Annotated in this window: 107 protein-coding genes and 2 riboswitches (2 of these 109 only partly in view); of the genes, 64 read left to right on the forward strand and 43 right to left on the reverse strand. The window is 72.8% G+C overall.

Translation table 11 applies throughout. The features are described from left to right. Window positions 1–485: the beginning of a 1-hydroxycarotenoid 3,4-desaturase CrtD gene (gene crtD, locus DFH01_RS07330; RefSeq protein WP_109869978.1), read on the reverse strand. The gene continues 1,027 nt to the left of window position 1, outside the view; 485 of the gene's 1,512 nt are visible here — the first part of the coding sequence; the start codon lies at window positions 483–485; the stop codon falls past the left edge of the window. A 14-nt stretch (window positions 486–499) separates the two neighbouring features. Continuing rightward, window positions 500–1,246 carry a hypothetical protein gene (locus DFH01_RS07335; RefSeq protein WP_109869669.1) on the reverse strand — a complete coding sequence of 249 codons (747 nt, stop codon included), beginning with the start codon at window positions 1,244–1,246 and terminating at the stop codon, window positions 500–502. A gap of 111 nt (window positions 1,247–1,357) precedes the next feature. On the opposite strand from DFH01_RS07335, the gene DFH01_RS07340 reads away from it, so the two are divergent. Further along, entirely contained in the window at window positions 1,358–2,779 is a 1,422-nt protein-coding gene (locus DFH01_RS07340) for a cytochrome P450 (protein WP_109869670.1), read from the forward strand. Continuing rightward, window positions 2,776–3,975, forward strand: a complete 1,200-nt coding sequence (locus tag DFH01_RS07345; protein ID WP_146217006.1) for an ATP-grasp domain-containing protein — start codon at window positions 2,776–2,778, stop codon at window positions 3,973–3,975. The genes DFH01_RS07340 and DFH01_RS07345 overlap by 4 nt, the downstream gene beginning before the upstream one ends. On the opposite strand, the gene DFH01_RS07350 is transcribed toward DFH01_RS07345, so the two are convergent. Together DFH01_RS07350 and crtD (DFH01_RS07355) are read right to left on the reverse strand one after the other, a co-directional pair. Further along, the gene (locus DFH01_RS07350; protein WP_233255996.1) at window positions 3,917–4,888 is read right to left on the reverse strand and encodes a carotenoid 1,2-hydratase family protein; all 972 of its coding nucleotides are present in this window, start codon (window positions 4,886–4,888) and stop codon (window positions 3,917–3,919) included. The two genes, DFH01_RS07345 and DFH01_RS07350, sit on opposite strands and share 59 nt — an antisense overlap. Next, window positions 4,885–6,369, reverse strand: a complete 1,485-nt coding sequence (gene crtD, locus DFH01_RS07355) for a 1-hydroxycarotenoid 3,4-desaturase CrtD (protein WP_109869980.1) — start codon at window positions 6,367–6,369, stop codon at window positions 4,885–4,887. The genes DFH01_RS07350 and crtD (DFH01_RS07355) overlap by 4 nt, the downstream gene beginning before the upstream one ends. A gap of 245 nt (window positions 6,370–6,614) precedes the next feature. On the opposite strand from crtD (DFH01_RS07355), the gene ppsR reads away from it, so the two are divergent. From ppsR to DFH01_RS07370, 3 genes are read left to right on the forward strand one after another with little or no spacing between them, the layout of a single operon-like run. Next, window positions 6,615–7,964: a transcriptional regulator PpsR gene (gene ppsR, locus DFH01_RS07360; protein WP_109869672.1), complete on the forward strand. Its 1,350-nt coding sequence runs from the start codon at window positions 6,615–6,617 to the stop codon at window positions 7,962–7,964. Beyond that, the gene (locus tag DFH01_RS07365; RefSeq protein WP_109869673.1) at window positions 7,961–10,156 is read left to right on the forward strand and encodes a PAS domain-containing sensor histidine kinase; all 2,196 of its coding nucleotides are present in this window, start codon (window positions 7,961–7,963) and stop codon (window positions 10,154–10,156) included. The genes ppsR and DFH01_RS07365 overlap by 4 nt, the downstream gene beginning before the upstream one ends. 2 nt (window positions 10,157–10,158) lie before the next feature. Further along, a complete protein-coding gene (locus DFH01_RS07370; protein ID WP_109869674.1) occupies window positions 10,159–10,749 on the forward strand; it encodes a biliverdin-producing heme oxygenase in 591 nt (196 codons plus the stop codon). Window positions 10,750–10,762: 13 nt separating this feature from the next. Here DFH01_RS07370 and DFH01_RS07375 read toward each other — a convergent pair whose 3' ends face one another. Then, window positions 10,763–11,959 (reverse strand): 3-hydroxybenzoate 6-monooxygenase, encoded by a 1,197-nt coding sequence (locus DFH01_RS07375; RefSeq protein ID WP_109869981.1) that lies wholly within the window; start codon window positions 11,957–11,959, stop codon window positions 10,763–10,765. Window positions 11,960–12,021: 62 nt separating this feature from the next. On the opposite strand from DFH01_RS07375, the gene DFH01_RS07380 reads away from it, so the two are divergent. Continuing rightward, complete coding sequence (locus tag DFH01_RS07380; RefSeq protein ID WP_109869675.1) at window positions 12,022–12,771, forward strand: DUF7168 domain-containing protein; 750 nt, start codon at window positions 12,022–12,024, stop codon at window positions 12,769–12,771. A 136-nt stretch (window positions 12,772–12,907) separates the two neighbouring features. After that, window positions 12,908–13,330, forward strand: a complete 423-nt coding sequence (locus DFH01_RS07385) for a SprT family zinc-dependent metalloprotease (protein WP_109869676.1) — start codon at window positions 12,908–12,910, stop codon at window positions 13,328–13,330. Window positions 13,331–13,340: 10 nt separating this feature from the next. Here DFH01_RS07385 and phaR read toward each other — a convergent pair whose 3' ends face one another. Continuing rightward, complete coding sequence (gene phaR, locus DFH01_RS07390) at window positions 13,341–13,949, reverse strand: polyhydroxyalkanoate synthesis repressor PhaR (RefSeq protein WP_109869677.1); 609 nt, start codon at window positions 13,947–13,949, stop codon at window positions 13,341–13,343. 420 nt (window positions 13,950–14,369) lie between these two features. Between phaR and DFH01_RS07395 the strand changes: the two genes are divergently transcribed. Together DFH01_RS07395 and DFH01_RS07400 are read left to right on the forward strand one after the other, a co-directional pair. Further along, window positions 14,370–15,608, forward strand: coding sequence for an alpha/beta fold hydrolase (locus DFH01_RS07395; RefSeq protein ID WP_109869678.1), 1,239 nt, complete (start codon window positions 14,370–14,372; stop codon window positions 15,606–15,608). A gap of 62 nt (window positions 15,609–15,670) precedes the next feature. Next, window positions 15,671–16,846 (forward strand): acetyl-CoA C-acetyltransferase, encoded by a 1,176-nt coding sequence (locus tag DFH01_RS07400; RefSeq protein ID WP_109869679.1) that lies wholly within the window; start codon window positions 15,671–15,673, stop codon window positions 16,844–16,846. 3 nt (window positions 16,847–16,849) lie between these two features. On the opposite strand, the gene DFH01_RS07405 is transcribed toward DFH01_RS07400, so the two are convergent. After that, window positions 16,850–17,530, reverse strand: a complete 681-nt coding sequence (locus DFH01_RS07405) for a TetR/AcrR family transcriptional regulator (protein ID WP_158287646.1) — start codon at window positions 17,528–17,530, stop codon at window positions 16,850–16,852. An 88-nt stretch (window positions 17,531–17,618) separates the two neighbouring features. On the opposite strand from DFH01_RS07405, the gene DFH01_RS07410 reads away from it, so the two are divergent. The 3 genes from DFH01_RS07410 to DFH01_RS07420 all read left to right on the forward strand — a co-directional run bounded on the left by DFH01_RS07410 (window position 17,619) and on the right by DFH01_RS07420 (window position 20,023). Beyond that, entirely contained in the window at window positions 17,619–18,047 is a 429-nt protein-coding gene (locus DFH01_RS07410) for an ABA4-like family protein (RefSeq protein WP_109869681.1), read from the forward strand. Beyond that, the gene (locus DFH01_RS07415) at window positions 18,044–18,850 is read left to right on the forward strand and encodes a hypothetical protein (protein ID WP_109869682.1); all 807 of its coding nucleotides are present in this window, start codon (window positions 18,044–18,046) and stop codon (window positions 18,848–18,850) included. Before DFH01_RS07410 ends, DFH01_RS07415 begins: the two co-directional genes overlap by 4 nt. Window positions 18,851–18,946: 96 nt before the next feature. Further along, window positions 18,947–20,023 (forward strand): SMP-30/gluconolactonase/LRE family protein, encoded by a 1,077-nt coding sequence (locus DFH01_RS07420; protein ID WP_109869683.1) that lies wholly within the window; start codon window positions 18,947–18,949, stop codon window positions 20,021–20,023. Window positions 20,024–20,034: 11 nt separating this feature from the next. On the opposite strand, the gene DFH01_RS07425 is transcribed toward DFH01_RS07420, so the two are convergent. Further along, window positions 20,035–20,652 (reverse strand): hypothetical protein, encoded by a 618-nt coding sequence (locus DFH01_RS07425; RefSeq protein WP_109869684.1) that lies wholly within the window; start codon window positions 20,650–20,652, stop codon window positions 20,035–20,037. Window positions 20,653–20,701: 49 nt separating this feature from the next. Then, complete coding sequence (locus DFH01_RS07430; protein ID WP_109869685.1) at window positions 20,702–21,421, reverse strand: class I SAM-dependent methyltransferase; 720 nt, start codon at window positions 21,419–21,421, stop codon at window positions 20,702–20,704. Window positions 21,422–21,482: 61 nt separating this feature from the next. On the opposite strand from DFH01_RS07430, the gene gloB reads away from it, so the two are divergent. The 3 genes from gloB to DFH01_RS07445 are packed head-to-tail and all read left to right on the forward strand — an operon-like array spanning window position 21,483 to window position 23,435. Continuing rightward, window positions 21,483–22,220, forward strand: coding sequence for a hydroxyacylglutathione hydrolase (gloB, locus tag DFH01_RS07435; RefSeq protein ID WP_109869686.1), 738 nt, complete (start codon window positions 21,483–21,485; stop codon window positions 22,218–22,220). A 7-nt stretch (window positions 22,221–22,227) separates the two neighbouring features. Further along, the gene (locus tag DFH01_RS07440; RefSeq protein WP_233255997.1) at window positions 22,228–22,833 is read left to right on the forward strand and encodes a glutathione S-transferase; all 606 of its coding nucleotides are present in this window, start codon (window positions 22,228–22,230) and stop codon (window positions 22,831–22,833) included. Next, window positions 22,830–23,435, forward strand: a complete 606-nt coding sequence (locus DFH01_RS07445; protein ID WP_109869687.1) for a class I SAM-dependent methyltransferase — start codon at window positions 22,830–22,832, stop codon at window positions 23,433–23,435. Before DFH01_RS07440 ends, DFH01_RS07445 begins: the two co-directional genes overlap by 4 nt. On the opposite strand, the gene yddG is transcribed toward DFH01_RS07445, so the two are convergent. From yddG to xseA, 4 genes are read right to left on the reverse strand one after another with little or no spacing between them, the layout of a single operon-like run. After that, window positions 23,436–24,281, reverse strand: a complete 846-nt coding sequence (gene yddG / locus DFH01_RS07450; protein WP_109869688.1) for an aromatic amino acid exporter YddG — start codon at window positions 24,279–24,281, stop codon at window positions 23,436–23,438. It lies immediately after the preceding gene. A gap of 45 nt (window positions 24,282–24,326) precedes the next feature. Beyond that, a complete protein-coding gene (locus tag DFH01_RS07455; RefSeq protein WP_109869689.1) occupies window positions 24,327–25,082 on the reverse strand; it encodes an SDR family NAD(P)-dependent oxidoreductase in 756 nt (251 codons plus the stop codon). A gap of 44 nt (window positions 25,083–25,126) precedes the next feature. Next, entirely contained in the window at window positions 25,127–25,912 is a 786-nt protein-coding gene (locus DFH01_RS07460; protein ID WP_233255998.1) for a M23 family metallopeptidase, read from the reverse strand. An 11-nt stretch (window positions 25,913–25,923) separates the two neighbouring features. Beyond that, window positions 25,924–27,402, reverse strand: a complete 1,479-nt coding sequence (gene xseA, locus DFH01_RS07465) for an exodeoxyribonuclease VII large subunit (RefSeq protein WP_109869691.1) — start codon at window positions 27,400–27,402, stop codon at window positions 25,924–25,926. A gap of 66 nt (window positions 27,403–27,468) precedes the next feature. On the opposite strand from xseA, the gene purD reads away from it, so the two are divergent. The 3 genes from purD (at window position 27,469) to DFH01_RS07480 (ending at window position 31,087) form a co-directional block, all read left to right on the forward strand. Further along, window positions 27,469–28,737 (forward strand): phosphoribosylamine--glycine ligase, encoded by a 1,269-nt coding sequence (gene purD, locus DFH01_RS07470; RefSeq protein WP_109869692.1) that lies wholly within the window; start codon window positions 27,469–27,471, stop codon window positions 28,735–28,737. A gap of 14 nt (window positions 28,738–28,751) precedes the next feature. Next, the gene (locus DFH01_RS07475; protein ID WP_199231146.1) at window positions 28,752–30,122 is read left to right on the forward strand and encodes a glycosyltransferase family 4 protein; all 1,371 of its coding nucleotides are present in this window, start codon (window positions 28,752–28,754) and stop codon (window positions 30,120–30,122) included. A gap of 65 nt (window positions 30,123–30,187) precedes the next feature. Beyond that, the gene (locus DFH01_RS07480) at window positions 30,188–31,087 is read left to right on the forward strand and encodes a thermonuclease family protein (protein ID WP_109869693.1); all 900 of its coding nucleotides are present in this window, start codon (window positions 30,188–30,190) and stop codon (window positions 31,085–31,087) included. Here the strand turns inward: DFH01_RS07480 and rsmD are convergent, their stop codons facing one another. Genes rsmD through DFH01_RS07495 form a run of 3 tightly spaced genes read right to left on the reverse strand, consistent with a single transcriptional unit; the run spans window position 31,088 to window position 33,223 of the window. Then, complete coding sequence (rsmD, locus tag DFH01_RS07485) at window positions 31,088–31,645, reverse strand: 16S rRNA (guanine(966)-N(2))-methyltransferase RsmD (RefSeq protein ID WP_109869694.1); 558 nt, start codon at window positions 31,643–31,645, stop codon at window positions 31,088–31,090. It abuts the gene before it with no gap. Then, window positions 31,611–32,510, reverse strand: coding sequence for a pseudouridine synthase (locus DFH01_RS07490; protein WP_109869695.1), 900 nt, complete (start codon window positions 32,508–32,510; stop codon window positions 31,611–31,613). The genes rsmD and DFH01_RS07490 overlap by 35 nt, the downstream gene beginning before the upstream one ends. Beyond that, entirely contained in the window at window positions 32,507–33,223 is a 717-nt protein-coding gene (locus DFH01_RS07495) for a gamma-glutamyl-gamma-aminobutyrate hydrolase family protein (protein ID WP_109869696.1), read from the reverse strand. The genes DFH01_RS07490 and DFH01_RS07495 overlap by 4 nt, the downstream gene beginning before the upstream one ends. Window positions 33,224–33,277: 54 nt before the next feature. Between DFH01_RS07495 and DFH01_RS07500 the strand changes: the two genes are divergently transcribed. Then, window positions 33,278–33,715 carry a nucleoside deaminase gene (locus tag DFH01_RS07500; RefSeq protein ID WP_109869984.1) on the forward strand — a complete coding sequence of 146 codons (438 nt, stop codon included), beginning with the start codon at window positions 33,278–33,280 and terminating at the stop codon, window positions 33,713–33,715. Here the strand turns inward: DFH01_RS07500 and DFH01_RS07505 are convergent. Continuing rightward, on the reverse strand, window positions 33,712–34,626 hold the full coding sequence (locus DFH01_RS07505) for a hypothetical protein (protein WP_109869697.1): 915 nt from the start codon (window positions 34,624–34,626) through the stop codon (window positions 33,712–33,714). The two genes, DFH01_RS07500 and DFH01_RS07505, sit on opposite strands and share 4 nt — an antisense overlap. Window positions 34,627–34,644: 18 nt before the next feature. Continuing rightward, entirely contained in the window at window positions 34,645–35,622 is a 978-nt protein-coding gene (locus DFH01_RS07510) for a tripartite tricarboxylate transporter substrate binding protein (RefSeq protein ID WP_109869698.1), read from the reverse strand. A gap of 133 nt (window positions 35,623–35,755) precedes the next feature. Here DFH01_RS07510 and DFH01_RS07515 point away from each other — a divergent pair, with 133 nt between their 5' ends. The 4 genes from DFH01_RS07515 (at window position 35,756) to DFH01_RS07530 (ending at window position 45,016) form a co-directional block, all read left to right on the forward strand. Beyond that, window positions 35,756–37,429, forward strand: coding sequence for a GGDEF domain-containing protein (locus DFH01_RS07515; protein WP_109869699.1), 1,674 nt, complete (start codon window positions 35,756–35,758; stop codon window positions 37,427–37,429). Between the two features lie 135 nt (window positions 37,430–37,564). Then, the gene (locus DFH01_RS07520; protein WP_109869700.1) at window positions 37,565–39,007 is read left to right on the forward strand and encodes a mannose-1-phosphate guanylyltransferase/mannose-6-phosphate isomerase; all 1,443 of its coding nucleotides are present in this window, start codon (window positions 37,565–37,567) and stop codon (window positions 39,005–39,007) included. 140 nt (window positions 39,008–39,147) lie between these two features. After that, on the forward strand, window positions 39,148–42,795 hold the full coding sequence (locus tag DFH01_RS07525; protein ID WP_109869701.1) for a right-handed parallel beta-helix repeat-containing protein: 3,648 nt from the start codon (window positions 39,148–39,150) through the stop codon (window positions 42,793–42,795). A 55-nt stretch (window positions 42,796–42,850) separates the two neighbouring features. Then, on the forward strand, window positions 42,851–45,016 hold the full coding sequence (locus DFH01_RS07530) for a glycosyltransferase (RefSeq protein ID WP_146217007.1): 2,166 nt from the start codon (window positions 42,851–42,853) through the stop codon (window positions 45,014–45,016). 16 nt (window positions 45,017–45,032) lie between these two features. Here DFH01_RS07530 and DFH01_RS28970 read toward each other — a convergent pair whose 3' ends face one another. The 5 genes from DFH01_RS28970 to DFH01_RS07555 are packed head-to-tail and all read right to left on the reverse strand — an operon-like array spanning window position 45,033 to window position 49,857. Then, on the reverse strand, window positions 45,033–46,787 hold the full coding sequence (locus DFH01_RS28970; protein WP_269846218.1) for a polysaccharide biosynthesis/export family protein: 1,755 nt from the start codon (window positions 46,785–46,787) through the stop codon (window positions 45,033–45,035). A 1-nt stretch (window position 46,788) separates the two neighbouring features. Beyond that, complete coding sequence (locus DFH01_RS07540; protein ID WP_146217008.1) at window positions 46,789–48,006, reverse strand: KpsE/RkpR family capsule polysaccharide export protein; 1,218 nt, start codon at window positions 48,004–48,006, stop codon at window positions 46,789–46,791. Next, window positions 47,975–48,625, reverse strand: coding sequence for an ABC transporter ATP-binding protein (locus DFH01_RS07545; protein WP_109869705.1), 651 nt, complete (start codon window positions 48,623–48,625; stop codon window positions 47,975–47,977). The genes DFH01_RS07540 and DFH01_RS07545 overlap by 32 nt, the downstream gene beginning before the upstream one ends. Window positions 48,626–48,634: 9 nt before the next feature. Further along, entirely contained in the window at window positions 48,635–49,465 is an 831-nt protein-coding gene (locus tag DFH01_RS07550) for an ABC transporter permease (protein ID WP_158287647.1), read from the reverse strand. Continuing rightward, entirely contained in the window at window positions 49,465–49,857 is a 393-nt protein-coding gene (locus DFH01_RS07555) for an RT0821/Lpp0805 family surface protein (protein WP_109869707.1), read from the reverse strand. The genes DFH01_RS07550 and DFH01_RS07555 overlap by 1 nt, the downstream gene beginning before the upstream one ends. A 137-nt stretch (window positions 49,858–49,994) precedes the next feature. Between DFH01_RS07555 and DFH01_RS07560 the strand changes: the two genes are divergently transcribed. Further along, on the forward strand, window positions 49,995–51,812 hold the full coding sequence (locus DFH01_RS07560) for a capsular polysaccharide export protein, LipB/KpsS family (protein ID WP_146217009.1): 1,818 nt from the start codon (window positions 49,995–49,997) through the stop codon (window positions 51,810–51,812). Beyond that, window positions 51,809–52,594, forward strand: coding sequence for an SDR family NAD(P)-dependent oxidoreductase (locus DFH01_RS07565; protein WP_109869709.1), 786 nt, complete (start codon window positions 51,809–51,811; stop codon window positions 52,592–52,594). Before DFH01_RS07560 ends, DFH01_RS07565 begins: the two co-directional genes overlap by 4 nt. Window positions 52,595–52,599: 5 nt before the next feature. On the opposite strand, the gene DFH01_RS07570 is transcribed toward DFH01_RS07565, so the two are convergent. Continuing rightward, a complete protein-coding gene (locus DFH01_RS07570) occupies window positions 52,600–53,151 on the reverse strand; it encodes a glycine zipper 2TM domain-containing protein (protein ID WP_109869710.1) in 552 nt (183 codons plus the stop codon). A gap of 372 nt (window positions 53,152–53,523) precedes the next feature. Here DFH01_RS07570 and DFH01_RS07575 point away from each other — a divergent pair, with 372 nt between their 5' ends. The 11 genes from DFH01_RS07575 (at window position 53,524) to DFH01_RS07625 (ending at window position 66,837) form a co-directional block, all read left to right on the forward strand. After that, a complete protein-coding gene (locus DFH01_RS07575) occupies window positions 53,524–54,831 on the forward strand; it encodes a lytic transglycosylase domain-containing protein (protein WP_109869711.1) in 1,308 nt (435 codons plus the stop codon). Window positions 54,832–54,838: 7 nt separating this feature from the next. Further along, a complete protein-coding gene (locus DFH01_RS07580) occupies window positions 54,839–55,447 on the forward strand; it encodes a NeuD/PglB/VioB family sugar acetyltransferase (RefSeq protein WP_109869712.1) in 609 nt (202 codons plus the stop codon). Between the two features lie 75 nt (window positions 55,448–55,522). Beyond that, window positions 55,523–56,770 (forward strand): hypothetical protein, encoded by a 1,248-nt coding sequence (locus DFH01_RS07585; RefSeq protein WP_109869713.1) that lies wholly within the window; start codon window positions 55,523–55,525, stop codon window positions 56,768–56,770. Window positions 56,771–56,803: 33 nt separating this feature from the next. Continuing rightward, entirely contained in the window at window positions 56,804–58,936 is a 2,133-nt protein-coding gene (locus DFH01_RS07590) for an acetate--CoA ligase family protein (RefSeq protein WP_233256000.1), read from the forward strand. 4 nt (window positions 58,937–58,940) lie between these two features. Further along, window positions 58,941–59,801 carry a MaoC/PaaZ C-terminal domain-containing protein gene (locus DFH01_RS07595; protein WP_109869714.1) on the forward strand — a complete coding sequence of 287 codons (861 nt, stop codon included), beginning with the start codon at window positions 58,941–58,943 and terminating at the stop codon, window positions 59,799–59,801. A gap of 114 nt (window positions 59,802–59,915) precedes the next feature. Next, window positions 59,916–62,873 carry a calcium-binding protein gene (locus tag DFH01_RS07600; protein ID WP_109869715.1) on the forward strand — a complete coding sequence of 986 codons (2,958 nt, stop codon included), beginning with the start codon at window positions 59,916–59,918 and terminating at the stop codon, window positions 62,871–62,873. Between the two features lie 69 nt (window positions 62,874–62,942). Then, window positions 62,943–63,623 (forward strand): 3-oxoacid CoA-transferase subunit A, encoded by a 681-nt coding sequence (locus DFH01_RS07605; RefSeq protein WP_109869716.1) that lies wholly within the window; start codon window positions 62,943–62,945, stop codon window positions 63,621–63,623. Window positions 63,624–63,637: 14 nt separating this feature from the next. Further along, window positions 63,638–64,276: a 3-oxoacid CoA-transferase subunit B gene (locus DFH01_RS07610; RefSeq protein ID WP_199231147.1), complete on the forward strand. Its 639-nt coding sequence runs from the start codon at window positions 63,638–63,640 to the stop codon at window positions 64,274–64,276. Between the two features lie 64 nt (window positions 64,277–64,340). Continuing rightward, a complete protein-coding gene (locus DFH01_RS07615) occupies window positions 64,341–65,105 on the forward strand; it encodes an enoyl-CoA hydratase/isomerase family protein (RefSeq protein WP_109869718.1) in 765 nt (254 codons plus the stop codon). Continuing rightward, window positions 65,102–66,502, forward strand: coding sequence for an amidase family protein (locus DFH01_RS07620; RefSeq protein WP_109869719.1), 1,401 nt, complete (start codon window positions 65,102–65,104; stop codon window positions 66,500–66,502). Before DFH01_RS07615 ends, DFH01_RS07620 begins: the two co-directional genes overlap by 4 nt. Further along, on the forward strand, window positions 66,502–66,837 hold the full coding sequence (locus DFH01_RS07625; RefSeq protein WP_109869720.1) for a hypothetical protein: 336 nt from the start codon (window positions 66,502–66,504) through the stop codon (window positions 66,835–66,837). The genes DFH01_RS07620 and DFH01_RS07625 overlap by 1 nt, the downstream gene beginning before the upstream one ends. Here DFH01_RS07625 and DFH01_RS07630 read toward each other — a convergent pair. Continuing rightward, the gene (locus DFH01_RS07630; protein WP_199231148.1) at window positions 66,834–67,847 is read right to left on the reverse strand and encodes a nitrile hydratase subunit alpha; all 1,014 of its coding nucleotides are present in this window, start codon (window positions 67,845–67,847) and stop codon (window positions 66,834–66,836) included. The two genes, DFH01_RS07625 and DFH01_RS07630, sit on opposite strands and share 4 nt — an antisense overlap. A 117-nt stretch (window positions 67,848–67,964) precedes the next feature. Between DFH01_RS07630 and DFH01_RS07635 the strand changes: the two genes are divergently transcribed. Beyond that, on the forward strand, window positions 67,965–68,951 hold the full coding sequence (locus DFH01_RS07635) for a Bug family tripartite tricarboxylate transporter substrate binding protein (protein WP_158287648.1): 987 nt from the start codon (window positions 67,965–67,967) through the stop codon (window positions 68,949–68,951). Between the two features lie 37 nt (window positions 68,952–68,988). Here DFH01_RS07635 and DFH01_RS07640 read toward each other — a convergent pair whose 3' ends face one another. The 3 genes from DFH01_RS07640 to DFH01_RS07650 are packed head-to-tail and all read right to left on the reverse strand — an operon-like array spanning window position 68,989 to window position 71,808. After that, window positions 68,989–69,906 carry a prephenate/arogenate dehydrogenase family protein gene (locus tag DFH01_RS07640; protein WP_109869723.1) on the reverse strand — a complete coding sequence of 306 codons (918 nt, stop codon included), beginning with the start codon at window positions 69,904–69,906 and terminating at the stop codon, window positions 68,989–68,991. Then, window positions 69,896–70,984 carry a histidinol-phosphate transaminase gene (gene hisC, locus DFH01_RS07645; RefSeq protein WP_109869724.1) on the reverse strand — a complete coding sequence of 363 codons (1,089 nt, stop codon included), beginning with the start codon at window positions 70,982–70,984 and terminating at the stop codon, window positions 69,896–69,898. The genes DFH01_RS07640 and hisC overlap by 11 nt, the downstream gene beginning before the upstream one ends. A gap of 38 nt (window positions 70,985–71,022) precedes the next feature. Continuing rightward, window positions 71,023–71,808, reverse strand: coding sequence for a chorismate mutase (locus DFH01_RS07650; protein ID WP_109869725.1), 786 nt, complete (start codon window positions 71,806–71,808; stop codon window positions 71,023–71,025). Window positions 71,809–71,925: 117 nt separating this feature from the next. Here DFH01_RS07650 and metX point away from each other — a divergent pair, with 117 nt between their 5' ends. Next, on the forward strand, window positions 71,926–73,065 hold the full coding sequence (metX, locus tag DFH01_RS07655; RefSeq protein ID WP_109869726.1) for a homoserine O-acetyltransferase MetX: 1,140 nt from the start codon (window positions 71,926–71,928) through the stop codon (window positions 73,063–73,065). 25 nt (window positions 73,066–73,090) lie between these two features. On the opposite strand, the gene DFH01_RS07660 is transcribed toward metX, so the two are convergent. The 3 genes from DFH01_RS07660 to DFH01_RS07670 all read right to left on the reverse strand — a co-directional run bounded on the left by DFH01_RS07660 (window position 73,091) and on the right by DFH01_RS07670 (window position 75,566). Next, on the reverse strand, window positions 73,091–73,708 hold the full coding sequence (locus DFH01_RS07660; protein WP_109869727.1) for a hypothetical protein: 618 nt from the start codon (window positions 73,706–73,708) through the stop codon (window positions 73,091–73,093). Between the two features lie 95 nt (window positions 73,709–73,803). Next, window positions 73,804–75,111 (reverse strand): RNA polymerase sigma factor, encoded by a 1,308-nt coding sequence (locus tag DFH01_RS07665; RefSeq protein WP_109869728.1) that lies wholly within the window; start codon window positions 75,109–75,111, stop codon window positions 73,804–73,806. A gap of 35 nt (window positions 75,112–75,146) precedes the next feature. Then, window positions 75,147–75,566, reverse strand: a complete 420-nt coding sequence (locus tag DFH01_RS07670) for a YciI family protein (RefSeq protein WP_109869729.1) — start codon at window positions 75,564–75,566, stop codon at window positions 75,147–75,149. A 271-nt stretch (window positions 75,567–75,837) separates the two neighbouring features. Here DFH01_RS07670 and metW point away from each other — a divergent pair, with 271 nt between their 5' ends. Next, the gene (metW, locus tag DFH01_RS07675) at window positions 75,838–76,437 is read left to right on the forward strand and encodes a methionine biosynthesis protein MetW (protein WP_109869986.1); all 600 of its coding nucleotides are present in this window, start codon (window positions 75,838–75,840) and stop codon (window positions 76,435–76,437) included. A gap of 22 nt (window positions 76,438–76,459) precedes the next feature. On the opposite strand, the gene DFH01_RS07680 is transcribed toward metW, so the two are convergent. Next, the gene (locus tag DFH01_RS07680) at window positions 76,460–76,648 is read right to left on the reverse strand and encodes a hypothetical protein (RefSeq protein WP_109869730.1); all 189 of its coding nucleotides are present in this window, start codon (window positions 76,646–76,648) and stop codon (window positions 76,460–76,462) included. Window positions 76,649–77,092: 444 nt separating this feature from the next. Here DFH01_RS07680 and phbB point away from each other — a divergent pair, with 444 nt between their 5' ends. Together phbB and DFH01_RS07690 are read left to right on the forward strand one after the other, a co-directional pair. After that, the gene (phbB, locus tag DFH01_RS07685; protein ID WP_109869731.1) at window positions 77,093–77,815 is read left to right on the forward strand and encodes an acetoacetyl-CoA reductase; all 723 of its coding nucleotides are present in this window, start codon (window positions 77,093–77,095) and stop codon (window positions 77,813–77,815) included. A 174-nt stretch (window positions 77,816–77,989) separates the two neighbouring features. Next, complete coding sequence (locus DFH01_RS07690) at window positions 77,990–78,631, forward strand: YciI family protein (protein WP_109869732.1); 642 nt, start codon at window positions 77,990–77,992, stop codon at window positions 78,629–78,631. Window positions 78,632–78,648: 17 nt separating this feature from the next. On the opposite strand, the gene DFH01_RS07695 is transcribed toward DFH01_RS07690, so the two are convergent. Further along, window positions 78,649–79,761 carry a PA0069 family radical SAM protein gene (locus tag DFH01_RS07695; protein ID WP_109869733.1) on the reverse strand — a complete coding sequence of 371 codons (1,113 nt, stop codon included), beginning with the start codon at window positions 79,759–79,761 and terminating at the stop codon, window positions 78,649–78,651. A 101-nt stretch (window positions 79,762–79,862) separates the two neighbouring features. Between DFH01_RS07695 and DFH01_RS07700 the strand changes: the two genes are divergently transcribed. The 5 genes from DFH01_RS07700 (at window position 79,863) to DFH01_RS07720 (ending at window position 82,714) form a co-directional block, all read left to right on the forward strand. Further along, window positions 79,863–80,558, forward strand: coding sequence for a TIGR04283 family arsenosugar biosynthesis glycosyltransferase (locus DFH01_RS07700; protein ID WP_109869734.1), 696 nt, complete (start codon window positions 79,863–79,865; stop codon window positions 80,556–80,558). After that, window positions 80,555–81,133, forward strand: coding sequence for a TIGR04282 family arsenosugar biosynthesis glycosyltransferase (locus DFH01_RS07705; protein ID WP_109869735.1), 579 nt, complete (start codon window positions 80,555–80,557; stop codon window positions 81,131–81,133). The genes DFH01_RS07700 and DFH01_RS07705 overlap by 4 nt, the downstream gene beginning before the upstream one ends. Then, the gene (locus tag DFH01_RS07710) at window positions 81,130–81,900 is read left to right on the forward strand and encodes a class I SAM-dependent methyltransferase (protein WP_109869736.1); all 771 of its coding nucleotides are present in this window, start codon (window positions 81,130–81,132) and stop codon (window positions 81,898–81,900) included. Before DFH01_RS07705 ends, DFH01_RS07710 begins: the two co-directional genes overlap by 4 nt. 202 nt (window positions 81,901–82,102) lie before the next feature. After that, window positions 82,103–82,291, forward strand: a complete 189-nt coding sequence (locus DFH01_RS07715) for a hypothetical protein (RefSeq protein ID WP_109869737.1) — start codon at window positions 82,103–82,105, stop codon at window positions 82,289–82,291. A gap of 57 nt (window positions 82,292–82,348) precedes the next feature. Further along, a complete protein-coding gene (locus tag DFH01_RS07720) occupies window positions 82,349–82,714 on the forward strand; it encodes a hypothetical protein (RefSeq protein ID WP_146217010.1) in 366 nt (121 codons plus the stop codon). 6 nt (window positions 82,715–82,720) lie between these two features. On the opposite strand, the gene DFH01_RS07725 is transcribed toward DFH01_RS07720, so the two are convergent. Next, window positions 82,721–83,320 carry a Crp/Fnr family transcriptional regulator gene (locus DFH01_RS07725; protein WP_109869739.1) on the reverse strand — a complete coding sequence of 200 codons (600 nt, stop codon included), beginning with the start codon at window positions 83,318–83,320 and terminating at the stop codon, window positions 82,721–82,723. Between the two features lie 49 nt (window positions 83,321–83,369). Between DFH01_RS07725 and DFH01_RS07730 the strand changes: the two genes are divergently transcribed. Then, a complete protein-coding gene (locus DFH01_RS07730) occupies window positions 83,370–83,930 on the forward strand; it encodes a Spy/CpxP family protein refolding chaperone (RefSeq protein ID WP_109869740.1) in 561 nt (186 codons plus the stop codon). Between the two features lie 3 nt (window positions 83,931–83,933). Here the strand turns inward: DFH01_RS07730 and DFH01_RS07735 are convergent, their stop codons facing one another. Then, window positions 83,934–84,407: a cupin domain-containing protein gene (locus DFH01_RS07735; protein WP_109869741.1), complete on the reverse strand. Its 474-nt coding sequence runs from the start codon at window positions 84,405–84,407 to the stop codon at window positions 83,934–83,936. Window positions 84,408–84,502: 95 nt separating this feature from the next. Here DFH01_RS07735 and rnhB point away from each other — a divergent pair, with 95 nt between their 5' ends. From rnhB to DFH01_RS07750, 3 genes are all read left to right on the forward strand, one after another. Beyond that, a complete protein-coding gene (gene rnhB, locus DFH01_RS07740) occupies window positions 84,503–85,135 on the forward strand; it encodes a ribonuclease HII (RefSeq protein ID WP_109869742.1) in 633 nt (210 codons plus the stop codon). Between the two features lie 61 nt (window positions 85,136–85,196). Next, on the forward strand, window positions 85,197–86,285 hold the full coding sequence (locus DFH01_RS07745) for a site-specific DNA-methyltransferase (RefSeq protein ID WP_158287649.1): 1,089 nt from the start codon (window positions 85,197–85,199) through the stop codon (window positions 86,283–86,285). Continuing rightward, complete coding sequence (locus tag DFH01_RS07750; RefSeq protein WP_158287650.1) at window positions 86,278–86,877, forward strand: ATPase; 600 nt, start codon at window positions 86,278–86,280, stop codon at window positions 86,875–86,877. Before DFH01_RS07745 ends, DFH01_RS07750 begins: the two co-directional genes overlap by 8 nt. On the opposite strand, the gene DFH01_RS07755 is transcribed toward DFH01_RS07750, so the two are convergent. After that, window positions 86,864–87,916 (reverse strand): A/G-specific adenine glycosylase, encoded by a 1,053-nt coding sequence (locus DFH01_RS07755; RefSeq protein ID WP_109869745.1) that lies wholly within the window; start codon window positions 87,914–87,916, stop codon window positions 86,864–86,866. The two genes, DFH01_RS07750 and DFH01_RS07755, sit on opposite strands and share 14 nt — an antisense overlap. 2 nt (window positions 87,917–87,918) lie before the next feature. Between DFH01_RS07755 and DFH01_RS07760 the strand changes: the two genes are divergently transcribed. The 14 genes from DFH01_RS07760 to DFH01_RS28090 all read left to right on the forward strand — a co-directional run bounded on the left by DFH01_RS07760 (window position 87,919) and on the right by DFH01_RS28090 (window position 102,359). Next, window positions 87,919–88,389, forward strand: a complete 471-nt coding sequence (locus DFH01_RS07760; protein ID WP_233256001.1) for a DUF721 domain-containing protein — start codon at window positions 87,919–87,921, stop codon at window positions 88,387–88,389. Between the two features lie 46 nt (window positions 88,390–88,435). After that, a complete protein-coding gene (locus DFH01_RS07765; RefSeq protein ID WP_109869746.1) occupies window positions 88,436–89,038 on the forward strand; it encodes a DsbA family protein in 603 nt (200 codons plus the stop codon). After that, a complete protein-coding gene (locus DFH01_RS07770) occupies window positions 89,039–93,682 on the forward strand; it encodes an AAA family ATPase (protein ID WP_109869747.1) in 4,644 nt (1,547 codons plus the stop codon). A gap of 97 nt (window positions 93,683–93,779) precedes the next feature. Further along, window positions 93,780–94,232 carry a VOC family protein gene (locus DFH01_RS07775; protein ID WP_109869988.1) on the forward strand — a complete coding sequence of 151 codons (453 nt, stop codon included), beginning with the start codon at window positions 93,780–93,782 and terminating at the stop codon, window positions 94,230–94,232. Further along, entirely contained in the window at window positions 94,229–94,765 is a 537-nt protein-coding gene (locus tag DFH01_RS07780; protein ID WP_109869748.1) for a DUF6653 family protein, read from the forward strand. Before DFH01_RS07775 ends, DFH01_RS07780 begins: the two co-directional genes overlap by 4 nt. A gap of 45 nt (window positions 94,766–94,810) precedes the next feature. Further along, window positions 94,811–96,034, forward strand: a complete 1,224-nt coding sequence (gene nhaA / locus DFH01_RS07785; protein WP_109869749.1) for a Na+/H+ antiporter NhaA — start codon at window positions 94,811–94,813, stop codon at window positions 96,032–96,034. Window positions 96,035–96,065: 31 nt separating this feature from the next. Beyond that, window positions 96,066–97,961, forward strand: coding sequence for an ABC transporter ATP-binding protein (locus tag DFH01_RS07790; RefSeq protein ID WP_332903270.1), 1,896 nt, complete (start codon window positions 96,066–96,068; stop codon window positions 97,959–97,961). A 54-nt stretch (window positions 97,962–98,015) separates the two neighbouring features. Further along, window positions 98,016–99,293: an MFS transporter gene (locus tag DFH01_RS07795; protein WP_109869750.1), complete on the forward strand. Its 1,278-nt coding sequence runs from the start codon at window positions 98,016–98,018 to the stop codon at window positions 99,291–99,293. A 66-nt stretch (window positions 99,294–99,359) separates the two neighbouring features. After that, window positions 99,360–99,653: an AtpZ/AtpI family protein gene (locus DFH01_RS07800; RefSeq protein ID WP_109869751.1), complete on the forward strand. Its 294-nt coding sequence runs from the start codon at window positions 99,360–99,362 to the stop codon at window positions 99,651–99,653. A 13-nt stretch (window positions 99,654–99,666) separates the two neighbouring features. Beyond that, window positions 99,667–100,455 (forward strand): F0F1 ATP synthase subunit A, encoded by a 789-nt coding sequence (locus DFH01_RS07805; protein ID WP_199231149.1) that lies wholly within the window; start codon window positions 99,667–99,669, stop codon window positions 100,453–100,455. A 72-nt stretch (window positions 100,456–100,527) separates the two neighbouring features. Then, a complete protein-coding gene (locus tag DFH01_RS07810; RefSeq protein WP_109869753.1) occupies window positions 100,528–100,752 on the forward strand; it encodes an ATP synthase subunit C family protein in 225 nt (74 codons plus the stop codon). 119 nt (window positions 100,753–100,871) lie between these two features. Further along, window positions 100,872–101,372: a F0F1 ATP synthase subunit B family protein gene (locus tag DFH01_RS07815; RefSeq protein ID WP_233256002.1), complete on the forward strand. Its 501-nt coding sequence runs from the start codon at window positions 100,872–100,874 to the stop codon at window positions 101,370–101,372. Between the two features lie 12 nt (window positions 101,373–101,384). Then, window positions 101,385–101,894, forward strand: a complete 510-nt coding sequence (locus tag DFH01_RS07820) for a F0F1 ATP synthase subunit B family protein (protein WP_109869755.1) — start codon at window positions 101,385–101,387, stop codon at window positions 101,892–101,894. A 231-nt stretch (window positions 101,895–102,125) separates the two neighbouring features. After that, on the forward strand, window positions 102,126–102,359 hold the full coding sequence (locus DFH01_RS28090) for a hypothetical protein (RefSeq protein WP_158287651.1): 234 nt from the start codon (window positions 102,126–102,128) through the stop codon (window positions 102,357–102,359). 16 nt (window positions 102,360–102,375) lie between these two features. Here the strand turns inward: DFH01_RS28090 and DFH01_RS07830 are convergent, their stop codons facing one another. The 7 genes from DFH01_RS07830 to DFH01_RS07860 all read right to left on the reverse strand — a co-directional run. Further along, a complete protein-coding gene (locus DFH01_RS07830; RefSeq protein WP_233256003.1) occupies window positions 102,376–103,332 on the reverse strand; it encodes an alpha/beta hydrolase family protein in 957 nt (318 codons plus the stop codon). Further along, window positions 103,329–103,889: an NUDIX hydrolase gene (locus DFH01_RS07835; RefSeq protein WP_109869758.1), complete on the reverse strand. Its 561-nt coding sequence runs from the start codon at window positions 103,887–103,889 to the stop codon at window positions 103,329–103,331. The genes DFH01_RS07830 and DFH01_RS07835 overlap by 4 nt, the downstream gene beginning before the upstream one ends. 75 nt (window positions 103,890–103,964) lie before the next feature. Further along, window positions 103,965–104,669, reverse strand: a complete 705-nt coding sequence (locus DFH01_RS07840) for a PEP-CTERM sorting domain-containing protein (RefSeq protein WP_233256004.1) — start codon at window positions 104,667–104,669, stop codon at window positions 103,965–103,967. 220 nt (window positions 104,670–104,889) lie between these two features. Then, window positions 104,890–107,793 (reverse strand): aminomethyl-transferring glycine dehydrogenase, encoded by a 2,904-nt coding sequence (gcvP, locus tag DFH01_RS07845; protein WP_109869759.1) that lies wholly within the window; start codon window positions 107,791–107,793, stop codon window positions 104,890–104,892. Next, entirely contained in the window at window positions 107,790–108,167 is a 378-nt protein-coding gene (gcvH, locus tag DFH01_RS07850; RefSeq protein WP_109869760.1) for a glycine cleavage system protein GcvH, read from the reverse strand. The genes gcvP and gcvH overlap by 4 nt, the downstream gene beginning before the upstream one ends. Window positions 108,168–108,179: 12 nt before the next feature. Further along, window positions 108,180–109,286, reverse strand: a complete 1,107-nt coding sequence (gene gcvT / locus DFH01_RS07855) for a glycine cleavage system aminomethyltransferase GcvT (protein ID WP_109869761.1) — start codon at window positions 109,284–109,286, stop codon at window positions 108,180–108,182. 53 nt (window positions 109,287–109,339) lie between these two features. Next, a riboswitch (glycine riboswitch) is annotated at window positions 109,340–109,443 on the reverse strand. 2 nt (window positions 109,444–109,445) lie between these two features. Further along, window positions 109,446–109,549, reverse strand: a riboswitch (glycine riboswitch). Window positions 109,550–109,592: 43 nt separating this feature from the next. Beyond that, window positions 109,593–110,052: the 3' portion of a histidine phosphatase family protein gene (locus DFH01_RS07860; protein ID WP_233256005.1), read on the reverse strand. The gene runs 113 nt beyond the window's last position; the window shows 460 of its 573 coding nt (coding positions 114–573); its start codon lies off the right edge, out of view; its stop codon occupies window positions 109,593–109,595.

Consider the following 110,052-nt stretch of genomic DNA (forward strand, 5'->3'; position numbering starts at 1 on the left):
GCGTCCAGCCGCCCCCAGCCGACGCGCTGCACCAGCGCCAGCGGGGATGGGCGCTCCGCCGCGATGAAGCTGCCGACCAGGGTGCGGTGGATTTCGGCGCTGCGCGCGACGAAGTCGCGATAGCCGCGCGCATCCTCCGCCCCGGCGAAGTCGCCGATCGCCTCCGCCGAGCGGTCCACATCCGCAAAGAGATCAAGCCGCCCGCCCTGCCGCCAGGCATGCCGCGCCAGTGTCTCGGCCGGCACCAGCGCAAGCGAATCCTCCAGCCGCTCGCCCGCTTCGGCGAAGAGCCCCTCGAAGATCCAGCGCATCGTGAAGACCGTCGGGCCGGCATCCACGCCCTGCAGCTGTCGCATCTTGCCGCCGGGTGTGGCGGCGCGCTCCAGCACGGTCACCTCGGCGCCGCGCCGGGCAAGATCCACCGCGGCGGAAAGGCCGCCCATGCCGGCGCCGATCACCACCACGCGGTCGCGGCGGCGCCCCATGCCGCCATCCACGGTCAGGCAGCCTGCGCCACTTCGCCGCGGCGGCGCTGCCGCGCCGCGCGCTCGATCGCCAGGCGGTGCCAGATGATGATCGTGAGACCGACCGTCAGCGGGATCGCCCACATCACCGGATGCAGCGCGAGCTCCGGGAAGATCCGCACGGAGCCGAAGGCCATGAAGGCCGTGTAGACGCTGATGCCGGCACCGACGAGCGCCTTCACATGCTCCTTCAGCCAGTCCTCCCGCGTCGGACGGTCCTTGGCAAGGAACCAGAGGTTCGTCGCCCCGGTTGCTAGGCCCACGACGGCCAGCCCGATCAGCAGCTTCTCGCCCATCATCCAACCCTGGAAGGCGCAGTTGAGCGAGGTCGCGATGACGATCCACTGCCAGGCATACATCGCCCGCGTGCGGTTCAGCGCCTGCTGGCTCCGATTCCGCACCAGCATCCAGCCATACCAGGTCAGGTTGATGGTCAGCGTCGCCGCGCACACCATCAAATGGCCGAAGAAGCCGCGGATGAAGACCTCGTCGAAGCGCCCGACGAGTTGCGGATGCGTGCCCATCGGGTCGTAGAGCGACAGCAGGCTCATCGCCAGCGCGAAGCTGCCGGTGCAGAGCAGGGCGATGCTGAACACCTTGCCCCAGCGGCGGTGGTTCACGCCGCCTTTCCGTCCGATCACCGGAACCCAGAAGGCGATCGCGCCGGTCGCGCCCGTGATGATGTGGGCGATGACCAGCGTGTGGAAGACGAGCAGCTCCATCGCGGCGCCTCTGCGGTCGCAGGTGACAATGCCACTTGACACATCGCGGTGTAAAGTCGCGGAATCGAACGAGGTATACGGCGCGCGCGACAGCGGCGCCATGAGGACGGCATGACCGACGCGCCGACGATCGAGGACGCACCCGCGCGCCGGGCCGACGCGGCGGGCTGGGCGCCTTTCATCCCGCCCTACACGCCGCCCTGGCCGGCGCTGCCCTCGCTGGTGCGCGCGATGCTGCGCGGCGATGGCGACCTGCTCTCGCTGCTGCCGCGCGAGGCCTATCACATGAAGATCGGCCCGCTCGGCTATTCGCGGCGCTCGATCGTGGTGGTGAACGAGCCTTCCATGGTGCGCCATGTGTTGGCCGACCCGGAGGGGATCTTCCCGAAATCCGACCTGATGGTGCACGCGCTGGAGCCTCTGATCGGCGACAGTATTTTTGTTTCGTCGGGTGCCACTTGGCGCAGGCAGCGCAAGGTGATCGATCCGGCGCTTTCGATGATGCGGGTGAACCGCGCCTTCCCCGCGATGGAGGCGGGCTGTGCGGATGCGGAATCGGAATACGACCGCCACGCGGAACACGGCACGCCCTTCAGCCTCGACCTCGCGATGAGCCACCTGACGGCCGACATCATTTGCCGCACCGTCTTCACCACCACGCTGCACAGCAAGACCGCGCATGACGTCTTCGACGCCTTCACGGAGTTCGAGCGCCGCGTGGCGCAGGTGGAGATCCGCCGGCTGATCTGGGACAAGGCCTGGACCAGGGCGCCGCAGAAGGCGCCGGTTCTGGAAGCCTGCGCCACCATCCGCGCGCGCATCGGCGAATTGCTGGACACGCATCTGGATGCCGGCGCCAGCTTCGACGACATCGCGCAGCAGGTGATCGAGGCGCGCGACGACGTCGGCGCCAAGGCCTTCACGAGGGAGGAGCTGATCGACCAGCTCGGTGTGCTGTTCCTGGCCGGGCACGAGACCTCGGCCAGCGCGCTCACCTGGGTTTTCGCCATCCTCGCGACGCAGCCCGCGCTGGTGGCGCGGCTGCGTGCCGAGGTGGAGGAGGTGACCGGCGGCGGCCCGATCGAGTTCCACCACATCAAGCGCCTGACGCTGACGCGCAACATCTTCCGCGAGACGCTGCGCCTCTACCCGCCCATCACCTTCCTGCCGCGCGTGGCGAACGAGGCGACGGCCCTGAACGGCTACCGGCTCAAGAAGGGCGCGCTGGTGATGGTCGCGCCCTGGGTGCTGCACCGACACCGCCTCTACTGGAAGGACCCGAACCGCTTCGACCCCGACCGCTTCCTGCCGGAGCGGGAGCAGGAAATCACCTCCGGCGCCTACATTCCCTTCGGCATAGGGCCCCGCATCTGCGCCGGCGCCGCCTTCGCCACCATCGAAGCGACGCTGCTGATCGCGCGCCTGTTCCGCCGCTTCGACTGGACGCTGGACGCGCCGGAGCGCATCCGCCCCGCTGCTCGCCTGACGACGCGCCCCGTGGAGCAGGTCATGTGCCGCGTCAGGCCGGCATGACCGGCACCGTCGTCGTCACCCTCGGACGTCTGCCGAAAGGCCTCGACATCTGTCGCAGCTTCGCGCTGGCCGGCTGGCGCGTGGTGGTGGCGGAGCCGCACGCGCGTCATCTCTGCGGCGCTTCCAACAGCGTCACCCGCAGGGTCCGCCTGCCCGCGCCCGCCGAGGGCAAGCGCGCCTATCTCCAGCGGCTGGCGGAGATCACACGTGCCCACGGCGCGAACCTCGTCGTGCCGGTCTCGGAGGAGGCGCTGCATGTCTCCTTCCTGCCGCGATTGCTGCCGGACGTGCCGGTGCTCGCCATGCCGCCCGGCACGATGCTCGCGCTGCACCACAAGGGCCGCTTCACCGAGGTTGCGCGGGAGGCCGGCGTCGCGGTGCCGGAGACGCATCCCCTCGGCAGCGAGGGCGCCGCGGCGCTCGCGCGCGCCGGCCGCGTCGTGGTGAAGCCCGTCCATTCCGCCGCCGGCCGTGGCGTGCGCGTGCTGGCCGAAGGCGAGGCACTGCCCGCGCCCGAGCCCAGCGCGCCCGCCGTGGTGCAGCGCTTCCTGCCCGGCGCGGAGTTCAGCTCCTGCACGCTGGCGCGGCAGGGCCGCGTCCTCGGCACCGTGATCTATCGTGGCGTGCAGTTCGCCGGCTCCGTCGCCTGCGCCTTCGAGCGTGTGGAGCACGCGGCGGCCGAAGCATGGATCGCCCGACTGGTCGAAAAACTCGGATGGACCGGCTTCATCTCCTTCGACATGCGCGAGGACGCGGAGGGGCGCATCCACGGCATCGAATGCAACCCGCGCACCACGAGCGGCCTGCATTTCTTCGAGACCGAGGACATCGCCGCCGCCATCCTCGGCGCGCGCGACACGCTGCGCCACCGCAAGGCGACGCGCCTGCAGCAATTCTGGTCCTGCCTGACCGAGACGCAGCTGGCGCTGTTCCGCCGCGATCCCGATTTCCGCCGCCACCTGCGCAACCTGTTCACCACGCGCGACGTGACCTGGGCGGCGCGCGACATGGCGCCGTTGCTGACCATGCCCTGGACCGCCTGGCCGATCATGCGCGACGCGGCGCGCGCGCGCGTGCCCTTCGGGGAGGTGGCGACCCTCGATGTCGGCTGGTTCGAGGGCGAGGTGCGCGCGCCGACTACCGCAGCGGCCGCGGCACCCGGAAGGGCAGCATCGCGTACATCAGCGGCGACCTGAAGCGATCCAGCGACAGGCTTTCATGCACGCCGGGCGCCGCCTGGCCGAGCAGCGTCGTGTGGATTTCCGAACGCGAGTAGAAGGGCGCATCGGTCAGCGTGCGGGTCACGCGCACCGGGCCTTCCGCCCGCGTCGGTCGGCGCAGGCGCCACAGCGTGCGCGGCAGCTCCGCCTCCGGCGGCGGCGCGAAATCGGTCAGCGCGCCGTCATCCGTCGCGCGCAGCGCCAGCGACTGCGAAGTGCCGTCGCGGCGATGCGTGTTGTAGAGGATAGCCGTCGCATCGGGCAGCATCGCGCGGCACCAGTCCCACTCCCGGAAATCCTCCTCGAGCGGCGCGGCGCCGGCATTGGTGTCGAAATACGCCGCGCCGGACCAACGCAGCGCCGGGCTTTCGAGCGCGACCTCCACGCGGGATCGCGGCGCGATCGGCTGCCACAGATGCCGCCCCTGCGAATCCAGCGTGAGCGCGCGCGTCGAGAGGGCGCGCGGATGCAGCCGCAGTACGCCGCGCAGGCGCGAGGGGAAGGGCGCCGTCACCTCCTCGATGCGCACGGTCAGCGTCGTGCCGTCCCATTCCATCGCGCTCGGCCCGATCGTCAGCGAATTCGCATCCCGCCGCAGCGCGTGGCGGCGCCGGTCGGTCATGGCCCATCGCGAGGGCGTGCCGTAGAGCACGACATTCATGCAGCAATGGTCGTGCGGATCGCCGCCGGTGCCGCCACCGGCGCGGTGCGCCAGCGCATACCAGGGCGAGAACACGGTGCCGATGAAGGCGATGATGGTGATGCCGTGCTTCCCGTCATCCGAGATCGCGTCCAGGTACCACCAGCGATAGCCGCGCCGCGCCACCGGCACGTCGAAGGCCCAGCTGCGCTGTGTTGGCGCCGCCTGCGCCTCCTGCACCATGCTCATCCGCGATCCTCGATCACCCGCGCCGCCGCCAGCCTGCCCGACATGGCGGCCATCGCCACCCCCGCGCCCGGATGCGCGCTGCCGCCCGCGAGGTAGAGCCCCGGCAGCTTCGTCCGCGCGCCCGGCCGGCTGAAGGCCGATTGCCAGCCATGCACCGCCGGCCCGTACAGCGCGCCGCCCGCACCGGGGAACAGCCGGTCGAAATCCGCCGGCGTGGTCACGCGCTCCGCCTCCGGCCGGCGATGGATGACGAAGCCGGCGCGGCGCAGGCGCTCCAAGGCCGCCTCGCCGCAGCGCGCGATCGCCTCCTCCGGCAGGGGGCGCAGATCCGCCCGTGCCGGCGCGTTGACCATCGCCAGCAGCCGCTCCGGCCCCGGCGGCGGCGCGGCGCCCGCCATCCGGTCATGCGCCCAGAGCGTCACCGTGGGCGTCGTCGGCAGCCGCGCGCGGTAGCCGATCTCGGCATATTCCGCCGTCGGGTCGTCGGCATGCACCACGGTCTGCGCCGCGGGGGCCGCGCCCTCGGTCGCTGCGTGCATCGCCCAGGTCACGGCCGAGAAGGATCGCCGCTCGGGCGGCAGGCGCTCCACCGCCGCCGCCGCGCCGCGCCCGAACAGCCCCGCGCCGAGCCCTGCCGCGTCCGCGTTCAGCACCACCGCGCCGGCCGCGATCGTCTCGCCATCCGCAAGCCGCACGCCGGATGCCCGCCCGCCGGCGACGAGGATCTCGCGCACCTCGGCGCCGTAGCGGAAGCCGGCGCCGCGCGCCCGCGCCACATGCTCCAGCGCCTCCGCCAGCCGCGCCATCCCGCCTTCCACCGCCCAGAGGCCCTGAAGCTCGACATGCGCGACCAGCATCAGCGTCGCCGGCGCCTGCAGCGGGGAGGAGCCGACATAGGTCGCGACGCGCGCGAAGACCTGGCGCAGCCGCTTGTCGGCAAAGTGCTCGCCCAGCGCATCCCACAGCGAGGCGAAGGGCGAGGCGCCGAGCAGTCCCCGCAGCCCGGCTTGCGCCGCCAGCGCGACCGCCCCCGGCCGCTGCGCCCGCAGGAAGGGCCGTTCCAGCGCATCGTGGATGCGCCGCGCGCGCTCCCGGAAGGCCAGGTAGCCGCGCGATGCGGCGGCGCTGGCGAAGCTGCCGATCGCCTCGGCGGCGGCCGATTCGTCCACTGGCAGGTCGAGCCGCTTCCCATCCGTCCAGGCGTGGCGGCCGAGCAGCGGTTCCGGCCGCAGGGTCAGCCGGCTCTCCAGGCTGTCGCCGGCCGCCGCGAAGATCTCCTCGAACACCGGGCGGAGCGTCAGCAGGCCAGGGCCGGCACCGACCGGCACGCCGTCCACCGCGACCTCGCGGATCTTGCCGCCCGCCGCCGCCGCGCGCTCCAGCACCAGCACCGGACGGCCCTGGGCGGCGAGCAGCGCCGCCGCGACCAGGCCGCCCATCCCGGCGCCGATCACGACCACGGTCTGGGGGGAAGCCGGCATGACCACAGGTAAAGGGGCCGGTCAGGAAGTGTCAAGTTTTGCTGACAAGGAGAACCGTAATGGTGTGCTGTCGTTTGGCGTGTTATTGACACGAAGTTTCGTTCTCGGATGACTTTCCCGTCGGGCGTCTCAGAACCCATGACACGCCGTTGCCGCGGAGGTGGACCTCGGATGCCCCGTTCTGCCGCAGCCGGATCGCAGCCGGCTTCCCTTTGCCGGGTCGCGCGCCTAAGTGATGACGTGCCATGAACCGCGTCGTCGTCACGCAGCCTGACGTCACCCTGGTCCTCGATTGGGACGGGGTCATCCGCGACGCCTCGGTTTCCGCGGCGCTGGCGAAGGACGGGCTGGACGGCTGGGTCGGCCGGCACTGGACCGATACGGTCGGCGAGCCTGCCGGCGACCAGGTCCGCCGCATGGTGGAGGATGCGCGCTCCCGCGGCGTCTCCGCCTTCCTGCAGGTGACGCAGCGCTTCCCCTCCGGCATCGAGGTGCCGATCGAGTACACCACCGTGCGGCTCGGCGCCCAGGCCGGGCTGATGGCGGTCGGCAAGAGCCTCCAGGCCGTTCAGGAACTGCAGTCCCGCCTGGTCGCGGCGCAGCAGGCGCGCGAGCAGGACTACTGGAAGCTGCGCGAGATCGAGATGCGCTCGCGCCTGCTGTTCGACGCCTCGTCCGAGGCGGTGCTGATCGTCGCCGCCGGCGACCTGCGGGTGATCGAGGCGAATCCGGCCGCCATCCGGGAGCTCGGCATGGCGCCCGGCTGGGACTTCGCGCAGGAGGTCGCGCCGCGCGACCGCAACGCCTTCCGCGAGCTGCTGGCGCGCGCGCGCGAGCATGGCCGGACGCCCGGCGTGCTGATGCATATCGGCGCCGCCGCCACGCCCTGGCTGCTGCGTGTCTCCATGATGGCGCGGGAGCCGGAGCCGGTGCTGCTGATCCAGCTCGCCCCGGCGATGCCAGAGCCGGGCCGCGGCCTGCCCCGCGCCCTGCCGCCCCGCACCGACGAACTGCTCGAAGGCCTGCCGGACGGCTTCGTCGTCGCGGACGCCGAGGGCCGCGTGCGGCGTGCCAACCGCGCCTTCCTCGAACTGGTGCAATGCGCGACCCAGACCGCCGTGCTGGGCGAGCCGTTGGCCCGTTGGCTCGCCACGCCCGGCCGCGACGCCGCGGTGCTGATGCGCACGCTCAACGAGCATGGCGAGGTCCGGCTGTTCAAGACCACGGTCACCGGCCTGCTCGGCACCGAGTCGGAGGTCGAGATCTCCGCCACCGCCAGCACCGCCGGCGGCCCGCCCGCGATCGGCCTGCTGGTGCGCGACATCGGCCGGCGGCCGCAGGACGACCTGGGCGACCTGCACGCCGCGATCTCGCAGGTGCTGCGCGACATGGGGCGCATGCCGCTGCCCGTGCTGGTGCGCAACACCGCCGCCTTGGTCGAGCGCGCGCGGATCGACCAGGCGCTGCGCCGCGCCGGTGGCAACCGCACCGCCGCGGCCGATGCGCTCGGCCTCAGCCGCCAGAGCCTCTACGCCAAGCTCGAGCGCTACGGCATGCACGACCCGCGCGATTCCGACATGGACGCCGCCGGATGAACGAAGCCGGCCCCGACTACGCCGCATCCTCCTCCGCCTCGCCCCAACTCGACACATCGAGCTGCGAGCGGGAACCGATCCACCAGCCGGCGAGCATCCAGCCGCATGGCCTGCTGTTGCTGGTCCGGGAGCCGGACAGCGTCGTCGTGCAGGCCTCGGCCAACGCGCCCACCATGCTGGGCCTCGATGCGGTGCTCGGCCGCCGGCTGCGCGACCTGGGCGGCGACCTCGCCGCCGCCGTGCTGCCGCGCACCCTGGAGTCGCTCGACGGCCCGCCGGTCGTCTTCCGTGCCACGGCGGGCGCATCGGGCCAGGACTTCGACGTGCTGATGCACCGTGCACCCGGCGGCGGCCTGGTGATCGAGCTCGAACCCGCCCAGCCGCAGCCCGACATCGCCCGCCGGGTCGAGGCGGCGCTGCAATCCTTCCTGTCCTGCTACGCCCTGCGCCCGCTGTGCGAGCAGGCGGCGCGCGTCTTCCGCGAGATCGCCGGGCACGACAGGGTGATGGTCTACCAGTTCGCCGAGGCCGGCCATGGCGAGGTGTTCGCCGAGGATCGCAGACCGGACCTGGAGCCGCTGCTCGGCAACCACTACCCGGCCTCCGACATCCCGCAGATCGCCCGCCGGCTCTATGAGCGGAACCTGCTGCGGATCGTGGTGGACGCGCATTACACCCCGGCGCCGCTGGAGCCTCGCCGAAACCCGCTGACCGGCGATCACCTGGACATGTCGCACTGCATGCTGCGCAGCGTCTCGCCGGTGCATGTGCAGTACCTCAAGAACATGGGCGTGCGCGGCACCATGGTGTGCTCCATCATGGTCGGCGGGCGGCTGCGCGGGCTCGTCGCCTGCCATCACGAGACGCCGCGGCGCGTGCCGGTGACGGTGCGTTCCGCCTGCGCCCTGCTGGCGGAGGCGCTGAGCACCCGCATGGCCGCGCTGGAAGCCTTCGTGGAGGCGCAGGCCGAGCTTTCCGCCCGCCGGCTGGAGCAGCGCCTGGTCGAGGCGATCTCCCGCAAGGGCGACTGGCGGGAGGCGCTGTTCGACAACCCCGCCACGCTGCTGCAGCCGCTCGGCGCGACCGGCGCGGCGCTGCTGTTCGAAGGCGGCGTGCAGACCATGGGCGACGTGCCGGCGACCGATTCGCTGCGCGAGATCGGCGCCTGGCTGGACACGCGCCCGCGCGGCGGCGTCATCGCCACCAGCTCGCTGCGGACGGATGCGCCCGCGCTCGCCGCGCTCACGCCGATCGCGGCGGGCGTCCTTGCCGTGCCGGTCTCCGCCATGCCCGGCGAATACCTGGTGTGGTTCCGCCCCGAGCAGCTGCGCACCGTCGTCTGGGGCGGCGACCCGAACAAGCCGGTCGAGGTGGTGGACGGCCAGCGCGGCCTCAGTCCCCGCCATTCCTTCGCCAAGTGGCAGCAGCTGGTCGAAGGCAGCTCCGAGCCCTGGAGCCAGAAGGAACTCGCTACGGCGCGGCTGATCGGCGATTCGGTCGGCGACGTCATCATCCAGTTCCGCTCCGTGCGCATGCTGATCGCGGAGGACCAGCTGGCGCAGGTGCGCCGCCAGGTCGCCGCCTCGGTGCAGCCGGTCGCGATCTGCGACGGTCGCGGCGCGATCGTGCTCGCGAACGAGGCGATGGAGCGGCTGCTGCCCGGCCTGAAGGGCGCGCCGCCGCGCAACATCGAGGAGCTCGCCCCCTATTTCGCCAGCCCCGGCGAGTTCCGCCGCCGCCTGCACGACCTGCTGGAAAGCCGCCAGTCCTGGAGCGGGGAGGTGCGGCTCGCCGATGACGAAGGCTCCGGCCGGCCGATCCTGGTGCGCGCCGACCCCGTGCATTCCGCGCCCGACCGGGTGCTCGGCTTCGTCGTGCTGATGAACGACCTGGTCGAGCGCAAGGCGGCCGACGCCGCGCGCCGCCGCTTCCAGGAGGTGATCGCCGAAAGCCACCGCACCCGCGCGGGCTGGCTCGATCGCCATGCCGACCTGGTGTTCCAGGCGATCCTCGCCTCCCTGGTGGAGAATGCGCAGCTCGCCGCGCTCGAGATCGCGGAAGGCGTCGAGCTCTCCCGCATGCCGGAGATGCTGGAGAGCGTGCGCGCTTCCGTCGCGCGCACCACCGACATGCTGGAAAGCCTCGCGCGCCAGATCGAGGCGCCCCGGCCCGACAGGCGGGACGAGGATTGAGCATGGACGGCGCGGCGCGCGCGGCGCTCCGCGCCGCAACCGACGCGGCGCATCAGCGCCTGCACGGGCTGCCCGGCTTCGTGGCGCTGGCCGAGGGGCGGATCGCGCTACCGGACTACGCCGTGCTGCTCCGCCGCATGCTCGGCTTCCACGCCGCCCTCGAATCGCGCCTCGATGCGGTCGAGGGATTGGATACGCTCGGCATCGACCTCGCGGCGCGTCGCCGGACCCATCTGCTGCGCGCCGACCTCGATTGGCTCGGCGCCTCCGCCGCGGTGCCGCTTGCGCCCTTGCCGGAGATCCGCGGCCCGGCCGAGGCGATGGGCGCGCTCTATGTCGCGGAAGGCTCGACGCTCGGCGCGCGCCAATTGGCGCGCGCGCTCGACGCCGTGCTGCCGCCGGGCGAGGCGGGGCGCCGCTTCCTTATTGGCCATGGCGAGCGGCATGGCGCGATGTGGCGCGATTGCTGTGCCGCGATCGAGCGCTGCGGCGTGGAACCCGGCGCGCGCGATGCGATGATCGCGGGCGCCGCGGCGACCTTCGCCGCCTTCGAGGCCTGGTTCACGGTGCCGGAGGCTGTTCCGGCGGCGTAGGCGAGGCCGGCCCTCAGCCCCCCACCTCGACTTCTGCGCCGCCGCCATAGAGCCAGGCCAGCGTCTCCCGCCACTCCGCTTGTGACTTCGCGCGCATGATCGCGTTGCGCAGCGCCGCATGCGCGCCCGCCGGGTGGTACACATGCTCGCCCACCGCGCGGGACTGCAGCTGCACGCGCGCGGTGCGCAGTGCGCGCGCGGCATTGTAGGCCGGCAGCGCGGACCGGGCGTCGCCCTGATGCGCCGCCATCGCCTGCGCCAGGCACACCGCATCCTCCATCGCCATGCAGGCGCCCTGCGCCATGTATTGCAGCATCGGATGCGCCGCGTCGCCGAGCAGCGCGACGCGTCCGTCCACCCAGCCCTCCACCGGATCGCGGTCGCACAGCACCCACAGCTTCCAGTCGCGGCCGTGGCGGATGATGGACTGCGCGGTGGGATGCACGTGGTGGAAGCCGGCGAAGACTTCCGCCTCGCTCACCGGCTTGCCGGCGACGGGTTCCGGCGCGTCGTTGTGGTAGGTGACGACCAGGTTGAAGGTCTTCCAGCCCTGCAGCGGGTAATGGACGATGTGGCATTTCGGCCCCGCCCACAGCGTCGCCGCGTTCCAGCGCAGGTGCTCCGGCATGTGCTCGGTCGGGATCACGCTGCGATAGGTGGTGTGGCCCGAGACGCGCGGCCGGCCGTCGCCCACCACCTGGCGGCGCACATTCGACCACAGCCCGTCCGCGCCGATCAGCGCGCGGCCGCGCATCGGCTCGCCGCCGGGCAGGAAGGCCGTCACGCCGCCGCCATCCTGTTCGTAGCGCACCACCTCCGCGCTGGTGCGCAGCGCGATGCGCTCATGCGCGCGGCAGGCCTGCAGGAACACGCCGTGCAGGTCGCCGCGATGGATCACGGCATAGGGGTTGCCGAACCGCGCCCGGAAATCCTCGCCGAGGTCGATGTGGCAGATCTCCTCGGCGGTCAGCGCATCCATCAGGCGCAGGCTGTCCACATAGATCGCCATGGCCCGCGCCGTGTCGCCGACGCCGAGCGAATCGAAGGCGTGGAAGGCGTTAGGCCCGAGCTGGATGCCCGCGCCCACCTCGCCCAGCGTCGCCGCCTTCTCCAGCACCTGCACCGCGAAGCCCTGCTTCGCCAGCCCGAGCGCGGCTGCGAGGCCGCCGATGCCGCCGCCGGCGACCAGGATGGGAAGGGCTTCGCTCATGCCGGCGAGCATCGCCAGGCGCCCCCTGCTGTCAACGGCCCGGCCCGTGCTAGACGCGCGCCATGGACCGGCAGGCCGAACTGGCGAAGGTGAAGGCGCGCATCCGGGCGCTGGCCGCGCGCACGGTGGAGCGCGGCTGCTCGGAAGCCGAGGCGATGGCCGCCGCCGCCAAGGTGGGCGAGCTGCTGGAGGTCTATGGCCTCTCGATGGGCGAGGTCGAACTGCGCGAGGAAGCCTGCGTGCAGCGCGTGCTGGTCTTCAACGACCCGCGGCGCCAGGCGATGGGCTGGCTGTTCCCGGCGCTGCTGCGCTTCACCGAATGCCGCGGCTGGACAGTGGGCCGCGCCGACTACGTCATCTTCGGCCTGGAGCCCGATGTGCAGATGGCCGAGTACCTGATGCAGGTGATCGCCGGCGCGCTCGCCTACGAGGAGGCGCGCTTCCGCAGCAGCGCGGACTACGCGCGCAGCCGGACCGCGCCGCAGGCCGTGCTGCGCAGTTTTCGGATCGGCTATGCCGACCGCATCGCCGCCCGGCTCGAGGAACTCGGCGTCCACCGGCGGGAGACCGCGCGCCAGGCGCATGCCGAAGCGCAGCGCGCCGGCGGCGCCGGCACCGCGCTGGTGCTGGTGAAGGAGCGGAAGATCGAGGACGGTTTCCGGGCGCTCGGCGTGCGACTGCGCACGGTCAGCCGCACCACGGTGGTGCGCGACCGGGGCGCCTATGGTCGCGGGCGGGAGGCGGGCGGTCGCGTTGGCCTGGACCGTCCCGTCGGCGCGGGTCCCGCGGCGGGCCGCCTGCCGCGGCGATGATGCTCGGCGGACAACGGATCGACCTGCGACCGGCGATAGCCGGCCGAGGCCGCGAATGCGGCCCGCGCCAAGTGGCGCGAAGCCAAGCGCAGCGCCGGCGATTGAGGGGCGAAGGTGAAACCTTCGCCCGCCGGACATGAGCCGTCGCGATGCCGCTGCGCGGCGGCTCTATGCGTGGGAGGATGCGGTGGTCGCGCCGCGCGACCGGTCGCTGGTGCCCTTCGCCCGCCTGCAGTCGCTGGTGGACCATGTCTGGGCCGCCGAGGGTCGTCATTTCCCGCCGCGCATCCGGCCGCTGCCGAAGCAGGCCCGCCGCACCGTCGCCCGCGCCACCCGCACCGCCATCGAGGCGCCGGCGGAGCTCCCGACCTGGGTGCTGCTGCACGAGATCGCGCATGCGCTGATCGCCGATGTGGACGGCAACGGCCTGGGCCACGGGCCCGACTTCGTGGCGACCTATCTGCGGCTGCTGGTCGCCCATGCCCGCATGGACCGCGCGCTGCTGGAAGAGACGCTGCGCGCGGCGGCGATCGCCTGGGATACGCGAATCGCCGCGTGAGGGGCGCGGCCTAGTCCGGCTTCTTCCCTGCCTGCGCGGCTTCCAGCTGACGCCGCAGCCGGTCCACCTCGGCCTGCAGCGCCGCGATGCGGGAGGCGTCGCTGCCCGGCTCGGCCGGCTCCTGGCCGCCGCGGAAGGGCGCGAACAGAGTCATGGCGCGCTCCATCATCGCCATGTTCTGCTTGCTCATCTCCTCCAGCCCGCCGAAGGGATTGAACCCGCCCATCGTCTGCTCGACGGCCCGCCGTACCTGGTCCTGCTGACGGGAGAAGGCGCCCATCACCGTCTCAAGGTAGCGCGGCACCATCGCGCCCATGCTGTCGCCGTAGAAGCCGATGATCTGCCGCAGGAAGCTGGTCGGCAGCAGGTGCCGCCCCTTGGATTCCTCCTCGACGATGATCTGGGTGAGCACGGAGCGCGTGATGTCCTCGCCCGATTTCGCGTCATAGACGACGAAGTGCCGGCCCTGCCGGACCATCTGGGCCAGGTCCTCAAGCGTGACGTAGGACGAGGATTCCGTGTTGTAGAGGCGCCTGTTCGCGTATTTCTTCACCACGACGGGCGGGCTGGCTGGCGTCTCGGCCGCGTCCGCCGGGGGGAGTCTGGTGTCCTGTGACATGCTCTCGCTTGCCTTCCGCGCGGCCGTCCCGCCGCCTGGGACGGATGCTAACATGGGCTGCGCTGCGGTGCGAAATTTCCGACGCGGCCACCGGGCGAGGCAATCGGGCCGAGTTCCCGCCGGGCGCGCGCGGGCGCTAAAGATGCGACATGGACGGGGATCGCCCCAAACCGGACGAGGCCGAGATCGAGCGCCTGGCCGAGGACTGGATCACGCTCTGGCAGAGCGAGATCGCGGCCATGGCCTCCGACCGCGAGGCCGCCGAGGCCTGGGCCGCGGCCGCTTCAGCCTGGGCGGCGCTCGGCGCGGCCTGGATGCGCGCGGCTGCGGCACCGCCCTTCGGCCGCCCGCCGCCCAACTGGCCGTTCGCTGGGCCGTTCACTGGGCCGTTCCCCGGACCTTTCGCGGGTCCCTTCGGCCATGACGGCCCCGCTGCGCCGCCGCGGCCCCCGGCCGCTGCCGCTCCACCTGCTCATGGGAGCGAGCCGGGGATGGCTGGCGCTGGCCGGGACGATGACGCCCTCCGCCGGCGGCTCGCCGAGCTGGAACGGCGGCTTTCCGATCTCGAAGGCGGGCCGGGCGGAGCAGGCCCGAATCCTCGACCGCCTCGCCGCCGGAAGCCACGCGCCTGAGGAATTCCGGGCGGCGGTGCTGCGCCGCCTGCTGCGGGAGGACCGCGCGCTGATCGCCGGCATCGCCGCCTATCGTCGCCACCCCTACACCCGCCGCCTGCCCGACCCGCCGGTGCCCTGGGGGGAGGGCGGATCGCGCCTGCTGGATCATGGCGCGCCGGGCGCCGCCGGGCCGCCGGTGGTCTTCGTCCCTTCGCTGGTCAACCGCGCCTATGTGCTCGACCTCGACGAAAGAAATTCGCTGCTGCGCTTCCTGGCGGGGCAGGGGGTGCGGGCGATGCTGCTCGACTGGGGTTTTCCGGGTGAGGCCGAGCGTCAGTTCACCCTGACGGACTACATCGCGGGGCGGCTGGAACGGGCGCTCATGGCGCTGCCGGAGTCCGCGGTGGTGGTCGGCTACTGCATGGGCGGGCTGCTGGCGCTGGCTGCCGCGCTGCGCCGGCCGGACCGGGTACGCGCGCTCGGCCTGCTCGCCACGCCCTGGGACTTTTGGGCGACGCCGGAGGAGGCGCAGCGCGCCGCGGCCGCCGCCGCGCTGCTGCCGGCGCTGGAGCCGCTGATGCAGGCGACCGGCACCCTGCCGGTGGACGTGATCCAGACCCTGTTCGCCGGCCTCGATCCCTGGGGCATCCCTCGCAAGTTCCGGGCCTTCGCCCGGCTTGACCAGGCCTCCCAGCGCGCCGCGCTGTTCGTCGCGCTGGAGGACTGGCTGAACGACGGCGTGCCGCTCGCCGCCCCGGTCGCGCGGGAGACGCTGGGCGGCTGGTACGGCGCCAACACCCCCTCGCGGCTGGCCTGGCGCGTCGCCGGCGCGGTGGTGGACCCGGCCGAGGCCACGATGCCGGCCTTCCTGGCGATCCCGCACCGGGACCGCATCGTCCCGCCCGCCTCCGCCCGGTCGCTCGCCGCAAGGCTGCCCGGCGCCCGGGTGCATGAGGCGGAGGCCGGCCATATCGGCATGGCGGCGGGCAGTGCGGCGGAAGCGGCGCTCTGGCGCCCGCTGCTGGCATGGCTTCGAAGCTTGTAGCGGACGCTGCGCCGCACCAAACTGCGCCCAACGCCAGATCCTGAGGAAGGGAAGCACCTCCCATGACCGAGATCGTCATCGCCTCGGCCGCCCGCACGCCGGTCGGCTCCTTCAACGGCGCCTTCGCCAGCCTGCCGGCGCATGCGCTCGGCACCGTCGCCATCAAGGCCGCGCTGGAGCGCGCGGGCGTGAAGGCGGAGGAAGTGGACGAGGTGATCCTCGGCCAGATCCTGACCGCCGGCGCCGGCCAGAACCCGGCCCGCCAAGCGGCGATGGCCGCCGGCATCCCGGCCGAGCGCACCGCCTTCGGCATCAACCAGCTCTGCGGCTCCGGCCTTCGGGCCGTGGCGCTCGCCGCGCAGCAGATCGCGACGGGCGACGCCGCCATCGTGGTGGCCGGCGGTCAGGAAAGCATGACCCAGTCGCCGCACGCCGCGAACCTCCGCGCCGGCCAGAAGATGGGCGGGCTCGAGCTGGTGGACACCATGCTCAAGGACGGGCTGTGGGACGCCTTCCACGGCTATCACATGGGCAACACCGCCGAGAACGTCGCCCAGAAATACCAGCTGACCCGCGAGGAGCAGGACCGCTTCGCCGCCGAGAGCCAGCGCAAGGCCGGCGAGGCGATGAAGGCCGGCCGCTTCAAGGACGAGATCGCGCCCGTCACGGTGAAGGGCCGCAAGGGCGACGTGGTGGTCAGCGAGGACGAGTATCCGAAGCCCGAGACCACCATGGATGTGCTCGGCAAGCTGCGCCCCGCCTTCGCGAAGGACGGCACGGTCACCGCCGGCAACGCCTCCGGCATCAATGACGGCGCCGCCGTGGCGGTCGTGATGAGCGCCGCCGAGGCGAAGAAGCGCGGCATCACGCCGCTGGCGCGGATCGTGAGCTGGGCGACCGCCGGCGTGGACCCGGCGATCATGGGCACCGGCCCGATCCCGGCCAGCCGCAAGGCGCTGCAGAAGGCCGGCTGGAGCATTGCGGACCTCGACCTGATCGAGGCCAACGAGGCCTTCGCGGCGCAGGCCTGCGCGGTGAACAAGGACCTCGGCTGGGATCCGTCGAAGGTGAACGTGAATGGCGGCGCCATCGCGCTCGGCCATCCGATCGGCGCTTCCGGCGCGCGCGTGCTGAACACCCTGCTGTTCGAGATGCAGCGCCGCGGCGCGAAGAAGGGCCTCGCCACCCTCTGCATCGGCGGCGGCATGGGCGTCGCGATGTGCGTCGAGCGCGCCTAGTTCCTACTCCTCGCTCTCCCTCCCCCGCTGTGCGGGGGAGGGCTGGGGTGGGGGCGCGACCAACTCTCCCCCGAAGCCGTCGCCGCCCACGCACGCCGCCACCACCAGATCCACCACGTCGCGCGCGACCGTCTCCTGCCAAAGCTCCCCCACGCCTTCGGCACGCAGCGTGCTGAAGCCGTGCACCGTGGACCACGCCAGCGCCAGCCGCGCGCGGCGTGATCGCGGGTCCATGCCCGGCACCGCCTCCGCCATCGCCTGGTCCAGCACGGCGAAGCCGTCCTCCGCCGCGGCGCGCCAGGCGGGATCGCCCCGGTCGATCAGGTCGGTGCGGAACATCAGCCGGAAATGGGCGGGGTTGGCCCGAGCGAAGCCGATATAGCCCCGCCCCGTCGCCGCCAGCCGCGCCGCCGCATCGGCCTCGGTCGGCAGCGCCGCGACCTCCGCCCGCATCGCCGCGGCCAGCCGCGCCTCGCCCTCGGTGACGAAGGCCGTCAGCAACCCGCGCTTGTCGCCGAAATGCGGCGCCGCGGCGGAGTGCGAGACGCCGGCCCGCCGCGCGCATTCGCGCAAGGTGACGGCCTCCGGCCCCGCTTCCCGCACGATCTCGCCGACCGCGTCGAGCAGCGCGCGGCGCAGCGCGCCGTGATGGTGCCGGCCTTCGCCCTTGGGGATCACCGCCATGCCGCGATCCTGGCCCGGCACGGAAAACTTGACAACGGTCAGTTTCGCGCGCCATGAACTGACCATTGGTCAGATCCCGGGAGGCTCCATGCAGGCCGAGACGATCTTCTCCACCGCGAACATGCTCGCCATGGCGGGCTGGCTCGCGCTGCTGGCCGCGCCGCGGACGCCCTGGGTCACCTGGCGCCTGGCGGGCGTCGCCATCCCCGCCCTGCTCGCCGCGCTCTACGCCGTGCTGCTGGCTTGGCACGCGCCAGGGGCCGAGGGCGGCTTCTCCTCCCTCGCCGGCGTCGCTGCGCTGTTCCGGACGGAGGGCGTGCTGCTCGCCGGCTGGGTCCACTACCTCGCCTTCGACCTCTTCATCGGTGCCTGGATCTGCCGCCGCGGCGCCGCCGAGGGGATGAACCCCTGGCTGGTGCGGCTCTGCCTCCCGCCGACCTTCCTGGCCGGCCCGATCGGGCTGCTGCTCTTCCTTGGCCTGCGCGCCGTCCTCGTGAAGCGGGAGAACCCCGCATGAGCGCGACGCTGCACGCGCCGGTGACGCCCGGCGCCCTCGTCGCCGAACTCGACCGGCGCCAGCCGTTGCTGGCCCGGCTGGGCTGGGCGTTCCTGGCGCTGCTGCTGCTCTGCCTCGCCGCGATGGCCTTCGATCCGCGCGCCTTCGACGGCGCCTCGGTCTGGGTGAAGCCGGCGAAGTTCGCGGCCTCCTTCGTGCTCTGGTTCTGGACCCTCGCCTGGGCCTGGGGCGTGCTGGCGCCGGAGGCCGCGCGCGGCCGCATCGCACGCCTCGTGCTGTGGGGCACCGTCGCCGCGGCGCTGTTCGAGCAGGGCTGGATCACTTGGCGCGCCGCGCTCGGCGGGCCGAGCCACTTCGCCAAGGATGCGCTCGGCGCGGTCATGTATTCGCTGATGGGCGTCGGCGCGGTGACGCTGGTGGCGCTCGCCGCGCTGCTCGGCCTTCTGGTGCTGCTCAACCCGCGTCCCGGCGCACCGCGCCCCTGGGTGCTGGCGGTCGGGCTCGGCCTGGTTGTCGGCGGCGTGCTCGGCGGCTTCACGGGCGCGGCGATCTCGGTGCTCGACAGCCCGCATGTCGGGGGCGCCGCCACGAACGCCGCCGGCCTGCCGCCCTTCTACTGGTCCCGCGACGGCGGCGACCTGCGCTTCGCGCATTTCCTCGGCATCCACGCCATGCAGGCGCTGCCGCTGCTTGCCCTGCTCGGCGCCGGGGCGCGGCTGGTCGGGCTGGCGGCGGCGGGCTGGACGGCGCTGACCCTTGCCGCCTTCACCATGGCGCAGCGAGGCATTCCGCTCTCGCCCTGAGGCGCGACCCCTCTCGCAGCCGTGACCCCCGGCACAACCGCCGCGCGTGCCATCCTCCCGCCCGGGCCCGGAAAGGGCCAGGGAGGGACCACAGCCATGACCAACGCCCGCCTCGGCCGGCGCGGCCTGCTCGCCGCCGCAGCCGCCATCGCCGCGACCCCCGCGCTGGCGCAGCGCCAATACGGACGCGGCGGACCGCCGCAGCGCTACCCGGACCCCGACATCGTCGCGATCGACCCGCGCCGCTTCAACATGGGGCTCGGCAACGCCGCCATCCGGCGCCTGCACACCGGCATGCAATGGGCCGAGGGCCCGGCCTGGCACGCCACCGGCCGCTTCCTGGTCTGGTCCGACATCCCCTCCGACGAGGCGCTGCGCCTGAACGAGGAGGACCTGAGCGTCCATCGCCGCTTCCGCAGCCCCTCCGGCTTCTCCAACGGCAACACCTTCGACCGCGAGGGCCGCCAGATCGCCTTCCGCCACCTGCACCGCGACGTGGTCCGCTACGAGCCCGATGGCCGCGTCACCGTGCTCGCCGCGCGCGGCCCGGACGGCCCCTTCAACGCGCCGAACGATGGCGTGGTCCACCCCGAGGACGGCGCGCTCTGGTTCACCGATCCCGGCTACGGCGCGCTGATGAACTACGAAGGCGAGCGCGTGCCGGAATCCGCGAACTCGCCGCGCCCCTTCATCAAGGAGGCCGTCTATCGGATCGACGCGCAATCCGGCGCGGTGACGAAGGTGACGGACGCGCCCTTCAAGCCGAACGGCCTGTGTTTCTCGCCCGACTACCGGATCCTCTACGTCGCCGACACCGGCGCCAGCCATTACCCGGAGGCGAAGAAGATCATCTGGGCCTTCGACGTGGACGGCCCGCGGCTGCGCAACCCGAGAACCTTTGCCGACACCACGCTGGACGGGAAGGCGGGCATGGCGGACGGCATCCGCGCCGATGAGCGCGGCAACATCTGGGCTGGCATGGGCTGGGTCGGAGACGGCTATGACGGCGTGCACATCTTCGCACCCGACGGCGCGCGCATCGGCCAGATCAAGCTGCCGGAGATCTGCTCGAATGTCTGCTTCGGCGGGACGCGGCGGAACATCCTGTTCATGACCGCGAGCCAGTCGCTCTACGCCCTCCCGGTGGAGACGCGCGGCGCGCATTTCTGCTGAGGCCGAACTCTTCAGCCGTTCAGCAGCGCGTCGATATCCGCCTGGGCGAGGTCGCTCGACCCGGCCGCCGTCTCCACTGTGCGCGCCTGGGTGCGCACCTCGACCCGCGGGCGCTCCGGCGCCTCCGCGGCCGGCGCCAGCGTCCGCAGCGCGCCCTCCACCTGCTGCAGGTGCTGGATCGCGCGGCGGATGCGCTGGCCGGTGAGATCCTGGAAGCTGCAGGCCTCGAAGATGGCGTTGAGCCGCTCGACGATCGCCGGCGCGGCGGCGGCGTCGCGCCCGGCGGCGATCCAGTCGCCGATCGCCTCGGCGGCTTCCAGGATGGTGTTGGCCGCCGCCTCGGTGACCTGCACCACCGCTTCCAGTTCCAATCCGCTGTTGCGCGTGGCGGCGGCGGGCACGGCGATCAGCTGGGCGATCTGGGCCTGCATGCGCGCGATCTCCCCGGCCAGCCGCGCCTCGCTCTGGTCGGCCAGCTCCACGCCGGCATGCAGCTCCGCGCTGAGCTCCGCGATGCGCCGGTCGAGGAAGCGCCGCAGATCGGCGAAGCGGGGATCGAGCTCCGCGGCGAGCGCCGCGCGCAGCGGGCCCGGCTCTGGCCGGTCGGGCAGGGAAGGGCAGGCGTCCATCGGCGCGCTGTGCCACGCCAGGGCTGAAGGCCTCGTTGACGCGGCGGTATCAGCGCGCCGCCATCGCCACCACCCGGCGGCGCACCGCGACCGCGCCGGCCGGCACGCCGGCAAACAGGTCCTTTTCCGCCTCCACGATGAAGACGCCAGCCAGCCGAGGGCAGACCAGCCTTCCGCAGCGTTCCAGCACCGGCGCGGCCGAGCCCATCATTCGGAGGCCGTAGGGAGGCACGAACAGCGCCGTCTCCTTCCGCTCGGCGCGGAACAGGTGGCGCGCCAGCAGCCGCTCGATCTGGCCGCGCGAATAGGGCTGGCCGTGGCCGAAGGGGGTGCGGTCCAGATGCGCCCACATCCCCACGCGGTTCGGCACCACCAGCATCAGCCGCCCGTCGTCGCGCAGCACGCGCCAGACCTCGCGCAGCAGGCGCCTGGCGTTCTCCGCCGCCTCTAGCCCATGCACCAGCAGCACCCGGTCGAAGCTGCCATCCGGCAGGGGCAGGTTCTCCTCCTCGGCCAGCAAGGTTGCGGGGCCTTCGGGATGGGCGCGCAGGCCGTTGGCGCCGGCCAGATGCGCCGGCACCAGCGCCACGCAGCGTCGCGCCTCCGCCCGCCAGAGGCCGAGATAGGGCGCCGCCCAGCCCAGCCCCAGCACCGACTGCCCGGGCAACGCCGGCCACAGCGTCGCCAGCCGCGCGGCCACCAGCCGCGCCGCGGTGTCGCCGCCGCGCGAGCCGTAGAACTCGGCCAAGCCGTGGACCTCGGTCGTCATGCAGACGATATAGGGTCTTTGGGCGCCGCATGGCACGGTGCCGGGGCAAGGGAGTGAGGCCATGTCGTTGCGCATCGAAGCGGTGCCCTGCCTGCAGGACAATTACCTCTGGCTGCTGAAGGACCAACCGACGGGCGCCGTCGGCATCTGCGACCCCGGCGAGGCCGGTCCCGCCATCGCGGCGGTGGAGCAGGCGGGCGGAAGGCTGGACTCGATCCTGCTGACCCATCACCACGGTGACCATGTGAACGGCGTGGCGGAGCTCAAGGCCCGCTTCCCCGGGGCCAAGGTGGTCGGCGCCGCGCTCGACGCGCACCGCCTGCCGCCGCTTGACCTGGTGGTGAAGGAGGGCGACCTGGTCCCGCTCGGCGCCGCGCGGGCCGAGGTGCTGCACCTGCCCGGCCACACCACCGGCCACATCGCCTTCCACTTCGTCGCCGACCACGCGCTGCTCTGCGGCGACGTGGTCTTCGCCCTCGGCTGCGGGCGGCCGCTGGAGGCGGGGGGGATGGAGGCGCTGTGGCATTCGCTGCGCCGCGTGGCGCGGCTGCCGGCCAACACCCGGCTCTGCTGCGGCCACGAATACACGGAAAGCAACGCCCGCTTCGCGCTGCATGTGGACCCCGAGAACAAGGCCCTGAAGGCCGAGGCCGAGGCCGCCGGCGCGCTGCGCGCCGCGGGGCGCCCGACGGTGCCGACGACGGTCGCGCAGGAACTCGCCGCCAACCCCTTCCTGCGCGCGAAGGACCTGGCCGAGTTCACGGCCCGCCGCGAAGAGAAGAATCATTTCAAGGGATGACGCCGACATGGCCATGAAGCTGCACTACACCGCCAACAGCCCCTTCGCCCGCAAGGTGATGGTCTGCGCCATCGCGCGCGGCATCGAGGACCGGATCGAGACGATCGGCAGCAACCCGCATGCCTCGCCGGAGGAGCTGCTGAAGTCCAACCCGCTTTCGAAGATCCCCTGCCTGGTGCTGGAGGACGGCACGGCGGTCTTCGACAGCCCGGTGATCTGCGAATACCTCGACTCCGTCGGCGAGGCGAACGGCCTCTTCCCGAGCTCCGGTACGCCGCGCTGGGTGCGCATTTCCGTCATGCACGCGCTGGCCGACGGCATCGCGGATGCGCTGGTGGCGCGGCGGATGCATGGCGGCGCGCCGCTCGACGAGGCGCGCAGCGCCTTCCTCGCCCGCCAGAAGGCCGCGGTGGCGCGCGGCATGGCCGTGCTGGAGGCCGATCCGCCGAAGGGGCTTTCGGACATCGGCGCGATCGCGGTGGCCTGCGCGCTGGGCTATCTCGATTTCCGCTTCGCCGACGAGCCCTGGCGAGAGGCGCATCCGAACCTCGCCGCCTGGTTCGCCGAGGTCTCGCCGCTCGCGCCGCTCGCGCGCACCGTGCCGGGCGCATGAGCACGTCCCTGGCTTGGGACGAGCGGTTCTCAGGCGGCGATTTCCAGTTCGGCGAGGCGCCGAACCGTTATCTCGAGGAGCTGCGCCCCTGGTTCAGCCCCGGCATGCGCGCGCTGGCGCTCGGGGACGGCGAGGGGCGCAACGGCGTCTGGCTGGCCGGACAGGGGCTATCCGTGACCTCGCTCGACTGGTCGCAGGTGGGCATGGCGAAGGCGGCCGACCTCGCCGCGCGGCGCGGCGTCGCGCTGACGACCGTCGTCGCGGATGCGGCGGCCTGGGACTATCCGGAGGCCGGCTTCGACCTCGTCGCCTGGATCTACCTGCATCTGCCGCCCGTGGACCGCGCGGCGGCGGCGCGCGGCGTGCTGAGGGCGCTGGCGCCGGGCGGCCTGCTCGCGCTGGAATGCTTCACGCCGGCGCAGCAGGGCCGGCGCAGCGGCGGGCCGAAAATGCCCGAGCTGCTGTGGTCGCGCGCCATCGTGGAGGAGCTGTTCGGCGAGCTGGAGGTGCTGGAACTGCTGGAAGGCACGGTCAGCCTGGATGAAGGCCCGCGACACCAGGGGCGCGCGGAAGTGGTGCGGGCGCTGCTGCGAAAGCTATGATCACTTTGCCCGCGCCGCGATGAACCCGCCGCCCGCGACCATCAGCGTGGCGAGCGCGACGCGCCAGCTCATCGCGCCCTCGCCCGCCAGGATCAGCAGCAGCGTGGAGGCGACCGGCACCGCATAGGCCAGCGTGCCGAGCAGCCGCGGGTCGCCGCGCTTCATCCCGACATCCCACAGGAAGAAGGCGGCGCCGACCGGGCCGAGGCCGAGTGCCGCCACCGCCAGCCATTGCCGCGCATCCGGCAGCACGGTCGTCTCGAAGGCCAGGTGCAGCAGCGCGGCCAGCGCGGCGGTCGCCAGGCAGAAACCCGCCACCGCCTCGGTCGGCACGCGGGCGAGACGCGGCGTGCCGGCGGTGACCGAATAGACCGACCACACCACCGCACAGCCCAGCGCCGCCAGGAAGCCCGGGATCGCCTCGGGCGGGAATTGCGCGCCGGGCCCGACGATCAGCAGGCAGCCCGCGAAGCCCAGTGCGACGCCGCCAAGCCGCGCCGGCCCCAGCCGCATGCCGCGGATCGGCGCCGCGAGCAGCACGATCAGCAGCGGCCAGAGATAGTTGATGAGGTTCACCTCCACCGCCGGCGCCAGGGCGAAGGCCAGGAAATACAGCGCGTGATAGCCGAACAGCCCGCCGACGCCATGCACCCAGGCCAGCGCTGGCTGCGCCAATGCCCGCGCCTGCCCGCGCACGATGACCGCGAGCAGCCCGATGGTGCCGCCGAGCGCGAAGCCCATGGCGGTGAGCTGCAGCGGCGGGATGCCGGCGGCGAGGCGCGACAGCAGGGCCAGGAAGGCCCAAAGGATCAGCGCGCCGCAGCCGGCGAGCGTGGCGGGGGACATGCGGCTGCGTCCTAGCCGCCCCCGGCTGTCGCGCGAAGCGGGCGGCTAGACCTTCCCGCCATCCACGACGAAATACTGCGCCGTCACCATCGCGCTGTCGTCGGCGGCCAGCCACAGCGCCATGCGCGCGATGTCCGGCGGCATGACCTTGCGGTGGATGCTCTGCGCGGCGAGGTGGTTCGCCACCGCCTCCGGCGTCGCCCACAGTGCTTCCTGCCGCTCGGTGAAGACCCAGCCGGGCACGAGCTCGTTGACACGGATGTTGTCGCCGCCGAGGTCGCGCGCCAGGCCGCGTGTCAGGCCGCGCACGGCGGATTTCGCGGCGGTATAGGCCGGCATGCCGCCCTGGCCGCTCATCCAGCTCACGCTGCCCATGTTGATGATCGAGCCCTGCTTCGCCGCGCGCATCCCCGGCGCGACCGCCTGCGCGCAGAAGAACATGTGGCGGAGGTTGGTGGCCATGCGCTCGTCCCAGTAGTCGGGCTCCACCGTCTCCAGCCCGTGTCGGTCGTCGCGCGCGGCGTTGTTCACCAGCACCAGCGGGTCGCCGAGCTTCGCGCGTACGTCCGCAATGGCCGCGCGCAACGCCGCGATGTCGCGCAGGTCGCATTGCAGGAACAGCGACCCCGTGGACGCGGCGACATTCGCCCCGTTCGTCGCGTCGAAATCCAGGAAGGCCACGCGCGCGCCCTGGCGCGCGAATTGCGCCACCATCTCGGCGCCGATGCCGGAGGCGCCGCCGGTGATCAGCACGACCCGGCCGCGCAGGCTGGGATAGGTGGCGAAGGCGTCTTCGGCCATGCGGTGTCCTCCGATGCGCGAACGCGGCGCCCTGTCGTCCGTTGCTAGGCTTCCAGCAGCGGCTGGGGATCGAGCCAGGTCTGGTACCAGGACAGCGAGAAATGCAGATGCGGCCCGGTGACGCGGCCCGTGGCGCCGATGCGGCCGATCGGCTGCCCGCGTTCCACCGTCTCGCCCTCCGCTACGCCGCGCTCGGATAGATGCGCATAGAGCGTGTTCACGCCGTGGCCGTGATCCACGACCAGAAGCTGGCCGAAGAAGAAAAAATCGCCCGACAGCGTCACGCGCCCGGCCATCGCCGCGGCAACCGGCGTGCCGGTTGGGGCGGCAATGTCGAAGCCGTAATGCGGCTGCCGCGGCTCGCCGTTCAGGATGCGCTGGCTGCCGAAGACGCCGCTGATGCGTCCGCGCGCAGGCCAGGCGAGCGGCGCGACGAAGCCGGTGAGCGCCGAGTCCTCATTGCGCGCCGCGCGCAGGCGTTCGCGTTCGGCGGTGATGCGGCGCAGCGCCGCCTCGTCGGGCGTCACTTGCGCGGGCGGCAGGCCGGTGATGCGCTGCACCGACCACTCGCGCTTGCGCACCGCGAGTGCGCGCAGCTCGCCGCGCCGGCCGGGTTCCGTCACCGAAAGCTGCGCGCTGCTTCCGTGGTCGCGGCCGAAGCCGAAGGCGAAGTCGCCCTGCGGGCTGACGCGAACGCCGCGCCCGTCCAGCGCCATGCGCGTGCCGGGCGGCACGGTGCCGACAAGCAGCCCGCCCTGCGCCGGCTCGCCGCGCCATTGCAGCGCCTGCGCATGGCGGGCGAGCAGCAGCGCGGGTGCAGCCAGAAGCATGCGACGTCCGATCACAGCAGCGTCCCCTGTTCCGTTCCCTTCTTCGCCTTCGCACGACGCGGCGCCTCGCCTTCGGCCGTGGCGACGACCTGCCCGTCCGCGAAGCCGATGGACAGGCGCGCGCCCGGCGCCACCGCGGCGGCGCGCGTCAGCGGTTCGCCCTCCGCATCGCGCACCAGCGCGAAGCCACGCGCCAGCACCGCGTTGTAGGACAGCGCCTCCAGCTGGCGCGACGCGCCGGCGAGCATCGCGCGACGCTCGCGCAGCAGCGCGAGCACCGGCGCCGCGGAGAAGGCATGCAGCGCGCGCGCGCCGCGCAGCCGCTGCACGCACCGGGCGAAGGCGGCGACGCGCCGCCCGTCGAGCAGCGCCACCGCATGGCGCCGCGCCGCGATGGATTCGCGCGGATGCGGCACGGCCAGCGGCGCCAGCGCATCGCGCTTCAAGCGGACGAAGGCGCGCAGCGCATCCGGCAGGCTCTCGCCCGCCTCGTCCAGCCGGCGGCGATACTCCAGCACGCGCGCCGGGATGTCGGGCAGGCGGCGTTCCAGGCGCAGCAGCGTCGTCTCCGCCGCGCGCCGCTGCCGCATCGCGGCGCCGCGCAGCCGGGCGCCGGTCTGGTCCAGCGCCGCTAGAAGATCGGCGCGCGCGGGCACCGCCATCTCCGCCGCCGCGGTCGGCGTCGGCGCGCGGCGGTCCGCGGCGAAGTCGATCAGCGTCGTGTCGGTCTCATGCCCAACGGCGGAAATCAGCGGGATGGGACAGGAAGCGGCGGCCCGGACGACGATCTCCTCGTTGAAGGCCATCAGGTCCTCGAGGCTGCCGCCGCCGCGCGCGACGATCAGCACGTCTGGGCGCGGGATCGGCCCATCGTGCGGCAGCCGGCCAAAACCTTCGATCGCGGCGGCGATGCGCTCCGCCGCGCCCTGCCCCTGCACCGGCACGGGCCACAGCAGGATGCGGCGTGGGAAGCGCCGCGCGATGGTCGTGCGGATGTCCTGGATGACGGCGCCGGCCTCGCTGGTGACCACGCCGACGACGCGCGGCAGCCCGGGCAGCACGCGCTTGCGGCCGGCCTCGAACAGGCCCTCCGCCGCCAGCCTGACGCGCAGCTTCTCGATCCGCGCCAGCAGCGCGCCCTCGCCGGCATACTCCAGGCGGTCGATGACGAGCTGGTATTTCGAGCGGTCGGCATAGGTGGTGAGCTTGCCGGTGGCGATCACCTCCACGCCGTTCTCCGGCTGCACCGATAGCCGCGGCACGGCGGATTTCCACACCACCGATTCCAGCTTCGCGGATTCGTCCTTCAGCGAGAGATAGATGTGCCCGGACGGATAGCGCTTGCACTCCGTGATCTCGCCGCGCACGCGCACGCGGCCGAAGGCCCCTTCCAGCGTCCGGCGGATCGCGCCGGAAATCTCGGAAACGCTGAATTCGGGCACGTTGGCACCGGAGGCGGGGGCCCCGGCGACGGGCGGCGTGGTGTCCATGGCCGGACCCTATGCTAGGACGCGCCGGTGCGGAACCTTCCGTGCGGGACGTTGCGGGGTGGCGCGATGCGGGTGCTGGTGGTGGGCGGCGGCGGCAGGGAACATGCCTTGTGCTGGGCGCTGTCCCGCTCGCCCCTGCTCACGAAGCTGTGGTGCGCGCCGGGCAATCCCGGCATCGCGGAGGTCGCGGCCTGCGTGCCCATCGGCGCAACGGATGTCGCCGCGCTGGTCCGATTCGCGCGGCAGGAGAGTGTGGAACTGGTCGTCGCCGGGCCGGAGGCGCCGCTGACGCTCGGCCTCGCGGGTGCCTGCGCCGAGGCGGGGATCCCCTGCTTCGGGCCGAGCGCCGCCGCGGCGCAGCTCGAGGGCAGCAAGGCCTTCTGCAAGGCGGTGGCCGACGAGGCCGGCGTGCCCACCGCCGCCTGGCGACGCTTCGACGATGCCGCGGCCGCGCGCGCCTATATCCGCGCGCAGGGTGCGCCGATCGTCGTGAAGGCCGATGGCCTCGCCGCCGGCAAGGGCGTGGTCGTCGCGGCGACGGTCGAGGAGGCCGAGGCCGCGATCGCCGACATCATGGAAAGCCGCGTGCATGGCGAGGCCGGCGCGACCGTGGTGATCGAGGATTTTCTCCAGGGCGAGGAGATCTCCTTCTTCGCGTTGTGCGACGGGGAGACGGCGCTGCCCTTCGGCGCCGCGCAGGACCACAAGCGCGTGGGCGAGGGCGATACCGGCCCCAACACCGGGGGCATGGGCGCCTATTCCCCGGCGCCATCCTTCACGCCCGCGCTGCAGCAGCAGGCGATGGAGCGCATCGTGCTGCCGACGCTGCGCGCGATGGCGCGGCGCGGCACGCCCTTCCGCGGCGTGCTCTTCGCGGGGCTGATGCTGACTGCGGCAGGACCGAAGCTGATCGAGTTCAACGTCCGTTTCGGCGATCCCGAATGCCAGGCGCTGATGCTGCGCCTGCGGTCGGACCTGCTGCCCGCGCTGCTGGCCGCCGCGCAGGGGAGTCTGGCCGGCGTACAGCTTGCGATGTCGGACGATCCCAGCCTGGTCGTGGTGATGGCGGCGGAAGGCTATCCCGGCACGCCGCGCAAGGGCACCGAGATCCGCGGGCTCGCCGCCGCCGCTGCGCTGCCCGGCGTGCGCATCTTCCATGCCGGCACCGCGCGGCGCGCGGATGGCGCGATCCTGGCCGATGGTGGGCGCGTGCTCGGCATCGGCGGCACCGCCGCGACGCTGCGCGCGGCGCGCGACGCGGCCTATGCGGCGGTGGACGCGCTGGACTGGCCGGGCGGCTTCTGCCGGCGCGATATCGGTCACCGCGCATTGTGAAGGAGGCGACGCAGTTGCACAGGCCGCTCATCGCGCTCGACGGCTACAACCTCTCTCTCGAACAGGGGACCGGCGTCGCGACCTATGCCCGCGGCCTGTCGCACCGGCTGAAGGCGCTCGGGGCGGAGGTCGGCGTGCTCTATGGCCACCGCTCCTCCGCCGGGAAGGACGGGCTGCTGCGCGAGGTCACCTTCTTCGATCCGCGCGGCGACCTGCCCGGCTGGCGCCGCCCGCTCGACGACACGATGCGCATGCTGCGCCTGCGCTTCGGCGTGCAGGCGGTGGAGGTGCCGATCGGCAGCGTCGAGACGACCTCGCTCGCCGCGCGCCTGCCGGCCTTCGACCGGATCTGGAACATCCCGAGCCTGTATCGCGCCGCCGTGCTCGGCTTCGGCGCCAGCCGCCGCTTCGGCCGCGTCCGCCTGCCCAACGCGCCGAAGCTGATGCACTGGACCTATCCCGTGCCGCTGACCGCCGAGGGCCCGGGCCAGGAAGCCCTGCCCAACATCTACACCATCCACGACCTGGTGCCGCTGCGCCTGCCCTTCACCACGCTCGACAACAAGAAGCGCTACCTCGGCACGGTGCGCGGCATCGCGGAGCGCGCGACGCATATCGTGACGGTCAGCGAGGCGTCGCGCCGCGACATCATCACCCTGCTCGGCGTGCCGGAGGAGAAGGTCACGAACACCGGCCAGGCGGTGGAACTGCCGGACCCTGCGACACTGAAGCCGGAATCGCTGGTCCGGTCGGAACTGGAAGGCTTCTTCGGCCTGCACTGGCAGAAATACTTCCTGTTCTTCGGCGCGATCGAGCCGAAGAAGAATGTCGGGCGGCTGATCGAGGCCTATCTCGCCACCGGGTCCGAGCATCCGCTGGTGATCTGCGGCAAGCAGGCCTGGAACGCGCATCAGGAGCTCGGCCTGCTGTATGAGGACGACCGCCGCGAATTCGTCCCGCGCGGCCCGGTGGAGGGCGTGCAGGGCCTGCAGCGCAAGCTGCGCGACAAGGTGATGCTGATCGACTACGTGCCGGGCCGCCTGCTGACCGGGCTGATCCGCGGCGCGCGCGCGATGCTGTTCCCCTCGCTGTACGAAGGCTTCGGCCTGCCCGTGGTGGAGGCGATGCATCTCGGCGCGCCGGTAATGACCTCCAACACCTCGTCCCTGCCGGAAGTGGCGGGCGATGCCGCGCTGCTGGTGGACCCCTACGACACGCGCGCGATGGCGGAGGCGATCCAGCGCCTGGACGCCGACGCCGCGCTGCGGGCGGAGCTTGCGGCGCGCGGCCCGAAGCGCGCGGCGACCTTCAACGCCGAGGACTACGGGAAGCGGCTGCGAGAGATGTATGCGCGGCTGGGGATCAGGCTGGAGGCGCCAGCCTAGCAGCACGGATTCCGTTGCGGCGGCGGCCCGGAGCGTGGGAGGCTGTCGTCGGGGAGGACGGCGCGATGGCAGTCCCGACATTCAACCCGGCGAAGGCCAAGGTGATCCTGCCCGCGCCGGGCAAGGCCGAAACGGGCGATGGCGACACCATGCGGCTCGACCTGCCCTTCCGCCTCGTATCGGTGGACACGCCTGAAAAATCGAATGTCGGCGGCAAGCCGGCGGTGGCGCAGAAGCGGCTGGACGCGGCGCTGGAGGTGCTCGGCGAGCTTTCCGGCCGCAGCGGCGTGCCGTCCGGCTTCGCCGACTATTTCGCACCCCGGATCGCCGATGGCGGTGCGGTGCGCCACTACGCGGCCGCGGAGGAAGCGACAAACCAACTGCGCAAGCTGCGGGCCGAGACCACCACCGGTGCGAAGGGCAAGGCGCGTGAACTGGCGGTGATTCCAGCAGGCGAGGTGGTGGACGGGAACGGGCGCATGCTCGCCTATGTCGCGCCGTATCTGACGAAGGCGGAGCGCGACAGGCTCCCCGTCACCTCCAGGAAGCGGCGGACCTTCAACCTGTCGCTGGTGGCGGAAGGCTGGGCGGCAAGCTTCCCCATCTGGCCGTCCTTTCCTTCGCGCCGCACGGATCTCGATGCCTTCCTGGACGCGGCGGGCACGGCATGGCGGCGTGGCAAGGGGAACTGGGCAGGCGGCAACAAGGCCGCGCTGCTCACCGGCTACGAATTCCGCGCGCTGATCAAGATCGGGCGCGCCCGGCTGGACGGCATCCTGCAGTCCGACGGCACGCGGCGAGAGGCCACGTCGCGCGACTTTCTCTCTGCCTTCGAACGGCGTTGCGTGGACCGAGCCGGCGTGAACCATGGGCGTTTCGGCTTCGTCGCCGTGCCGCATGGCGATCGCCTCTGGAGCTGGACGCAGAAGGCGGCAGGGGAACTCCAGGACTATCTGGGCGCCTGATCAGGCCTGCGCCCGAAAAAAGACCAGCCGCGCCGCGCCATGCGCGCGTTCGGCCACCGGCTCGAAACCCGGCACCTCCAGCGCCTCGCCCTTTGCGACCTCGGCCACCAGCAGCGCGTCCGGGGCGATCCAGCCGGCGGCGCCGAGTGCCGCGACCGCGCGCGGCACCAGGTCCTTGCCATAGGGCGGGTCGAGGAGGATCAGCGAACAGGGCGCATCCGCGCGCGGCGGCTTCGTCGCGTCGCCCGGGATCACGCGCGTGGTGTCCGCTTCCCGCAGCGCCGCGATGTTGGTGCGCAGCGCGGCCAGGGCGGCGCGGTCCTGCTCGATGAACACGGCCCGCGCCGCGCCGCGCGACAGCGCCTCCAGCCCCAGCGCCCCGGTGCCTGCGAAGGCGTCGAGCACGCGCGCGCCCTCCACCCGCTCGCGCCCGGACCAGGGCGCGTGCCACAGCATGTCGAACAGCGCCTGGCGCACGCGGTCCGAGGTCGGGCGCGTCGCGTCGCCTTGCGGCGCGACCAGGCTACGACCGCGGTGACGGCCGGCGACGATTCGCATGCGGCCTGCGCGGCGCGGCGTTACGGGCGCGGGGGATGCTGCGCGCCCCGGGCGGTGGGGGCGCGGGTGGCGGCGGCGGCGCTTCCGCCGGCGCGTCTCCGCCCCGCCGCCGCTGCGGCTTCTCGCCGATGCCGAGCTGCTCGCGCAGGATGCGCGGATGCACCTCCTCCACGCCGGCGCGCGGCAGCGCGCCGAGCTGGAAGGGACCGTAGGCCACGCGGATCAGCCGCGTGACCTGCAGGCCGAGATGCGCCATCACGCGTCGCACCTCGCGGTTCTTGCCTTCCTTCAGGCTGATCGTGAGCCAGGCATTGGTGCCCTGGCGGGAATCGAGCCCGGCCTCGATCGGGCCGTAGGCGACGCCATCCACCGTCACGCCGCGCGCCAGCGCCGCCAGCGCGCGTTCGTCCACGGGACCATGCACGCGCACGCGGTAGCGCCGCAGCCAGCCGTTGGACGGCAGTTCCAGCCGCCGCGCCAGCTCGCCATCGTTGGTCAGCAGCAGCAGCCCCTCGGAGGTGATGTCGAGCCGCCCGATCGAGACGACGCGCGGCATGCCCGGCGGCAGCTTCTCGAACACGGTGGGGCGGCCCTGCGGGTCGCGATGCGTCGTCACCAGGCCATCGGGCTTGTGGTAGCGGAACAGCCGCGTGCGCTCCGGCGCCGCGACCGGCTTGCCCTCCACCGCCACCTTGTCGCCGGCCGCGACGAAGGTCGCCGGCGTTTCCACTGTCTTGCCGTTGAGCTTCACCTTGCCTTCGGCGATCAGCTTCTCCGCATCGCGGCGCGAGGCGATGCCGGCACGCGCGAGATACTTTGCGATGCGCTCGCCACGCTTGTCGTCTTCCTCGGTCTCGTCGGTCATTCGCGCGCGGCCCGGATGAAGGCTTCGAAGATCGCGGGATCGCGCGGATCAACGGCGTATTCGGGATGCCACTGCACGCCGAGGGCGAAGCGATAGGCGGGATGCTCCACGCCCTCGATCACGCCGTCGGGCGCGATCGCGTTCACCACCGCGCCCTCGCCCGGCGTCGCCACCGCCTGGTGATGCGCGCTGTTCACGGCGAGCTTCGTCGCGCCGACGATCGTCGCAAGCCGCGTGTCGTCCAGCACGCGCACCACATGCCCCGGTTCGGTGCGCGGGTTGGGCTGCTCATGCGCCAGGGCGTTCTCCACCTCGTCGGGGATGTGCTGGATCAGCGTGCCGCCGAAGGCCACCGCCAGAAGCTGCTGCCCGCCGCAAATGCCGAGCACCGGCAGGTCGCGGCGCAGCGCCTCCTTCACCGCGGCCAGCTCGAAATCCGTGCGGCCGGGCTTGAGCGTGACCTTCGGATGCGGCGGCCCGCCGCCCCAGAGCGCCGGGTCCACATCGAACGCCCCGCCGGTCACCAGCAGGCCGTCCAGCGTGTCGAGGTAGTCCGCGGCGAGCTCCGGGTGATGCGGCAGGGCTACCGGCAGCCCACCCGCGGCGATCACGGCGGAAAAATAGTTCTGGCGGAGCGCGTACCAGGGCAGCTTCGACCAGCCGCCGGCCGGTTCCGCATCCAGGGTCACGCCGATCACGGGGCGGGATGGCATGCGGCCTTGCTAGACCCGCGCGCCGCGCCGCGGCAAGGATCGCGCATGTCGCCGATGGAACTCGCCCTGGCCGAGGCCCGCACCGCCGCCGCGCGCGGTGAGGTGCCGGTCGGCGCCGTGGTCACGGACTCCGCCGGCACCGTGCTGGCGCGCGCCGGCAACGAGGTGGAGGCGCGCCGCGATCCCTCCGCCCATGCCGAGATGCTGGCGCTGCGCGAAGCCGCCGCGGCCACGGGCGACAAGGTCCTGCCGGAGGCGACGCTCTGGGTCACGCTCGAGCCCTGCGCGATGTGCGCCGCGGCCGCCAGCTTCTTCCGCGTGAAGCGCGTGGTCTTCGGCGCCTATGACCCGAAGGGCGGGGCGGTGGAGCACGGCCCGCGCTTCTTCGCCCAGCCCACCTGCCACCACGCGCCCGAGGTCGTGGGCGGCGTGCGGGAGAGCGAGGCCGCGGCCCTGCTGCGGGACTTCTTCGCCGGGCTGCGGCAGGGCTAGGCGCGCGCCTCCACCACGCCGCCGAAGCGCGGGTCCCAGCACCAGGGCGCGTTCGGCCCCACCGTGACACCGCCCTGGAAGCGCGGCGCCGGCACGTGCCGCGCTTCGCCGCGCAGCACCGCCTCGCCTTGCGCCGTCAGGCGCCAGGCCGCGCCGCGTTCCAGCAGCCGGCGCGGCCCCTCGGCCAGGCGCGCGCGGAGGTCGAGGATGATCAGGTCCGTCACCTGGAACACCGGGTCCGCCGCCAGCATCGCGCGCAGCACCGCGCCGTCCTCGCTGGCGCCGGCCGCCACGGCCTGCAGCAGCAGCCGCTCGGTCAGGGCCAGGCCATCCGTCGTCCAGGGCAGGTCCTGCAGGTGGCGACGCATCGCCGCGCTCAGATGGGGCAAGGGCGAAGGGCGGCGCCACAGCCCGTCCAGGGTGCGGGGATCCTCCGCCGCGAAGCCCTCCCAGGCCAGCGCCCCCGCTTCGAGCTGGGCCCGCGTCAGCGGCGCCGGCGCCAGCGCAGCCAGTTCGGCATCGGGCAGGGCCGCAAAGGGGCGCACGCCATCGGCGGGCATCAGGAACAGCCGCCCCTCCAGCGCGCGGCGCTCCGCCAGCAACCCCAGCACGCGGATCAGCGCCGCCTGGTCCCACAGATCGTGCTCGAACCACAGCAGCACCCGCTCGAACCGGTCGAGCCCGTTCAGCGCGGCGTATTCGGCGCCGAGGCGCAGCCGCACATCCTGCAGCGCCGCGCCGTAATGCAGCGCGACGAAGCGCGCGCGGATGCCGAGATAGGCCATCAGCCCGTCCGCGCCGACCGGCCCCTGGCAGACCGGATCGGCGAAGGCGAGGTAGTCGCCGGCCCATCCCGCCGCGGGCAGACGCGCCCGCAGGTCGTCGCCGCAGCGGAGATGGGCGGTGCCCAAGGCGACGATGGCTGGCGCCTAAAGCCGCAGCCCGAGGCGGCGGATCATCGCGCCTTCCTCGGCGAACTGCTTGCGCGCGAAGGCGTCGTATTCGGCCGGGCCGAGATACCAGGGCGCCATGTCGAAGCGATCCAGGATCGCGACATGCGCCGGGTCGAACAGCGCCGCGCGGAACGCCGCGTCCAGCACCCGCACCACCTCCGGGTTCATGCCTTTCGGGCCGGCGATGCCGTAGGGCGAGGCGGAGACGATGTCGATGCCGCTCTCGCGCAGCGTCGGCGTCTCCGGGAAGCGCTTGGCGCGCTCCGCGCTCCAGACCGCCAGCAGCCGCATCTGGCCCGACTTCACCAGCTCCGCCCAGCCGGAGCTGTCGGAGCTCACCTGGATCTGCCCGCCGAGCAGCGCCTGCGCGTTCTCCGCCCAGCCGCGGAAGGGCACATGCGTCCACTCGATGCCGCGGGTGCCGGCGATCTGCTCCATGGTGATGTGCAGCGAGGTGCCGACGCCCGGCGTGCCGTAGTTCACCTTGCCGGGATTGGCCTTGGCGTAGTCCAGCAGATCGCCCAGCGTCCGCCAGGGCGCGTCGGCGCGCACCACCGTGCCGAACAGGTAGCCGGTGATGTGGCTGACATAGGTGAAATCCTCCAGCGGGTTGAACAGCGCCCGCTGCGCCATCTGCGGATGGCGGAACACGCTGATGGGCATCTGCGACACGGTGTAGCCGTCGGGCCGCTCCTGCAGCAGCGACTGCGGCCCGAGCACGCCGCCCGCGCCGGGCTTGTTGTCGATGATCACCGGCTGGCCGAGCCGCTTGGCGACCTGCTCGCCGAAGGCGCGCATCTGCACATCCGTCGTGCCGCCCGCGGCCCAGGGGACGATCAGGCGGATCGGCCGGTCCGGGAAACGCCCCTGCGTGCCCTGGGCATGCAGCGAGGGTGCGGCGAGCAGGCCGGCGCCGGCCAGCAGGACGGCGCGGCGCGTGGCGGCGATGGGCATGGGTGACCTCCCCGATGGCGGCAGGCCTTGGATGGCCCGTCCGGACGCTATGCTGCATGGGTAGCGGCGGGGCGCAGCGGCCGCAACCTTGCCATTAGGACGGCTTTAAGTTGCCCCAGCGGAAGATTGCGCCATGACGATCCGGCTGATTCGCCGCCGATCGCGAGCGATCCTGCTTGCCGGCGGCCTGTTCCTTGTCACCGCCCTGGGCGCCGGCGCCGCCCTGCAGAGCCATCGCCACCTGAAGCACAAGCAGGATCGCATCGTCACGCTGCATCGCAAGGTGGCCGACGCGCAGCGGCTGCTGCTGCTGGTCGCCGAAAGCCAGGCGGTGATCCGCCACTGGATGATCTCGGGCCGCATGGAGGATCGCGACGCCTCGCTGCGCGCCGGCGATGCGCTCGCCACGCAGGGCCGGGAGTTGGCGGCGCGGCTCGCAGGCCCGCTCGCCGCGCGCGGCCTGCCACCCGTGGGGGAGATGCTGGAGCATGTGCTGCGCGTCCGCGACCAGGCGCATGCGATGATCGAATCCGGGGCGCTGGACGCCACGCGCCAGGCGGTCGTGCAGGGCGGCGGCCTCTCCGCCGTCGCGCAGCTGCGCGAGGTGCTGGGCAGCTTCCGCAGCAACATCGAGGAGGAACTCGGCGCGCTGGACGCCGAACTGCGCGAGGGGCAGGCGGCGGGACTGCTGCTGGTCGGCGCTTCTTCGCTGCTGATGCTCGCCATGCTGCTCGGCGCCGTCGGGCAGCTCGCGCGCCGTCGCGCCGCGGCGGAGCGCGCGCGCGCCGCGATGGATGCGCGCGGGCGGGAGGTCGCGGCGCTGTTCCGCATGGGCGAGCTGCTGCAGAGCAGCCACGCGCCGGAGGACATCCGCCGCGTCGTCTCCCACACCGCGGCGGAACTGCTGCCGGACCTTTCCGGCGCCTTCTACATCTTCAACAATTCCCGCGACCGGCTGGACATGCTCGGCCTCTGGGGCGCGCGCGGCCTGCCGCCCGACCTGCCGGAGCATTTCGCGCCTGACGAATGCTGGGCGCTGAAGCGCGGCCGCCCGCATGGCCCCGCCACCGGCGAGAACCTCCGCTGCGACCATCTCGGCGAGGCCGAGACCTGCCTGCTCTGCGTGCCGATGCAGGCGCGCGGCGAGGTCTATGGCGTGCTGAGCTTCTTCCATCCGGAGCGGCGCACGATGAGCACGACGGAGATCGAGCTCGCGCAGGCGCTGGCCGATGGCGTCTCCCTCGCGCTGGCCAATCTCGCGCTCCGGGAGCAGCTGCGCAGCCAGGCGCTGCGCGACGAGCTGACAGGCCTGCACAATCGCCGCTTCCTGGACGAGACGCTGCCGCGCCTGGTGGCGCATGCGGAACGGCGCAGCGCCTCCCTCGCGGTGCTGATGCTCGATCTCGATCACTTCAAGCAGGTCAACGACCGTTACGGCCATGCCGCGGGGGATGCCGTGCTGCGGGAGGTCGGGCGCCTGCTGCAGGCGCGGCTGCGCCGCATGGACCTCGCCTGCCGCTATGGCGGGGAGGAGCTGATCGTGCTGATGCCCGACTGCAACGCGGCCGAGGCGCTGGTCCGGGCGCGCGAGCTCTGCGACCAGGTGCGCGGCCTGCACGGCGGGGCATCGGGCGCCCTGCCGCAGGTCACCGTCTCGATCGGCGTGGCCGCCTGGCCCGAGCATGGGGAGCAGGTCGGGAAGGTCATCGAGGCGGCGGATGCCGCGCTCTATGCGGCGAAGCGGGCCGGCCGCGACCGAGCGCTGCCGGCCGAGGCGCTGGCCGACCCGCTGCCACTGCCGGGCTGAATCGCCCCGCCCGGCATGCATGCCCGGCACCCGCCGGCGCCCCCGCCCCAAGGCTGCCTTCCCTTTTTTTGGGGGCTGCGACATACCGCCTCCGCCGGCTCGCGCCGGTTGCGAAAGTTCAGGCAGGATTCCCGCATGTCCGCAGCGACCGCCGACCAGATCGTGCCCGTGATCCTCTCCGGCGGCACCGGCACGCGCCTCTGGCCGCTGTCGCGGGAGGGCTATCCGAAGCAGTTCTGGCCGCTCGCCGCCGGCCGCACCATGCTGCAGGAGACGTCCTGGCGCGCCACCGGCCCGGGCTTCGCGCCGCCTGTCGTGGTCTGCAGCGAATCCCATCGCTTCCTCGTTGCCGAGCAGTTGCGCGAAATCGGGCAGGAAGGCGGGCAGGTTGTGCTGGAGCCGGTGGCCCGGAACTCCGCCGCCGCCATCGCCGCCGCCGCGCTGCTGGTCGGCGAGCACCGGCCGGACGCGGTGATGTGGATCCTGGCCGCCGACCACGCGATCAAGGACGTGCCCGCCCTGCTCGGCGCGCTGGAGGCCGCCGCCGCCGCCGCCCGCGCCGGCCGGATCGTCACCTTCGGCATCCGCCCCACCCACCCCGAGACCGGCTACGGCTACATCGAGACCGGCGCCGCCCTGCCCGGCACCGAGGCTGGCGGCCATGCCGCGCAGGCCGTCGCCCGCTTCCTGGAGAAGCCGGACGCCGCCAAGGCCGCCGACCTGGTGGCGGGCGGCCGGCATCTCTGGAACAGCGGCATGTTCGTCGCGACCGCCCGCACCCTGCTCGAGGAGTTCGAGGCGCACGCCCCCTCCGTGCTCGCCGCGGTGCGGGAGGCGGTGGCGGATGCCAGCCGGGACCTTGGCTTCGTGCGCCTCGGCAAGGGCTTCGCCGCCGCGCCGTCCATCTCGGTGGACTATGCGATCATGGAGCGCACCGCGCTGGCCGCCGTGGTGCCCTGCGATCCCGGCTGGTCCGATGTCGGCTCCTGGGGCTCGATGTGGGACATCACGCCGAAGGACGCGGCCGGGAATGCCACCGTGGGTCCCGTCGCGCTGGTCGATGCCCGCAACTGCTTCGTCCGCTCGGAAGGCATCCTGGCCGGCGTGGTGGGGCTGGAGGACGTGGTGCTGGTCGTCACCGACGACGCGGTGCTCGCCTGCCGCCGCGACCGCGCGCAGGACGTGAAGCTGCTGGTCGAGAAGCTGAAGGCCGAGAAGCGCAGGGAGGCGACGGAGCACCGCCGCGTCTACCGCCCCTGGGGCAGCTACGAGGGCATCGCGCTGGGCAGCCGCTTCCAGGTGAAGCGCATCATGGTGCGGCCGGGCGCCAAGCTGAGCCTGCAGAAGCATTTCCACCGCGCCGAGCACTGGGTGGTGGTGGACGGCACCGCCATCGTCGAGCGCGACAAGGAACGCATCCTGCTGCGCGAGAACGAGAGCGTCTACCTGCCGCTCGGCTGCGTCCACCGGCTGGAGAATCCGGGGATGATCCCGCTGACGCTGATCGAGGTGCAGGTCGGGTCCTATCTCGGCGAGGACGACATCGTCCGCTTCGAGGACACCTACGGCCGCGCCTGACGGGGCGGGCCGCCGGGCCTCCGAGGCGCCACCCCGGCAGGGCGCCGCCGCCAGCCCCGCGCAGCATCCCTCGTTGCGGGAACCGTCCAAATTCGGCATGTTTGCGGCCGAATATGTGACAGACTCCGCCGGGGGCAGGGATGGACGCGGTCTTCAACCAGACCAGCGGCGCCTCTTTCGCGACGCTGAGCGAGGCGATCCTCGCGTCGCAGCCGCATGACGTCCTCATCCTCGCGCCCGGCAGCTATGTCGAGGACTTCCCGGACCTCACCCACAGCCTGACGATCCGCTGCGACGACGGCATGGCGGCGCTGACGCGCGCCACGCCGCTGACGGTGGACGGCCGCGCCATCCTGAACGTGCCGGGCAATCTCGGCGTGGAACTGACGCTGGTCGGGCTGGAGGTCTACGGCGCGGCCCGGCCCGGCCCCGACACCAACGGCGCCGGCCTGCTGCACGAATCCGGCAACGGCAACCTCACCATCGAGCGCTGCTACTTCCACGGCAACGAGAACGGCGTGCTGGTCGGCTCGGCCAATGCGTCGAGCCCGCCGGGCGGGATGAACGTGGTCATCCGCAATTCCGAGTTCAGCAACAACGGTGCCCCACCCGGCAGCCCCTACGCCGCGGGCGGCAAGTGCCACAACATCTACATCAACGCCGCCACCACCGCGCTGATCGAGGACAACTACATCCACTCGGTCTTCTCGCAGGGCCACCAGATCAAGACACGGGCGGCGGTCAACACCATCATCAGCAACCGCATCGAGGACCTGCCGCAGCTCGGCAAGACCGGCTTCGGCTCGAGCTATTCCATCGACATCTCGAATGGCGGCGTCGCGGTGATCCGCGACAACGTCATCGCCAAGGGTCCCTATTCGGTCAACAAGCACCTCATCTCCTATGCCGGCGAGGGGCTGAGCTACCCGGCCAATTCGCTGCTCGTCGAGGGCAACCAGTTCGTCAATGACCGCCCCGACGGCGCGACCATCCTGCTCAACCGCATGGACGGCAGCGCCGTCACCGGCATTCCGATCGCCGTGACGGGCAACGCCTATGCCGGCAGCTATGCCTTCGACTTCACGGGCGACATCTTCGTCGGCGGCGCGAGCGACGATCTGCTGGCGGGAGGCCCCGGCGCGGACAGCCTGGTCGGCGGCGTCGGGAACGACACCTACCTCGTGAACGATGCCGGCGACCGCATCACGGAGGCGTCGGGCGCGGGCAACGACACGATCCTCACCACGCTGTCGGCCTACACGCTCGCCCTGAACTTCGAGGGCCTCGTCTTCGTCGGCGAGGGCGGCTTCGCGGGCACCGGCAACGGGGCGGCCAACCTGCTGGCCGGCGGCGCCGGCGACGACACGCTGGATGGCGGTCTCGGCGCGGACACCCTGCAGGGCGGCGCGGGCGACGACCTCTACTACGTCAACGAGATAGGCGACCGCGTGGAGGAAGCGGCCGACGAAGGCGTGGACGGCATCGTCACCGCGCTGTCCTATGTGCTGCCCGACAACGTGGAGAACCTGACGCTGACGGGCGGCGCCGGCGTCAGCGGCACCGGCAACGGGCTCGACAACCGCCTGCTGGGCAACGCCGGCAACAACCGCCTCGCCGGCGAGGGCGGCGACGACACGCTGTCGGGCGAGGTCGGTGCCGACACGCTCGATGGCGGCGCGGGCGCGGACAGCATGGCCGGCGGCGCCGGCAACGATCTCTATGTCGTGAACGATGCCGGCGACCGCGTGCTGGAAGTGCCCGGCGCGGGACTGGACGAGGTCCGCACCAGCTTCGGCCTGCATGTGCTGGCGGCGGAGGTGGAGAACCTGACCTTCATCGGCACCGGCGGCTTCGTGGCGCAAGGCAACGACATCGCGAACCGGATCATCGGCGGCGCCGATGCCGACTCGCTCGCGGGCGAGCAGGGCAACGACACGCTCTCCGGCGGATCGGGCGCCGACACGCTCGACGGCGGCAGCGGCGCCGACAGCATGGCCGGCGGCGCCGGCGACGACATCTTCATCGTGGACGAGGCGGGCGACCGCGTGCTGGAGCTGACCGGCGCCGGCCTCGATACCGTGCGCACCACGCTGAACGCCTATGTCCTTCCGCTCTATGTCGAGGCGCTCTCCTTCATCGGCACCGGCAACTTCGCCGGCACGGGCAATACGCTCGCCAACGCGATCGCCGCCGGCGCGGGCGCCGACACGCTCGATGGCGGGGCCGGCGCCGACACGCTGACGGGCGGCGGCGGCGACGATACCTACGTCCTCGACAGCACGCTGGACCGCATCCAGGAGAGTGCGGGCGGCGGCACGGACACGGTGCGCACCATCCTGCGCAGCTACACGCTCGGCGCCGAGCTCGAGCACCTGACCTACACAAGCACCGCCACCTTCCGCGGCGTCGGCAATGCCGGCGACAACCGGATCACCGGCGGCACATCGGCGGACACGCTGGATGGCGGCGCGGGACTGGACACGCTGACCGGCGGCGCCGGCAACGACATCTATGTCGTGGACAGCGCCGGCGACGTCATCGTCGAGACCGGCGGCGGCATCGACACGGTGCTGACCACGCTCGCCGCCTACGACCTGGTGCCGCTCGCCACGGTCGAGAACCTCACCTTCACCGGCACGCTCGCCTTCACCGGCACCGGCAACGCGCTGGCCAACCGGATCACGGGCGGCGCGCAGGGCGATTCGCTGGAAGGCGGGCAGGGCGGCGACACGCTGTCCGGCGGCGCGGGGAACGACACGCTGGTGGGCGGGGAGGGCGCGGACAGCCTGGCTGGCGGCCTGGGCAACGACACCTTCCTCGTGACCGACGCCGGCGACCGCGTGCTGGAGGCGACGGGCGGCGGCACCGACACCGTGCTCACCACGCTCGGCGCCCACACGCTCGCCGCCGGCGTCGAGGCGCTGGTCTTCATCGGCACCGGCGACTTCGCGGGCACCGGCAACACTTCCGCGAACACGATCACCGGCGGCGACGGCGCCGATACGCTGAACGGCGGCACCGGCGCGGACACGCTGACCGGCGGCCTCGGCGACGACGTCCACGTGGTGGACAACCTGCTCGACCGCGCGGTGGAACTGCCCGGCGGCGGCTTCGACACGGTGCGCACCGCGCTCTCCTCCTGGACCCTCGGCGCCGAGCTCGAGGCGCTGGTCTACACCGGCGCCGGCAATTTCCGCGGCACCGGGAACGCCGCGGCCAATGCGCTGACCGGCGGCATCGGCGCCGACACGCTGGACGGCGGCGCGGGCCCGGACACGCTGGCGGGCGGTTCCGGCAACGACACCTACCTGATCGACGAGGCGGGCGACGTGATCGTGGAGGCGGGCGGCCTCGACACCGTGCGCACCACGCTGGCCACCTTCAGCCTCGCCCCCTACGCGGAGGTGGAGCAGCTCGTCTATGCCGGCGCCCAGGGCTTCGCGGGAACCGGCAACGCGCTGGCGAACCGGCTGACCGGCGGTGCGGCCGGCGACACGCTGGATGGCGGCGCCGGCGCCGACACCCTGACGGGCGGCGCGGGCCTCGACGTCTTCGTCTTCCTCGCCGGGGAGGCGGATGGCGACGTGGTGACGGATTTCGCCGGCGGCGGCGCGCTGGCGGGCGACAGCCTGCTCTTCCTCGGCTTCGGCACCGCCGTGGAGGGCGCGCAACTGACCCGGCTGACCACGACGGACTGGCTGGTGAGCTCGGGCGACGGGCTGGCGTCGGCAGTGATCCGGTTCAGCAACGCCACCACGATCCACGCGACCGACTACGCCTTCGCCTGAGCCCCGCGGGCTCTCCGCTTTCGCCTCCGGGGCGGGCAGGCTACGGATGGGGGCCATGTCCGCCGATGCGCCGTTGCCGACCGAGAGCGGGACCGATCCGGCCGGCGGCCCGCTCGTTGAGGCCGCGGCGCGGCGCATTGCCGGCGACTGGCGCGGGGCGGCGGCCGCCTATGCCGCGCATCTCGCCGCCCGGCCGCAGGATTGGGGCGCCTGGATCCAGCACGGCCATTGCGTGAAGGAGGCCGGCGATCCCGCCGGCGCGCTCGCCTCCTATCGCCGCGCCGAGGCCGGGCTGCCGGCCGATGCCGACCTGCAGCTGCAGATCGGGCACGCGCTCAAGCTCACCGGCGACCTGGCGGGCGCCCGCGAGGCCTATGGGCGCGCGCTGGAGCTCGACCCGGCGCATGGGACCGCCTGGCAGGAGGCGGTGGGGCTGCTGACCACGCCCGGCATCGACCTGGCGCCGCAGCGGCTGCGCCTGCTGGACGACCTCCGCCTCGTGCTCGACGTCTCGGACCTGCTGTCCTGGTTCGGCACGCATCGCGCCCCGAGCGGCATCCAGCGCATCCAGATGGAGATCGCGGCCGCCGCCGCGGCGCCGGATGCCGCGCCGGCCGACCTGCGCCTGGCCGTGTTCCGCCCGGAGCGCGGCGCCTGGCGCGAATTGCCGCCCGAGGCGTTCCAGCGCCTGAGGGCGCTGTCCCGCATGGGCGCCGATGCGCGGGAGGTCGAATGGGCCACCAGCCGCGCCCAGGTGGAGGCGGTGCTGGCGGCCGCGCCGGACTTCGCCTTCCCGGAAGGGGCCTGGCTGGTCAATCTCGGCACGGCCTGGTGGCTGGATGGCTATGACCAGGCGGTACGCGCCGCGCGCGCGGCGCGCGGCCTGCGCTATGCGGCGCTGGTGCATGACGCCGGCCCGGTGCTGGCGCCGGAGCACAGCGAGCCCGCCGCCGCCGCGCGCTTCGCGCGCTGGTTCGCCGCGCTGGCCGGCACCGCGGACCTGGTCCTGGCCGTCTCGGAGGCGACGCGCGGCGATGTGGCGCGGCTTGCGGCGCAGGCCCTGGCCGGCCTGCCCTTCCCGCCCCTGCGCCTGCTGCGCCCCGACGCGCCCCTGCCGCCGCCGCAGGCCGGCGCGGCGCATCCGCGCGAGGCGGAATTGCTGGGCGCGCCCTATGTCCTGTTCGTCGCCACCATCGAGAGCCGCAAGGACCATCTCTTCGTCCTGAACGCCTGGCTGGCGCTGCTGCGCCGGCATGGCGCGGCGGTGCCGCCGCTGGTTCTGGTCGGCCGCGCCGGCTTCCAGTCCGGCCCGGCGGTCGCGCTGCTGCAGCGCGCCCCGGCGCTGGCCGGGCGCGTCATCTGGCTGGACGACGTGGCGGACGACGCGCTGCATCGGCTCTACGCGGGCGCGCTCTTCACGATCTACCACTCGCAGCACGAAGGCTGGGGGCTGCCGGTCACCGAGGCGCTGGCGGCCGGCAAGGTCGTGGTGGCGCCGGCGCATTCGGGCCTGCTGGAATCAGGCCAGGGGCTTGCGCTGCACTACGCGCCAGGCAGCGAACCCGAGTTCCTGGCCCTGGTCGAGCGGCTGCTCCTCGAACCGGGCTTCCGCGAAGCCGCCGAGGCGCGCATCGCCGAGGGAAGGAGGCTGCGCAACTGGCGCGCCGTGGCGGCGGAGCTTGTCGCGACGCTCGCCGCCATGCCGCCGGAACCGACGGCCGGCCTGCCGCCGCCGCCGCTCGGCCTGGTGCATCGCCTGGGCGAGGCGGCCGCCGCGCAACCCGCAGCCGTCATGCTGTGGTCGGACCTGCTGCGCGACGGTGGCGGCTGGCTCCCGCCGGAGGCGTGGGGCTGCTGGACGCGGCCCGGCCGCACGCTGCTGCGGCTGCCGCTGCCACCCTGCGCGGGGCCGCTGCGCCTGCATCTCGCCCTGCGCGGCGCCGCCGCGCCGCGGGATGTCGTGCTGCGCCTCGGCCGCGGGGCGCGGCGGGAGGTGCAGGTCGCCGCCGGCGCGCGGCCCGTGATCGTGCTCGAACTTGCCGAGCCCGGCCCGGTCGCCGAACTCGCGATCGAGGCGGCACCCGCGGATGCGGAGGAGCAGGAGGAGGGCGCGCCCGTCGGCATCGGCGTGGTCGCCGTGATGGCCTGCGCGCCGGACGACCTTGCGGCGCGCCTCTCCTTCCTGGAACGCCTGCGCTTCGTCTGGCCGGAGCCGGCGTAGGCGCCGGCCCCCTACCTCAATCGAAGGTCCGATACACCAGCGCGGTCTGGAAGATCACGTTCAGCAGGTCGCTGCCGATCTGGAAGTATTTCGGATCGAGCATCGGCAGGGCGACGACCTCGTCGCCCGGCTCCGGCGCCTCGTTCGCATCGAGGATCAGCCGGCCGGAGGCCTTGCGGATCATCACCGAGCCGCTGGATCCACGCTCGGCGAAGCCGCCCGCCGCCTCGATGTAGTCGGAGAGGCGCATATTCTGCCGCCAGACCACCGCCTGCGGCGCGCGCACCTCGCCGCCGACCAGCACCGTCTCGACGCGTTCGGGGATGACGATGGTGTCGCCATCCTGCACCCGGACATCGGCGCAGCGCCCGCTGCGGTCCATCACCACCAGCCGCCCTTCCGGCGCCGTGCGCCGCGCGCGCTGGATGTAGCTGGCGACCAGGTTGGCCTCGGAGGCGCGGATCTGCGCCACGCCCGTCGTCGCCGACACCGCGAGGAAGAGCTGCCGCTCAAGCCGGTCCAGCGCCTCGTTGATGGTTCGCTGCTGCGCCTGCGCCAGGCCGGGCCGCAGCAGGAAGACGCCGCGGGTGTTCGCCAGGCGCGGATCCACCTCGATGTAGTCGAGCACCGTGCAGAGCGAGGCGTCGCGGTCGGCGATCAGCACCGAAGGCCCGATCCGGCTGCCCTCCACGCTGACGCGCACGGTCGGCGCCGGCGCGTCGGTGATGAAGCTGACCGTGTCCTGGTCGAGCAGCTGCGCGGAGGACAGCTCGCGCACCGTGACGTAGCGCGCGAAGGGCTGGCCGCCGCGGGTGCCGCGGATCACGGCATTGGTCGCGGCCGGCAGCGGTGCGGCCAGGCGCAGCAGCTCCGAGCCCGCCATGGCGCGGCCCGCCACCTCGAAGAGGAAGTTGTTGCGCACCGAGCCGTCCGCGCCCACCAGCGCGCCCTGCGGCGCGACCACGATCGTGTCGCCCTGCTGCAGGCTGATCTGCGGCAGGGAGCCGCTGAGCAGGAAGTTGTAGAGGTCCACCCGCGCCACGTCGCGCCCGCCGCGGCGGACCACGATGTTGCGGAAGGAGCCGCGCCCGGGATCCACGCCGCCCGCACGCGCCAGGTAGTCGATCACGCTTTCCGAGGCGGCGCCGAGATGCCGGCCCGGCAGGCGCACATAGCCGGTGACGAAGACGCCGAGCGAGCCGGTGGAGAGCACCGTCGCATAGACCTGCACCTGCTGCGCATAGACGCGGCGCACCTCGGACTCGACCACGCGCTGGATGTCGCCGGCGCGCGTGCCGGCAAGGCGGATCGGCCCGACCTGCGGGATGAAGACATTGCCGTCCTGGTCGATGATGGACTGCACCGAGCCTTCGACGAAGCCCCAGATGGTGATGGAGACGCGATCGCCCGGCCCCAGCACGTAGTTCGGGTTCGGCGTGTCGGCCGGGCTCGGCGGTGCGCGGTTGAACAGCGTCGCGCCGAACACCGCCGTGGCGGGGCCCGGCACGCGCATCGGGTCGCCGAGCGGCCCGACCGCGATCGCCCCGCCCTCGGCCTGCGTCGCGGTGCCGAGCCGCTGGGTGCTGATCGGGTCGTTGCGGTTCAGCAGCGCGTCCACGCCCTGCGGCGCGCCGGGCGGCAGGGGCTGCGCGGCCGGCGGCGCCGCGCCGCGCGGGGCGAGCCCCGGCGGCGGAAGCTGTGCCGCGACCGGCAGCGCATGCAGCAGCGCGAGGGCGAGAAGGACGGGAAGGCCGAAACGTCGCAGGGTCATCTCAGCTCGCATGCTCGCGTGCACTCACCACCAGCAGCCAGCCGATGCCGAACAGCACCGAGAGGCTGACGAAGACGGTCAGGGTGTTGAAGGTCGCCCGGGGATAGAGCGGGTATTCGGGCATCTGAGGCTCGGAGACCCGCATCACGAAGACCTGTTGGCGCAGCGCATCGGACCGCGCCGCCTCCAGCGAGCCGACGGCGGAGGCGAGCTCGCGATCCGCCATCATCCGCTCGAGCTCCAGCCGCTCGAAGGCGGCCACCTGCTGGGTCAGCGCCTCCTCGCCGCGGGTGACGCGCGCGCGCTCCGTCGCGATCTGCTGCTGCAGCGCGGCGACGCGGTTCTGCAGCACCTGCAGCTGCGGGTTGTCGGGCCGCATGAAGCGCCGCCGTTCCTCGTATTCGGTGCGCGCCTGCGCCAGCGCGCCCTGCAGCTGCGTGATGGTGGTCACCGCGCCGGTCGCGGTGCTGGCCGGGTCGAAGGCCTGCTCGCGCTCGCGGAAGCCGATCAGCGCCTCGCGTGCGGCGAGCACGCGGCGCTCGGCCTTGTCCACGTCCGCCTGCGCGGCGCGCAGCGTGTCGGCGATGCTGCGCGCGGTGAAGGTGTTCACCAGCTCCTCCGACCGGCGCAGCACTTCCTCCGCCAGGCGATGCGCGTCAGCCGGTCGGAAGGCATGCACGCGCAGCTGCATCACACCCGTCTCGGGGTCCAGGGTGACGATCACGCGGCGGCGGAAATACCACGCCAGCCATTCGAGCTGCGGCGTCTCCCACCAGAGCTCGCTGACGACATCTGCCTCCGGCCGGCGCCACATCTCCACCAGGTCGATGTCGCCGCGGATGGTGTTGACCGCCGCGTAGCTGCCGATCCAGGCGGCGACGGCCCGCGATTCCTCCATGCCGGAGCGGGCGCCGGAGATCGCGCTGGCGATGCCGCCGGCGCGCCCGGCGAGTGCGTCCACGGCGCTGCCGCCGCCGCCGCCGCGGTTGCGCACCAGGAAGCGGGCTTCCGACTCGTAGATGTTCGCCGCGTAGAACACGTAGTACGCGCCGACGATCAGCGTCGGCAGCAGCACGAGCAGCGCGAACCAGTGGCGCACGCCCATGCCGCGGCCGGCGGCAGCGCGCCGCGCGGGCTTCCCGCCCTGCAGCACCAGCGGCGGCGCGGCGCCCGCCGAGGCGAGCGGTTCAGAGGGCCTCGTAGGTGGCGATAGCTTCATCGAGTTCCTCGAAGAAGGTCAGCCGGCCCTCATGGAGGATCGCGGCGGTTTCGCAGAAGGTGCGGACATGCCAGGGCTGATGGCTCACCATCACCAGGGCGCGGCTGCGCAGGCGCGTCTCAAGGATGTGCTGGGTGCGCTCCATGAAGCGCTGGTCGCCGACGCTCGTCGCCTCGTCGATCAGGTAGCAGTCGAAGTCCATCGCCAGCGACAGGCCGAGCAGCAGGCGCGACATCATGCCGGCCGAGTAGGTCGAGACCGGCATGTACATGTAGTCGCCGAGCTCGGCGAAGTCGTCCACCGCCTGCACCAGCTCCTCGACCGGCTTCTCGTAGATGCGCGCGACGAAGCGTGCATTGTCGGCGCCGCTGAGCGAGCTGTGCACGCCGATGCCGTGCGCCAGCGGCCAGGAGACGGACATGCGCCGCTCGATCCGCCCGCGCGTGGGATACTCGACGCCGCCGAGCAGGCGCATCAGCGTCGACTTGCCCGAGCCGTTGCGCCCGAGGATGCCGAGCCGGTCGCCCGGGCGGATCACCGCGGTGGTGTCGCGCAGGATCCAGCGCTTCCCCCTTCCGCGCACCTCGTAGAACTTGCTGACATCCTCGAGCAGGATCATGGCGCGCGCTCAGAATTCGAGCTTCGGGCGCACGGCGCGCAGCGCCGCCAGCCCGAGCAGGTTGAACAGTCCCACCCAGAACAGCACGTAGCCCACGCTGTAGTAGCTCGGGAGCAGGTCGCCGAAGAAGCCATCTCGCACCATCTCGTGGATGTTCGCCTGCGGGTTCCACAGCATCAGGTCGCGGATCATCGGATCCAGCACGTGCAGCGGCACCAGCGCGCCGGACAGCGGCAGGCTGAGATAGATCAGCGGATGGATCAGCCGCTCGGCGATCTCCGAGACGGCGGAGACCGCAGCCGCCATCAGCCCGAGGCCCTGCGCCAGCAGGAACAGCAGCACGATGCCGATCAGCAGGGTGGGGATGTCGGCCGGCGGCTGGTCGCCCCAGATCGCGACGCCGACGACGATCATCGCCATCACCGTGACCACCGCCGCCATCTCAAGCAGGTGCCGCGCCAGCACCACGTCCAGCATCTTCACGCGCGAGTGGTACAGCAGCGTCATGTTGGCCCGCAGCGTGCCCGGCGCGCGGGAGATGATGGCGCGGAAGGTGAAGTAGGGCAGGTAGCTGACCAGGGCGAAGACGAACATCGAGACGCCCGGGATGCTGTGCCCGAACTCGAAGCTGGACTTCAGCGTTGCGATCGCTCCGGCGAGCATCAGCGGCTCGAGGAACAGCCACAGGAAGCCCAGCTGGTTGCGGCCGAAGCGCGTCTGCATCTCGCGCAGCAGCAGCGCGTGTACCACCGTGGCCTGGCGGCGGAATCCCTCCAGGGTGCGGCCGAGGCCGCCCCCGTCCCCGGCCGTGCGATAGCCGCCCCAGCCGGTCTCGCTCATCAGCGCGGTATCCCGCCGCCGCGGAGCAGCGGGCGCGCCTGCGCCCAGGCTCCGCCCTCGCCCTGGCAGAGGAGCTGCGCGCGCTCGAGCGAGCCGGTGCCGATCAGCACCTCCCGGCATTCCCGCCCACTCGCCGCGATATAGGCCCGCGCGACACGGACCGTGGCCGGGCGGCCATCCGCGAGCACGACCCGCGAGGCGGTTCCGGGGGCCGCCTGGGCGACGAAGGCGGTCAAGGGGTCCGCCGGGGGTGGCGGGGCGGCCGATGCCACCTCGCTATTCCCGCCGAGGCCGCCCGCAGTACAGCCGCCAAGCAGCAGCAGGATCGCCGGCAGCAGGGTACGCGGACCGGTGGAGCGGCGCAGGGCGCGCCAGGAACCAAGGATATGCATCGCTTGCAGGGTGTAGCTGATACGGTGAATCCAGGCAAAACAGTATGACTCGCCGGAATGGCCCGCACGTGAAGGTTGTGCCGGGTGTTGCCGGCGCGCCGCTGCGCAGCGCCGCGGATCCGAGGTAACATCCGCGCGTGCCGGAAGCCATGCCGCCCGAGCCGCCGCCGCTGCCGGTGCCGGCGCCCCTGCTGGAGGCCTGGCCGCACCTGCCGGCCTTCTGGCCCGAGCGGCCGCTGCGGCCAGGGCCCGCGGGCACGCCGCCCCCCTTCGATCCCGGCCCGTTCCGTCCCCCTTGCCTGGGCGGGCGCGAAGTGCCGGTGGCGCTGGTCTGGGGGGATGCGCCGGACCCGGTGGGCGCGGCGCTCGCCCGTCCCGCGCCGTGCCCGCCCGATCTCGACCGGCTGCTGGCCAGCATCGTCGCGGCGCGGCTCGGCGGCCCGCCGGGACTGCCCGATCCGGGTGCCGAGGCGCTCGGCGTGGCACCGCGCGGCGCGCGGATCGTGCTCGACCCCTGCGACCCTGCGCGGCGGGACGCGGCCGAGGCGTCGCTCGCTGCCGCCCGCGGGGCAGGGGGGGCTGTGCTGCTGGCCTGCGACCCCTTCGCCGCGGGGGCGCCGGTGCTGCCGGGCAGCCTGCCGCGGCTCGACCCCTGGACGCTGCTCGACGCCGCCGCCGTGCTGCACGGCGCCTCCCGCGATCTCGCGCTGCTGGCGCTCGCGGCCGGCGTGAGGGTGGCGGACGGGCCGCTCGCCGGCGCCGACCCGCACGACATCTGGGCCCGGCTTTTGGCCGCGACGCGCTGCGCCGATCCGTTCCGCCGCCGCCCCTGCAGCCTCGAGGACGCGATCGCGCTGCTGGCGCTGTGGAAGTCGCGGGCGGCGGAGGGGCGTCGCGTCGCCGCCTGCCTCGGCATCCATCCCTACAAGCGCGCGCGCATCCGCGCGCTGCTGGCCTCAGACGGCCCGGCGCCCTCTTTCCATCGCGGCGCGGGGCGGGGCGTCGCGGCGGCGCGGCGGCGCGGCGGTGCGCTGCTGGCCTGGAGCGCCTCCGCCCCCGCCGGCCTGCGGGAGGAAGCCGCGGCGGCCGGGGTGGAGGTGCTGTGGCTGGAAGACGGCTTCATCCGCTCTGCCGGCCTCGGCGCCGCCTTCCGCGCCGGCGCGTCCTTCGCGCTCGACGGCATCGGCCCGCACTACGATCCGGCGCGGGACAGCGACCTGGAGCGCCTGCTCAACACCGCCGAGGTCCCGCCGCCGCTGCGCGCGCGGGCGGCCGCGCTTCGGCAGACGATCGTCGCCCGCGGCATCACCAAGTACAACCTCGGCGGCGCCGCGCCCTCCCTCGCTGCGCCGCCCGGCAGGCGGCGCATCCTGGTGCCCGGCCAGGTCGAGGATGACGCCGCCGTCCGGCTCGGCGGCGCCGGCATCGCCGGCAATCTCGATCTGCTCCGCCGGGTGCGCGCGGCCGAGCCCGATGCCTTCCTGGTCTACAAGCCGCATCCCGACATCGAGGCAGGCTATCGCCGTGGCCGCATCCCGGCGGCGCAGCTCGCCGGCCTCGCCGACCAGGTGCTGGCCGGCGCGCCGATGGCCGCGGTGCTGGGGCAGGTGGACGCGGTCCACACGCTCACCTCCCTCACCGGCTTCGAGGCGCTGCTGCGCGGCATCCCCGTCACCTGCTGGGGCCTGCCCTTCTATGCCGGCTGGGGGCTGACGACCGACCGGACGCCGCCGCCGCGCCCGCGCCGCCGCCTGGCGCTGGACGAGCTCGTGGCGGTGGCGCTGATCCTCTATCCGCGCTGCCTCGATCCGCTGACGGAGCTGCCCTGCCCGCCGGAGGTGCTGATCGAGCGCATGGACCGGCCGGAGCTTTTCCCGCGCGGGCGCTTCGGCGCGTTGCGCGCGGCGGAGGGGTTCGTCCGGCGCAGCCTGGCGCGCCTGCGGGGCCTGCGATGAGCCGCTTTCGCGCCGTGGCGATCTCCGGCGCCTCGCGCGGCCTGGGCGCGGCGCTCGCCGCGCGCTTCGCAGCGCCGGGCGTGCGGCTGCTGCTGATCGCGCGCTCGGCCGCCGCGCTGGAGGCTGTCGCGGCCGTCTGCACCGCGCGCGGCGCGACGGTGCGCGTCGCGGCGCTCGACATCGCCGACGCGCCCGCGGTCGCCGCCGCGCTCGCCCGCTTCGAGGCCGAGGGGGCGCTGGACCTCGTCATCGCCAATGCCGGCACCTCGGCCGGCACCCTGCCGGACGGGGAGGCCGAGCCGCTGGAGGCCGCGCGGCGGCAGGTGGCGGTGAACCTGCTCGGCGCGATGAACCTGGTCGGGCCGGTGCTGCCGGGCATGCTGGCGCGCGGCGCCGGCGGCGTGACGCTGGTCGCTTCGCTTGCCGCCTTCCGCGGCCTGCCGGACAGCCCGGGATACTGTGCCAGCAAGGCCGGGCTGCTGGCCTGGGGGGAGGCGCTGCGCGGCGCCTGCGCCCCGCGCGGGGTGCGCGTCACCGTGGTCTGCCCCGGCTATTTCGACAGCGCGATGGGCGACCGCTACCTCGGCAGCCGCCCGCTGCGCCTGTCGCTCGAGGCCGCCGCCGAGCGCACCGTCCGCGCCATCGAGGCCGGACGCGCCCTGGCGGCCTTTCCGTGGCCGCTCGCCTGTCTGCTGCGGCTTCTGGCGCTTCTGCCGGCGCCGCTCGGCGATGCGGCGCTGCGCCGGATGCGCTTCCGCATCAGGCCCGAGGCGTCGCCCTGACGATCCTACTTGGCCGGGCCCGGGCCCGACACGGCGGTGGCGCCCACTGGCGCGCCGATCGCGGCGCCGGTGGCGCCCGGCGGCGGGCCGCCCGCGGCGCGCGACAGGCGCACCCGGTCGCCGCGCGTGACCACCACGCGGTCGCCCACCTGCAGGCCTTCCTCGTTGGTCTGCACCACTGCGATGTCGCCGCCGCGATCCTCGCGGACGATGAACTCGATGGCCGTGCCGCCCGTCGCGCCACGCTCGATCGCGTTGCCGGCCAGGCCGCCGATGATCGCGCCGCCGATGCCGGCCAGCGCGTTGGACCGCCAGTCGCCGCCGATGAAGCTGCCCGCGACGCCGCCCGCCGCGGCGCCCGCCAGGGTGCCGACGCCGCCTGTCCCCTGCACCTGCACCGGCCGAGAGCCGACGATGGTCCCGAAGGAGACGCTCGCGGCCGAGCCGAGGCCCGCGGCCGAGACCGTGGTGCCGGTATTGGCCGGCGCGCAGGCCGGGACCGTGGCCACCAGCGCCAGGGCGGCGAGAATCGGCAAGACAGTCTTGGGTGTGCGCATGGTGCTCCGTCCATCTTCGTTAGGGTCGGCCGGGTTGAGCCTGGGCGTCCCGACCTCGCGGTCTGGTTTCGGCCAGTGGAAGCCCGGCCGGTGGCGCCCGCGCGGCGCAGCTTGCCATTCTTCTGCCTTGTTCCAAGCCTTGCGTATACCCGGCCCCCCAGGGTAGGGGTGGCTTCTGGACTTGGCCTGCGGCCTTAACGCTCCGCGTGAACTTCGGAGCGACATTGAGGGTCTGCTGGTCCGGACCAGAGCGTGCTTGAACGACGGGACTGAGTCGGGGTTGGCCCGAGGGTGCCACCGCCATGGGGCGGCGGAGGCACCAAGGGGGGGCGGGCCTCGGTAACGGCACCCGGCAACCGACGGAGTGCGAGCATGACCCGGTCCCGGCTGGCGCGGCGGATCCGTCCTATTGCCGCCTGCCTGCTGCTTGGCGTGCTTGCGGCATGCGGAACGCAGCAGCAGGCGCGGGCGCCGGTTTCCGACGGCGCCTGGGCGCGGCCCGCGAGCTACGATCCGCCCGGCCCGCCGCACGACCCCTGGGGTCCGTACATCCGCCAGGCCTCGCAGCGCTTCGACGTGCCCGAGCGCTGGATCCGCGAGGTGATGCGCCAGGAATCCGGCGGCCGCGTCAGCGCCACCAGCCGCGTCGGCGCGATGGGGCTGATGCAGGTGATGCCCGGCACCTATCGCGAGCTGACCCGCCGCTACGGCCTCGGCGGCGATCCCTACCACCCCTGGGACAACCTGATGGCCGGCACGGCCTATCTGCGCGAGATGTACGACCTCTACGGCGCGCCGGCCTTCCTTGCCGCCTACAATGCCGGCCCCCGCAGGCTCGAGGACTATCTCTGGGGCAATCGCGGCCTGCCGACCGAGACGCGCAACTACGTCGCCCGCATCGGGCCGCGCATCCAGGGCGTCAGCCCGGGCCGCCGCGCCGCGCCGGAGATCTACGCCGCCGCCGAGATCCCGCTGAACATCCCGCCCGGCCCGCGCCGTGGCGACACCGCGACGATGCTGGCGCTGCGCGACCAGCGGCAGGCCGCGGAGCCGCGCATCCAGGTGGCGCAGCTGCCGCCCGGCCCCGTGGTGCGGATGGACCCGATCCCCGATGGCAGCACCAGCGCCCAGCCGATCCAGCTGGCCTCGGCCGGTCCGGTCGTCGCGATGGCGCCGGTCGCGAGCCTCGGCGACTTCCAGCGCCGGATGGAGCCGATCGAGAGCCCGGGCGACCGCGCCGTCACGGTGCAGGCGGTCACCCGCATGGAGCCGATCGTCAGCGCCGGCGATCCCGGCACGATCCAGGCCGAGCCCCTCGCGCCGCCCGCCGCGGCGCCCGTCGCGCGTGGCTTCTCCCTGATCCCGAGCGCGCATGCCGCGACGATTCCGCGCCCGGCGGCACCCCGCTCCGCGCCGGCGCCCGCATCCCGCGCCGGCGGCGCCTGGGGCGTGCAGGTCGGCGCCTTCGCCTCGCAGAACCTGGCCCGCGACGCCGCGACCCAGGCGCAGCAGCGCATCGGCGCCCTCGGCACGCGCGTCGCCGTCGAGCAGGTCTCGCAGGGCCGCAACACGCTCTATCGCGCCCGCGTGGTCGGTCTCTCCTCCCGCGGCGCCGCCGACCAGGCCTGCGACCGGATGCGCGGCCGCGGCGCCTGCATGATCGTCTCGCCCGGCACCTGACGCCGCGATGCGCGTCTTGGTCCTCGGCGCGGGCGGCCACGCCCGGCCGGTGATCGAGGCGCTGCGCGCGACCGGGGCCGAGATCACCGGCCTTCTCGACGATGCCGAGGGCGGGCCGTTGCTCGGCGTGCCGCGCCTCGGTCCCGTCGCCGCGCTCGCCGCCCATGCGGCGCCGGGACTCGGCGCGGTGGTGGCGATCGGCGACAACGCCACGCGCGCACGGCTCGGCGCGATGTGCCGCGCGCAGGGGCTGGCGCTGCCGGCCCTGGTGCATCCCGCCGCGCTCGTCTCGCCGAGCGCGCGCATCGAGGAGGGCGCGCAGGTGATGGCCCGCGCCGTCATCGGGCCGCTCGCCGCGATCGGCCCGCTCGCGCTGGTCAACACCGGCGCCATCGTCGAGCACGACGCGACGGTGGAGGATGCCGCGCATATCGCGCCGGGCGCCGTGCTCTGCGGCTTCGTGCGCATCGGTGCGCGCGCCCTGGTGGGAGCCGGCGCGGTGCTGCAGCCGGGCGTGGCGGTGGGTGCCGATGCGCGCATCGCGGGTGGCGCGGCGGTGGCCGCGCCGGTCGCGGCGGGTGCGACGGTGGCCGGGGTGCCCGCGCGGCCGATCTGATCGCGCCGGGCTGGATTTCCGTCGTTGCCTCGCCGATCCTCTCCGCCGGGCGAACGGCCCGGGGAGGAAAAGACCTTGCTGACCGACAAGGGGCGCGCGCGCCTCGCATCCGCAGCGCTGCTCTGCGCCGCAATGGCATTGCCCGGCGCCGCCGCGGCCGATCCGATCTCCATCCTCTTCGTCGGCAACAGCTACACCTTCGGCCGCGCGGACCCGGTGCTGTCCTACAACGCCGCCAATGTGCGCGACCTGACGGCGCCGACGCAGCCCGGCTTCTCGAATACGCAGGGCTCGAACCTCTACGAGCCGCATCCCTGGGGCGGCGTGCCGGGCATCTTCAAGATGCTGACGGTGCAGGCCGGGCTCGACTACGACGTCGCGCTCTCCACCCGCAACGCGGCGTCGCTGCGCGGGCAGTATCTCAACACCAACCCGGTCGGCTGGGACCTGCGCGGCAACATCGCGCTGCAGCGCTGGGACCGCCTGGTCCTGCAGGAGCTGAGCGACGGTCCCCTGCCCGTCGGCACCACGAGCAATGCGCGCCCCGGCTCCTTCGCGATGTATGCGACGCAGCTTGCCGAATATGCGCGCAGCCAGAGCACGGATCGCAGCTTCACGGAGACGCAGCTCTTCGGCTCCACCCAGGCCTGCCGCGGCGCCACCGGCAACTCCGCGAGCACCTGCAACGACACGGTGCGCAACGTCACCGGCAACCCGAACACCAACCCGGACACGCAGGTCACCCTCTACCAGACCTGGGCGCGGCCGAACCTGATCGAGGGCGGCTTCCGCACCACCACGGACGACATCACCGGCGACGTGACGCGCACCAACACCCCGATCACCGGCCCCTATCCCGCCGCCGACGGTCTCGAGCGGATGACGGAGGATCTGCGCGCCGCCTATGCCGCCGTGCTCGCCGCGCGGCCCGATCTCTTCGCGGACATCGCACCGGTGGGCGAGGCCTTCCTCGCCGCCGTGCAGCGCGGGCTCGCCACGCGCAACATGTTCGCCCCCGATGCGCTGACGGACGGCCTGATCGACCTCTGGTTCGATGACGGCACGCATGCCAGCGCGTGGGGCTCCTATCTCAGCGCGCTGACCATCTTCGGCACCGTCACCGGCCTCGATCCGCGCATGTTCGGCATGGACGAGCAGGCGGCGCGCGACCTCGGCATCACCGGCGAGGAGGCGCTGATGCTGCAGCGCATCGCCGCGGCGGCGATCGGCGTGCCCGCGCCCGGCGCGGCGCCGCTGATGCTGGTGGGCCTGCTGGCGCTCGGCGCGCTGCGGCGCCGCAAGGATCGCCGCCCGGCGGCGTGAGGCTGGGCGCGACGCAATGTGCCGGCGCCGGGCTTGCGCCGGGCGCCGCACTCTGCACCCTGCGCGTCCCGGCCAGGAGGACGCGCCCTGCACGACCATCCGCTGGACGCGCTGCTGCGTCCGCGCTCCATCGCCATCATCGGCGCCTCGGACGATCCAACGCGGATCGGCGGGCGGCCGCTGTCCTACCTGAAGACGCGGGGCTTCGCCGGCGCGATCCTGCCGGTGAACCCCAACCGCGCGACGGTGCAGGGCCTGCCGGCCTTTCGCGACGTGGCGAGCCTGCCGCAGGCGCCGGACGCCGCGATCATCGCGATCCCCGGCGAAGGCGCGATCGCGGCAGCCGAGTCGCTCGCCGCGCGCGGCTGCAAGGCGGCGATCACCTTCACCGCCGGCTTCGCCGAAGTCGGCCCCGAAGGCGCCGCGATGCAGGAACGCCTGGTCGCCGCCGGGCGGCGGCACGGCATGCGCATCGTCGGGCCGAACTGCCTCGGCCTGTTCAACGCGCCGCTCGGCTACTTCCCGATCTTCTCGGCCAGCGTCGAGCAGGGCTGGATCCCCGGCGTGGTCGGCATCGCCAGCCAGTCCGGCGCCTATGGCAGCCACCTGTTTGCCGCGGCGCGCGCGCGCGGCATCGGCGTGCCCGTGCTGGTGACGACGGGCAACGAGGCCGACCTGCACCTGGCCGATTTCATCGAGTGGATGGCGGCGGCCGATGAGGTGAAGGTGATCGCCGCCTATGCGGAAGGGATACGCGACGGCGCGCGCTTCGTGCAGGCGCTGGAAGCGGCCCGACTCGCGCGAAAGCCGGTGGTGATGATGAAGGTCGGCCGCAGCGCGGTGGGCGAGGCCGCGGCGCAGTCCCACACCGCCTCCATCGCCGGCGACGACCGCGTGCTGGATGCGGTGCTGGAAGAATTCGGCGTGCACCGCGCCCGCACGACCGAGGAACTGCTCGATGTCTGCTATGTCGCGCAGAAGCGCATCTATCCCGTCGGCAACACGCTCGGCGTGGTGACGATCTCCGGCGGCGCGGGCGTGCTGATCGCGGACGCCGCCGAGGCCGCGGGGCTGCCGATGCCGGAAATGCCTTTGGACGCGCAGGCCAGGCTGAAGGCGCTGGTGCCCTTCTCCTCGCCGCGCAATCCGGTGGACTGTACGGCGCAGGCCTTCAACGACATGAAGGTCGTCGGCGCCTTTGCGGAGAGCATGGCGACGGACGGCGGCTACACCAGCCTGATCGCCTTCTTCACCGCCTGGGGCGACAGCCCGAGCATGACGCCGCCGCTCCGCGCCGAATTGAAGCAGGTGCTGGACCGGCATCCGGACCGGCTGTTCCTGCTCTCCATCCTCGCCTCGCCCGAGCGCACGCGCGAATGGGAGGCGGACGGCTTCCTTGTCATGGAGGATCCCACGCGTGCGGTCGTCGCCTTGTCGGCCATGGGCCGCTTCGGTGAGTCTTTTGAACGGCTGCCGCGGTCGGGTTGGGAAGTAGGCCACCTGGACCTGCCCGCGCAGGCGCCTGATGAGGCGGAGGCGAAACGCATCCTGGCGGAGGCGGGCGTGCCGAGCGTGCCGGAACGCGCCTGCCGCAGCGCGGATGAGGCGGTCGCGGCGGCGCTGGAGTTTGGCTTCCCGGTCGTCGCGAAAATCCTCTCGCCGGACATCCTGCACAAGAACGAGATCGGCGGCGTGCTGCTGAACCTGGCGGACGAAGGCGCGGTGCGCGACGGCTTCGCCACGCTGATGGCGCGCGCCGCCGAACGCGCGCCGGATGCGCGCATCGAAGGCGTGCTGGTCGCCAAGCAGGTGCGCGATGCCGTGGAGATGGCGATCGGCGTGGTGCGCGACCCCGTCTTCGGCCCCGTCGCCATGGTCGGCCTCGGCGGCGTCTTCATCGAGGTCTTTCGGGACGTTGCCTTCCGGCGCTGTCCGGTGGACGAAGACGAAGCGCTCGCGATGATCCGCGCGCTGCGTGGCTTCCCTCTGCTGGACGGCGCGCGCGGACGACCGAAGGCGGATGTGCCCGCGCTCGCCCGAGCGCTCGCCGCGCTGTCGCGCTTCGGCATGCAGAAGCGCGTCCTCTCCGCCGAGGTGAACCCGCTGATGGTGCTGCCCGAGGGACAGGGCGCGCTGGCCGCGGACGCCGTCATCGAACTGGATTAGCGCGATGCCCATCACCTACGAGAACCTGCTGAACTTCCCGATCCCGGAAATCCGCCAGCGCCTGCGCTGGCAGGATGCGGCGCTCTACGCGCTCTCCCTCGGCTGCGCGCAGGATCCGATGGACGAGGCGGAGCTGCGCTTCGTCACCGAGGGCGCCGCGATGCGCGCACTGCCGAGCATGGCCGTCGTGCTCGGCTATCCCGGCTTCTGGCTGCGCGATCCCGCGACGGGCGTGGACGCGCTGCGCCTGGTGCATGGCGAGCAGGCCGTGACGCTGCACGCGCCCCTGCCGGTGGAAGGCGAGGTGATCGGCCGTTCCCGCGTGACCGGCATCGTGGACCGCGGCGAGGGCAAGGGCGCGCTGCTCTACTCGGAGCGCGTGATCCTCGATGCGACAACGGGCGAGAAGCTCGCGACGCTGGAGCAGACCACCTTCCTGCGCGGCGATGGCGGCTTTGGCGGCCCCTCCGGCCCGGTGAAGAAGCCCGCGCCCGAGCCCGAGGGCGCGGCGGCCATCGCGCTCGACCTGCCGACCCGGCCGGAGATGGCGCTGCTCTATCGCCTGAACGGCGACCACAATCCGCTGCACAGCGATCCCGCCCTGGCGGCGAAGGCGGGCTTCCCGCGCCCGATCCTGCATGGCCTGGCGACCTTCGGCGTGGTCGGGCGCGCGCTGCTGCGCGCGGTGTGCGGCGGCGATCCCGCGCGCTTCGGCCGCATGGAATGCCGCTTCTCCGCGCCCGTCTTCCCTGGCGAGACGATCCGCACGGAGATCTGGCCACAGGAGGGCGGCGCCGCCTTCCGCGCCCGCGCGGTGGAACGCGACGTGGTCGTGGTGGGGAACGGCGCCTTCCGCACGCGCTGAGGGCGCTTCGCCTCATGAGCGCAGAAGAGGTCTTTTTATCAATCATAAGTTATTGTGCCCGCTCGCGCGCTGCGCGACCCTCCCACGCAATCCAGCAGGAGATGTCGGACAGCCATGGCCCAGATCACCGGCACCGGCGGCGATGACCTGATCCGCACGGCCGTGGCCGGTGGCTCGAGCAACGGCCTGCCGGATGCGAGCGCGGCCGGCGGCGACGTGATCCTGGGCGCCGAGGGCGACGACACCATCCTCTCCGGCACCGGCTGGAACCTGGTCCTCGGCGGGGCCGGTGCGGATTCGATCATGCTCGCCGGCGCGGGCTACGTCTTCGGCGAGGCAGGGTCGGATGTGCTGGCCGCGGCGGGTGCAGCCGTGCTCGATGGTGGCGCCGGCGACGACACGCTCGGCGCCACCGCCGGTCCCGGCGCGGTGCTGCGCGGCGGCGACGGCGCGGATCGCCTGGCCGGCGGCCCCGGCAAGGACCAGCTGGCCGGCGATGGCGGCGCGGACACCCTGCTCGGCTCCGCGGGCAGCGACAGCCTCGATGGCGGCGATGGGCCCGACACCGCCGACTATGGAGGGCTCGGCGCCGGCGTGCATCTGCAGGCCGTCGCGCTTGCGGGCTTCCTGCGGGTGGTGAAGATCGAGACGAGCAGCGGCGCGGTGCTCGGCGTGGACCGGCTCACCGGCATCGAGGCCCTGGTCGGGACCGCGGGCCATGACCGCCTGGTTGGCGGCGCGCTGGATGAGAGCTTCGCCGGTGGCGCCGGCAACGACACGATCCTCGGCGGCGCCGGCTTCGACGTGGTGCGCTACGACGCGGCGAAGGGCGATGTCAGCGTGAACCTTGCGACCGGCCGCGCGCAGGACGGGCTGGGCGGGACGGACCTGCTGGCCCTCGCCGCGCGCGGGCGCAGCAGCATCGAGATGGTGGTCGCCGGCGCGGGCGCGGATACGCTGGTCGGCGACGATGGCGACAACTGGCTGCGCGGCGGCGCCGGCGGTGACCTGATCGATGGCGGCGCGGGCTTCGACGTCGCCGATTGGCGGGATGATTCCGCGACAACCGGCGTGCTGGCCAATCTCGGCGCGGTTGTCATCGGCGGCGTCGCCGGCGGAACCGCGCGCGATCCCTCCGGCGCGACGGACACGCTCGCCGGCATCGAGTGGTTGCGCGGCACGCTCGCCGCGGACACGCTGATCGGCTCCGCCGACGACAACCGGCTGCGCGGGCTGCGCGGCGCGGATTCGCTCGATGGCGGCGCCGGCTTCGACATGGCCGATCACGCCGATGACGAAGATGCGGACGCCGATGGCCTCGGCGTGATCGTCAACCTCTCCGCGGACGCCGTGACCGTTCCGGGCTTCGGCGCCGCGAGCACGCTTGTGGTCGCCGCGCAGCGCGCGCGCGACGGCTGGGGCGACACGGACAGCCTGGCCGGCATGGAGGGCGCGCGCGGCAGCCTCGCCGACGATTTGCTGATCGGCATGCAGCGCGCGCCGGCCTTCGCCTTCGCCGGCCGGGATCTCTTCGCGCAGGAGGCCTCCATCCTGCGCGGACTGCTCGGCGCCGACACGCTGATGGCTGCCGCGCCGGAGGATGGCGTGATCGCCAGCTATCACGAGGATCCGTCCGGCATCGTCGCGCGGCTCGATCTCGGCGGCCTGGTGCAGGACGGCTTCGGCACGCAGGACACGCTGGTCAACATCTTCGGCATCGAGGGCAGCGAAGCGGCCGACGTGATCATCGCCGGCGACAACGGGTCCTTCCTGCGCGGCGGCGCGGGTGACGACACGCTGGCGGGCGGCCTCGGCTTCGACCGGCTCGGCTTTGCGCGCGCCGCATCCGGCGTGGTGGTGGACCTGCCGGCGGGCACCGCCGCGGACGGCGACGGCGGCACGGACAGCCTCTCCGGCAGCTTCGAGCAGGTGACCGGCAGCGCCTTCGCCGACCGCATCACCGGCGGCGACGGCGGCACCTGGTTCTTCGGGCTCGCCGGCGCGGACACGCTGGCCGGCGGCGCGGGCGAGGATGTCGTCGCTTATCATGCGGCGGCTCACCAGGGCGTCTTCGTCAACCTGCAGGCCGGCTGGGCCTGGGACGGCGACGGCTCCTCCGCGCGCGGCTCGCTCGACCGGTTGAGCGGCATCGAGCATGCGCTGGGCAGCGCCGGCGCCGACACGCTGTTCGGATCGTCCGGCGCGACCAGCCTGCATGGCGCGGAGGGGGATGATTCGCTCTCCGGCGGTGGCGGCAATGATGGGCTGATCGGGGCGAGCGGCGCCGACACGCTGGATGGCGGCAGCGGCTTCGACACGACGGAGGGCGGCGCGGGCGACGACCTGCATCTCGTGAATTCCCGCTTCGACCTGGTGGCGGAAGCGGCCGGCGGCGGCAACGACACGGTGCAGTCCGCCGTCTCCTACTGGCTTGATGCGGCGGCGGAGATCGAGGTGCTGCGGCTGGCCGGCGGCGCTTCCGTCAACGCCGTCGGCAACGGCTTCGACAACGTGCTGGTCGGCAATGGCGGCGGCAACCGGCTGGAGGGCGGCGTCGGGCAGGACGAGCTCTTCGGGCTCGACGGCGCGGACACGCTGATCGGCGGCAACGGCGCGGACACGCTCACGGGCCATGACGGCGCCGACCTTTTCCATTTCGAGAAGGCGGCCGAGAGCTTCCGGGCCTTCGTGGACAGCGTCACGGACATGGAGACCGGCCTGGACCGCATCGGCTTCACGGCCATCCCGGGCAAGCTCTTTGCCGGCGTCGCCCCCGTCTCCATCGGTTTCAACGGCGCGCTGCAGCTCGTCTTCGCCAATCTCGGCCCCGGCACGAACCGCTACGCGGAGGTGATGGATGGCGTGAACGCAGCGCTCGGCGGCTCGGCCAATGTCGCCGCCAGCGGTGCCGTCCTGCAGGTCTGGCATGTGGACGTCGCCGGCGGCAGTGCGGCGGGCACCTATGTCTTCGTCAATGACGGAATGGAGGGCGCGTCGGCATCCTCCGACATGCTGATCGCCGTCACGCTCTCGGGCGGGCCCCTTTCGGGCGGGGACTTCCTCCTGGCGTGACGCTGGACGCGTCGCGCCCGGCCGGGTAACTCCGCCGGAGGCCGGACGGCGGAGGAGCGACAGGCGCGCATGATCAACAAGATCGTCCAGTCCATCGCCGAGGCGCTTGCCGGCGTGAAGGACGGCTCCACCGTGCTGATGGGCGGCTTCGGCGCCGTGGGCCAGCCGGACGAGCTGATCGAGGGCCTGATCGAGCAGGGCGCGAAGGACCTCACCGTCGTCGCGAACAACGCCGGCGCCGGCCGCGTGGGCCTGGCGAAGCTGATGGAGATCGGGCGCGTCCGCAAGATCATCTGCTCCTTCCCGCGCTCCGCCGGGTCGGTGGTGTTCGAGGAGCTGTATCGCGCCGGCAAGCTGGAGCTGGAGATCGTGCCGCAGGGCACGCTGGCCGAGCGCATGCGCGCCGCCGGTGCCGGCATCCCCGCCTTCTACACGCCGACCGGCGCGGGAACGAAGCTGGCGCAGGGCAAGGAGACGCGCGACTTCAACGGCCGCGCGCATGTGATGGAGATGGCGCTGAAGGGCGATGTCGCGCTGGTGGAAGCCTGGGAAGGCGACCGCTGGGGCAACCTGACCTATCGCGAGAGCGGTCGCAACTTCAACCCGGTGATGGCGATGGCCGCGGAACTGACGGTCGCGCAGGTGCACCATCTGCGCGAGCTCGGCGAGATCACGCCGGACAACGTCCACACGCCCGGCATCTTCGTGAACCGCGTCGTCCGCGTGCAGCGCGGCGCGCCTTGGGTCTGAGGGAGGCGACGATCATGTGGAACCGTACCCAGATGGCCGCCCGTGTCGCGCAGGACATCCCGGAAGGCTGGTTTGTCAATCTCGGCATCGGCATCCCGACCATGGTCGCGGATCACGTTCCGGCCGAGCGCGAGGTGATCCTGCACAGCGAGAACGGCATTTTGGGCATGGGCCCGGCGCCCGCGCCGGACAAGGTCAATGCCTGGCTGGTCAATGCCGGCAAGCAGCCCGTCACGCTGCGCCCGGGCGGCAGCTTCTTCCACCACGCCGACAGCTTCGCGATGATCCGCGGCGGCCATATCGACCTCTGCGTCCTCGGCGCCTTCGAGGTGGCGGAGAATGGCGACATCGCCAACTGGGCGACCAGCGAGAACGACAGCGCACCGGCGGTCGGCGGCGCGATGGACCTCGCCGCCGGCGCGAAGCGCCTGTGGGTGGTGATGGAGCACACCACGAAGGACGGCACGCCGAAGCTGGTGGAGCATTGTGGCTATCCGCTGACGGCGATGGGCGCGGTGCAGCGCGTCTACACGAACCTCGCCGTGGTGGATGTGGTGCCCGGCCGCGGCTTCGTGGTGCGCGACATCGTGCCGGGCCTGTCGCTCGCCGATGTGCAGGCGAAGACCAGCGCCAAGCTTCACGCCGATGGGTGATCCCACGTCCGATGATCGGAGCGCCGACAGGCGCGGAGATCTGAATCGGCCGCGCAGTGACCCGATGCAGGTCCGGTCGGCGCACGACGGCGGCGTGCTGACGCTGACGCTCGACTATCCCGCGCGCCGCAATGCGCTGGCCGTGCCGCTGCGCGAGCAGCTGCACGATTTGCTGGAAGCCGCGCAGGGCGATCGCGCGGTCGGCGCCATCGTCGTCACCGGCGCGGGTGGCACCTTCTGCTCGGGCGGCGACATCTCGGGGATGGATGTGCAGGACCATGCCAGCGGGCTCGAGCGCATGCGGCGCACGCATCGCATCATCCGCCTCATGGTCGCGGGCCGCCTGCCCATCGTCGCGGCGGTGGAGGGCTGGTGCGTCGGCGCGGGGCTTTCGCTCGCCTGCGCCTGCGACACCATCGTCGCCGCCGAGGATGCGCGCTTCATGGCGGGCTTCGGCAAGGTCGGGCTGATCGCCGATCTCGGCCTGCCCTTCACCCTGCCCGCGCGCATCGGCAACGGCCGCGCGCGCCAGTTTTTTCTGTACGGGACGCAGGCGACGGCGGCCGAGGGCGAGCGCATCGGCCTGGTGGACCATGTCGTGCCAAAGGGCGCCGCGCTGGGCAAGGCGCAGGAGCTGGCAAAGTTCCTCGCCGCGCAGGCGCCGCTGCCGATCGCGCTGACCAAGCGCCTGCTGGCCGAAGGGCTGGAGCGCGCGCTGGAGGACGAACGGCAATTCCAGACCGCCTGCTTCCTCAGCGCCGACCATGCCGAGGGCAAGGCGGCCTTCCTGGCCAAGCGTGAACCGAATTTCGGCGGAGGACCGCGATGACCCAGTTCTGGCGCCTGCCGGCCACCGAGATCGCCGCGCTGGTGCGCACGAAGCGCGCCAGCGCGACCGAGGTCGCGAAGGATGCGCTGGCGCGGCTCGATGCCGCCAACCCCGCGATCAACGCCGTGGTGGACCACCGGCCTGAGGACACGCTGGCGGAAGCCGCGCGCGTGGATGCCATGGTCGCGCGCGGCGAGGATGCCGGCCCGATGGCCGGCGTGCCCGTCACCATCAAGGTGAATGTGGACCAGGCGGGCTACGCCACCACCAACGGCCTCAAGATCCAGAAGGACCATCGCGCGACAGAGGACAATCCCGTCGTCGCCAACCTGCGGAAGGCGGGCGCGGTGATCCTCGGCCGCACCAACACGCCGGCCTTCTCGCTGCGCTGGTTCTGCCGCAACGGCCTGCATGGCCACACGAAGAATCCCTGGGATCCCGGCATCACGCCCGGCGGCTCCTCCGGCGGCGCGGCGTCGGCGACCGCGGCGGGCATCGGCGCCATCGGGCACGGCACCGACATCGGTGGCTCCGTCCGCTACCCGGCCTATGCCTGCGGCATCCACGGCCTGCGGCCGACACTCGGCAGAATCCCGGCCTGGAATCCCTCGCTGCCGGATCGCCACATCGGCGGGCAGATCATGGCCGTCTCCGGTCCGCTGGCGCGCACCATCGCCGATGTGAAGCTCGGCTTCGAGGCGATGAGCGCGCGCGACGTGCGCGAGCCCTGGTGGGTGGAGGCGCCGATGCAGGGCCCGCCCGCACCGAAGCGCGTCGCGCTCTGCATCCGTCCCGAGGGCTTGGCCACCGCCGCACCGGTGGAGGCCGCGCTGCGCGATGCGGCGAAGCGGCTGGAGGCGGCGGGCTGGACGGTGGAGGAAGCAGCGCTGCCGCCGCTGCGCGAGCCCGCGCAGCTGCAGGCGCTGCTCTGGCTCGCGGAGACGCGGCGCGGCCTGAACAAGGCGGTCGCGGCCGAGGACGACCCGGACGCCAGCTTCGTCTACGCGCAGATGGAGGCGCTCTGCCCCGCGCCCGACCTGTTCGGCTTCATGGATGCGCTGCAGAAGCGCGTCGGCTTCGTGCGGCAATGGATGGAGTTCTTCGAGCGCTTCCCCGTTGCGCTCTGCCCCGTCTCCGCCGAGCTGCCCTTCCGCGACCTGCAGGACGTCGAGAGCGTCGACAGCTTCCGCGCGGTGATGGAGGCGCAGCTCACCCAGGTCGGCCTGCCGCTGATGGGCCTGCCGGGGCTGACGGTCACCACCGGCCTGGTCGGGCACGTGCCGGTCGGCGTGCAGCTCGTCGCCGGCCGCTACCGCGAGGACCTGCTGCTGGAAGCCGGCGCCGCGATCGAGGCCGCGGGCGTGCCCGCGACGCCGGTGGAGCCGGCCCGCGCCTGATGGGGCTGTCGCCCCGCGAGATCCTGCTGCGCATCGCCCGCACCGCGGCGATCGTGCTGGCGGGCGCGGCGGTGCTGCTGCTGGTGCTGCACCTGCTCGCCGGGTTGCCGGACGGGCATCTGCTGATCGTGATCGCGCTGTCCGCGCCGCTGGCGGCGCTGTTCGGCTGGGTGGTGGCCGAGGCGCTGCGCAGCGGAGTCCTGCCGCATCGTTCCGGCGTGGATGACCGCCTCCGGAACCCGCTGGCCTTCTGGATCGGCGCTGCGATCTACGCCATCGGCGCGGCCGCGCTGGCGATCATGGCGATCTGGGCGCTGGCGCAGGTCCTGGCCTAGCCAGCCTCTCCCGGTTCCCGCGCGGGCGTCACGCCGATCATGCTGTCGCGCGTGACCAGCGCCTGCAGCCGCGCCTCGTCCCAGCTTTCCGTGCCGGCCGGGCGTTCCGGCACCACCAGGTAGCGCAGCTCGCCATTGCTGTCGTGCACGCGCAGCTCCGTGCCCTGCGGCAGCACGGTGCCGAATTCCGCCAGCACGCCGCGCGGATCGCGCACCGCGCGCGCGCGATAGGCGCGGCTCTTGTACCAAGCGGGCGGGCGGCCCAGCACGCTGCGCGGATAGCAGGAGCAGAGCGTGCAGACGACCAGGTGGTGCAGCCCGGGGCGATTGAACAGCGCGGCCAGCACCGTCTCGCCGCCGCTGAGGCCGAGTTCCTGCACCGCCGATCCCGCATCGGCGGCAAGCCGCGCGGCGAAACCCGGATCGGTCCAGGCGCGGGCGACGACTCGCGCGCCGTTATGCGTGCCGCGGCTGTCCATGCGCTCGATCTCGGCACGGATCTCCTCGGCGCTCAGCACGCCCTGCGCGACGAGCAGGTTGCGCACCGCCAGGCCGCGCAGCCGGAGCGGCGACAGCACCGTCACATGCGCGTCGTCATCCTCCTGGTAGGGATGATGGTCGTGATCATCGTGATCGTGGTCGTGGTCGTGATCATGCTGGTGCGCGCCGGCCGCGGGCCCCTCCACGCGATCCTCTCCGGCTTCGCGCAGCCTTGCCTCCTCGGCCTCGATCACGGCCAGCGGCAGCACGCCCTTCTCCACCAGCAGGGAGGAGAAGGCATGGATCCAGCGCTCGTAATAGGGCGTGGACCAGTAGGTCTCCTCGTCCAGCGCCTCCTGCACGCGACGGCTCTCATCCGTCGTGAAGAAGCGCCGCTTGCGGTCTGCGAGCAGCATGCGGATTGCGTCCGCCTCCTTCTCCCAATGCGCGGGCTCGTGCTCGTCGCGCGCGATCGGGGCGACGTGGCGGCCGCCGACATCATGCGGCGGCGGGGCGTGCGGCGCGTCCATGCGATCCTCCTGGTCGCGCCGAGTTTGGCACGCGGCGGCGCGTGGGCAAGCCATCGGCTCGACACGTCTTCCCGCCATTGGCAATCTGCGCCGACAATCGGGAGGGAATTCATGACCATGAACGCGACACGTCGTGCCCTGATGGCCGGAGCGGCCACGCTGCTCACAGCCGGCGGCGCGGGCGCCCAGCCGGCCTGGCCCGCGCGCGACCTGCGGCTGGTCTGCCCCTTCCCGCCTGGCGGCACCACCGATGTCGTGGCGCGCCTTGTTGCCGCGGCGCTCGGTGCGCAGCTCGGCCGCACAGTGGTGGTGGAGAACCAGCCCGGCGCCGGCAGCACGCTCGCCGCCGGCCGCTTCGCGCGGGAGGCCGACGACCACGCGCTGTTCCTCTCGCAGATCGCCTCGCACGGGATCGGACCCGCGCTCTACCGCAACCTCGCCTACAATGCGGAGACGGATTTCCGGCCGGTGAAGCTGCTGGTCACGGTGCCGAACGTGCTGGTGGCCAACAAGACCAAGGTGCCGCAGGCGGATGTGCGCGCCTTCCTGCGCGATGCGAAGGCCAACCCGAACACGCGCACCTTCGCCTCAGCCGGCAACGGCACCTCCACGCATCTGACCGGGGAGCTGATCAACCTGCTCTCCGGCGCGCGCATCACGCATGTGCCCTATCGCGGCGCGGGGCCTGGCATGACGGCGGTGATCGCCGGCGAGGTGGACAGCTTCATCGACAATCTCCCGACCGCCCTGCCGCAGATCCAGACCGGCACGGTCGCGGCACTCGCCGTCACTTCCCGCCAGCGCCTGCCGGAACTGCCCAACGTGCCGGCGCTGTCGGAACTCGGCGCCGAGTTCGGCATGCAGGATTTCGAGGCCGAGGCCTGGTTCGGCCTGCATGCCCACCGCTCCGCATCCGATGCGGTGGTGGCGCGCATGTCGGCGGCGCTCGACGCGGCGCTCGCCGATCCCGAGCTGCGGCGCCAGCTCGCGCAGCGCGGCACCAATCCGCGCGGCGGCACGCCGGCGGACTACGGCCAGCTCGTCACCTCGGAGCTGGCGCGCTGGAAGCGCGTGGTTGAGGCGGCGAACATCGTCGTGAACTGACGGTGCGCCTCGGGCCGCACCGCGCGCGGTGCGGTCCCTACGCCTGGTGGCGCTCGATCAGGCCGCGACGGATCTTCCGGCCGCGGTTGATGCGGTCCTCGATGTAGTCCGCCTGGCCCCAGCGCACGGCGCGGCCCAGCGCATGCGCGTCCTCCACGAAGCGGCCCAGCATCTCCAGCAGCGCCTCGCGGTTGTTGAGGAAGACGTCGCGCCACATCGTGGGATCGCTCGCCGCGATGCGGGTGAAGTCACGGAAGCCGCCCGCGGCGAATTTCAGCACCTGCTCCTTCGTCTCCTCCGCCAGGTCGTCGGCCGTGGAGCAGATCGTGAAGGCGATCAGGTGCGGCAGGTGCGACACGATCGCGACGATCTTGTCATGCGTCACCGGATCCAGCGTCTCCACCATGCTGCCGCAGCGGCGCCAGAGCTCGGCGATCTTCTGCACCGCCTGCGGATCGCTGCCGGCCAGCGGCGTCAGCATCGTGTAGCGGCCCTCGAACAGCTCGGCGAAGCCGGCATCGGGGCCGGAATGCTCGGTGCCGGCCATCGGATGCGCGGGCACGAGATGCACGCCCTTCGGCAGCAGCGGCGTCAGGTCGCGCACCACGCTTCCTTTCGTGGAGCCGACATCGCTCACGATGGCGCCGGGCGCGAGATGCGGCGCGATGCGGGCCATGACCTCGGCGTAGGCGCCGACGGGAATGCAGAAGATCACGCCATCGGCGCCCTCGACCGCTTTCGCCGCATCCTCCTCCACCACGTCGGCGAGGCCGAGCTCGCGCACGCGGTCGAGCGTGGCCTGGCTGCGCGCGGTCACCACCAGCGTGCGCGCGATGTCGCCGCGCGCGCGGGCGACACGCGCGATGGAACTGCCGATCAGGCCGACGCCGATCAGGCAGAGCCGCTGGAACAGCGGCTCCGGCGCGCCCTGTGCCGTCGGCGCGTCAGCGGCCACGCGCGAATTCCGTCAGCGCCTCGACCACCAGCGTGCATTCCTCGGCGGTACCGATGGTGACGCGCAGCGTCTGCGCCAGCCCATAGCCGCCCATGGCGCGCACGATCAGCCCGCGCGAGCGAAGATGCGCATCGGCCGCCTTGGCGCGCGCCGCGTCGCCGAAATCCACCAGCACGAAGTTGCCCTCGCTCGGCCACACCTTGAGGCCGGCGGCGGTCAGCGCATCGGTGACCTTGCCGCGCCATTCGGTGTTGTGCGCGACGGACTTCTCCACCCAGCCGGGCTCGGACAGCGCGGCGATGCCGGCCACCATGGCCGCGGAATTCACGTTGAACGGCCCGCGCACGCGCCCCAGCACGTCGACGATGGCGGGCGGCGCGTAGCACCAGCCCAGCCGCATGCCCCCCAAGCCGTAGATCTTGGAGAAGGTGCGGGTCATCACCGTGTTGCCGCCGCCGGCATCCACCAGCTTCGCCCCCGCATCGTAATCCGGACGGGTGACGTATTCGGCATAGGCGCTGTCCAGCACCAGCAGCACGTCCTCCCGCAGGTTGCGTCGCAGCCGCTCCATCTCCGACTGCGGCAGGATGGAGCCGGTGGGGTTGTTCGGGTTGGCCAGGAACATCAGCCGGGTGCGCGGCCCGACGGCCGCGAGCAGCCCGTCCACATCGGCGGTCAGGTTCTTCTCCGGCACCTTGATCACGCGGCAGCCGGCCCAGCGGCCGGTCAGGTCGTACATCATGAAGCCGTGGGCCGACATCACGAGCTCCGTGCCCTCTCCGCCATAGGCGAGGATCAGCATGGCGAGGATCTCGTCCGAGCCGTTGCCGCAGACGATGCGCGCGGGGTCCAGGCCGAAGCGCGCGCCGATCGCCTCGCGCAGCGCCGTCGCGCCGCCATCGGGGTAGCGATGCGCCTCCTTCGCGGCCTCGGCGATGGCCTGGATCGCGCCGGGCGGCGGGCCGAAGGCGCCCTCGTTGGAGGACAGCTTGATTACCCGGTTGACGCCCGGGACCTTGGACTCCCCGCCGACATAGGGCTCGACCGAGAGGACGGAGGGGCGCGGCATCACGCTCATGGCGGGCAGGACCTCGGCGGGCGGTGGTGTGGTGTCGGTCAGTCGGCGATGGGGGCGGCGTAGCCGCCGAGCACCGTGGCCCCGAGCGAGGCGAGGCGCGGATCGCCTGCGGCCAGCAGGCCGGGCACCTCGACCAGGGCCAGATCGTGCTCATGGAGCAGCACCGGCCCGCCGAGGCCCGCCGCCTCCAGCCCGGCCTCGCCCCGCCCGGCCGGCACGCGGACCAGGGTGCGATCGTCGCCGGAGGCATCGGGCGGGGTGGTGGAGAGCAGGAAGACCGTCTCGGCGCCGTGGCCGAAGAAGGGCAGGCGCGCCGTGACGAGCAGGCGCGAGGGGAAATGCGTGCGCCACCATCGCCCGGCGGCCGGCAGCGCGACGAGGGAGGCCTCGCCCGCCTCGCAGGCCGCGAGCGCCGCGGCGTCGGAGCCGAAGCGCCGGACCGGCGCCGCCATGCCGAGATGCGCGCGCAGCACCTCGACCCCGGCCTCCGGCAGCCAGGCGGCGACGCTGAGCGGCCCCTGCATGGAGGTGGTGGCGGCCAGCAATTCGCGCCACAGCCGGACCAGCGCCGTGCGTGGCAGCGGACCGGCATGGCGCGCCAGCAGCCGGCGCAGGATCGCCGCCTCCCGCCCCGGACGGATCGCGGGGCCGTCGCCCTTCGCGCGGCTGGCCGCGAGCCGCGCGACCACGGCCGCCCGCCGCATCAGCAGGTCGTGCAGGGCGTCGTCGAGCGTGTCGATCTCGGCCCGCAGCGCGGCGAGATCGGCCTCGGAAGCAGCGGCGGCCACGTCGTGCCGCGGGTCGGGCGTGGTTGTGTCGGGCATGGAAGGTCCGGGTCCGGGAGGTTGAATAGAACCGGCGGCCCCCGTCGCCAAGGCGGCGGTTGCCCCGGCGCCCGCGCGCGCCTATTCCTGCGGCCCCTTTCAGGCCCGCAGCCGAGGATGACCGAGGCCCTCGCCCCCGCCCAGCCGCTCGCCCATCAGCGCGTCCTCTTCGAGGACGGGCTCGCGCTCGATTGCGGCGCGGTGGTCGCCCCGCTGGCCGTCGCCTATCGCACCTATGGCACGCTGAACGCGGCGCGCAGCAACGCCGTGCTGGTCTGCCATGCGCTCACCGGCGACCAGTATGTGGCGGAGCGCCATCCGCTCACCGGCAAGCCGGGCTGGTGGGAGGCGGTGGTCGGCCCCAGCCTGCCGATCGACACCACCCGCTACTTCGTGATCTGCGCCAATGTGTTGGGCGGCTGCATGGGAAGCTCCGGCCCGGCCGAGCCGAAGCCGGACGGCAGCGGCCTGTGGGGCACCGATTTCCCCTCCGTCACCATCCGCGACATGGTCCGCGCCCAGAAGCGCCTGGTCGAGCATCTGGGCATCGAGCGGCTGCTGGCCGTGGTCGGCGGCAGCATGGGCGGGATGCAGGTGCTGGAATGGGCGGCGACCTACCCCGACATGGTGGTGGCCGCGGCCCCGATCGCGACGGCCACCTACCATTCCGCCCAGAACATCGCGTTCCACGAGGTCGGCCGTGCCGCGATTCATGGCGATCCGGACTGGCAGGGCGGCCGCTACTGGGAGGACGGGCGCATCCCCGCCAAGGGGCTGAGCGTCGCCCGCATGGTCGCGCACATCACCTACCTGTCGGAGCAGGCGCTCGGGCGGAAATTCGGCCGGCGGCTGCGCGGCGCCTCGGCGCTCACCTTCCTCGAGGACGTGTTCGAGGTGGAGAGCTACCTGCGCCACCAGGGCAGCACCTTCGTCCGCCGCTTCGACGCGAACAGCTACCTCACCATCACCCGCGCGATGGACTTTTTCGACCTTGGTGCCGAGCGTGGGGGTGACGTGGCGGCAGCCTTCCGTGGCACGCAGACGCGCTTCCTGGTCGCCTCCTTCAGCTCCGACTGGCTGTTCCCGACCGCCGAGAGCCGCGCGATCGTGCGCGCGCTGAACGCGGCGGCGGCCAATGTCTCCTTCGTGGAGATCGCGACGGACAAGGGCCACGACGCCTTCCTGCTGGACGAGCCGGTGTTCCACCGTGCGCTTGGCGGATTCCTGCGCGGGGCGGCGGAGCGGGTGGGGGTCTAGGGAGCGCTTCAGCGCCCGGCGCCGTCTAGAAGATCCCCGTCCCACCCATCGCAATTGCCCCGAGAGTTACCAGGGCACAGACGAGCAGAACCGCACGGCCAGGCAGCAGATTGCCGCGGCCTTCGGCGCGAAGTTGCAGCCACGACGCGACGGCATGGGTACCGAACGCGAGCGAGATGAACATGGACGGCCCGTAGATGCCCGCCCCGCCCGTCGCTGGGCGGAAAGCAAAGAACAGCGCCGCTAGCACAACGCCGCATAGCAGCGCGCCGAGGAGGTGGATTTTTACCCAGGCAGACGCCAAGGGCCGAGCATCAAGATCGTGAAAGATGTAGACAACGGTGCCGACCGCAGCGGCGGCGAAGACCACACCCGGCAAACCCAGCGCGAAGACCGTGGTGGCGCCGACAATGAAGCCGCCGGCGTAAGCGAGACTCATGATGATCGGCAGGGAGATGACGAACGCCGCCGCAAGCCAGCCGCGCCGAAAACTGAGCAGCGCCCATCCCGCAAGGTAGGGCATCACCACGTACCAGGGTAGCGCAAACCCAGTTCTGCCGTTGGGCGCAGGAAGAAGCAGGAACGCGAGCCATCCCAACATGGCCGAGCCAACCAGAATCGCTGCGTAGAAAGCGCCTTGCATCACGTGAGCGGGCCTCGCTCTGGCTACGGTATCTGCTTGCATTCAGTGCAAGTATGACCCGACAGACTCATCCGCAACAGAGTTCCCCGGCGCCCTCAGATGTATGATTTCGTTGCTGGTCCAGGATCGCATTTGCCATCAACATCCGCCCTCTCGCACGCCGCCGCGCGCTCGGTCAGAAATTCCCGCTCCCGCTCGTTCCGCGTCAGCGTCGCGGCGCGTTCGAAGCAGGCGCGCGCTTCCGCCACGCGGCCAGCACGCAGCAGGAAATCACCCTTCGCCGCCGGCAGCGGCGCGTAGCCCTGCATCGCCGGCAGATCCTCGATCTGCGCCAGCAGCGCCAATCCTTGCTGCGGCCCGAAGGCCATGCTGTGCGCCACGGCGCGGTTCAGGGCGACGACCGGCGTCGTCATCACCTCCAGCAGCCTGTCGTAGAGCGCCGCGATGCGCGGCCAGTCCGTCGCCTCCGCGCGCGGCACACGCGCATGGCAGGCGGCCAGGGCCGCCTGCAGGACATAGGGGCCGCGTGCGCCGCCCAGCGCCTCGGCACGCGCCAGCGCATCCAGGCCACGGCGGATCAGCAGCCGGTCCCACCGGGAGCGGTCCTGCTCCGGCACCGGCACGAGCGACCCGTCGCGGCGCGTGCGCGCGGCGAAGCGCGAGGCCTGCAACTCCATCAGCGCCAGCAGGCCGAGCACTTCCGGCTCTTCCGGCAACAGGCCGGCCAGGATGCGGCCCAGGCGCTGCGCCTCGGCGCAGAGGGCCGGACGGATCAAATCCTCCCCGGCCGTCGCGGCATAGCCCTCGTTGAAAACTAGGTAGATCACCTCGAGCACGGAGCCGAGGCGCTCGGCGCGCGCCGCGCCGCGCGGCACCTCGAAGCGCAGGCCGGCGCCGCCGAGCGTGCGCTTGGCGCGCACGATGCGCTGCTGGATGGTCGCCTCCGGCGTCAGGAAGGCGCGGGCGATCTCCTCCGTGGTCAGGCCGCCGAGCAGGCGGAGCGTCAGCGCCACGCGCGCCTCGCGCGAGAGCAGCGGATGGCAGGCGGCGAAGATCAGGCCGAGCAGCTCGTCTCCGAGCTCGTCGTCCAGCGCGGCCTCGAGCGCGGCGTGACCGTCATCGGCTTCCTGCGACTCACGCAGGATCGCGGCATGCTTGCGGTCGCGCATCCTGACGTGGCGCAGCGCGTCCAGCGCGCGGCGCCGCGCCGCCGCCATCAGCCAGGCGCCGGGATTGCGCGGCACGCCGGATTGCGGCCACTCGGCAAGCGCAATCACCAGCGCATCCTGCGCCAGGTCCTCGGCGCGGCCGACATCGCGCGTCAGCCGGGCGAGGCCGGCGATCAGCCTCGCCCGCTGGATGCGAAAGACAGCCTCGATCGCGCGGTGCGTCTCATCCGCCACGCCCCGTCATCGGACGGGGCGTGGCCGGAGGCAAGCTATCCGCCGAGTTCCTTGCGCAGCCGCGCCTCGCGCTCGATGCTCTCGGGCGTGAGCACGTCCGAGAAATCCTCCATCTCGTAGAGCGGGCGGATGTCGATGTCGCTCGGGCCGAACATCGGGTTGGGGCAGCGCTTCACCCAGGCGACTGCCTCCTCCATGTCTTTCACCTGCCAGATCCAATAGCCGGCGACGAGCTCGCGCGTCTCGGCGAAGGGACCATCGGTCACGGTGCGGCTCGCGCCGTCGAAATGCACCCGCTTCGCCTGGGAACTCGGCTTCAGCCCGTCGCCCGCCAGCATGATGCCGGCCTTCGCCAGCTCCTCGTTGTATTTCATCATCGCGTCCATCAGCTCCGGCGTGGGCGGGCGGCCCGCCTCGCTGTCCTCGGTCGCCTTGACCATCACCATCACGCGCATCGGTGTTCATCTCCTCGCTTTCGGGTTGGCCGGTGCGGCCTTCCCTGCCCCTGCGACGAACGGGGCCTGGCGGGATCGACATCGGGCCCGAAGTTTCCCTCGGCGTGAAGGTGCGAAGGCCCGTGGGGCGCGCGCTCGTGAACGGCGTCGCACCCGCCCGGCCGCCCCTGGACCGAGGCGGCCGCCGCGTCTAGATGACCCGCCTGCAGCACACGGGAACGGAAAGACGGTGCCGGACGCCCCGGGCGAGGTGCGCTTCGTCGCGAAGAACATGCGGCTCGACCTTCGCCTGATCGCGGAGATGGTCGCGCCCGGCGCGCGCGTGCTCGACATCGGCTGCGGCGACGGCGCGCTGATCGAGCACCTGATCCGCGAGAAGGGCGCCGATGCGCGCGGCATCGAGATCGACATGGCCGAGGCCACCGAGGCCGTCGCGGCCGGGCTGCCGGTGATCCATGGCGATGCCGACAACGACCTCGCCTTCTATCCGGACGGCGCCTTCGACTACGTGGTGCTCAGCCGCACGCTGCAGGCGGTGGAGAAGCCGCGCGAGGTGCTGCGCCAGATGCTGCGCATCGGCCGCTACGCCATCGTCTCCTTCCCGAATTTCGGCCACTGGCAGCTCCGCTGGACACTGCTGACCGCGGGCCGGATGCCCGACAACGAGACCTGGGACCGCCCCTGGTACGAGACGCCGAACATCCACCCCTGCACCATCCGCGACTTCTTCGCGCTCTGCGCGATGGAGCGCTACGTCGTGGAGCGGTGGCTCGCGGTGGACGACAAGGGCCTTCGCTCGCCCTGGAAGCGGTCGCCCTGGCTGGCCAACCTGTTCGGCGAGCAGGCGCTGTTCCTGCTGCGCCGGGGATAGGGCGCGCCCCGCGCCACGCGGCTCAGTGCAGCGCCTGCACGGCGCCCGCCCTGGAGAGATCCGGCACGAGCGCAGCCGCCATCGCCGCGTGCTGCGCCGCGGCCTCGGCGCCCAGGCGCCGGCATTCGGCCTCGACATAGGCCAGCATCAGGACAAGGGCGGAACGATCGTCCGTCGTCACTTCCGCCTTCGCACCCGCGCGAATCTTCATCGTCCAAGGTCCTGGTGAATACGTCCGAGAGCAGCAGAGCATGCTTTGCATACAACTCACGCCTGCGTGAAGGCACAATCGGTCGCCGCCTTGTTCAATTGTTGGTTGGATCCGATCTGCTGCAATATCAATGCGTGAACACGCAATCACGATGACGGAATGGATGGGCTCCTCCCACGGTGCCGGAACAAAAAGCCCCGACGGGAATCCGCCGGGGCGAGTTGAGGGAGGAAACGTCCAGGAACGTCCCGTCGGCACCGCAGCGCCTCGGGACGATTGAAGCCTGACCGATGCCGCGACCGGGTGCCTTGATGCATATCAAGTCGTTGCCGAATCGGGTGCCGGGGGTGCGTTTGCCCTCCGCCGCGCGGCTTGCGAGTGTATAAGGGAAGCCCGGCGACGATCCGCCGGGCCGGGCAGGCACCCAGAAGGGAAACGAACAGCATGGCACGCGTGGCACTCGTCACCGGAGGACAGCGGGGCATCGGCGCCGCGATCAGCGAGGCGCTGCAGGCCGCCGGCCGCAAGGTCGTCGCGAGCTATGCGGGGAACGACGCCGCCGCGCAGGCCTTCACCGAGCGCACGGGCATTCCCTGCTACAAGTTCGACGTGGGCGACTTCGCCGCCTGCCAGGCCGCGGTGCAGAAGATCGAGGCCGAGATCGGCCCTATCGAGGTCCTGGTCAACAACGCCGGCATCACCCGCGACGCCATGATGAAGCGCCTGACGCGCGACATGTGGGACCAGGTGATCGATACCAACCTCGGCAGCTGCTACAACATGTGCAAGGCGGTGTGGGACGGCATGAACGCCCGCAAGTTCGGCCGCATCGTCAACATCGGCAGCGTCAACGGCCAAGCCGGCCAGATGGGCCAGGTCAACTACGCCGCCGCCAAGTCCGGCATCCACGGCTTCACCAAGGCGCTCGCCCAGGAAGGCGCGCGCAACCATGTCACGGTGAACGCCGTCGCGCCCGGCTATGTGGACACCGAGATGGTGCGCGCCGTGCCGGAGGACGTGCTGGCGAAGATCGTCGCGCGCATCCCGATCGGCCGCCTTGGCAAGGCCGAGGACATCGCGCGCGGCGTGGTGTTCCTCACCGCCGACGAGGCCGAGTTCATCACCGGCTCCACGCTGTCCATCAACGGCGGGCAACATATGTACTGAGCCTCAGGCGCCGGCGCGCGCTCCGCGCGCTTGGCTGCGCGCCTCAGGCATGGTGCGCCGGGGGCGCGGGCTCGAGCCGCGCGGGGCCGCTGTTGCGGCCCGTAGGCCGGGCGCGCTGTTCGACAGGGGCCGCTCTCGCGGCCCGGGAGCGGGTCGCCGTTTGGGAGGTCGGGCGTGACGTGGCTGGTGCTTGCCTTCGACGGCACGGATGCCGGGGCGCCGATGCGGCGGATGGGGGCGCGCGACGCGCATGTCGCCTTCATCACGGCCGAGGCCGAGGCGGGGCGCCTCCTCCTCGGCCTGCCGCTGCATGACGAGCAGGGGCACAGCCTCGGCTCGATGATGGTGATCGCGGGCGAGCGCGACGCGCTGGACGACTACCTGGCGGCGGAGCCCTTCGCGACGCAGGACGTGTGGCGCCGGGTCGAGACGCATCCCTTCCGCATCGCGAAGCTGCCCTATGCGCCCTGGCCCTCGCCGGGTAGCGCCATGCCAGGGCCGCGCAGCCACACCATCGTCGTCGCGCGCGACGGCGACGACCCCGGCGCCGGGGAGCGCCGCCTCGCGGCGCGTCCCGCCCATGTCGCCCGGCTCGCCGGGCCCGCGGCGGACGGCATGGTGCTGTTCGGTGGCGCCATTCTGGATGCCCCTGACGGCCGCATGACCGGCTCCGTCGCCGTCACCCGCCATGCCGACCACGCCGCCGCGCAGCGCTTCTGGGCGGAGGACCCCTACGCGACCCAGGACGTCTGGCGGGAGACGGGCTGGTACGGAACGCTGCTGCGGCCGTTGCCCTACCATCCGCTCCCGCGCTGACGCGGCAGAACCGAGCATCAGAGCAGCTCGAGCTGCCGCGGCGCCGCCTGGGGCGGGCGGAACTGCATGCAGTCCAGCCCGCCCTCGCCCATCCGGTCCCGCCCCTCCAGCCCGAAGCGTCGCATCGCGAGCTTGAACCGCTGCGCGATCAGCTCGGCATAGGGCCCGGTGCCGGTCTGACGCAGGCCGAAGCGGCTGTCGTAGAACTGCCCGCCACGGGTCTCCCGCACCAGCGCCAGCACGCGGGCCGCGCGGTCCGGGTAGTGTTCCTGCAGCCAGGCCTCGAACATGCCGCGGATCTCGAGCGGCAGGCGCAGCAGCACATAGCCCGCGCGCCCGGCGCCGGCGCGGGCCGACATTTCGAGGATGCGCTCCATCTCCATGTCGTTGAGGCCCGGGATGATCGGCGCCACCAGCACGCCCGTCCGCACGTCGGCCTTGGCCAGCGCCGCCACCGCCTCCAGCCGCTTCAGCGGCGTCGCCGCACGCGGCTCCATGATGCGCGCCAGCTTGCCGTCCAGCGTGGTGACGGAAAGGCACACATGCACCAGGTTGCGTTCGGACAAACGCGCGAGGATATCGAGGTCGCGCAGCACCCCCGCGCTCTTCGTCACGATGGTCACCGGATGGCCGAAGCGCTCCAGCACTTCCAGCACGCGGCGGGTGATGCCGAGGGTGCGCTCCACCGGCTGGTAGGGGTCGGTGTTGGCGCCGAGCGCCACCGGCTTCGCGACATAGCCGGGCTTGGACAACTCCTTTTCCAGCAGCTCCGGCAGGTCGGGCTTGAACATCAGCCGCGTCTCGAAATCGAGGCCGGGCGACATGCCGACATAGGCATGGGCCGGCCGCGCATAGCAGTAGACGCAGCCATGCTCGCAGCCCCGATAGGGGTTCAGCGAGCGGTCGAAGCCGATATCCGGGCTGTCGTTCCAGGACAGGGCGGTCTTCGCCTTCTCCCGGATCAGCTCCGTCGGCAGCGGCGGCAGTTCCGCGAATTCGGCGGCCAGCGTGCCCCAACCATCGTCGCAGCGCTCGGTGCGCGTGCTTTCGTAGCGCACCGGCGGGTTGGTCACGGCGCCCCGGCCCTTGCGAGCCAGGGAGGGCATGGCGGAGGCGCCTCCGTCCGGCATGATCGCTCCTTCGCGGAACAGCCCGCTGTGGTTTCCTGGTTTGTTCGCATCGGAGAGTGCGCAACCCGCCTGAAAGCGTCAAGAACAAAATGCGAATAGCGATGCCGACCAGGGAGCCCCTGATCAAGGGCCTCTCCGTGGTGATCCCGGCGCTGAACGCGGCGGCGACGCTGCCCGGCACGCTGGCCGCGCTCGGCACGGCGCCGGACGAGCTCGTCGTGGTGGATGGCGGAAGTGTGGATGGCACCGCGGCGGTGGCGGCCGAGGGCGGCGCGCGCGTCGTGCGGGCGCCGCGCGGCCGTGGCGTGCAGATCGCCGCCGGCGTGGCGGCGGCCTCGCGGCCGTGGCTGCTGATCCTGCACGCCGACACGCGTCTCGCGCCGGGCTGGACCGAGGCGGTGCGGCAGGCGATGCGGGATCCCGGCCGCGCCCGCTACTTCCGCTTCGCGCTGGACGACGACACGCAAGCCGCGCGGCGGCTGGAGCGCGCCGTGGCCTGGCGCTGCCGCGTGCTGGCGCTGCCCTATGGCGACCAGGGGCTGCTGGTCCATCGCGCCCTGCTGGACGCCGTCGGCAGCATGAGGCCGCTGCCATTGATGGAGGATGTGGACCTGGTGCGCCGTCTCGGCCGCGCGCGGCTCGCGGCGCTCGACGCCGCCGCCGTGACCAGCGCGGAACGCTGGCAGCGGGAAGGCTACCTGCGGCGCTCGGCGCGCAACCTGGCCTGCCTCTCGCTCTGGTTCCTGGGCGTTCCGCCGCGCATCATCCAGCGACTCTATTCAGGCAGGAGAGGATGAAGGGCGACACCGTCATCGTGTTCGCGCGCGCGCCGCGGCTCGGCGCCGTGAAGCGCCGGCTGGCGCGCGGCATCGGGGCGATGGCGGCGCTGCGGTTCTACCGCGGCCAGCTTGCCGCGCTGCTGGCCGAGATCGCGCCGGACCGCCGCTGGCGCACGGTGCTGTCGGTCACGCCGGATCGCGCGCCATCCCGCTGGCCGCGCCGCCTGCCGCGACTGCCGCAGGGCCATGGCGATCTCGGCACGCGAATGGACCGCGCGCTGCGCCCGCATCGCCGCGCCCTGGTGGTCGGCAGCGACATCCCCGGCGTCGGCCGCGCCGACATCGCCGCCGCCTTCCGCGCACTCGGCCGCGCCGATGCCGCCTTCGGCCCGTCCGAGGATGGCGGCTACTGGCTGGTCGCGCTCGGCCCGCGGCGCCCCCCGAAACCCTTTGCGGATGTGCGCTGGTCCACGGAGCATGCGCTGATGGACACCGTCGCCAATTTCCATGGTCGGCGCGTCGCGCTGCTGCGCACCCTGCGCGACGTGGACACCGCCGCCGACCTCGCTGCCGTCAGGGAAGCCCGCCGATGACCGCGCCTGCCTGGTCCAACACCAGCGAGGACTACGCGAAGCACCGCCAGGGCTTCCCGCCGCGCTTCTACGCCATGATCGCGGAGCGCGGCCTCTTCGCGCCGGGCATGCAGGTGCTGGACATCGGCACCGGCACCGGCACGGTGGCGCGCAGCCTGGCGGCGATGGGCGGCGCGGTGCTGGGCCTCGATCCCGCGCCGGGCCAGATCGCCGCGGCGCGGCGGCTCGCCGCGGAGCAGGGCGTGGCGGCGCGATTCGCGGAAGGGCTGGCGGAGCGCACCGGCCAGCCGGACGCCGCCTTCGACCTCGTCGTGGCCGCGCAATGCTGGCACTGGTTCGACCGCGGCCTGGCGGCGGCCGAGGCGCGGCGTGTGCTGAAGCCCGGGGGGACGCTGCTGATCTGCCATTTCGACTGGCTGCCGCTGCCCGGCAGCGTCGCCCATGCCTCGGAATTCCTGATCGAGGCGCATAATCCGCGCTGGCCGATGGCGCGCACCACGGGCTTCTACCCGGCCTGGGCGGCGGATCTTTCCCTTGCCGGGTTCGAGTCGCTGGAATTCGCCGGCTTCGACCATGCGGCCCTCTACAGTCACGCCGATTGGCGCGGTCGCATCCGCGCCTCGGCCGGCGTGGGCGGGGCGCTGGCCGGGCCGGCGGTGGAGCGCTTCGACGCCGAGCACGCCACCCTGCTGGCCGCGCGCTTCCCGGCCGAGCCGCTCAGCGTGCCGCACCGCGTCTTCGCGATATGGGCGAGGCGCCCCGCCTGAGCCGAGGCGCCACAGCGCCGAAACCTGCGGTTGGGTCGCTACACCGGAATGCAGACGACGCATCCCAAAACACGATACATCATCTTAGAATTTGCACTCTGTGCAAAAGCGTGCTCTACTCTGTCTGTGCCGTGGCGGACAATGTCACGGAATGTCAGGCGAGGCAGCGGCGCTCAAGGGCGCCCGGGTCGGGAGACGGGACGTGATCAGCCAGGAGCTTCTGCGGGTTGCCGACGCCTTCTTCACCGCGGTGCTGCTGATGGCGGCGCTGCTCGGCGTGGTGCTGGCCTGGGCGACGGGCGACCTGCTGAAGCTCAGCCTCGCGCTGCTGCTGGTGGCGCTGGCCGCGCCCGCCCTCTATCGCCGGCGCATCCCCGCCGAAAGCCGCTAACCCCGCGCTAACCCGCGCTGCCCCAGGCTGCCCTCCGGGATGTCCGGGGACGGCGCCATGACGGACAGCGATTCGGCGCGCGAGGCCAGGCTGGCGATCGCGCGGCACCTGGCGGAACTGCACCGCCTGCATCTGGCGCTCGCCGCGGACAGCCGGCGGCTGAAGGGCCTGACGCTGGAAGGCCGCAGCCTCGCCGAGATCGAGATCGCAGCCGAGATGCTCGAGCAGTACATGGCTGCGACCGGCGCCTTCCTGGAAAACATGCGCGGCCGGTTCGAGGCGCGCCTGCCGCTGCTGCGCCGCGCCGAGCCGCATGGCACGGAGATCGCGCCCGGCCAGGGCGCGCAGGGGCATGGGCCCTTCTGGTACTCCTTCTCTCGCCTCTGCGCCGCGCTGCGGCAGGCGGAGCGGCGGGTGGGGTAGGGCGCCTCAGCCGCGCGGGAAGGGCGGCAGCCGCACGCGGTCGCGCCCCTCCCGCCGCAGGGCGCCCATCCGCTGCAGGCGGGCCAGGGCGCGATAGGTCGCTTCGTGCGACAGGCCGAGCTCGGCCGCCAGCGACTTCCAGGGCACGGCCGGGCGCCGCGACCCGTCGGGCTCCGCCGGCAATGCGTGCAGCGCGTCGAGCAGCCGGTCCGCCGCATGCGGCAGGGCGAGCCGCACGATCCGCGCCCGCGCCGCCACCAGCCGCCCCGCGAGATGGGCGGCGAGGCGCCAGCCCAGCTCGGGGTCGGCCGAAGCGGCGTGCCGCAGATCCACGGCGGCATGCACCCGCACCAGGCTGGGCGCGGCGGCGATCGCGTCGCAGTGATGCTGCGGCTCGAACAGCGAGGCCTCGGCGAAGGTCTCGCCGGGGCCGGCCCGGTGCAGCAGCAGCCGGCGGCCCTCAGGCGAGGTGCGCAGCAGCTCCAGCGCCCCCTCCTCCACCACGACCAGGCCGAGCGCCGCGTCGCCCACGCGGAACAGCGCCTCGCCGCGGACCAGGCGCCGGAGGCGGCCGGGCGGCAGGATCTGCAGGAAAGCGGTGTCCATATGACCGCGATCATAGGGCCGCGGCCCGCCGGTGGGCTAGCGAGGCGCCATGAGACGGTTCCTGCCGCTAGCCGCCCTCGCCCTGCTCGCCGCGCCCGCCGCAGCGCAGCATGGCGGCCACCGCCACCACGGCGCGACGCCCGCTCCCGCCGGCGCGGCGGAGTCGCGCCCCTACGCCGGGCTGCAAGGCCGGGCGATCAAGTCACTGTCGGAGGAGCAGGTCGCCGATCTGCTCGCCGGCCGCGGGATGGGGCTGGCGCTCGCCGCCGAGCTGAACGGCTATCCGGGACCGGCGCATGTGCTCGAACACGCCGAGGCCCTGGGTCTGACGCCGGCGCAGCGCGCGACCGCCGAGGCGCTGCATGCCCGCATGGCGGAGGAAGCGCGCATCCTCGGCGCGCGGATCGTCGCGCTGGAGCAGGAGCTCGATGCGCTCTTCGCCGGCGGCGCTGCCGATACGGGCCGGCTCGCGGCGCTGACGGCGGAGATCGGCGCGCTGAACGGGCGGCTGCGCGAGGTGCACCTGGCCACGCATATCGGCATGCGCGAGGCGCTGGATGCAACCCAGCGCGCCGCCTATGCGCGGCTGCGCGGCTACGCGGCGCAATAGCCCTCAGGAATAGCCCCGCGCCGTCGGTCCGCTTTGCGTCCGCCGCGCTTCCTCCTGCGCATGCTCGTCCACCTTGCGCATGCGCTCGTGATGCGCCCCAGCTCCGTCCTCGGCCGGCTCGAAATCGTAGTCGCCGTGATGCGACTGCCAGGATTGCACGGTCAGCACCTTCGCCCCACCGCGGCTTTCGTGCGGGCCGTGCACCTGGCCCGCGGCATGGGTGAGGAAGGCGCCGGGGCCGAGTTCGCGGCCGGCATCCACCAGGTCGCCTTCCAGCACGTAGTGCATCTCCGACCCCGCGCCGTGCCTGTGCGCCGGGATGCGGCCGCCGGGCGGCAGGTGGATGATGGAGGTCACCACCCCGGCGCCGGCATCCTGGTTCAGCAGCTGGATGCGGAATTCGCCTTTCGCGCCAGGGATGGCGAAGGGCACGGCGGGCACCTCCGCCGCGGCAAGGGCAAGTTTCCGGGCGTCCATGCCGCATCCTCCGATCCGTGTGACCGGCGGCGAACGCGCCCGGGCGGCGGCGGGTTGCCCTGGCCAGGACTCGCCGCGGCGCGCTATGGCGGGCCATGCCGAGTTTCGCGCTCGAATCGGCGCATGCGGGGCGGGTCGCCGGGCTGGACGAGGCCGGGCGCGGGCCGCTCGCCGGGCCGGTGCTCGCCGCCGCGGTGGTGTTCCGCCGCCGGCCGCCGCGCGCGCTGGCCGCGCTGATCGACGACAGCAAGAAGCTCAACGCCGCGAAGCGTGCCGCCGCCTTCGACGCGCTGGTCCAGGCCGCGCGCGCCGGCCTGCTGGACTATGCGGTGGCGGCGGCGAGCGTCGCGGAGATCGGCCGCATCAACATCCTCCGCGCGAGCCAGCTTGCCATGGCGCGCGCTTTGGCGCGGCTGGCGGAGCCGCCCGACCTCGCGCTGGTGGACGGCAACCAGCCGCCCGCGCTGCCCTGCACCGTGCGCTGCGTCGTCGGCGGCGATGCGCAATGCCTCTCCATCGCCGCGGCCTCGATACTGGCGAAGGTCGTGCGGGACCGGGCGATGGCCAGGCTCGACCGGCGCTGGCCGGGCTACGGCTTCGCCAGCCACCAGGGCTATGCGACGGAGCAGCACCGCAGCGCGCTCGCCCGTCTCGGTCCCACGCCGCATCACCGCCGCGGCTTCGCCCCGGTGGACCAGGCGAGCCTCTTCGCGCTGCTGGACGATTGACGCCGCGACTCCGCGCAACGCATGGTGCCCGGCCGATTCGCGCGGGGGTGCAGGCGGAACGATGGGAACGGGTCTCGACCTGCCGCTCGACCAGGTGTTGGTCGGCGACTGCATCGAGACGCTGCGGCGCCTGCCGCCCGCCTCGGTCCATGCCGTCTTCGCGGACCCGCCGTACAACCTTCAGTTGAAGGGCGAATTGCGGCGCCCCGACACCTCCGTCGTGGATGCGGTGGACGACGACTGGGACCGCTTCACCGACTTCGCCGCCTACGACGCCTTCACCCGCGACTGGCTGGCCGAATGCCGCCGCGTGCTGCGCAAGGACGGCACGATCTGGGTGATCGGCAGCTACCACAACGTCTTTCGCCTGGGCGCGGCGATGCAGGACTTGGGCTTCTGGATCCTGAACGACGTGATCTGGCGGAAGGCCAACCCGATGCCGAACTTCCGGGGCCGCCGCTTCACCAACGCGCATGAGACGCTGATCTGGGCGGCGCGCGGCCCGGAATCCCGCTACCGCTTCAACTACCAGGCCATGAAGGCGCTGAACGAGGAGCTGCAGATGCGCAGCGACTGGTTCATCCCGCTCTGCACCGGGTCGGAGCGCCTGCGCGACGGCGCCGGCGGCAAGCTGCATCCCACGCAGAAGCCAGAGGCGCTGCTGCATCGCGTGATCCTCTCCTGCACCACGCCCGGCGAGGTCGTGCTCGATCCCTTCCTCGGCACCGGCACGACGGCGGCGGTGGCGAAGCGACTCGGCCGCCGCTTCCTCGGGATCGAGCGCGATCCGGGATACGCGGCAGCGGCCGCGTCACGGCTGGCGGCGGTGGAGCCGGTGCCGGAAGCGGCGGCGCTCGCGCTGCCCTCGAAGCGGGAACAGCCGCGCATCGCCTTCGGCGTGCTGGTGGAACGAGGCCTGGTGCCGCCCGGCGCGACGCTGACCGATCGCCACCGACGCTGGAAGGCTGTGGTGGGCGCGGACGGCACGCTGCGCTGCGGCGCGGCGGCGGGCTCGATCCACAAGGTGGGTGCCGAGCTGCAGGCCGCGCCCTCCTGCAACGGCTGGACCTTCTGGTTCCTGGAGACGCGCGACGGGCGCCTGCGCCTGCTGGACGAACTGCGGCAGGAGGTGGTGGCGCAAGGTGGCTGAGGCCGCGCCGATCCTCTGGCTCATCGCGGGGCCGAACGGCGTCGGCAAGACGACCTATGCGCGGCGCTACCTGCGCACGGCGGCAGGAACGGAACGCTTCGTCAATCTGGACGAGTTGGCGCGTGGCTTGTCGCCGCTCACGCAGACGCCCGACGCGCAGACCGCGACACGAGCGGCGCGTCTTGTGCTGACGCTGGTCGAGGAGGGAATCGCCGCACGCCGCAGCTTCGCGCTGGAGACCACCCTCGCCGGCCTCACGCATCTGCGCACCGTCCAAAGCGCGAAATCCGCCGGCTTCGGCGTGAACCTGCTGTTCTGCATCCTGCCTGATGTCGGCCTCGCGCTGCGCCGCATCGCCGATCGCGTGGCCGCCGGCGGCCATGCCGTGCCGGAGGCCGATGCGCGGCGCCGCTTCCCGCGCGCCTGCGCCAATTTCGCGCGCTACGCCGCCGCCTGCGACCTTTGGCGCATCCTCGACACGCAGCTTGCAGAGCCGCGGCTGGTCGCCTCCGGCCCGCCTTCCGCCATCGCCGATCCCGCGCTGCTCGCCGGGCTGCCGGCACCGCTGAAGCAGGCCGTCACGCCGGGCTGACAGCGCCCTCCAGCAGCGCGAGAAGCTTGCGCATCACCGTCGGCATCGCCGCGCGCGCCGCGTCCGGCGCCATCCAGGCGAAACCCTCCGGCGCGGCGCCGTCATGCCGCGCGGCCAGCAGCGTCATGCGCAGCTCGAAATGCGTGAAGCCGTGCCGCGCCTCCCCGGGCAGGTGGCGCCAGCGCAGGTCGGGCAGGGGGGCAAGGGCCAGCGCCTCGGTGCTGTGCCAGGCCGCCTCTCGCCAGGGCGTGCCGGGAAGTTCCAACATGCCCCCCAAAAGCCCCTCGGCCGGGCGGCGGCGCACCAGCAGGCGGCCGGCGGCGTCGGTTACCGCGAAGTGCACGCCGGACCGCACCGGCCGCGCCTTCTTCGGCGCCTTCCGCGGCAGCGCCTCCGCAATGCCCTGCGCCTGCGCCGCGCAGGCGCCGCGCCAGGGACAGAGCGCGCAGGCCGGGCGCCTTGGCGTGCAGATCGTCGCGCCAAGGTCGAACAGCGCCTGGGCGAAGTCGCCCGGCCTGGCGCGGGCGGCCGCCTGCTCCATCCAGCGATTCGCCAGCGAATCCAGCGCCTTCTTGGCACCGGGCAGCGGCGTCTCCACCGCGTGGATGCGCGCCGCCACGCGCTCCACATTGCCGTCGGTCGGCACCACCGGCACGCCGAAGGCGATCGCCGCGACCGCCGCCGCGGTATAGGCGCCGATCCCGGGAATCCCGCGCAATCCCAAGACGTCCCGTGGGAACCCGCCGGCCGCCAGGGCCTTCGCCCCGGCATGCAGGTTGCGCGCCCGCGCGTAGTAGCCGAGGCCGGCCCATTCCTCCGCCACCGCCTCCCACGGCGCCGCCGCCAGAGCAGCCACATCGGGGAAGCGGGCCAGGAAGCGGGCATAGCGCGGCCCCACCGCGGCGACCGTGGTCTGCTGGAGCATGACCTCCGACAGCCAGACGCGGTATGGGTCGGGACGGCCGGACACGTTCCGCCACGGCAGGTCGCGCCGGTGGCGGTCGTACCAGTCGAAAAGGTCTTGGGCAGGAGGGCTCACGCGTGGCGAAGGATGGCGACGCAAGGCGATTCCCGGGAGCCCCCCTGCCGCTTGCCAACCTGATCCCGGCCGTCACGCGCCCCGCCTTCCGCAAGCGCTCCCCGGCCGGGGCGCAGCTTCTGGCCGACTGGGCGCAGGTGGTGGGACCCGCGCTCGCCGCCGTCACCAGCCCGCTGCGCCTCTCGGCCGGGACGCTCACCATCGCCTGCGCCGGGCCGGTCGCGATGGAGCTGCAGCACCTGGCGCCGGAGCTCATCGCCCGGATCAACGGCCATCTCGGGCGGGTGACGGTGGAGCGGCTGCGCTTCGTGCAGCAGGCCCGGCCCGGCCCCTCCGGCCCGGCCGGGGCGCCCCGCCACGCCCCCGCCGCCCCGCTGCCGGCCCCCGTCGCGGAGCGGCTTTCGGCCCTGCCGGCGGGCGAGCTGCGGGAAGCCCTGGAAAAGCTGGGCCGCGGCGTCTATCGGAACCGGTAGGGAACCCACCCCGAGTCCCAGACCCCGCCTTGCCGGAGGCTGCCCGATGACCCCTCGCCGTTCCTTCCTCACGCTCGCCGCCGGCGCGCTCGTCCTGCCCACCACGGCGGCCCTCGCCCAGGAGGACCCCCGCCTGGCGGAACGGGCCATCGGCAAGCCCGATGCGCCCGTCACCGTGCTGGAGTTCTTCTCCCTCACCTGCGGCCATTGCGCCGCCTTCTCCCGCGAAACCTTCCCGCGCGTGAAGCAGGAGCTGGTGGACACCGGCCGCATCCGGCTGGTGTATCGCGACTTCCCGCTGGACCAACTGGCGCTGGCCGTCGCGGGGCTGGCGCGCAGCGTGCCGGCGGACCGCTACAGCGCCTTCGTCTCCACCCTCTTCGCCACGCAGGACCGCTGGGCCTTCAACCGCAATGCCGATGTGAAGGCGGAGCTGTGGAAGCTTGCGGCCGTTGCCGGCATGGATCGCGAGACCTTCGAGAAGGCGATCGTGGACGCGCCGCTGCAGCGCGCGATCCTGGAGCAGCGCGCCGCCGGCCAGCGCGAGTTCAACGTCAGCTCCACCCCCACCTTCGTCTTCGGCAGCCGCGTCGTGCCGGGCAATATCGGCTTCGACCGCTTCGCCGCGCTGGTCGCCGAGACGCGCTGAATGGAGGCGGTGCCGCCGCCGGCCGAGGACCCGGCCGCGCCGGAGGAAGAGGCCGGTCGCTCCGCCGCGCAGGTCGAGGCCGCGCGCACCGCGCGCCTCACCCGCCTGCGCATCGCCGGCTTCAAGTCCTTCGCGGAGCCGACGCTGGTCGAGGTGATGCCGGGCCTCACCGGCATCGTCGGCCCGAATGGCTGCGGCAAGTCCAACATCGTGGAAGCCCTGCGCTGGGCGATGGGCGAGACCAACGCCCGGACCATGCGCGGCGGCGAGATGGAGGACGTGATATTCGCCGGCACGGCCAGCCGCGCCAGCCGCAATTTCTGCGAGGTCACGCTGACGCTCGAGGAGGCGATGGGCCTCGCGCCGCCGCCGAATGCCGAGACGCCCGACCTCGAGATCGTCCGCAAGATCGAGCGCGGCTCCGGCTCCTCCTTCCGCGTCAACGGCAAGGAGCTGCGCGCGCGCGACGTGCAGACCATGTTCGCCGACATCGGCTCCGGCGCGCGCTCCTCCGCCATGGTCAGCCAGGGCCGCGTCGCCGCGCTGATCCAGGCGAAGCCCGAGGATCGCCGCGCCGTGCTGGAGGAGGCCGCCGGCATCGCGGGCCTCCGCGCCCGCCGGCACGAGGCCGAGCTCAAGCTGCGCCAGGCGGAGAACAACCTCGCCCGCGCCGAGGACCTGCTGAACGAGATGGAGGGCGCGCGGCAGGGGCTGCAGCGCCAGGCGCGCCAGGCGGCGCGCTACCGCAACCTGAGCGGGCTGGTGCGCGGCGCCGAGGTGGAGTGGCTCGCGATCCTGCGCGCCCGCGCCCAGGCGACGCTCGCCGCCGCCAAGGAGGCCTTCCACCGCGCCCGCACCGTCACCGGCGAGGCCGAGTTCGAGGCCGAGGGCGCCGCGAAACGTGCCTTCGCCGCCGAGCAGGACCTGCCCGGCCCACGCGAGGCAGAGGCGCTGGCCCGCACCGCGCTGGAACGCCGCCGCGTCGAATCCGAGACGCTCGACGCCGAGGAGCTTGACGCGCGGGAGGCGCTGGCGGCCGCTACCGGCCGGCGCGACGCGCTGGCGCGCGACCTGGATCACGCCGCCCGGCTGCAGGCCGATGCCGAGGCCGCCGGGTCGCGCCTCGCCGCCGAGGCGGAGGCGCTCGACGCCGCCGCCGCCAGCCTGCCCGGCCGCACCACCGAGGCCGAATCCGCCGAGGTCGAGGCCGCCGAGGCGGTGCGCGAGGCCGCGCGCGCCGCCGACCGCGCCACGGAACTCGCCGCCGAGGCCGCGGCCCAGGCCGCCGCGCTGGCCGGCGCCGAGAGCGACGCCGCGAACCGCGCGCGGCGCCTGGCCGAGCAGGGCAACCGCCTCGCCGCCGAGCAGGGCGCCGCCGAGGCGGCGCGCGTGCCGCAGGACGCGCTGAATGCCGCCGCGGCCGCGGTCACCGAGGCCGAGACGGCGTTGGCCGCTGCCGAGTCCGCGGTTGTGGTGATGGAAACCCAACGTGGCGCGGCGCAAGCCGGCCACGAGGCCGCCCGCCGCGCCGCCGCCGAGGCCGAGGAGGCCGAAGGCCGCGCCCGCGCCGCGCTCGAAGCCGCCGAACTCGCGCTGCGCCGGCTCGGCCAGCAGCACCAGCGCCTCGTCGCCGAGCGCGACGCCGCGCGCGCCGCCCTGGTGCCGGAGGCCGAGCGCGAGGCCGCGCAGCAGGCCGCCGAGGCCAGCGCCGCCGAGCTCGCCGCCGCGCAGCAGGCCCTCGCCGCGGCCGAGGCGGCGCATGCCGGGGCCGTGGCGCGCCTGCAAACGGCGCGTGCCGCCGCCGCAGAGGCCGAAGGGGCCGCGACGCGCGCGACCGCTGCGCTGGACGGCGCCGAGGGGACGCTGCGGCGCCTGACGGAGCAGCGCAGCCGCCTTGCCGGCGAGCGTGACGCCGCCACCGCCGCCCTGGTGCCGGAAGCCGAGCGCGAAGCCGCCCTGGCAGAGGCCGAGGCCGCCGAAGCCGCGCTGCGCGACAGCCGCGCCGCGCTGGACGGTGCCGAGGCCGCCCGCGCCGCCGCGCAGGCGCGCCACGAGGCCGCGCGCAGCGCTGCCGTGGCGGCAGATGGCGCCCGCGCCCGTGCCCAGGCCGAGGTCGCGGCGCTGACGGAAGTGGCCGCCGCCGCCGCGGTCAGCGCCGGCCTCGCGCCGGTGCTCGACTCCGTCTCGGTCCCGCCCGGCCTGGAAGCGGCGCTCGGCGCCGCGCTGGGCGAGGCGCTGGACAGCCCGCTCGACGACCACGCGCCCCGCCATTGGCGCAGCCTGCCGCCCTTCGCCCCGCCGCCCGCCCTGCCGGATGGCGCGACCCCGCTTTCCCGCCTGGTGGAGGCGCCGGCGGCACTCGCCCGCGCGCTGTCGCAGATCGGCCTGCTGCCGCGCGGCCAGGACGGCGCCGCGCTGCAGGCCGCGCTGCTGCCCGGCCAGGCCCTGGTGAACGAGGATGGCGCGCTCTGGCGCTGGGACGGGCATTGCGCCCGCGCCGGCACGCCGAGCCCCGGCGCCGTCCGCCTCGCCCAGCGCAACAAGCTGCGCGCCGCGCAGGTCGTGCTCGACCAGGCCGAGGCCGCCTCCGCCGCCGCGCAATCCGCCCGCGCCGAGGCCGAGGCCGAGGAGCAGGCCGCACGGCAGGAGGAAGCCCGCCGCCGCGACATCCGCGCCGAGGCCGAGCGCCGCGCCGGCGCCGCCATCGCCGCCGCCGAGCGCATCGCCGCCCGCGCCGCGGAGGCCGAGAGCCGGCTCGCCGCCCTGGCGCCAGAACTGGCGCGGCTCGATGACGATCTCGGCGCCGCCGAGGCCGCGCTCGCTGCCGCCCGCGCCGCGCGCGCGGCGGTGCCGGACCTCGCCGCCGCGCAGCAGGATGCGCGCGAGGCCGCGGAGGCCGAGCGCCAGGCCCGCGAGGCCGAGACCAGGCAGCGCGAGGCGCGCGCCGAGGCCGAGCGCCGCGCCGGTGCCGCCGCCACGACCGCCGAGCGCGTCGCCGCCCGCGCCACCCAGGCCGAGCAGCGGCTGGCCGCCGTGGAACCGGAGCTGGCGCGGCTCGACGCCGAGCTGCAGGCCACCGCCCAGGCGCTGGAACAGGCCCGCGCGGCACGCGCCGCCGCGCCCGACACGCTCGCCGCCCGCGCCGCGCGCGACGCAGCGTCCCGCGCCGAGCAGCAGGCCGTGCAGCAGGAAGCCGCCGCGCGCGAATCCCGCCGCAGCGCCGAGGCGACGCTCGCGCGCCTCCGCCAGGAGGCCCAGGCGCTGACGGCGCGCGCCGCCGAGGCCGAGGCGCGGCTGGCCGCGCTGGCTCCGGAAGTCGAGCGCCTCGCCGCCGAGCGGCAGGCGGCCGAGGCCGCGCTGGCCGAGGCGCAGGCCGCGCGCGCGGCCGCGCCCGACCTCGCCGCGCTGCGCGCGGAGGTGGAGCAGGCCCGCGCCGCCCTCGTCGCAGCCCGCGCCGCCGAGGCCGCCGCGCGCGACGCCCGCGCCGCGCTCGCCGCCGAGGCCACGCGCATCGCCGCACGGCAGGAGACGATCGGGCCGGAGCGCGCCGAATGGGCGCAGCGCCGCGAGGAAGCCGCCACCCGCCGCGAGGAGCTTTCGGCGCGTCGCGAGGAGGCCGAGGCGGAGGTCACGCGCCTCGCCGAGGCGCCGGAAGCCGCCGCGACCCGCCGCGCCGCCGCCGCCCGCCTGCTGGCCGAGGCCGAGGCCGCGCATGCCGAGGCCGCGCGCGTGCTGGCCGAGGCCGAAGCCGAGCTCCGCGCCGCCACGGCCCATCGCCGCGAGGTCGATGCCCGCTTCGTCGCTGCGCGCGAAGGCCAGGTGCGCGCCGAGGGCGCGATGGAGACCGCCGAGGCTGCGGCACTCTCGGTCGAGGAACGCATCGCCGAACGCCTGGGCGAGGCGCATCCCGACCTGCCGACCGACGTCGCCGACCTCACCGAGCAGGCGGAGGAAAAGGCGCGAAAAAAACTCGATCGCCTGACGCGCGAGCGGGAGGAGATGGGCCCGGTCAACCTGCGCGCCGAGCAGGAGCTGAACGATCTCGACGAGCGCCGCAACGCGATCGATTCCGAGCGCGCCGAGGTCGCCACCGCCATCGCCAAGCTGCGCGGCCAGATCGGCCACCTCAACCGCGAGGGGCGCGAGCGGCTGCGCGTCGTCTTCGACAAGGTGGATGCCGAGTTCCGCAGCCTGTTCACCCGCCTGTTCGGCGGCGGCCGCGCGCATCTGGCCCTCGTCGGCTCGGACGATCCGCTGGAAGCGGGTCTCGAGATCTATGCCGAGCCGCCGGGCAAGAAGCTCGCCTCGCTCAACCTGCTCTCGGGCGGCGAGCAGGCGCTGACCGCGCTCTCGCTGATCTTCGCGGTGTTCCGCTGCAACCCCGCGCCGGTCTGCGTGCTGGACGAGGTGGACGCGCCGCTGGACGACGCGAATGTGGAGCGGCTCTGCGACCTGCTGGAGGTGATGGCGGCCGAGGAGGATGGGCGCAGCGGCACCCGCTTCCTGATCGTCACGCACCACCCGCTGACCATGGCGCGCATGCACCGCCTCTATGGCGTGACGATGCAGGAGCGCGGCGTGTCGCGGCTGCTGAGCGTGGACCTGCAGCGCGCGGTGGAACTGGCGGAGACGCCGGTCGCCTGACGGCGGCAGGATAGGCTCCGATCACGTTCTTGATATGTTCTTGCATTGGGGTGCGGCACCGGCGCATCCTTCGGCCTTCCAATCGGAGGAAGCCGAGATGCCCGTCCCGCCCATCCCGCCCGGCTATGGTCGCGTGACCCCCTACCTGATCGCGCAGGACGTGAAGCGCGCCCTCGCCTGGTATGCGGAGGCCTTCGGCGCCGAGGAGACCATGCGCATCCCCGGCCCGAACGACACGGTGATGCATGCGGAATTCCGCATCGGCGACAGCGTGGTGATGATCGGCGAGCAGTCGCCCGAATACGGCGCCTATGCGCCGCCGCATTACGGCGGCACCGCGGTCTCCTTCGTGCACTATGTCGAGGATGCGGACATCGCCTTCTCCCGCGCCGTCGCCGCCGGCGCGAAGGCGGAGCGCCCGGTGGCCGACCAGCCCTATGGCGACCGCATGGGCACGGTGACCGATCCCTTCGGCCATCGCTGGCACATCGCGACCCATGTCGAGGATGTCAGCCCGGAGGAGATGATACGCCGCATGTCCGGCGGATGACGATCGAGGCCCGCATCGCCCGCGCCCACCGGATGGACGACGCCGCCTGGGCGCGGCATGCGAACCCGTGGTCCGTCTGGACCCGCGTGCCGATCCTGCCGCTGCTGGCGCTCGCCATCTGGAGCCGCGCCTGGATCGGCTGGTGGGCGCTGCTGCCGGTTGCGCTGCTGCTCGCCTGGACCTGGGTGAACCCCCGCATCTTCCCGCCGCCGCGCAGCCTCGATGGCTGGGGCTCCCGCGCGGTTCTGGGGGAGCGGCTGTGGCTGGCGCGGAACGAGGTGCCGGTGCCGCCGCAGCACCGGCGCATGCCGCTGCTGCTGAATGCGCTGTCGGCCCTGGGCGGGCTGCTGCTGCTGTATGGCCTGGGCTTGCTGGTCCCATGGGCGGCGCTGACGGGGCTGGCGGTGGCGCTTCTCGCGAAGATGTGGTTCCTCGACCGCATGGTGTGGCTGGTGGCCGACATGGCAGGGGACCATCGGCTCGCCGCCTGGCGGGGTCCCACCCTTCCGGGCGCCCCGCCCGACGCCACCTGACGCCCAGCGGGAGCCCGTCTCCCGGCAGCCGGAGACCTCCCCCGCATGGCCAAGCCTGCACCATCGCGCCGCCCGCCCTCGGCGCTGCGCGCCTTCCTCGACAACGAGGCGGCGGGCGGGCTGGTGCTCATGGGCGCGGCGGCGCTGGCGCTGGTGGTCGCCAACTCGCCCCTGGCGCCGGCCTATTTCGGTGCGCTGAAGACCTATCTCGGCCCGCTCAGCCTGGGGCACTGGATCAATGACGGGCTGATGGCGGTGTTCTTCCTGTTCGTCGGCCTCGAGATCAAGCGCGAGGTGCTGGACGGCCAGCTCTCCTCCGGGCCGCGCCGCATCCTGCCCGGGCTTGCCGCCGTCGGCGGCATGGTGGTGCCGGCCGGGATCTATGCCGCGCTCAACCGCGGCAATATGGAGGCGCTGGCCGGCTGGGCGATCCCGAGCGCCACCGACATCGCCTTCGCCCTTGGCGTGCTCTCGCTGCTCGGCTCGCGCGTGCCGGTCTCGCTCAAGGTGTTCCTGACCGCGCTCGCGATCATCGACGATCTCGGCGCGGTGCTGATCATCGCGGCGTTCTACACCGCCAATGTCTCGCTGCTGGATCTCGGCCTGGCGGCGGCGGTGCTGGCGGCGCTGATCGCGATGAACCGCTTCGGCGTCGCGCGGCTGCTGCCCTATCTGCTGCTCGGCGCCCTGCTGTGGGTGCTGGTGCTGCGGTCCGGCATCCATGCGACCATCGCCGGCGTGGCGCTGGCGCTGATCATCCCGCTGCGTCCCTCGCCCGGTGCGGTGGAGCATGAGGAATCGCCGCTGCACCGGCTGGAGCATGCGCTGGCCAGGCCCGTCGCCTTCCTCGTGGTGCCGGTCTTCGGCTTCGCCAATGCCGGCGTGCCGCTGCTCGGCCTGAGCTGGGAGGTGCTGGCCCAGCCGGTCACGCTCGGCATCGCGCTCGGGCTTTCGGTGGGCAAGCTTGTCGGCGTCTTCGGCGCGGCGGCCTTCGCCATCCGGTTCGGGCTCGCCGATGTGCCGATGGGCGCGGGATGGGGGCAGCTGGTCGGCGTATCCCTGCTCTGCGGCATCGGCTTCACGATGAGCCTCTTCATCGGCCTGCTCGCCTTCCCGGACAGCGAGGCGCTGCAGAACCAGGCGAAGATCGGCATCCTGGCCGGGTCGCTGGTCTCCGGCCTCGCGGGCTACCTGGTGCTGCGCGTCGCGCCGCGCGACGTGCCGGCGCCCGACGATCCCGCACGGCGCGCCGCCCGCCAGCATGGTTGACCCGGGCGGAGACGCGCCGCGTCCTGCCGGCGTGCTGCCCATCCGCCTGTTCGAGCGTGCGATGGACCCGGTGGCCCCGCCGGGTTCGCCTGCCGCGCGCCTGCTCGGCGTGCCGGTGCCGGAGGCCGCGCCGCCGCGCTCGCTGATCGGCTTCTACTGGCACTTCGCGCGCCAGGCGCGGGCGCTGTTCCTCGCGCTCTTCGCCGCCGGCTTCGTCGTCGCGCTGCTCGACCTCGCGATCCCGGTCTTCATCGGCCAGGTGGTCGGCCTGCTGGAGCGCTACGGGCCGGAGGGGATCTGGGCGCAGGCCGGCTGGACGCTGGCCGGCATGGCGGCGCTGCTGCTGGTCGCGCGGCCTCTCGCGATCCTCTGCCAGAACCTGGTGACGCAGCAGGGCATCATCCCCGGCGTCACCAGCATGATCCGCTGGCAGAGCCACTGGCACGTGGTGCGCCAGGGCCTGCCCTTCTTCCAGGAGGATTTCGCCGGCCGCATCGCCAACCGCGTGATGCAGTCCGGCCCGGCGCTGCGCGAGAGCGTGGTGCAGTCGGTCAACGCCGTCTGGTATATCCTGGTCTACGGCACGGGCGCGGTGCTGACGCTGGCGGCGACCGATGCGCGGCTCGCGCTGCCGATCCTCTGCTGGTTCGTGCTCTACGCCACGCTGCTGCGGCTGATCGTGCCGCGCATGCGCGACCGCGCGCGCAAGGCGTCGGAGGCGCGCAGCGCGCTGACCGGGCGCGTGGTGGACAGCTACACCAACATCACCACCGTCAAGCTCTTCGCCCGCGCCGAGCAGGAGGATGCGCATGTGCGCGAGGCGCTGGAGCGGCTGAACCGCGACTTCGGCAGCCAGACGCGGCTGGTCACGCTGAACGGGCTGCTGCTCTCCACGCTGAACGCCGCGCTGCTGGTCAGCACCGGCGCGCTCGCCATCTGGCTGTGGTCACGCGGGGAAATCCCGCTCGCCGTCGTCGCGGCGGCGCTGCCGATGGCCTGGCAGATCGCCAACATCTCCGGCTGGGTGGCGATGAACGTCGCCGGCATCTTCGAGAATATCGGCGTGGTGCAGGAGGCGATGGGCTCCATCGCCGTCCCCCCCACCGCACCCGACCCGCCGGGCGCCGTGCCGCTGGCCGTGACGCAGGGCGCGATCCACTTCGATCATGTGCGCTTCGGCTACGGCCAGCCGCCGGAGGACGTGCTGCACGGCAGGCGCGGCGCGGTGCTGGACGGCTTCGACCTGGCGATCGCGCCGGGCGAACGCGTCGGCCTCGTCGGCCATTCCGGGGCGGGCAAGACCACCGCGATCAACCTGCTGCTGCGCTTCTTCGCGCCCGAGGCCGGGCGCATCCTGGTGGACGGGCAGGACATCGGCGGCGTCACGCAGGAATCGCTGCGCGCGGCGATCGGCGTGGTGACGCAGGACACGGCGCTGCTGCACCGCTCGATCCGCGACAACATCCGCTACGGCCGCCCCGATGCGACCGAGGCCGAGGTCGAGGCCGCCGCGCGCGGCGCGGAGGCGCATGGCTTCATCGCACAGCTCTCCGACTGGCGCGGGCGCACCGGCTACGACGCGCATGTCGGCGAGCGCGGCGTGAAGCTCTCGGGCGGGCAGCGCCAGCGCATCGCCATCGCGCGCGTGCTGCTGAAGGACGCGCCGATCCTGGTGCTGGACGAGGCGACGAGCGCGCTCGATTCCGAAGTGGAGGCGGCGATCCAGGAGAGCCTCGATCGGCTGATGGCGGGCAAGACGGTGATCGCCATCGCGCACCGCCTCTCCACCCTGCAGCGGATGGACCGGCTGGTGGTGCTGGATCATGGCCGCGTGGCGGAGCAGGGCACGCATGCGCAGCTGCTGGCGCTGGGCGGCGTCTATGCGAAGCTCTGGCAGCGGCAGTCGGGCGGCTTCATCGGCGCGTAGGTAGGCCCGCCGGCGGGCTGGACGCGGGGCGGCGAGCGGTGCTGCCATCCCGCCATGGCAGACCCCGCGCCCGCGACGCTTCCGCTGTGGCGCCAGCCGCCCTTCCTGCTGTTCCTCTCCTCCCGCGTGCTGTCCGCCTTCGCGCTGCAGATGCAGGTCGTCGCGGTCGGCTGGCAGGTCTATGCGCTGACCGACAGCGCCTTCGCCCTCGGCCTGATCGGGCTGGTGCAGTTCGTGCCGATGCTGCTGCTGACGCCGGTCACCGGGCTGGCCGCCGACCGGCTCGACCGCCGCGCCGTGACCGCCGCCTGCCGCGCCGCGAACGGCCTCGCAGCAGCAGCGCTGGCGGCCGGCAGCCTCGCGGGCTGGCTCGATGCCGGCTGGATCTTCGCCATCGTCGCGCTGTTCGGCGCCACCCGCGCCTTCGAGATGCCGGCCTCCCAGGCGCTGCTTGCCAGCGTGGTGGCGACGAAGGACTTGGCGCGGGCGAATGCGCTCGCGGCCTCGACGGGGCAGGCGGCGACCATCGCCGGGCCGGCCGCGGGCGGGCTGCTCTATGCGGCGGGCGGGCCGGCCGCGCCCTATGCCGGCGTCGCCGCCCTCGCTTTGCTGTCCGCCGTTCTGGTGCTGCTGATCCGCATGGCGGCGCAGCCGCGGCCGCGGGGCCGCGTCACGCTGGAGGTGCTGCTGTCCGGCCTCGTGTTCCTGCGCGCGCGGCCGGCGCTGATGGGGGCGGTGACGCTCGACATGGTGGCGGTGCTGATCGGCGGCGCGGCGGCGCTACTGCCGGTCTATGCGCGCGACATCCTGGATGCCGGGCCATGGGGGCTCGGCATCCTGCGCTCGGCGCTCGCGGTGGGCGGGCTGGCGGCCTCGCTCTGGCTCGCCTGGCGGCCGCTCGGGCGGCGGGCGGGGCGCAGCATGCTGCGGGCGGTGGCGCTGTTCGGCGCCGGCACGGTCGTGTTCGGCCTGTCCGAATCGCTGGCCCTGTCCGTGCTCGCCCTGGCGCTGGTGGGGGCGGCCGACGTGGTCAGCGTGGTGGTGCGGCAATCGCTGGTGCAGCTCGGCACGCCGGACGAGATGCGCGGCCGGGTCGCGGCGGTCAATTCGCTGTTCATCGGCACCTCCAACCAGCTCGGCGAGTTCTATGCCGGCAGCATGGCGGCGCTGCTCGGGCCCGTGGCGGCGGTCGTACTGGGCGGCTTCGGCACGATGACGGTGGTGCTGCTGTGGATGCGCTGGTTCCCGGCGTTGCGGGCAGTGGACCGGCTGGAGGACGTGACGCCGCATCAATCCCCGGGTCATGCTGCAATGCGGCACACGTTGCCTTGACATGACTGCCCCCGCGCCGTAGGGACGGCCCGCCTTCCGGGCGGGGGACCGCAAGGAGGAGCGCGCGTGCCGGAGAACAAGGACTTCGAGGATCGGCTGCGGAAGGCTCGGGAACGGCACGGGACGAAGTCCGGTGCGTCAGGGTCCGGGCAGCTACCGCAGGGCGGCACTTGGGGTGTCGGTTTCCGGGCCGGTGTCGAGGTCGTCTCGGCGCTGATCGCGGGTGTGGGCCTCGGGTGGTTGCTCGACCGCTGGCTCGGCACCTGGCCGTGGCTCTTCCTCCTGTTCTTCGTGTTCGGCGGCGTCGCCGGGGTTCTGAACGTCTATCGGCTGTTCAACCCGCGCAACGCCGGAAAATAGGCAGCCGCGGGCGATGCCCGCACAGGGTTGGGCGGGAGAGCGGGACTTGGCTGCCGAAGGCAAGACGATCGACGCGCTGGGCCAGTTCGAGCTCAAGACGGTGCTCGGCCCGATCGGGCATTCCGTGGGCTTCACCCAGTCCTCGGCGCACATGCTGCTGGCGGTGGGGCTCATCACGCTGCTGGTGATGTATGGCATCTCGCGCCAGGCGGTGGTGCCGGGGCGGCTGCAGTCGCTGACCGAAAGCGCCTACGAGTTCATCCAGGGCCTGGTGATCGGGCAGGTCGGGCCGGAGGGGAAGCGCTTCTTCCCCTTCGTCTTCAGCCTGTTCATGTTCATCCTGTTCGGCAACCTGCTGGGCCTGCTGCCCTTCGCCTTCACCTTCACCAGCCACATCGTGGTGACCTTCGCGCTCGCCGCGATCGTCTTCGTGCTGATCACCGTGGTCGCGCTGATGCTGCACGGGAAGAAGTTCTTCGGCTACTTCTTCCCCGAAGGCGCGCCGATCTGGCTCGCGCCGATCATCATCCCGGTCGAGATCGTCTCCTACCTCTCCCGGCCGATCAGCCTTTCCATCCGTCTCTTCGCCAACATGGTCGCGGGCCACGTCATGCTGAAGGTGTTCGCCACCTTCATCGTGCTGCTCGGCGGCCTCGGCGTGGCCGGCCCCTTCATCGCGGTGCTGCCGCTGACGGTGAACGTTGCCCTGGTCGGGTTCGAGATCCTGGTGGCCTTCCTGCAGGCCTATGTGTTCGCGATCCTGACCAGCATCTACCTGCACGACGCGGTGCACCTGCACTGACCCGCCATGTGACCGGGGTGCCGGAAGCAGTCGCGTTCGGACAGAAACCACTCGACAGAGGAATGTAGGACAATGGAAGTCGCCGCCGCCAAGGCTCTCGGGGCCGGTATCGCCGTGATCGCGCTGTTCGGCGTGGGTCTCGGCATCGGCAACATCTTCTCCGCGCTGATCAACAGCGTGGCCCGCAACCCCTCGGCGCGCGATGCGGTCTTCCCGATCGGCATCCTGGGCTTCGCCCTGACCGAGGCGGTGGCGCTCTTCGCCCTGCTGATCGCCTTCCTCATCCTGTTCACCTGAGCGACCTGGGGCCGGCCCACGGGCCGGCCCTTTCCGCGCGCCGCCGCTAGCCCGAAAGGCACCGGCGCGCGGGTGGCATGGGTGCCTTCGTGCCCATGCGACGCAGGACAGGGGGTTCCATGCCGCAGCTCGAATTCGGCAATCCGCTGCTGATCGCCCAGATCGTCTGGCTGCTGATCATCTTCGGGCTGCTGTACTACGTGATGGCGAACTACGCGCTGCCGCGCGTGGAACGCGTGCTCGAGGACCGGCGCGCGCGCATCGCCGCCGACCTGCACGCCGCCCAGCAGGCGAAGGCGGAAGCCGACGCCGCCATGGCCGCGCATCGCGAATCCACCGCCAAGGCGCGGGCCGAGGCGCAGGCCGCCATCGCCGCCGCCATGCAGCAGGCCCAGGCCGAGGCATCCGCCCGCGCCGAGGAGCTGAACGCGCGCCTCGCGCGCCAGATCGATGAAGCCGAGAAGCGGATCGGCGCGGCGCGCGACGCCGCGATGGGCGCGCTGCGGCAGGTTTCGCTCTCCACGGCTGAGACGCTGGTCGGCAAGGTCGGTGGCCGGGCGGACCGCGGTGCGCTCGAGGCCGCGGTCGATCGCGCCCTGGCCGCCCGCGCCGCGGGCTGAGGGAGCTTCGCCATGGAACACCACTACGAATATTTCTGGCTGGACCCGAAATTCTGGGTCGCGGTCTCCTTCGTCGTCTTCGTCCTGCTGGTCGGCAAGACCGCCTGGGCGCGGGTGACCGCCATGCTGGACGAGCGCGGCGCGCGCATCCGCGCCGAACTCGACGAGGCCCAGCGCCTGCGGTCCGAGGCCGAGGCGATGCTTCGCCAGGCCGAGGCCGAGCGCAAGGCGGCCCAGCAGGAGGCCGAGGCCATGCTGGCCCGCGCGCGTGAGGAAGCCGAGCGCGTGGCCCAGGCCACCGCCGCCGAGGCCGAGGCCGGCGCCAAGCGTCGGGAGCGCATGGCGATGGACCGCATCGCGGCCGCCGAGGCCAGCGCGGTCGCCGAGGTCCGCAACGCCGCCGCGGAGATCGCGACCGTCGCCGCGCGCGACGTGCTCTCCGCGAGCGTGGACGCGGCTGCCGATGCGGCGCTGATCGACGCCTCCGTGGCCGATCTGCCGCGGGCGCTTCGCGCGGCCTGATAGTCACGCAGAACCTGGGAGCGCCGCCCTTACGGGCGGCGCCGAGGCGAACGGGGACCGAAAGGTCCCCGTTCGCTTTTGTGCGTCCGGATGTCCGGTGCTTGGCGCCCTACGTCGGGCGGCATTGTCGGGGAATGTGCGACCTGTGCGCGAAAGACCGAAGATACGTATTGATTTGTAGGCAAGTTTCATACATTCTGTGATCCTGATTTCAGGGGCGGGAATCGCAGAATGAGACGATTTCCAGTTTGCGAGGCTGTGCTACGCGGCCGCTCACGCGGATCCGTCAGCCTCGAATATGCCTTCCTCGCGGCGGCGGCGGTGTTCGGTCTCATGATCGGCGCGGCGGCCCTGGCCGAAGGCGGCAACGGCGCGGTCGAGCGCACGATCAAGCGCGCCGCGGCGGCCGTCCAGGCCGCCGACGGGCCCGGCTTCTCCGCGCGCGGCGGCGGCGACGACCGCTGACGGTCCCCGTCGGCTCTCAGAACCCGCTCGTCTCAAGCCGGTCGTCCGGCTCCAGCAGTGCCGGGGCACCGGCCGCAAGCCGGGCCCGCGCGGCGGCCTCGCCCGCCAGCATCGCTCGCAGGAACAGCACGGAGACCGCCGCCACCCGGGCGTGATAGGTCGGATCAGACCAGCGCGGGCCGGCCGCCTGCTCGTCGGCGAAGGCGGCGTGGCGCGCGCCCTCCAGCACCACCAGCACCTGCGGCGCCCCGCTGATCACGCGGAAGGGCACTTCCCGGTCCGCCGGCGTCGCTCCCTCCACCCAGCCATGGTCGGCGGTCCCGGTCACGTGCAGCATCGGCGTCGTCACGCGCGCGAAGGCGAGGCGGGGCGGCAACCCGCGCGGCGGCGATGGGGAGAGCAGTATGCCAGCCTTCAGTCGCCGCTCCGGCAGCCGCAAGCCGCGATCCCCGCCGGGCAGGCGCTGGCCCAGCAGATGCTGCACCAGCCAGGCGCCATAGGAATGCCCGGCCGCGGCCAGCCGCCCGGCATCCACCCGCCCCTCGAGCGGATCGCCCGGCAGGTCGCCTCGGCGAACCACCTCCTCCACCGCGAAGATCCCGTCCTGCAGCCGCGCCACGGCATTGGCGACATCCAGCGCGGCGGCGGCCAGCGCCGGTGCGCGCTCCGGCACGCCCTGCCAGACGGCGGCATCGGTCCCCGGATGCTGCAGATGCACGGCCACGAACCCCGCCCCCGCCAGGGCGCGGCCCAGATAGGCCAGCCCCTCGCGCGAGCCGCCCAGTCCATGGCTCAGCAGCACCAGCGGCCGCGGCCCGGGCGTCTCCGGCAGCCGGATCAGCACCGGCAGGTCGCGGTCGCGCGTGGCGTCGTGCCAGGCGCTCCGCACCGCCGCAGCCCGGCCGCTCCGGGCGGCAAGCAGCGCCGGCAGCGCGAGCAGCAGCCCGCGCCGCAAGACCCGCTGCGCTGTCACAGCCGGATCCGGCCCACCGCGGCCAGGCCCGCCAGCAGGGCGCCGGCATGCATCGCCTGGTGCAGAAGCCCGTTGCCGAGGCCGGCCAGCACCTCCGCCACGGGCAGGCATTCCACCCGGATCGTCTCGCCCTCGTCATGCGCGACGGCGCCGGCGGGGGCGGCACCCTGCGCCAGGACGAAGTGGATGCGGTTGTTCTGGATCGCGGGGTTGGGGAAGGCGGCGTAGAGGCTGCGCCATTCCCGCGCGTCATGCCCTGTCTCCTCCCGCAATTCGCGCCGGCAGGTCGCGACGGGATCGGTATCGCCCGGGTCCATCACCCCGCCCGGCAGTTCCAGGCACCAGGCCTGCGCGGCATGTCGCCACTGGCGCACCAGCACGAGGCGATCATCGTCCGTCAGCGCGACGACCGCCGCCCAGTCCGGATACTCCAGCACATACCAGGGCGAGAGCTCGACGCCGTCCGGCTTGCGGAGGCTGTCGGCGCGGAGGCTGATCCAGCGGTCCCGGATCAGCGGCGTGCTTTGCAGCAGTGTCCATGGCGGCGCATCGGTCATGCGCCAGACTTCCGGCTTTCCCGCCTGCATCGCAAGCGCGGCGCGGCCGGAGCCGCGCGCGCCCCGATGGGCGGCTCAGGCGGCCCGACGCTCCCGGCGCCGCGCGAGGCCGAGCCCGACGAGGCCGGCGCCCAGCAGCACCAGGCTCGCGGGCTCGGGGACCGGGTTCACCGGGTCGGGACCGCCCGCCGTCGAGACGACGCGCAGCTCCGCGATGTCGAAGCCGTCCCGCCCGGGCGCGGCCGGGGAGCTGTCCAGGAAGCGGATCAGGTTGAAGGGGCCGCCGGTGATGGTGACGATGTAGCTCGTCAGGTCGTTGCTGAAGGTCCCCGCCAGCGTCGCCTCGGTCAGGCCCGGCGCGGGCGTGACCGGCGGCAGCGCCGGATCCCTCCACTCGTCGTTGCGCACCACGCCGATATCGGTCCAGCCCGCATCCGGGCTGCCGTTCCCGTCCGTGTCGAGGCCGAGCGAGATGGTCATCTGCTCGCGGTGGTTGCTGAAGATGCCGAAGGTCAGCTCGATCAGCGTCAGCTCGGAGATGGCGCGATCGGTCGGGATGCCCGCGATCAGCTGGCCGCCGATGCCGAGGGAGCGCATCGTCCGGGTGTCGCCGTCGAACATCGCGTTCGCGTCGGACCGCGACGGGGCAACGGGGCCGCCGCCGCTGAAGCTGAGGATGGTGAAGTCGGCCACGCTGTCATGCGTGATGGTGCTGGCCTCGGCGACGGCCGGGCCGACAAGGGCGAGGCCAAGGACACCGGCTGCGATATGGCGGAGCACGACGCAACTCCCGGACGGATGAGGGGTGGGGATCTTCCCCGAGTAGCTCGCTCGACAATGTGCCGATCCGTCAACGAAGAGTCAACATGCAGCCGACGCGTCGTTACAATGTGCGTCCGCCCAAAGGCTTGAATCGCCAACCGTAAATGGCGGCATGCGGAAGGGCGCGCCGCCCTTCCGCATACCCGTCCCGGCTGCAGGAAGCCTGCGCCTTTCGCGTCTACTCGGCCGCCTGGGCGTAGGCCTCCAGCGGTGCGCAGGTGCAGACCAGGTGCCGGTCGCCATGCACGTTGTCCACGCGCTTCACCGGCGGCCAGTATTTGTGCGCGGCGACCCAGGGCAGCGGGAAGGCCGCCTGCTGGCGCGTGTAGGCATGCGTCCAGGAATCCGCCATCACCTCGGCCGCGGTGTGCGGCGCGTTCTTCAGCGGGTTGTCCGCCTTGTCCGCGCGGCCCTGCTCGATGGCGCGGATCTCCTCGCGGATCGCAACCATGGCCTCGATGAAGCGGTCGAGCTCGGCCTTCGGCTCAGATTCGGTCGGCTCCACCATCAGCGTGCCGGCCACCGGCCAGGACATGGTCGGCGCGTGGAAGCCGAAATCCTGCAGGCGCTTGGCGATGTCCTCCACCGTCGCGCCGCCATTCTGCTGGAAACCGCGGCAGTCGAGGATGCATTCATGCGCCACCATCCCGTTCGCGCCGCGATAGAGGACGGGGAAATGCGGCGCGAGTTTCCGGGCCACGTAGTTGGCATTGAGGATCGCCACCTGCGTCGCGCGCGTCAGCCCTTCGGCGCCCATCATGCGGATATAGGCGTAGCTGATCGGCAGGATGGAGGCGCTGCCGAAGGGCGCCGCGCTGACCGGCCCGAAGCCCTTGGCCGGCCCGGCTTCGGCCAGCAGCGGATGGTTCGGCAGATGCGGCGCCAGATGCGCCGCGACGCCGATCGGACCCACGCCGGGACCGCCGCCGCCATGCGGGATGCAGAAGGTCTTGTGCAGGTTGAGGTGGCACACATCCGCGCCGATCGCCGCCGGGGAGGTGAGGCCGACCTGCGCGTTCATGTTCGCGCCGTCCATGTAGACCTGCCCGCCCTTCGCATGGATCAGCGCGCAGATTTCCCGAATTTCCGTCTCGAACACGCCATGCGTGGAGGGATAGGTCACCATCAGCGCGGAGAGATTCGCGCCATGCTGCTCAACCTTCGCACGCAGGTCGTCGAGGTCCACATTGCCGTCGCGGTCGCAGCCGACGACGACCACCTTCATCCCCGCCATCACCGCGCTGGCCGGGTTGGTGCCATGCGCGCTGGACGGGATCAGGCAAACCTCGCGATGCCCCTCGCCGCGTGCGTGATGATAGGCGCGGATCGCCAGCAGGCCCGCATACTCGCCCTGGCTGCCGGCATTCGGCTGCAGCGAGACGGCGGCGAAGCCGGTGATCGTGGCGAGCCAGCTCTCCAGCCGCCGGATCATCTCGATGTAGCCCTCGGCCTGGTCCACCGGCGCAAAGGGATGGATGGCGCCGAAGCCCGGGAAGGTGACGGGGATCATCTCCGCCGTCGCGTTCAGCTTCATCGTGCAGGACCCCAGCGGGATCATGCTGCGGTTCAGCGCGACGTCCTTGTCTTCCAGCGACTTCAGGTAGCGGAGCATCGCATGCTCCGCGTGATGCGTGTTGAAGACCTGCGCGGTGCAGAAGGCGCTGCGCCGCGCCAGCGCATCCGGCGCGCCGCCGTACGGCGCAATGGAATCGAGCGGCAGCGGCTGCGCCTGCGCGGCTTCCGTGACCGCCATGACGAGCTGCGCGAGATCCTTGCGCGTGACGGTCTCGTCCAGCGCGATGCCGACCACGCCCTTCGCATGGCGCGCCAGGTTGAAGCCGCGCTTCAGCGCCATGGCGATCAGCGCCTCGGCCTTGTCGCCGGCCTCGATCGCGATGGTGTCGAAGAAGGACTGGTGCGCCAGGCCGAAGCCCGCCGCCTTCGCCGCGCCGGCCAGGATGCGCGCCTGCAGCGCGACGCGGCGCGCGATGCGCTTCAGCCCCTCCGGCCCGTGCCACACGGCGTACATGCTGGCCATCACCGCCAGCAGCACCTGCGCGGTGCAGATGTTGGAGGTCGCCTTCTCGCGCCGGATGTGCTGCTCGCGCGTCTGCAGCGCGAGGCGCATCGCGGGCGCGCCGGCCGCGTCGACGGAAACGCCGACGAGACGCCCCGGCATCAGCCGCTTGTAGGCATCCTTCACCGCCATGAAGGCGGCGTGCGGGCCGCCATAGCCCATCGGCACGCCGAAGCGCTGCGCCGAACCGACGACCACGTCGGCGCCCATCTCGCCCGGCGGCGTCAGCAGCGTCAGCGCCAGCGGATCGGCCGCGACGATCGCGAGCCCGCCCGCCGCCTGCACCGCCGCGATGTCGCCGCGCAGGTCGCGCACCTCGCCGGTGGCGCCGGGATACTGCAGCACCAGCGCGAAGGGCTTTTCGGCCGCGACCGTCGCCGCGATCTCCGACGGCTTCGCGACGACCACCTTGAAGCCGAGCGGCTCCGCGCGCGTGCGCACCACGGCGATGGTCTGCGGCAGCGCATCGGCGGCGAGCACGATGGTGTCGGACTTGCCCTTGGTCGCGGCATGCGCCAGCGCCATCGCCTCCGCCGCCGCCGTCGCCTCGTCCAGCAGCGAGGCATTGGCGACGTCGAGGCCCGCGAGGTCGGTCACCATCGTCTGGAAGTTCAGCAGCGCCTCAAGCCGGCCCTGCGCGATCTCCGCCTGGTACGGCGTGTAGGCGGTGTACCAGCCGGGATTCTCGAGCACGTTGCGCAGCACCACAGGCGGCGTCAGCGTGCCGTGGTAGCCGAGGCCGATCAGCGACTTGATGTCGGCGCGATTCCGCGCGGCCAGCGCGCGCAGCTCGCCGATCGCCTCCGCTTCCGTGGCGGGCTCGGGCAGCGCGGCGGGGAAGGTGGCGCGGATCGCGGAGGGCACGGTCTTCGCCGCGAGGTCCTCGAGGCTCGCGGCACCCACCTCGCGCAGCATCGCCGCGATGTCGGCCTCGGAGGGCGCGACGTGGCGGCGGATGAACTCGCCATGGTCCTCGAGCGCAGCGAGGTCGGAGAGCGCGCTCATGCCGCGCTCTCCACGAAGGCGGCGTAGCCGGCCTCGTCCATCAGCCCCGCGACGGCGGCGGCATCCACGCCCTCGAGCTTGAAGAACCAGCCCTGGCCGGTCGGGTCGGAGTTGATCAGGCCCGGATTCTCGCTGAGCGCCGCATTGGATTCCGCCACCTTGCCCGCGACCGGCGCATAGACGTCGGAGGCCGCCTTCACGCTCTCCACCACCGCGACGGATTCGCCTTCCGTCACCTCGCGCCCGGCCTCGGGCAGGTCAACGAACACCACGTCGCCCAGCGCGTTCTGCGCATGGTCGGTGATGCCGACGGTGGCGATGTCGCCCTCCAGCCGGATCCATTCATGGTCCTTGGTGAAGCGCAGTTCGGCCATCGGATCGGCTCCTCAGCGGGCGTAGCGGTGGGGGGTGAAGGGCAGGGGGGCGACGCGGGCCGCAAGCGGCTTGCCGCGCACCATGAGATCGAGCGGCGTGCCGTCCGCGGCGTGCTCGCGCGCGACATAGCCCATGGCGACGGGGCCGTTCACGGAAGGCCCGAAGCCGCCGGAGGTGACCTCGCCGACCTTCTGGCCGCCGGCATGCACCTCGGTATGTCCGCGCGCCGGCTGGCGCCCCTCGGGCCGGATGCCGACGCGCAGGCGCCTGGCGCCGGTGTCGAGTTCCTGGCGCACGCGTTCGGCGCCCGCAAAATTCCATTCGGTGCGGCGGCGCTTGCCGATGGTCCAGACCAGGTTGGCCTCGACCGGGCTCGTCGTCTCGTCGATGTCGTTGCCGTATAGGCAGAGCCCGGCCTCCAGCCGCAGCGAATCCCGCGCGCCGAGCCCCGCCGGCTGCACGCCCGGCAGCGCCAGCAGCGCGCGCGCGAATTTCTCGGCCGATTCCGCCGGCACCGAGATCTCCACGCCGTCCTCGCCGGTGTAGCCGGAGCGGCTGACGATGGCGGGCACGCCCGCGATCTCGAAGGCGCCGATGCCCATGAAGGAGAGATCGGCAATGCCGGGTGCGAGCGTCGCGATGGAAGCGACCGCCTGCGGCCCCTGCAGAGCGATCAGCGCGCGGTCGGGCAGCGGGCGCAGCGACACGCCGGCGGGCAACGCCGCGCCGATCAGCGCCAGGTCCTGCTCCTTGCGGCTGGCATTCACCACGAGGAACAGCCGGTCCCCGAGATTCGCCACCATGAAGTCGTCGAAGATGCCGCCCGCCATGGTCATCAGCAGGCCGTAGCGCTGCCGGCCGGGCTTGAGGCCCTGCACATCGGCCGGCGTCAGCGCCTCCAGCGCCTTCGCCGCGCCCTCGCCGACGAGTTCCGCCTGGCCCATGTGGGAGACGTCGAACAGTGAGGCGGCGGCGCGGCAATGCAGGTGTTCCTGCATGATGCCGGCCGGGTACTGCACCGGCATCGCATAGCCCGCGAAGGGCACCATGCGCCCGCCAAGCTCGCGATGCAGCGACGCCAGGGGCGTTTCGAGAAGCGCGGAATCCGACTCGGCCACGGTGCCTCCATGGGCTCCCGCCGCCGGAATGGCGTCGGGTCTTCCGTGGCCCCCCTCTGTCCCGTGACCTGAGAGATTCGGCGGCGGTCCCGTGGAGGAACCGTGGCGCCTTACTCCGTCGGTGCCGCGCCCCGTTCGGAGCGCGTCTTTCCAGAGGTCCCTACCCGCGCGGCCCTTCTGCCTGAGCGTTTCCGGGGGCCGGTTGCGCCTTCGGCGGAAGCCCGGGCCTCACGGCCCGTGCCTCTCTCTCCCGCGCGGGATCTGCGGGATGCGCGGATATGGCGCAGTGCGCCGCCCGAGGCAAGCTCAGGCCAGCGCCCGCCACTCCGGCGTCAGCAGGCGCCACTCGGGCAGCGCCACGGCGAACCAGCACCCCGCCGAGGGCTGGTCCAGCGCGCGGGAGATCGGCGCGCCCAGCAGATGCCCGCGCAGCAGCGCGCCCACCCCGCCATGCGCCGCGACCAGGATGTCGCCCGTATCGGGCGAGTCCGCCATCACCGCCCGCACCGCCGCGACGATGCGAGCCTGCGCGTCCACCGCGCGTTCCCAGCCGCGCACGCTCTCCTCCGGCCGCGCGAAGAAGGCATCCGCCATGCGCTGGAACTCGGGCGGCGGCAGGTAGCCGGTCGCGCTGCGGTCGTTCTCGCCGAGGTCCTCCCGCACCCGCACGCCGAGACCCTTCGCCGCCGCGAGGATCCCCGCCGTCTCGATCGCCTTGCATTCGGTGCTGGCCCAGACGGTGCCGACGCCCGCCATCCCGCCCGAG

The organism is Falsiroseomonas bella (genome assembly GCF_003173615.1).
GTDB classification, from domain to species: Bacteria; Pseudomonadota; Alphaproteobacteria; order Acetobacterales; family Acetobacteraceae; genus Falsiroseomonas; species Falsiroseomonas bella.

Bases quoted from the DNA above. Each gene is read 5' to 3' on its own strand.
- DFH01_RS07335 (WP_109869669.1), bottom strand. From the start codon at position 1,246: ATGGAGCTGCTCGTCTTCCACACGCTGGTCATCGCCCACATCATCACG.
- DFH01_RS07340 (WP_109869670.1), top strand. From the start codon at position 1,358: ATGACCGACGCGCCGACGATCGAGGACGCACCCGCGCGCCGGGCCGAC.
- DFH01_RS07345 (WP_146217006.1), top strand. From the start codon at position 2,776: ATGACCGGCACCGTCGTCGTCACCCTCGGACGTCTGCCGAAAGGCCTC.
- DFH01_RS07350 (WP_233255996.1), bottom strand. From the start codon at position 4,888: ATGAGCATGGTGCAGGAGGCGCAGGCGGCGCCAACACAGCGCAGCTGG.
- crtD (WP_109869980.1), bottom strand. From the start codon at position 6,369: ATGCCGGCTTCCCCCCAGACCGTGGTCGTGATCGGCGCCGGGATGGGC.
- ppsR (WP_109869672.1), top strand. From the start codon at position 6,615: ATGAACCGCGTCGTCGTCACGCAGCCTGACGTCACCCTGGTCCTCGAT.
- DFH01_RS07365 (WP_109869673.1), top strand. From the start codon at position 7,961: ATGAACGAAGCCGGCCCCGACTACGCCGCATCCTCCTCCGCCTCGCCC.
- DFH01_RS07370 (WP_109869674.1), top strand. From the start codon at position 10,159: ATGGACGGCGCGGCGCGCGCGGCGCTCCGCGCCGCAACCGACGCGGCG.
- DFH01_RS07375 (WP_109869981.1), bottom strand. From the start codon at position 11,959: ATGAGCGAAGCCCTTCCCATCCTGGTCGCCGGCGGCGGCATCGGCGGC.
- DFH01_RS07380 (WP_109869675.1), top strand. From the start codon at position 12,022: ATGGACCGGCAGGCCGAACTGGCGAAGGTGAAGGCGCGCATCCGGGCG.
- DFH01_RS07385 (WP_109869676.1), top strand. From the start codon at position 12,908: ATGAGCCGTCGCGATGCCGCTGCGCGGCGGCTCTATGCGTGGGAGGAT.
- phaR (WP_109869677.1), bottom strand. From the start codon at position 13,949: ATGTCACAGGACACCAGACTCCCCCCGGCGGACGCGGCCGAGACGCCA.
- DFH01_RS07395 (WP_109869678.1), top strand. From the start codon at position 14,370: ATGACGGCCCCGCTGCGCCGCCGCGGCCCCCGGCCGCTGCCGCTCCAC.
- DFH01_RS07400 (WP_109869679.1), top strand. From the start codon at position 15,671: ATGACCGAGATCGTCATCGCCTCGGCCGCCCGCACGCCGGTCGGCTCC.
- DFH01_RS07405 (WP_158287646.1), bottom strand. From the start codon at position 17,530: ATGGCGGTGATCCCCAAGGGCGAAGGCCGGCACCATCACGGCGCGCTG.
- DFH01_RS07410 (WP_109869681.1), top strand. From the start codon at position 17,619: ATGCAGGCCGAGACGATCTTCTCCACCGCGAACATGCTCGCCATGGCG.
- DFH01_RS07415 (WP_109869682.1), top strand. From the start codon at position 18,044: ATGAGCGCGACGCTGCACGCGCCGGTGACGCCCGGCGCCCTCGTCGCC.
- DFH01_RS07420 (WP_109869683.1), top strand. From the start codon at position 18,947: ATGACCAACGCCCGCCTCGGCCGGCGCGGCCTGCTCGCCGCCGCAGCC.
- DFH01_RS07425 (WP_109869684.1), bottom strand. From the start codon at position 20,652: ATGGACGCCTGCCCTTCCCTGCCCGACCGGCCAGAGCCGGGCCCGCTG.
- DFH01_RS07430 (WP_109869685.1), bottom strand. From the start codon at position 21,421: ATGACGACCGAGGTCCACGGCTTGGCCGAGTTCTACGGCTCGCGCGGC.
- gloB (WP_109869686.1), top strand. From the start codon at position 21,483: ATGTCGTTGCGCATCGAAGCGGTGCCCTGCCTGCAGGACAATTACCTC.
- DFH01_RS07440 (WP_233255997.1), top strand. From the start codon at position 22,228: ATGGCCATGAAGCTGCACTACACCGCCAACAGCCCCTTCGCCCGCAAG.
- DFH01_RS07445 (WP_109869687.1), top strand. From the start codon at position 22,830: ATGAGCACGTCCCTGGCTTGGGACGAGCGGTTCTCAGGCGGCGATTTC.
- yddG (WP_109869688.1), bottom strand. From the start codon at position 24,281: ATGTCCCCCGCCACGCTCGCCGGCTGCGGCGCGCTGATCCTTTGGGCC.
- DFH01_RS07455 (WP_109869689.1), bottom strand. From the start codon at position 25,082: ATGGCCGAAGACGCCTTCGCCACCTATCCCAGCCTGCGCGGCCGGGTC.
- DFH01_RS07460 (WP_233255998.1), bottom strand. From the start codon at position 25,912: ATGCTTCTGGCTGCACCCGCGCTGCTGCTCGCCCGCCATGCGCAGGCG.
- xseA (WP_109869691.1), bottom strand. From the start codon at position 27,402: ATGGACACCACGCCGCCCGTCGCCGGGGCCCCCGCCTCCGGTGCCAAC.
- purD (WP_109869692.1), top strand. From the start codon at position 27,469: ATGCGGGTGCTGGTGGTGGGCGGCGGCGGCAGGGAACATGCCTTGTGC.
- DFH01_RS07480 (WP_109869693.1), top strand. From the start codon at position 30,188: ATGGCAGTCCCGACATTCAACCCGGCGAAGGCCAAGGTGATCCTGCCC.
- rsmD (WP_109869694.1), bottom strand. From the start codon at position 31,645: ATGCGAATCGTCGCCGGCCGTCACCGCGGTCGTAGCCTGGTCGCGCCG.
- DFH01_RS07490 (WP_109869695.1), bottom strand. From the start codon at position 32,510: ATGACCGACGAGACCGAGGAAGACGACAAGCGTGGCGAGCGCATCGCA.
- DFH01_RS07495 (WP_109869696.1), bottom strand. From the start codon at position 33,223: ATGCCATCCCGCCCCGTGATCGGCGTGACCCTGGATGCGGAACCGGCC.
- DFH01_RS07500 (WP_109869984.1), top strand. From the start codon at position 33,278: ATGGAACTCGCCCTGGCCGAGGCCCGCACCGCCGCCGCGCGCGGTGAG.
- DFH01_RS07510 (WP_109869698.1), bottom strand. From the start codon at position 35,622: ATGCCCATCGCCGCCACGCGCCGCGCCGTCCTGCTGGCCGGCGCCGGC.
- DFH01_RS07515 (WP_109869699.1), top strand. From the start codon at position 35,756: ATGACGATCCGGCTGATTCGCCGCCGATCGCGAGCGATCCTGCTTGCC.
- DFH01_RS07520 (WP_109869700.1), top strand. From the start codon at position 37,565: ATGTCCGCAGCGACCGCCGACCAGATCGTGCCCGTGATCCTCTCCGGC.
- DFH01_RS07525 (WP_109869701.1), top strand. From the start codon at position 39,148: ATGGACGCGGTCTTCAACCAGACCAGCGGCGCCTCTTTCGCGACGCTG.
- DFH01_RS07530 (WP_146217007.1), top strand. From the start codon at position 42,851: ATGTCCGCCGATGCGCCGTTGCCGACCGAGAGCGGGACCGATCCGGCC.
- DFH01_RS28970 (WP_269846218.1), bottom strand. From the start codon at position 46,787: ATGACCCTGCGACGTTTCGGCCTTCCCGTCCTTCTCGCCCTCGCGCTG.
- DFH01_RS07540 (WP_146217008.1), bottom strand. From the start codon at position 48,006: ATGAAGCTATCGCCACCTACGAGGCCCTCTGAACCGCTCGCCTCGGCG.
- DFH01_RS07545 (WP_109869705.1), bottom strand. From the start codon at position 48,625: ATGATCCTGCTCGAGGATGTCAGCAAGTTCTACGAGGTGCGCGGAAGG.
- DFH01_RS07550 (WP_158287647.1), bottom strand. From the start codon at position 49,465: ATGAGCGAGACCGGCTGGGGCGGCTATCGCACGGCCGGGGACGGGGGC.
- DFH01_RS07555 (WP_109869707.1), bottom strand. From the start codon at position 49,857: ATGCATATCCTTGGTTCCTGGCGCGCCCTGCGCCGCTCCACCGGTCCG.
- DFH01_RS07565 (WP_109869709.1), top strand. From the start codon at position 51,809: ATGAGCCGCTTTCGCGCCGTGGCGATCTCCGGCGCCTCGCGCGGCCTG.
- DFH01_RS07570 (WP_109869710.1), bottom strand. From the start codon at position 53,151: ATGCGCACACCCAAGACTGTCTTGCCGATTCTCGCCGCCCTGGCGCTG.
- DFH01_RS07575 (WP_109869711.1), top strand. From the start codon at position 53,524: ATGACCCGGTCCCGGCTGGCGCGGCGGATCCGTCCTATTGCCGCCTGC.
- DFH01_RS07580 (WP_109869712.1), top strand. From the start codon at position 54,839: ATGCGCGTCTTGGTCCTCGGCGCGGGCGGCCACGCCCGGCCGGTGATC.
- DFH01_RS07595 (WP_109869714.1), top strand. From the start codon at position 58,941: ATGCCCATCACCTACGAGAACCTGCTGAACTTCCCGATCCCGGAAATC.
- DFH01_RS07600 (WP_109869715.1), top strand. From the start codon at position 59,916: ATGGCCCAGATCACCGGCACCGGCGGCGATGACCTGATCCGCACGGCC.
- DFH01_RS07605 (WP_109869716.1), top strand. From the start codon at position 62,943: ATGATCAACAAGATCGTCCAGTCCATCGCCGAGGCGCTTGCCGGCGTG.
- DFH01_RS07610 (WP_199231147.1), top strand. From the start codon at position 63,638: ATGTGGAACCGTACCCAGATGGCCGCCCGTGTCGCGCAGGACATCCCG.
- DFH01_RS07615 (WP_109869718.1), top strand. From the start codon at position 64,341: ATGCAGGTCCGGTCGGCGCACGACGGCGGCGTGCTGACGCTGACGCTC.
- DFH01_RS07620 (WP_109869719.1), top strand. From the start codon at position 65,102: ATGACCCAGTTCTGGCGCCTGCCGGCCACCGAGATCGCCGCGCTGGTG.
- DFH01_RS07625 (WP_109869720.1), top strand. From the start codon at position 66,502: ATGGGGCTGTCGCCCCGCGAGATCCTGCTGCGCATCGCCCGCACCGCG.
- DFH01_RS07630 (WP_199231148.1), bottom strand. From the start codon at position 67,847: ATGGACGCGCCGCACGCCCCGCCGCCGCATGATGTCGGCGGCCGCCAC.
- DFH01_RS07635 (WP_158287648.1), top strand. From the start codon at position 67,965: ATGAACGCGACACGTCGTGCCCTGATGGCCGGAGCGGCCACGCTGCTC.
- hisC (WP_109869724.1), bottom strand. From the start codon at position 70,984: ATGAGCGTGATGCCGCGCCCCTCCGTCCTCTCGGTCGAGCCCTATGTC.
- DFH01_RS07650 (WP_109869725.1), bottom strand. From the start codon at position 71,808: ATGCCCGACACAACCACGCCCGACCCGCGGCACGACGTGGCCGCCGCT.
- metX (WP_109869726.1), top strand. From the start codon at position 71,926: ATGACCGAGGCCCTCGCCCCCGCCCAGCCGCTCGCCCATCAGCGCGTC.
- DFH01_RS07660 (WP_109869727.1), bottom strand. From the start codon at position 73,708: ATGCAAGGCGCTTTCTACGCAGCGATTCTGGTTGGCTCGGCCATGTTG.
- DFH01_RS07670 (WP_109869729.1), bottom strand. From the start codon at position 75,566: ATGCGCGTGATGGTGATGGTCAAGGCGACCGAGGACAGCGAGGCGGGC.
- metW (WP_109869986.1), top strand. From the start codon at position 75,838: ATGCGGCTCGACCTTCGCCTGATCGCGGAGATGGTCGCGCCCGGCGCG.
- DFH01_RS07680 (WP_109869730.1), bottom strand. From the start codon at position 76,648: ATGAAGATTCGCGCGGGTGCGAAGGCGGAAGTGACGACGGACGATCGT.
- phbB (WP_109869731.1), top strand. From the start codon at position 77,093: ATGGCACGCGTGGCACTCGTCACCGGAGGACAGCGGGGCATCGGCGCC.
- DFH01_RS07695 (WP_109869733.1), bottom strand. From the start codon at position 79,761: ATGCCGGACGGAGGCGCCTCCGCCATGCCCTCCCTGGCTCGCAAGGGC.
- DFH01_RS07700 (WP_109869734.1), top strand. From the start codon at position 79,863: ATGCCGACCAGGGAGCCCCTGATCAAGGGCCTCTCCGTGGTGATCCCG.
- DFH01_RS07705 (WP_109869735.1), top strand. From the start codon at position 80,555: ATGAAGGGCGACACCGTCATCGTGTTCGCGCGCGCGCCGCGGCTCGGC.
- DFH01_RS07710 (WP_109869736.1), top strand. From the start codon at position 81,130: ATGACCGCGCCTGCCTGGTCCAACACCAGCGAGGACTACGCGAAGCAC.
- DFH01_RS07720 (WP_146217010.1), top strand. From the start codon at position 82,349: ATGACGGACAGCGATTCGGCGCGCGAGGCCAGGCTGGCGATCGCGCGG.
- DFH01_RS07725 (WP_109869739.1), bottom strand. From the start codon at position 83,320: ATGGACACCGCTTTCCTGCAGATCCTGCCGCCCGGCCGCCTCCGGCGC.
- DFH01_RS07730 (WP_109869740.1), top strand. From the start codon at position 83,370: ATGAGACGGTTCCTGCCGCTAGCCGCCCTCGCCCTGCTCGCCGCGCCC.
- DFH01_RS07735 (WP_109869741.1), bottom strand. From the start codon at position 84,407: ATGGACGCCCGGAAACTTGCCCTTGCCGCGGCGGAGGTGCCCGCCGTG.
- rnhB (WP_109869742.1), top strand. From the start codon at position 84,503: ATGCCGAGTTTCGCGCTCGAATCGGCGCATGCGGGGCGGGTCGCCGGG.
- DFH01_RS07745 (WP_158287649.1), top strand. From the start codon at position 85,197: ATGGGAACGGGTCTCGACCTGCCGCTCGACCAGGTGTTGGTCGGCGAC.
- DFH01_RS07765 (WP_109869746.1), top strand. From the start codon at position 88,436: ATGACCCCTCGCCGTTCCTTCCTCACGCTCGCCGCCGGCGCGCTCGTC.
- DFH01_RS07770 (WP_109869747.1), top strand. From the start codon at position 89,039: ATGGAGGCGGTGCCGCCGCCGGCCGAGGACCCGGCCGCGCCGGAGGAA.
- DFH01_RS07775 (WP_109869988.1), top strand. From the start codon at position 93,780: ATGCCCGTCCCGCCCATCCCGCCCGGCTATGGTCGCGTGACCCCCTAC.
- DFH01_RS07780 (WP_109869748.1), top strand. From the start codon at position 94,229: ATGACGATCGAGGCCCGCATCGCCCGCGCCCACCGGATGGACGACGCC.
- nhaA (WP_109869749.1), top strand. From the start codon at position 94,811: ATGGCCAAGCCTGCACCATCGCGCCGCCCGCCCTCGGCGCTGCGCGCC.
- DFH01_RS07795 (WP_109869750.1), top strand. From the start codon at position 98,016: ATGGCAGACCCCGCGCCCGCGACGCTTCCGCTGTGGCGCCAGCCGCCC.
- DFH01_RS07805 (WP_199231149.1), top strand. From the start codon at position 99,667: ATGCCCGCACAGGGTTGGGCGGGAGAGCGGGACTTGGCTGCCGAAGGC.
- DFH01_RS07810 (WP_109869753.1), top strand. From the start codon at position 100,528: ATGGAAGTCGCCGCCGCCAAGGCTCTCGGGGCCGGTATCGCCGTGATC.
- DFH01_RS07815 (WP_233256002.1), top strand. From the start codon at position 100,872: ATGCCGCAGCTCGAATTCGGCAATCCGCTGCTGATCGCCCAGATCGTC.
- DFH01_RS07820 (WP_109869755.1), top strand. From the start codon at position 101,385: ATGGAACACCACTACGAATATTTCTGGCTGGACCCGAAATTCTGGGTC.
- DFH01_RS28090 (WP_158287651.1), top strand. From the start codon at position 102,126: ATGAGACGATTTCCAGTTTGCGAGGCTGTGCTACGCGGCCGCTCACGC.
- DFH01_RS07835 (WP_109869758.1), bottom strand. From the start codon at position 103,889: ATGACCGATGCGCCGCCATGGACACTGCTGCAAAGCACGCCGCTGATC.
- gcvP (WP_109869759.1), bottom strand. From the start codon at position 107,793: ATGAGCGCGCTCTCCGACCTCGCTGCGCTCGAGGACCATGGCGAGTTC.
- gcvH (WP_109869760.1), bottom strand. From the start codon at position 108,167: ATGGCCGAACTGCGCTTCACCAAGGACCATGAATGGATCCGGCTGGAG.